Genomic DNA, 114,000 nt, shown 5'->3' on the forward strand with positions numbered 1-114,000 from the left:
CGCACCGAGGGCGATGATGGCGTCGTATTCACCCTGCTGAGCGACTTTTTGCGCCACCAGCGGGATTTCGAAGGCGCCCGGCGCGCGAATGATAGTGATGGCGTCTTCCGGGATACCGTGGCGTGCCAGCGTATCGACGGCGCCGCTCACCAGGCTTTCGACGACGAAGCTGTTGAAACGGCCCACTACGAGGGCGAATTTGCCCTGCGGGGCGATGAAGGTACCTTCGATGGTCTTCAGGGACATGGGTGTTTTCTCATCTCTTTAAAGAACGAAGGCGCCGCGACTTGCGCGGCGCCTCTGATTATTCGGCCGGCAGGTATTCTACAACTTCCAGATCGAAGCCGGATATCGCATTGAACTTCATCGGCGAACTCATCAGGCGCATCTTGCGCACACCGAGGTCGCGCAGAATCTGCGAGCCGGCACCAACGGTGCTGTAGGTCGCCGGCGTCGGCGGCTGCTGGCGGTTGAGCTGCGCCAGCAATTGCGGACCAGTCAGCGGATTACCCAGCAGCAGCACCACGCCGCTACCCGCCTTGGCTACTTCGCTCATCGCCGCGCGCAAGCTCCAGCGTCCCGGCACGGTGACCAGAAGCAGATCGCGCAGCGGCTCCATGTTGTGCACGCGCACCAGAGTCGGCTGTTCCGGGGATATTTCGCCGCGGGTTAACGCCATATGGACGGTGTCTTCGACGCCATCACGGTAGGTGACCAGTTTAAACTGCCCCAGCTCGGTCTCCAGCGGCTGCTCAGAAACGCGCTCGACAGTGCGTTCGTGGATCATCCGGTAGTGAATCAGGTCGGCGATGGTGCCGATCTTCAGGCCATGCTGTTCGGCGAAGACTTCCAGCTCGGGCCGGCGGGCCATGGTGCCGTCATCGTTCATGATTTCGCAGATCACCCCGGACGGCTCGAAACCGGCCATCCGCGCCAGATCGCACGCCGCTTCGGTGTGACCGGCACGTGCCAGCACGCCGCCTGGCTGAGCCATCAGCGGAAAGATGTGACCAGGGCTGACGATGTCCTCGGCCTTGGCCTCTTTCGCTACTGCCGCCTGGACGGTGCGGGCGCGGTCGGCAGCAGAGATGCCGGTGGTCACGCCAACCGCCGCCTCGATGGAAACGGTGAACTTGGTGCCAAAGCCGGAGCCGTTACGCGGCGCCATCAGCGGCAGCTGCAGGGTTTCACAGCGCTCGCGGGTCATGGGCATGCAGATCAGGCCGCGTGCGAACCGGGCCATGAAATTGATGTGCTCGGCGGTCACACATTCCGAGGCGATGATGATGTCACCCTCATTCTCGCGATCCTCGTCATCCATGAGGATGACCATCTTGCCGGCGCGGATGTCTTCGATCAGTTCTTCAGCAGTGTTCAGAGCCATGGTGGCCGATCCTTCTAATTTAACGAGCGCGGTTCAGGTAGCCGTTTTCGGCCAGAAAGCTTTCTGTCAGGCCCGAGGCATTCGGCTCGGCTGCCTTGTCACCCATCAGCAGGCGCTCTAAATAACGCGCTAACAGATCCACTTCCAGATTCACCTGCCGCCCGGGGCGGTAGTCGACCATGATGGTTTCGGCCAAGGTGTGCGGGACGATGGTGAGCTCGAACTCCGCGCCGTTCACGGTATTTACCGTCAGGCTGGTGCCATCGACCGTGATCGAGCCCTTGAGCGCGATGTACTTGGCAAGCTCGCGCGGCGCGCGGATGCGGAACTGCACGGCGCGGGCGTTTTCCTCGCGCGCCACCACCTCACCCACGCCATCGACGTGACCACTGACCAGATGCCCACCGAGACGGCGGGACGGCGTCAGGGCCTTCTCGAGATTCACCCGGCTGCCGGCCTTGAGGTCGACGAAAGCAGTACGGGCCAGGGTTTCGCGGCTCACGTCAGCCCAGAAGCCACTGCCCGGCAACTCCACGGCGGTCAGGCAGACGCCGTTGACCGCGATGCTGTCGCCGAGCTTGACGTCGGCCAGATCCAGCTTGCCGGTTTCGACCAGCACACGGACGTCGCCGCCCTTTGGCGTCATCGCACGAATGGTCCCGATGGACTCGATTATTCCTGTGAACATGCGGCCTCCCGTGGAAGGCTGTTGAAACGATGCATATGACCAACTCCTGTTTTGGATAAAACAGGGCGCTGCAGATCGATAGGGAGTAGACGCGCGCACGAACGGCGCCCGTCGAGGCATCCCGCTCTCTCTCATCCGGACTATACCGTCGGCCCCGGAATCACACCGGGTCTGCTGACCTTGTCTAAGACAAGCGCTCGCGGGCTAGGCACGAATTGAAAGCTACTGCGCTCAGGTCATGCTGCGTTGTAATCCTCCTCGAAATGCTCATTCACCGCAGTAAATTCCGCTTTCTCGTCGAATCACGCTTTGCCTGCCCTGCGCTCGCTACGCTTTCAACGTTTTTATAGCTGCGCCATTACCGCCGGTGGGGAATCTCACCCCGCCCTGAGAACGTGGGTCGGTTAGGACCCGGCGCAGTTTTTACCACAAACGAGCCGATTCTGCAGCCGGCAAACGACCGTTTGACTGCCGAGGCAGCCGCTCAAAAAAATTCCTCGTCTCAAGCAACTAGCGCTGCGCTTGTTTGTCCATACGCATCAGAATCGGCCTGACAACGCGATTGCCGCGAACTCGTGCCGACGCAAAGCAAGACGATCAGGATGGAACGTCAATCCGCATTACGTCGTACCGACACGCCGAGCCAGGATCCGCTCGCACTTTTGGCGATCCCCCGCGCAGACCAGGACACGATCAGGAAGAACGCTCCGAACCTTCACATGTGCCGCGAGGGATGGGTATGTCAGAGGTTACGGCTATGGACACGTCGGCTGCCGTTCAGGCTGCCGAGATCGACCGCAATGGGTTTGCGGTCATCGAGCAATACATTTCAGCCGAAGTACTCGAGCAAGGCCGCGCGTTTATCGAGCAGCAAGCAGCCAATCACGAGGGCGAGTACTTCGCGATTCACGGCATCGAGGCGCTGGGCGGCAGCATCGTGGCAGCATTGGCGCTTTCCGCCCCCTTGAAGGAAACGCTGGCGGAGCTGTATCACCTCCAGACGGGACGGGAGCCTGCGGCAACGGAGCAGATCTTCCCGGTGATCCGCTGTCTGCAGGGCCGCGGCGGACTCAAGCAGTCGCATTTCTATCACTTCGATGCCACGGCGGTCACCGCGCTGCTTCCGCTGTTCATCCCGACCGAGGGTGAACACTGCGGTGACCTGATCATCTTTCCGAACCTGCGGCGCGTTCGCTTCAATGCCTTGCGCAACGTGATCGAGAAGGCGGTGCTGCATAACACTCTCAGCCAGAAACTGGTCGCCTTTGCGGTGAAACGCGGCTGGCTACGGCCGATCCGTTTGAAGCTGGTGCCCGGCAACCTCTATCTGTTTTCGGGCTACCGCAGCCTGCATGCCAATGACCAGTGCGACCCGGCCATGCTGCGCGCCACCGCGCTGTTCCACTTCGGCAACCCTCACCATGACAGCCTGCTGGCGCGGCTCCTGCTGGGTGCCAACAAGCGCCGGGCGAAACTTGACCACAATGGACTCAAGCCGGTGAATTGAGCGAGCTGATTCGTCTCGTCGAGTTCGGATCAGCCGACCGGGCGGGCAACGATGCGCCAGTCGTCGCCAACCGCCCGGATATCCTCAATCTTCAATTCGGGCGCTTCGCTCATACGTGCCAGCGGCAGGTCGAGCAACGGACGAGCCGAGGAGCCGAGAAATTTCGCGGCGACGAATATCTGGTATTCATCGACCAGCCCCAGCGCGGCAAAAGCACCGGCGAGACGTGGGCCGGCTTCGAGCAGCACTTCGTTGGCGCCACGATTGGCGAGTTCGACCAGCAGACCACGCAGATCGACACGACCCACATCGCTGGCTAGCGCCAATAACTCATGACCTGCCGCCTGATAGCTTGCCGCCTGCTCATCGCCAGTGCTGGCCACCAAAGCCGAGCCAGCCTGAAAAAACGGCGCATCCAGCGGTACGCGCAAACGTCCATCGACCAACACGCGCAGCGGTGGACGCTGCATGGCCAGCGCGGTCAGTTCGTCGTCCAGCCCCAGCTCGGCAGCGCGTACCGTCAGCCGCGCGTTGTCCATCAGCACCGTGTCGGCACCGGTCAGCACCACGCTGGATTGCGCGCGCAGCCGCTGCACTTCCGCGCGTGCCGCCGGGCCGGTGATCCATTGGCTTTCGCCGCTGGCCATGGCAGTGCGGCCGTCGAGGCTCATCGCAAGTTTCGCGCGCAGCAGTGGCAAGCCGGTTTCCATGCGTTTGACGAAGCCGGCGTTCAGCGCCCGCGCTTCGCTTTCCAATACGCCGCTGGTGACCTCGATGCCAACGCTGCGCAAGCGTGCCAGACCACGACCGGCAACCTGCGGATTGGGGTCCTGCATAGCCGCGACCACGCGCCCAATACCCGCCTCGACCAGCGCTTCGGCACAGGGCGGCGTCCGTCCGTGATGGCTGCAAGGTTCTAGCGTGACGTAGGCGGTCGCACCGCGCGCACGTTCACCTGCCTGGCGCAACGCATGGACCTCGGCATGCGGCTCGCCAGCGCGTACGTGCCAACCTTCGCCGATCAGCTCGCCATCCTTGACGATGACGCAACCGACTCGCGGATTGGGATGTGTCGAATACAGCCCTTTGCGCGCCAGCTGAAGCGCGCGGGCCATCCAGGCGTGATCGTTGGTGTTCATTCGGTTTTCGCAGGTTCGCGCGACAGACGCTCGATTTCCTCGCGGAACTCGTTGAGGTCCTGAAAGCGGCGATAGACGGAAGCGAAGCGGATATAGGCCACCTCATCGAGCTTTTGCAGCTCGGCCATTACCAGCTCGCCGAGCACCCGCGATTTGATTTCGCGCTCGCCGGTGGCCCTCAGCCTGTGTTTGATATGGGCGATGGCTTCTTCCAGCCGCTCGACGCTGACCGGACGTTTCTCCAATGCGCGCTGCATGCCAGCACGCAACTTCTCTTCGTCGAACGGCTGGCGACTGCCGTCCTGCTTGATCAACCGCGGCATGACCAGCTCGGCGGTTTCGAAGGTGGTGAAACGCTCGCCGCAGGCGAGGCATTCGCGGCGGCGACGGACCTGATCGCCCTCGGCAACCAGGCGCGAGTCGATGACTTTGGTGTCATGTGCAACGCAGAAGGGACAATGCATGGTTTAGAGCTGTCAGACGTCGGAGAGCCATGGTAGCGCATCGCGTCGGCAAGACAAATCGAGCGGATTGTTGCTATACAGGCGCGCATCAACGTCACGTTCTGGAGCCGTCCGTGCAGTTACGCCCCTTCATGTTGCCCGTCTTGCTCCTGGCCCTGGCTGGCTGTTCGAGCCAAGAGACCCAGCGCCCTGCCACACCCGTCCTCTTCGAGGAACCGCCTCAGGCGACCACCCCGCTGCACGAGCTGCACGGTAGCCTGCTCGGCGTCCCGGCCGACAGCGAGGTCGACCTGGCCCTACTGGAAGTCAACCGCCGGGACCAGCCCGATCGTTTGTTGAGCAATGTCAGCTTGAAAGGGCGCGGCGGTGAGTTGCCGTTCATTCTCAAGTTCAACGCCGAAAATTTCCCCAAGAGCCAGCAGGTCGAACTGCGCGGCCGCGTCACCCGCTCGGGGCAGTTGATCATGCGTCTGCCAGCCGTACAGATCAGCAGTCCGGCCAGCCAATCGCTGGGGCCGCTGCGCCTGGTTCCTGCGCCTTGATCCCGCCCGCCGCACTACAGACGGCATTGGCCGACCTGCTCGGCGATGCGCGCTTGGGCGTCGCAACCCTACCCGATACCGACATCCGTCTTTGGCTGATCGATGCAGACAACATGGATCGCGCGTTCAGCCCCGAGGAAACCCGGCGGATTCTCGACGAGCCGCCCTACTGGTGTTTCTGCTGGGCCAGCGGCCTGGTACTGGCACGCTGGTTGGCGGAGCGCCCCGAGTGGGTACGCGGCAAGCGCGTGCTGGACTTCGGCACGGGTTCGGGCGTCGCGGCGATCGCTGCTGCCAAGGCGGGCGCGGCGGAAGTCGTCGCGTGCGACCTCGACCCGCTGGCACTGGCGGCTTGCCGGGCCAATGCCGAGCTCAATGGTGTCCAGCTGAGTTATTCCGAGGATTTCTTCGCCGAGGCCGACCGCTACGACCTGATCATCGTCGCCGACGTGCTCTACGATCGCGCCAATCTTCCGTTGCTCGATCAGTTCTTGAGCCGAGGCCGCGAAGCGCTGGTTGCGGACTCACGGGTGCGTGACTTCCAACACGCGCTATACGAGCGCCTGGACATCCTCGACGCCTGCACCTGGCCGGATCTGGCCGAGCCAGCAGAATTCCGTCGAGTCAGCCTCTATCATTCGGTAAGGCGTGGAGACGATAAGCGCATTGAGCAGCTGGAAGTCAGGCGTTTGGCTTCCGGATCGACCGCTGAAGCGCTTCAACCGTAGCGAGGGCGAAACCGGAGGCTGAGCAAGCGATGACGACCGAAAAAGACCTGCGTCTGTTCTTTGCCCTACCCTGCCCGCCGACGTTGGCGGATGCGATTTGTAGCTGGCGCGACGCCCAAGGGCTCGATGGCCGACCCGTGGCGCAGGCCAATCTGCACCTCACCCTGGCATTTCTCGGCAGTCAGCCGGAGAGCGCATTGGAGACGCTGAGGCAGCTCGGCGGGCATTTGCGCGCCGACGCCTTCAGGCTGCGGCTGGATCAACTACGGGTCATCGGTCATGGCTTCGCCTGCTTGATCCCGAACCAGATGCCGACGCCGCTGAGTCAACTGGTCGAACAGCTGCATGCGGGCCTGTCCACACACGGTTTCGCCCTCGATGCGCGTCCGTTTCTGCCGCATGTGACGCTCATACGCGATGCGCGGACGCAACCAACCACAACGCCGCCCGCGTTCGAATGGCCAGTGGATCGTTTCGGCCTGTTTCTTTCCACCCATACGCCGAGCGGCGTGCACTACCGTGAACTGGCGAGTTGGCCCCTGACCGCAGCCAACGGCTGACTGACCGCCACTTGCTTCCGCTTCGGATCGCCCCCACTTAACATGCTCGCCTCATTTCGCACGCGCCCATTTCGAGAGTTCCGATGAGCCAGACTCCTTTCATCTTCGACGTCACCGCTAGCAACTTCGAACAACTGGTGCTGGAAAACTCCTTTCACAAACCGGTACTGGTGGACTTCTGGGCCGAGTGGTGCGCTCCGTGCAAGGCACTGATGCCGCTGCTGGCGAAGATCACCGAGGAATACCAAGGTGAGTTGCTGCTGGCCAAGGTCAATTGCGATATCGAGCAGGACGTGGTGGCGCGCTTCGGTGTGCGCAGCCTGCCTACCGTGGTGCTGTTCAAGGACGGTCAACCGGTCGACGGCTTTGCCGGTGCCCAGCCCGAATCGGCGATTCGCGCCATGCTCGAACCCCACGTGCCGGCACCCGCTGCGCCCGATGCCGATCTGCTCTCGACCGCGCAGGCGCTGTTCGCCGAAGGGCGCATCGGCGAGGCGGAAAGCCTGCTCAAACAACTGCTGAGCGAAGACAACGAAAACGCTGCGGCGCTGATCCTCTATGCTCGCTGCCTGGCCGAACGCGGCGAGCTGGGCGAGGCCGAAACGGTGCTCGGTGCGGTCAAGGGCGACGAGCACAAGCAGGCACTCGCCGCCGCACGCGCTCAATTGACCTTTCTCCGGCAAGCCAACGACCTGCCGGAAGTGGCCGACCTCAAAAGCCGTCTTGCACACAACGCCGAGGATGACGAGGCGGCCTATCAGCTGGCGATCCAGCAACTGGCACGCCAGCAATACGAAGCCGCACTGGACGGCCTGCTCAAGCTATTCGTGCGCAACCGCAATTACGCCAACGGTCAGCCGCACAAGACGCTGCTGCAGGTATTCGACTTGCTGGGCAACGACCACCCGCTGGTCACGACTTACCGGCGCAAGCTATATCAGGCGATTTACTGAATCAGGAAGGGAAAGGGGCAACCGCCAGGCTGCCCCTCTTCTGCACGAATTGCCTCGCCGGTAGGGTGCGCTTAGCGCACCGGCATCAGCCCAACATCCGCCGTAATTGCCCACAATCACGCGCATGCAGATCGGTCAGCTCCGGCCAGAGGTTTTCCGGCAGGTTGACCAGCACGCCACGAGCACCGGCCGCCTTCGCACACTCCAGATCGAAGCGATAGTCGCCGACCATCACCAGCTCGTGCGGCGGCACTGACCATTTCTCGGCGAAATGCAACAAACCGCCCGGATCGGGTTTAGGCGGCGCCTCGTCGCGGCCAAGAATGTCGTCAGACACAAAGCAGTCGCCCATGCCCACCGCCTGCAAGGTCACCAGCGCCAGCTCATGGGCATTGCGCGTCAGCACGCCGAGCCGGCACCCGCAGTCACGCAGCTCGTGCAGCAACTCCAGCGCGCCCGGTGCCGGCGTCGCGGCATAGGCCAGTTCGCGCTCGTGTTCCAGCAACCACGCGCGCTTGCTTGCCGCCTCATCGTCCGGCAACGCGGCGAGGTGATGCAGGATGTCGTCTTCCAGCGGAATATCCAGCGCCCGCTTGATCGCCGGAAAATCATGCACGGCGATGGTCAGGGTGCCGTCCATGTCGAACACCCAATGCCGCGCATCGGCCAGCTTCACTTCCAGTCCTCACGCACGCGAATCAGGCCTTCCTGCGCGACCGAAGCGACCAGTTCGCCGGCGCGGTTGAAAATGCTGCCACGGGCGAAACCACGTGCGTTGCCGGCCCAAGGGCTATCCATGGAGTACAGCAGCCAATCGTCCGCGCGCACTTCACGGTGGAACCAGATGGCATGGTCGAGGCTCGCCAGCTGGATGAATTTGCTCCAGGAACTGACGCCGTGCGGCTGCAGCGCGGTGCCGATGAAGCTGAAGTCCGACGCATAGGCGACCAAATATTTGTGCAGTGCGGCGTTGTCGGGCAGCGAACCATCGGCACGGAACCAGATGTGCCGAATCGGCTCGATCGGCGCGGGATTGATCGGGTCCTGCAGCGTCACGGGACGAATCTCGATGGGCTTGGGACGACGCAGTTTTTCGGCTACCCGCGGCGGCACCAGCGGCGTCAGCTGATGCAGCAACTCCCACTCGCTGAGCAGATTTTCCGGTCCGGCCACCTCGGGCATCGGCAACTGATGCTCGTAACCGGTCTCGTCCGCCTGGAACGAAGCGCTGCAGGTAAAGATGGTCTGCCCTTTCTGGATCGCACTGACGCGCCGGGTGGTGAAGCTGCCGCCGTCACGCACTCGGTCGACGTCGTAGACCACCGGCTGATGTGAATCACCCGGGCGCAAGAAATAGCCGTGCATGGAATGCACATGACGCTCAGGCGCCACGGTCTGGCTCGCCGCGGACAACGCCTGACCAACCACCTGACCGCCGAACAGTTGCGGGAAGCCCAGATCCTGGCTCGCGCCACGAAACAGGTTTTCCTCGATTCGCTCCAGCGAAAGCAGATTCACCAACGTATCCAGGGTGTCGGTCATGATGTTGTTCCTTTATCTAGGCGGCACGGGCAAGGCGCGCAATATTACGGATTCGGCAGGTTTCGCTCCAGCAATTGTGCTTATCGTCGGGCAATGGCCCGGTTATCCCGGCGCATCCGGTACAGCACGTGTGGGCGCAGCGGATGCCCCTCGGCCACGCCAGGGTGTTCGAAGTCTTCCTCTGGTTCATGCTGCATGCCAAGGGCTACCATCAGCCCTCTGGACGGTTCGTTGAGCGCAGCGGTATAGGCCACCACCTCCGCCAGTTGCAGACGTTCGAAGGCGCAGTCCAGAGCCGCCTCCGCCGCTTCGCGGGCCAGGCCCTGGCGCCACTGATCGCTGGCGAGTCGCCAACCGATCTCCACGGCAGGGCAAAACGGCTGTTGCAGGCGGCTCCAGGCCAGACCGGCCATGCCGATGAAGCGCCCGTCGTCCTTGCGCTCCAACGCCCAGAAACCGAAGCCGTGCCGCGCGAAGTGAATACGGCAGCGCGCGATCGCCGCCGCGCAGTCGTCACGGGAGAGCAACGCCGGGAAATAGCGCATCACCCGTGGATCGGAGCACATCTGGGTCAATGGTGTGAGGTCGCTGTCTTGCCAGCCGCGCAAGCGCAGGCGCGGTGTCTCCAGTTCGATACGTACTGTCGCTTCTTCCATGCCGCTTCCTTGAGAGGGCCGTTGCCGAGTCGGCATACTTCCGGCTGACCACTCGGGCGCCGAACGATGTCTCTACCGTTGATCTTTCATGATGATTACAGCCCGCCGTTACCGTCCGGGCATCGCTTTCCGATGGAAAAGTTTCGGCTGCTACGTGATCACCTGATTGCGAGCGGTTTGACCACGGATGAAGCACTGTTGCGCCCGGAAATCTGTCCGGCCGACATCCTCGCTCTCGCCCATGACCGCACTTACGTCGAGCGCTACTGCACGGGAGACATGAACCGCGAGGAACTTCGCCGCCTCGGCCTGCCCTGGAGCCCGCAACTGGCGCAACGCACGCTGCGCGCGGTCGGCGGTTCGCTGCTGGCTGCCGAGCAAGCGCTGGAATATGGGCTGGCCTGTCACCTGGCGGGTGGCACGCACCACGCGCACCACGACCACGCCTCGGGCTTCTGCATCTTCAATGACCTGGCGGTGATCGCCCTGTCGCTGCTGGAAAGCGGCCGGGTTGGTCGTGTGCTGATCTTCGACTGCGACGTGCACCAGGGCGACGGCACCGCGCGCATCCTCGAACAGGTGCCGGATGCGGTGACCGTGTCGCTGCATTGCGAGAAGAATTTTCCGGCGCGCAAGGCGCGAAGCGACTGGGACATCGGCCTGGCACCGGGCCTGGGCGACGCCGATTACCTCAAGACGGTGAACGACACGCTGGATTATCTGCTGCCCCTGTACCAGCCGGATCTGGTGATCTACGACGCCGGCGTCGACGTCCACCGTGACGACGCGCTGGGCCTGCTCAACCTCAGCGATGAGGGGCTGGCAATGCGCGACAGCGCGGTCATCGAACATTGCCTGGGGCGCGACATTCCGCTGGTCGGGCTGATCGGCGGCGGCTACGACAAGGACCGCGCCCTGCTTGCCCGGCGCCATGCGCAACTGCATTTCAGCGCCGCCGCAGCCTGGGAGCGTTACGGGCTGGGTTGAAGCCGTATTTGTCTAGGGCTTTTTGTATGGGCGGATGCACGATGATGTCGGCGAGTATCGGAACGGCATTCGCTACAATGCCGGCCTCGTACCGCCAGGCCCGAACCATGCTTTCGATTCCTACGCCTTCCCGCGTCGCCATCATCGGCGGCGGCCCAGCCGGGCTAATGGCTGCCGAAGTGCTGAGCCAGGCCGGCATTGCGGTCGACCTCTACGACGCCATGCCCTCGGTGGGTCGCAAGTTCCTGCTGGCCGGCGTCGGCGGCATGAACATCACTCACGCCGAGGATTTCGCCGCATTCGTCGAGCGCTACCGCGAACGGGCCGGCGAGCTGCGGCCGCTACTCGAAGCCTTCGATCCAAATGCATTGCGCGAGTGGATTCACAGCCTGGGCATCGACACCTTCGTCGGCAGCTCCGACCGGGTGTTCCCCACCGACATGAAGGCCGCGCCGCTGCTGCGCGCCTGGCTCAAGCGCCTGCGCGACAGCGGCGTGCAGATTCACACCCGCCGCCGCTGGCTGGGCTGGAGCGACGATGGCCAGTTGCGTATCGCCGGGCCGGAAGGCGAAACGCTGCTGAAACCGGATGCCACCCTGCTCGCCTTGGGCGGCGGTAGCTGGGCTCGGCTGGGATCGGACGGCGCCTGGGTGCCGCTGCTTGAAGCCCGTGGTGTCGCCATCGCGCCGCTGCAGCCAGCCAATTGCGGTTTCGAGGTGGCGGGCTGGAGCGCGCACCTCGTCGAGAAATTCGCCGGTGCGCCGCTGAAGACCGTCAGCCTGGCTTTGCCCGGCGAAACACCGCGCAGGGGCGAATTCGTCCTCACCGCGACCGGCATCGAAGGCAGCCTGGTCTATGCGCTGTCGGCGAACGTCCGTGAGCGGATCAACGCAACGGGCTCGGCATCCGTTCTGCTCGACCTGTTGCCGGATCGCTCCCACGCGCAGATCGCCGCCGCTCTGGCCAAACCGCGCGGCTCACAGTCCACGGCCAAGCACTTGCATCGCCAGTTGAAGCTGGACGGCGTAAAGGCCGCCCTGCTGCGCGAACTCACCGACGCCGAAACCTTCCAGAGCCCGCAAGCACTCGCCGCAGCGATTAAGGCCCTGCCGATCACCCTGCTGCGCCCACGCCCGCTGGACGAAGCCATCAGCAGCGCGGGCGGCGTGCCTTTCGAGGCGCTGGACGACAAGCTGATGTTGCGCCAGCTGCCCGGCGTGTTCTGCGCCGGAGAGATGCTCGACTGGGAAGCGCCGACCGGAGGCTATCTGCTCACCGCCTGCTTCGCGAGCGGCCGCGCCGCAGCCGAGGGTATGCTGGATTGGCTGACGGCGAAGCCTGAGCCGAACCCCATCGCCCATGCGGGCACCTAGACAATGAATAGGACGCCGTTGATCGGTGCCGCACATAAGCTGCAAGACTTCGACGCAGGCCGAAATCACATCCGGCGATAGCCTCTCGGCGTCACGCCCACCTCACGACGAAAGACTTGGGAAAAGTGGCTGGGGCTCGAATAGCCAACTTCCATGCTGATCTCGATGACGCTCATCTCCGTCTCCAGCAATAGATGGCGTGCGCGTGCCATGCGCAGGCGGATGAAATATTGCGAGGGCGACAGGCCCGTGGCGCGCTTGAACAGACGGCTGAAGTGGTAGTCACTAAGGCCGGCGATCTGCCCCAGGTGAGGCAGGCAGAACTCCTCGGCCAGACGCGCCTTCATAGTTTCGATGACGCGGCGCAACTTGTAGGTCTGTAGCGCATTCGCGCCCCTGGCGGCGTTGTGCGGGTCCGGGTAGGTGCGCACCAGATGTATGGCCAGCGCCTGGGCCAGGCTGTGCACGAATAGCGGGCTGGGCTCACGCTCGCTGAACAGCTCCAGCCGCAGTTGTTCGAGCAGGAAGGTCACACGCTCATCACGAGCGCCGGAGACATCGAGAAAACTCACCGGGTTGCAGTTGTCACCGTACAGATCGCGCGCGGCCTGCTCGATCAGCGGCAGGCTGAGATAAAGATGCATCACTTCGAAACGGGCGTCGCCCTGCACCTGCCAGCGCATCTCGTATGGCTCGCTGGTGCTGGTCAGGAAGAAGTCACCAGCGTGAACCTCGGTGACTTGCCATTCGCCATCGAGGGCACGTTCTTCGACCGTAGCCGCGCCGGACAGCACCAGCACCAGCAGCGGCTCCACCACGGCCGGAACCAGGATAGGTTCGGCAAGGCCCTGATAGCTGAACAGTTGCACTACCACATCCTGCACTTGCGGGCGCGGCGGCAGGGGCAGCGGCTTGCCGGGTAAAAAGTGCGGCATCGCTTCGGCGATCACGCACCGGCCGTCCATCACGGGAGGCAGATCAGAATCGGATTGCTGCAAGGATGGCTCCATTGCGAAGTCCACAAAAACGCGACGCAATCGAAGAGGTTAGCTCAGGGCCGGTATCTGGGATGTGTATCTGGTCGGGCTATGCGCTGGATGGAAGCCCTCACCCCGACCCTCTCCCCAAAGGGGCGAGGGGGCGGATTGAAGCCACTGAATCATCGTGGGTGGGCCTGACACCTGAGCAATCCCCTCTCCCTGCGGGAGAGGGCTAGGGTGAGGGGTAGGCGGTTAGCACCAAAGGACGACTGGCTATTCTCAGCTTCGAGCAAGACTCCAACAGTCCGCGCAAGGCCGCGAAAGCCGTGGTGCCGGGTTTGCGCGACAGTGAGCCCGACATCGCTCACAAGCGCCCGGCTGGCGAATGTCTCGCCTGGCCCGTATCGGAGGAAATACGCATGACTGATATCAAACACCGCGTTCCCCAGGAAGTCGAAGGCAAGGTCGCCCTGGTTACCGGAGCCGCCAGCGGCATCGGCAAGGCCATCGCGCTAATGCTGCATGCACGTGGCGCGAAGGTGGTTGCCGAGGATCTGAACCCCGACGTAGAGGCGTTGGCGCAGCCCGGGCTGGTGCCCCTGATGGCTGACATCACCGCCGACGGCGCGGCCGAGCGTGCGGTGGGGCTGGCGGTGGAACAGTTCGGACGGCTGGATATTCTGGTCAACAACGCCGGAATCATCATCAACAAGCCGGTCATCGAAATGACGCGCGAGGATTGGGAGCGCATCCAGGCGACCAACGTCACCGCAGCCTTCCTGCATTCGCGCGAGGCGATCAAGGCGATGCTGCCGAACCGCTCGGGCGCCATCGTCAACATTGCCTCCTACGCCTCGTACTTCGCCTTCCCCACCATTGCGGCCTACGCGGCCTCCAAAGGCGCACTGGCACAACTGACGCGCACGCTGGCGCTGGAGGCAATCGAGCACGGCATCCGAGTCAACGCCATCGGCGTAGGCGATGTGGTCACCAACATCCTCAACGAGGTTGTCGACGACGGCCCCGGTTTCCTGGCCAAGCACGGCGAAGCCGCACCCATCGGTCGCGCCGCACAACCAGAAGAGATCGCCGAGGTGGTGGCCTTTCTGGCCTCGGACCGCGCCAGCTTCATGGTCGGCTCGGTCGTGATGGTCGATGGCGGCATGACGGTGACGGCCGGCTGAGAGCGGAGCCAAATCCCCGGCCGTTTCCTTCGAGGCGCTCGACGACAAACTGATGCTGCGTCAGCTACCGGACGTGTTCTGCGCCGGTGAGATGCTCGACTGGAGGCGCAGACCGGCGGCTACCCGCTCATCGCCTCTTCGTGAGCGGCAAGGCAGCGGCTGGACGATATTGCAGTGGCTGGCCGGGCGCTAAGCGAATCGATGGTCGTGCAGTACGGCCGGCACATGAGCGCGCGACTCACGATGACTCAAGGCTGTACCGGCCCTACGAGCTGAACGTCAGCCTAGTCCCGCGACGCCTTGATGCGGTGCTCCCAGCGTCGTTTCGCGAAGCGGCGCATGTTGGGAATGTCATCGGTCTCGTCCATGATCGGCTGGCCGATGATGTATTCGATCACGTCTTCCAGCGTCACCAGCCCTTGCCAGCTGCCGAACTCGTCATAGACGAGGCACATGTGCTGACGCTCACGCATCAGCTGAGTCATCAGGTTTTCTACGCTCGTCAGTTCCGAGGTGATCTTGATGGGCTTCATGATCGAGGCGACGGTGCTGTCATCCGCTGCGGCCAGAATGTCATAACGAAAGACCACGCCCAGCGGATCTTCGTTGTCGCCGATGACGGGATAGCGCGAGAACTGGCTTTCGCTGACCTTTTGTTTGAACGCCGCGACGCTGTCGTCCGGCGACGCATACTCGCACACAGTCCTTGGGGTCAGGATCGCGCGGAGCTTGATTTCGTGGAGGTCCAGAATATTGCCGATGACGCGCTGCTCGTCCTCGTCCAACTGGTTCGTCTCCCGGCCGAGCAGGGCCAGCGCCTTGATCTCCTGACGAACGTTATGCTCCGGCTCCTTGCCGCCAAACAGTCGCATGATGAAATCGGAAACGACAATGAACGGCTTGAGCAGAACGATCATTCCCTTGAGGAATGGAGGCAGGAACGGCGCCAGCTCCCGCCAATACCGCGCACCGATGGTTTTCGGCAGGATTTCCGAGAGAACCAGGATCAGGACGGTCATGATGGCGGACGCAGCACCAAGGTAGCCGCTGCCGAACACGACCGTGACCTGGGCGCCAACGCCCGTCGCGCCGACCGTATGGGCAACCGTATTCAACGTGAGAATGGCGGCCAACGGCTGGTCGACCTTCTCCTTCAGGTGCTTGAGGCGTTCATAGAGCTTGGGATTCGTCACCTTCTGGTGTGCGATGAAACTCGGGGTAATCGATAGAAGCGCCGCTTCCAGGATCGAACAGATGAAGGAAACAAGGATGGACAGAACAGCGAAAGCGATCAGGAGGGCCATAGGGCGGCGAGGTGGCTACGTAGTGAGGAATCTGCAATTTACAGGAACCTGCAATGACCTTGCGTTTGCAGGGTGTTCATCCTTGCTACATTTCATTTCTGCGACTAACCACAGCTCGCGGCCCGGCTAGGCCCCGCTCACTTGCCTCCAGCGCGAGGCCGTCCTTATCAACCGGAGAGCTGCCTGAACAGCGCGACTGCGATCACCCCAGCAGCGATCGCGGGCAACGGTTTCTTGAGCATCAACATCGTGACAGCCGTAACCAAGAAAGCCAGTCGAGCGCCGTTGTCTCCATTAACCGCCATGGGTGTAAGCAACGCCACCAGCACTGAGCCAGACATAGCGCTGATGAATTGCTCGGTCCTGCGGTTGATGGGCACGAACGACATCACGAACACACCGCCCCAGCGGGTTGCCAAGGTCACCACGGCCATAATCAGGATGATGATCAGCGCGCCAGAACCTGCCGTTTCCAAAGTCAATTCTGCCTCTCCATCCACAACGCACCCAATATGCCGCCTGCGAGCGCGCCTGCAACGACATGGCTATTGGCGGGCAGATACCAGTACGCCAACATCGATGAACACCCGGCGACGATCCAGACAATGGCCATCCGCAGATCTTTCTTGCCGCCAACGACCATCGCCAACAGGAAACACCCCATGACCATGTCCAATCCCAGGCTGACCGGATCATGGATGGCACTGCCGAAATAAAGGCCAAGCCAGGTCCCAAGCACCCAGAACGTCCAGAGCGCGAGACCGCCACCGAACAAGATGCCCAGCCCAGGCTCATTGCGACTGAACGCTTGCATGGACATCGCCCAATTGGCGTCCGAGACGACGAACATCACGGCATAGCGCTTCGACGGCGGCAATTGACGCAGCCACGGGTACAAGGTCGCGCCCATCAACAGATGCCGGGCATTGACGGCAAATACGGTGACCACCAGCGGGACGAGCGGAACATGGGTGCCCCAAAGCTCCAGCGAGGCAAACTGTGAAGCACCGGCAAAGACCAGGCCGCTCATGAGCATGATGGAATAGCTATCCAACCCCGCCTGCGCCGCAGCCAGACCAAAGGCCAGACCAAACACGACCACAAAAAGCGAAATAGGTGTCAGCTGCTTGAAGCCGGCCCATACGTCATGGCGGCTGAGCGCATGAAGTTCTGCATCAGTATTTGCCAAAGGCCACCTCTTTATCCCTCAATAGCTGTAGCTGGGGCCGACGACAAGCGCGCCCCATGAACGCGTTGGTCCCGGTTAAAGCCGTTTCATTCAGAAAAGTATAAAACGACGGTCGTCTAGGCTCGCCGCCGCATGAGCAAGACGACGCCGCCATGCACCAAACCGTCATGCAGCAACAAGCCTTTCGTCGAGGAATGTCGCCACACGCAACAGGGAGAATCGTTTCCTCAACGCTTCTTTCCAGCGGGCTTCGCCCCACCCAGACTCGGCACTTTTCGGATCGCCTTCGCGTTGGGTTTTTCACTTTCGTCGAACCAGTTGCCCAGATGAACCCGCCCTTTAGCGGCGTTCTCCTTGGGTTTCTTTGGCTTTTTCGGCTTCTTGATGATCTGCCCGCCGGGCTGGGTGGCCGGCACACGGTGATCGGGGACGAAGCCAGGCTCGTCATGGCGCGGCAGTACTTGCTTGATCAGCGTCTCGATGGCGGCGAGCTGGTCGACTTCGTCGGCCGCCACCAGAGAAATCGCTTCACCGGTGGCACCCGCGCGGCCGGTGCGGCCGATGCGGTGCACGTAATCCTCGGCGACGATTGGCAGGTCGAAGTTGACCACCTGCGGCAGGTCATGGATATCCAGCCCGCGAGCGGCCACGTCGGTAGCGACCAGCACTTGCACTTCGCCGGCCTTGAAGCTTTCCAGCGCGCGCAGTCGGCTCGCTTGCGGCCGGTCGCCGTGAATCGCATCGCTGGCAACTCCCTGCGCCTGCAACTCCTCGACCAGTTGATCGACGCCCTTGCGGGTCTTGGCGAACACCAGCACCTGGCCCCAGCGTTTTTCTGCCAGCAAGTACAGGAAAAGTTCGCTCTTGCGCTTCTTGTCCACCGGAACCAGCCATTGCTTGACGGTTTTGGCAGCGGCGTTGCGCGGGCTGACCTCGATGGACAGCGGGTCGCGCAACAGCTCGCCAGCCATCTGGCGGATGGCATCGGAGAAAGTTGCGGAGAACAGCAGGGTCTGGCGCTTCTTCGGCAGCGCGCTGAACAGGTCGTCCAGTTCCTGGGCGAAGCCCAGGTCGAGCATACGGTCGGCTTCGTCCAGCACCAGCGCCTGCACCTGGCCGAACTTCACGGCGTTCTGTCGGTACAGGTCGAGCAGCCGACCCGGCGTCGCCACCAGCACGTCGATGCCCTTGCGCAGCGCCATCATCTGCGGGTTGATGCTGACGCCGCCGTACACCGCGTAAGTGCGCAGCGGCAGGCTCTGGCCATAGGTGCGGAAGCTTTCATGGACTTGCTCGGCCAGCTCGCGGGTCGGCACAAGCACCAGCGCGCGAATCGAGTTACTCGCCACCTGCGGCCCTTCGTGGAGTAACCGCTGCAGCAACGGCAAGGCGAAACCCGCGGTTTTGCCGGTGCCGGTCTGAGCCGCAGCCATCAGGTCGCGACCCTTGAGCACGGCGGGAATCGCCTTGGCCTGAACCGGGGTCGGCGTGGTGTAGTCGAGGGATTCGAGCGTGCGCAGCAACGGATCGATCAGGCCCAGGGAGGCGAAGGTCATGGCGAGAACCGGACGATAAAAACGGGGCGTGCAGTTTACTCGCAAACGCTGGCTGGACGAGAAACGCGTCGTGCTGCGCTGTTCTGCAAAAGGTGCGCGGAGCGCACCCTACGGACGACACGGCGCCCCCAAATAGGGGCGCTCCGCGCACCGTTTCCCGTCCAGCCTCCCCAGTGCTTTTTCGGCTCTTAACTCTTCAACAACAACTTTCCTTCGATCGGCACATAACGCGTAGCGGCGCGGATCAGCGATTGCGCGGTCAGCCCCGGCACGCCGTAGGCGGTGGCTTCGGCGCCGCCGGCACGTACGCGGTCGAGCAGCAGGTCGAAATCGCCGTCGCCGGAGGCCAGCGCCACTTCATCGACGCGCGCGGCAGCGTCCAGCACGTCGATGGTGATGCCCACATCCCAGTCGCCCTTGGCCGAGCCGTCGCTGCGCTGGATATAAGGCTTGAGCTTCACGGTGAAGCCGAGGTTGCGCAGGATCTGCTGAAACTGCTGTTGTTTGGCGTCGCCGCGATCAATGGCGTAGGCATAGGCCTCGACGATCTCACCGCGCGCGCTGACCTCGGCCCACAGGGCGGCGTAGTTGAAATGACAACCGTGGGCCTGGCGGACCGTGTAGTAGAGGTTCTGCACATCGGCAAACAGGGCGATCTTCTTCACGCGGCAACCCGAATCGAGAAAGGCGGGCCAGTATGCAGACTGTGCGAAAACGTAGCGAGCGAAGGTTAGGCGGGGCCGCCCAGGCAAGAACTAGGCGGCCCCACAAAAACAGGCGAGGAAGCGGACTGGGCTCGCATCCGAGCCTGCTTTTAACGCCGCATAACCGAGCGCAGCAGTTTTCACACAGCCTGCTTGGACGGCAATATCGCGCATGTCGCTGCCCGATTTCTTGGGCTAAAGTGCGCGCCTGTTTTTCCGAGACGGTTCCGACCGCGATGAATGTCCTGACCATCCTCCGTGACGCCTGGTATTTCTATTCCCGCAATCTGGCGTCGATTGCGCGTCTTTGCCTGCCGCTGATCGCGCTGGAGAGCTGCGCCAGGCTGGCCGTCGAGCACTGGTTCGGCAAGGATGCGGTGCCGGCGCAGGAGCTGCTGGTCGGCATGGTGTTCTACCCCTTGTACATCGGCGCGCTGATCCTGTTTTTAGACGCCCGCAGCCGTGGCCATTCGCCGCCCCTGCGTGAAGTGCTGGCGCGTGCCGTGCCGCTATGGCCGTCGATGGCGGTACTGGCCGGGCTGGGCACCCTGCTGATCATGCTCGGCGCCTCGCTGTTCGTGCTGCCGGGGCTGTGGGTGATGGTCAAGATCGCCTTCGCTGAATATCTGCTGATCCTGCGTGGCTTGAGCCCGCTGGCGGCACTGAAGGAAAGCTTCCTGCAGACTCGCGGCCACTTTCTTCTGGTGTTCGGCTGCATTCTTGCGGTGCTGCTGCCGCTGTGGCTTCTCGAAGCCTGGCTGGCTGCCCAGCTCTGGGCCGGCGATGCACCGCCCGGGCTGATCGCCGTGCTTGTCGACAGCGCCGTCGGGATGCTGCAGCTGCTGGCCACGGTAGTGCTGTTCCGCTGCTTCATGCTCTGCAGCGAACCAACCATCGACCGCGATGCAAAAAACGAGCAGCCGGACGGCGAGTAACGATTCGTCGGTCTAGGCTTGGTTGCTCTCACCTTCGGAGCACCAAGCCATGACCGACCAGAATCCCAGCATCCTGTCCCACATTTCCCTGGGCACCAACCGCTTCGAGCAAGCCGCGACCTTCTACGACCAGACGCTCGCAACCCTGGGCTGCAAGCGCATCATGAGCCACCCCGGCGCGGTGGCCTGGGGCCGAGAATATCCTGAGTTCTGGCTGCAGACGCCCATCGATGGCCAGCCGGCCAGTCTTGGCAACGGCACGCATGTTGGCTTCTTCGCCGCGGACAAAGCATCGGTGGACGCCTTCCACCGTGCCGCGCTGGCAGCCGGCGCAACGGATGAAGGCGCGCCGGGACCGCGGCAGGAGTACGGAGAGCCGTACTACGGCTGCTTCGTGCGCGATCTCGACGGCCACAAGATCGAAGCGGCGTACTGGGACATGGCGCTGGTGCAACAGTTATATGGCGATGCGCAGCCGAGCTGACGGCATTGGCTTTCATCGAAGCGACAGAATCGCGACGAAAACAGCGCAGCCCTGCGCTAAAAAGCCAAAAGCATCGCGCCGAGGGCGGCCCTCCTACAAAAGCCAAAGCACACACCGCACCGCTTTCGTGGGAGGCGCACCCTCGCGGCGAAGCAGTCCGCAGGCCTGCAGCAAACCCAAAGTATCGCGCCGTGGGCGACCCTCCCACAAAAGCCAAAGCACACACCGCACCGCTTCTCGTGGGAGGCGCGCCCTCGCGGCGAAGCAGGCCGCAGGCCTGCAAAAAAACCCCAAACATCACGCTGGGAGCGGCCTTCTTGCAGAGGCGAAAGTCACCGCCTCAGTTGACGCTTCTCGATAACCGATTGCCCGCCAGCCGCGGCAAAAGCAAATGCTCGAACAACCGTGGAAAGCAGCGCGCCACCATCCGAGCGCGCCAGTCGAGATTCGATAGCACCAGCAGCCGCCGCCGTTTCAGCGCGCCCTGAAAAATAGCTTCAGCCACGTCCTGCGGCGATGCCACCCGACCCACGGCCAGCACCGGCTGCGGCGCGGTAGAGCCATCGCCGATCAGCACATTTTTGCGCAGATCGGTGGCGGTGTAGCCAGGACAGACCAGCATCACGTTGACACCGGTATCGCTCAACTCGCTGCGCAGGGTCTCGAACAGCCCATGCAACGCATGCTTGCTGGCGTTGTAGGCGCCGCGGTCGGGTACCGGTGCGTATTGCGAGAGCGAACTCAGCACGATGACCTGCCCGCGACGCGGCCTCAGGCTCGGTAACGCCGCCTGGGTGCAGTGCAGAGCGCCATAGAAATTCACCGCCATGATCCGCTCGAACACCGCCAGGCTGGTGTCGGCCACGCGGCTGCGATGGGTGATGCCGGCATTGTTGATCAGCACGTCGATACCGCCGAAGCGTTCCACCACCAGCGCCACGGCCTGCTGCACCGCCGCCGCATCCGACACATCGCAGCGCAGCCCCAGGGCATCGGCGTTGTGATGATCGACCAGATGCTGGACCAGCCCATCGAGCGCGTTCTGCTCCAGATCGAAAATCACCAACCGCGCCCCGGCCTGCGCCATCCGCTCGGCCAGCGCCCGACCGATTCCGGCGCATCCGCCCGTGATCAGCACCACCTTGCGATCGAAAACCTTGTTGGAGAACACCTTGCGATACATAGACCACTCCACCGAAATGAACGGGGCCGCCCATAGGAGCAAGAGCGGCCACATCGTCGGTTGAGCATAGCCAGCCAGAACCGGCTCCGCCTCAGCGGCTATGAACGCCGTGGCCACCACTCGACGCCCGGCCCGTCGCCATTCTGGACACGGAGGCGTCCGGCAACCATGCTTGCACTATGCAATCACAAGGGTCGGTGAATTACCTTGAAAGCTCTCCTCTGGATCTCGTTTACAGCCTTCCTGGCGGGACCCTGCTTCGCCGCGCCCGAGGCCGAGCCGCTGCGCACCCTGACGGTCGGGTACTACGACTTTCCGCCCGCGATTTACAGCGATCCGCAGGGCCAGCCGCAGGGACCGCTGGTGGGCCTCACTCACCGGGTACTCGAACGCGCCGGCTATCGAGCGCAATTTCGCGCATTTCCCAGCGCACGCCTGTATGCGGCCTTGAAGAGCGGCGCCGTCGATCTGTGGCCAGGTGCACCAGGCAAACCGGAGCTGGCTGCGGACACGCTGGAGGGACGCGCAACCCTGGCGCAGATCAGCCTCAACCTCTACCACCGCTCGGACACACCAGCGCCAAAGGTGCCGGAGAGCCTGCGCAAACGTGGCGTTATCATCATCGGCGGCTACAACTACTGGCCGGTGGTGACCCAGATGCTGCACGACCCGCAGCTGGGCATTCGTCTGCATCGCACCAGCAGTCATGCCTCGGCACTTGAAATGCTGCAGCACCGCCGCGCGGACTACCTGCTCGATTATCAGATTCCGGTGAACCAGGCTTTGCAGCACTTCGGCATACAAGCGCTGCCCTATGTGAACGTCCACAAGGTACCGATCCGCTTCATCGCGTCGCGTCGGCTGAGCGACAGCCAAGCGGTTCTCGACGCATTGGATCGCGCCTACGCCGAGATGGCCGCCGCAGGCGAGGATCTGAGCCTGCCGGGGGAATAAGGAAAGCTGAAAGCGGGAATGTCCCGCTGAGAAGCGTCAAACTTTGCGCTTCTAGCTTTGTTTTCCGGCTTCAAGATCAAGCTGCTTCTTTACGTTCCGCGCGGCTTGACGCGCGCCGTGGGCTCGGCGACCAACGGATCATCCGGCCAATAGTGCTTGGGGTAGCGCCCCTTCAGATCCTTTTTCACCTCGCTATAGGTATTGGCCCAGAAGCTCGCCAGATCCTGCGTCACCTGCACCGGACGGCGCGCCGGGGAAAGCAGGTGCAGCTTCACCGCCTGCCTCCCGCCGGCAATACGCGGCGTGTCGGCCAAGCCGAACAGCTCTTGCAGACGTACCGCCAGCACCGGCGGCGACTCGCTGTAATCAAGCCGCACCCGCGAGCCGGAAGGCACGGCGATGGCGACCGGGGCCAGCTCGTCGAGCCGCTGCGGCAACGGCCAGGGCAGCAATGTTGCCAGCATGCTTTTCAGGTCCAGCTGAGCGAAGTGGGCCAGCCGTGAAACCTTGCCCAGGTACGGTAGCAGCCAATCTTCGAGACGGTCGAGCAACGCCGTGTCGCTGACGTCCGGCCATTCGCTGGCTGCTCCGGCATCCAGATCGAGCTGCCGAAGCAAGGCGATGCGCGCCTGCCATTGGCGAATCTCTGGCGTCCAGGGCAGCAACTCCAGCCCCTTGCGGCGCACCAGCCCGAGCAGGGCGCGGCCGCGCCCCTCTTCATCCAGCCCCGGCAAGGGTTCACGGCTGAGTACTAGTTCGCCGACGCGCCGCTGCCGTTCGGCACGCAGCACGCCTTCTCGTTCGTCCCATTCCAGCGCGTCGTGTGGGCTGACCTGCTCGGCCAGCACCTCGTCGAACAGCGTAGGATCCAGTGCCGCGGCACGATAGATGCGCTCTTCGCGCTGGCCCTGACGGCTGCCCAGTTCGGCGATCACTAGCCAGGGCTCCTTCATCAGCGCGTCCGGCTCGCCGAATACCGCCGCCCGCCCATTGGCCAGACGGTACTCGCCACCGCTCTCGCGGCGCTGCCGGGCGATTCGGTCGGGATAAGCGAAGGCCAGCAGCGCGCCATGCCAGCGCTGATCATCGGCATCGCTCGGAACAGTACCCGCCGGGTCGCGCAGCAGACCGCGAAATTGCCGGGCCAGCTGGCGCACCCGCTGCGCGCCGGCATGTCGCCCCGCGCTGCCGGCGAGCATTCCGAGGCGGGTGGAGATATCGCTGCCGCTGTCGCGCTGGCTGCCGCGCTGAATGTCGCGCTCTACCAGCAACGCAGCGAGATCGGCCGCCAGCGGACCAAGCCCCAGCGCCTGGCCGCGCAGCAACATATGGGCGATGCGCGGATGCGCCGGCAATTCGGCCATGGCCTGACCGTGAGCGGTCAGCTGCCAACCGCCGCGGGAGTTACGGCTGAGCGCGCCGAGGCGCTGCAGCAGATCCTGCGCCTGCGCATAAGCGGCCACAGGCGGCGCGTCCAGCCAGCTCAGCTCATCCGGCTCGACGCCCCATCGCGCCAATTGCAGCGCCACCCCAGCCAGATCGGCCTGGAGGATTTCCGCTTCGCCATAGGCCGCCAGTTGCGCGTACTGATCTTCGGACCACAGCCGATAGCAGGCCCCTGGCTCCAGACGTCCGGCGCGACCGGCCCGCTGAGTCGCCGAGGCGCGGGAAATGCGACGGGTTTCCAGGCGGGTCATGCCGCTGCCGGGATCGAATCGCGGCACCCGCGCCAAGCCAGCATCGACCACCACCCGCACGCCTTCGATGGTCAGGCTGGTCTCGGCGATGTTGGTCGCCAGCACCACCTTGCGCTTGCCGTCCGGCGCCGGTTCGATGGCCGCACGCTGGGCGCTCAGCTCCAATTCGCCGTGCAGCGGGCACAGCATCACCTCGTCCCGCTCCGCCAGTTGCTCGGCCAGGGTATCGTTCACGCGGCGGATTTCGGCCTGTCCCGGCAAGAAGACCAGCACGCTGCCGGATTCCTCATCCAGCGCCTGCAAGACCGTTTGAACCACTCTTGGCTCGATGCGCTCGCCGGGCTGGAACGGCCGCCCCCAACGCTGGATGACCGGGTACATGCGCCCTTCGCTGCGCACCACAGGCGCATCGTCGAGCAGGCTCGACAGCCGCGCACCTTCCAGCGTGGCGGACATCAGCAGCAGCTTGAGCGGCTCATCGCGCAGCAGTATGCGCGCATTGAGGGTCAGCGCCAGGGCCAGATCGGCATCCAGGCTGCGCTCGTGGAATTCGTCGAAAATCACCAACCCCACGCCTTCGAGCGCGGGATCGTCCTGCAGTCGGCGCGCCAGGATGCCTTCGGTGACCACTTCGATACGGGTATTCGGCCCGACCTTGCTGTCCAGACGGATGCGATAACCGACAGTCTCGCCGACCTTCTCGCCAAGCTCACTGGCCAGCCGTTCGGCCGCAGCGCGAGCGGCCAGCCGCCGTGGCTCAAGCATCAGGATGGTTTGCCCGTCCAGCCACGGCTCGTCCAGCAACGCCAGCGGAACGCGGGTGGTCTTGCCGGCGCCGGGGGGTGCTTCGAGCACCGCTTCGTCACGGATTCGTAGGGCCTGGCGCAGCGCCGGCAGGGCTTGATCGATCGGCAGGGAAATCATGGGCACTCCGCGTGAGGCCGAAGATTGTAAAGGTTAAGAAGGTAAAAGCGCTGGAGGCTGGAAAGCTGGACGACAAGGCAACTCGGTCGTCTTTTCCTTCAGCTTCAGCCTCCAGTGCAGGACGTGGCGAACGGTCACCCAGGCAAGACAGTCTGATGTCGAGAAAATATCACGCGGCCCTTGTATAGTTGCGCCCACTTTTCCGGAGGTCCTTATGCGTACTCGTTCCCGTGTCATCGGCGGCGTGCTGGCCGTCTCCCTGTTCACCCAGCTGGCCGCCTGCGGCACGCTGTTCTACCCCGACCGGCGCGGCCAGATCGACGGCAAGATCGATCCGGCCATCGCCGTAGCCAACGCCGTCGGTCTGCTGTTCTATGTGATCCCCGGCCTGATCGCCTTCGGTATCGATTTCGCGACTGGTGCGATCTATCTGCCCGACAACGAATATTCCATGGCCCCGGAAAAACTCCAGGAAGCCATCGGCGCGGACGGCGTAATCGACCAGGCCCGGCTCAAGGCAATCATCGAAGCGGAAACTGGCCGCAGCCTGCCGCTGGATGATCCGCGGCTGATTCAGCACGACGGCGGCATCGAGCAACTGGCCGCCTTCGGACTGCGTCCCGCCGCCTGATGCAGCACACCAGCGAACGGCGCAAGGGCGTCAGCGCCGAGCACGCGCGTCTTATGCGCCGTGCCACGCGTCTGGCGTTGGCCGTGGCGCTGACGCTGGCAGCAAGCAAGGCGCTGGCCTGGTGGATGAGCGGTTCGGTCAGCCTGCTGGCCGGTCTTACCGATTCGCTGCTGGACGGCGCCGCCTCGCTGCTCAATCTGCTGGCGGTGCACTACTCGCTGCGCCCCGCCGATGACGATCATCGCTACGGCCACGGCAAAGCCGAAGCGCTGGCAGGGCTCGGCCAGGGCGCCTTCATTTCGGTGAGCGCGATCCTGGTCTGTGTTCAGGGTGTCGACCGTATGCTGCATCCGCAACCGCTGGGCGCGCCGATGCTGGGCATCGCGGTGATGCTGCTGTCGCTGGCGCTGACCGTGGCGCTGCTGGCTTACCAGCGTCATGTGGTGCGCGAAACCGGCTCCACGGCGATCCGCGCCGACTCGCTGCACTACCGTTCCGACCTGCTACTCAACAGCAGCATCCTCGTGGCCCTGATCCTCGCCGGGTACGGCTGGGATCGTCTGGATGCGGTCTTCGGCATCGCCATCGCGGTGTACATCTTCTGGAGCGCGCTGAGCATCGTGCGCGAAGCCGGCGCGGTGCTGATGGACACCGAACTGCCGCCGGACGTCAGCGAGGACATGCATCGGCTGGCCTGCGCTGTGCCCGGCGTGGTCGGCTGTCATGACCTACGCACCCGCGTCTCTGGCACCCGGTGGTTCGTGCAACTGCATCTGGAGCTGCCCGGCCAGTTGCCGCTGATCGAGGCCCATGCACTCTGCGAGGCGGTCGAGTCGGCCATTCAGGACCGCTACCCGCGCGCCGAGGTGCTGGTCCATGCCGACCCGCAGGAGGTGGTGAGGCCGCGCCCAGCGCCGGAACCTGCCGGCAATCCATAAAAAAAGACCACGTGGCGAGACGTGGTCTTTTTACTGCTGAATTCGCTGACCGCTTGTGGCGGGATCTTCGGCAGCGCCTTGTGAGCGGTGCTGGCCCGGACCGATGACCTCGATAAAGGTCGGCGGTTGGCGCGGCGGGATAAGTGCCGCGTCAGTTCTGCCGGGGGCTGAAGTTGAATAAAGCTTACGCCCCGCGCTCCGGCAGATGTTTGCGAAGATTGCTCAAATTGACAGAGATTGCGCAATTCATACGCGACGGAGCATAGTTCCACGCAATCAAACCATGTGAGCCATTCGAAAATGAGCAAACTCGACCGCCATGACCTGCGAATTCTCGCCGAATTGCAGCACGACGCGCGTATCTCCAATCAGGACCTGGCCGAGCGTATCGGCTTGTCGCCTTCGCCCTGCTCACGACGGGTCAAACAGCTCGAGGACGACGGCTACATCGCGCGCCAGGTCGCCCTGCTGGACCGCAAGAAGCTGGGCCTAACCCTGACTGCTTACGTATTGATCGGGATGGACCGGCACACGCCAGACCGCTTCGAACACTTCGAAGGGGTGATCGGCAAATGCGCGGAAGTGCTGGAATGCAGCCTGGTCACCGGGATGGACGCCGATTACCAGCTCAAGGTCGTGGTACCTGATATGGAGCACTATCAGGCCTTTCTGCTCGGCACGCTGACCCGCATCGAAGGCGTCTCCAGCGTGCGTTCGAGTTTCGTGCTGCGTCAGGTGTCGTCCAGTACCGAACTGCCGCTGGATCACTTGCGTGGCTGAGACCCATTGCCGCGCCAGGGCTCGTGGCTGTCGGACTTGGCGTATAATCGCCGCCGCCTTGCTATGCCCCCGCGCGCACTACGTATAGAAATAGCGTCTCGCTCGTCGATAAACGTTCGCCGGCTGTCATAGCTGTATCGACTCAGGCTATGTGAAAACCGCTGCTCGCTCGTTTTCATACAGGCCTAACCAAGCGGAGTAATCGATGGAGCCCGAAGTTTTCGAAAAGTGGATGATGATCGTCCTGGTCGGCGGCCTGATCGCGTTCATGGCATTCATCATCTGGGACCTGGCCAAGAAATCCAAAGCCGGCCGACTCGGTACGACCATTCTGTTTCTGGGGCTGGGCCTGTGCCTGTTCGCGTTCATCGCCAAACCGATCATCGGCTATATCGTCGAAGTGACGCAGGGCATCCCGCACTGACTCGATTTGCAGCGCCGACGCTCACAAATGCGCCGGCACTTCCCGCCATTCGCCCGGCTGCAAGCCATCCAGCGCCCAAGGCCCAATCCTGACCCGCACCAGCCGCAACGTCGGCAGCCCGACCGCCGCGGTCATGCGCCGCACCTGGCGGTTGCGGCCCTCACGAATCACTAGCTCCAGCCAGCAGGTCGGCACCGACTTGCGAAAGCGCACCGGCGGATTGCGCGGCCATAGCGCCGGTTCGTCGAGGGCTCGGGCTTCGGCGGGTAGCGTCATGCCATCGTTGAGTTCGACGCCTTCGCGCAGCCTCGCCAGTTGTTCTTCGCTCGCCTCGCCTTCGACCTGCACCCAGTAGGTCTTCGCCAGCTTGTGCCTGGGATCGGCGATTCGCGCCTGCAGCTGACCGTCGTTGGTCAGCAACAACAGCCCCTCACTGTCGCGATCCAGGCGACCAGCGGGATAGACGCCCGCTGCCGGCACGAAGTCCTTGAGCGTGGCGCGTCCATCGGCATCGTTGAACTGGGTAAGCACGTCGAAGGGTTTGTTCAGCAGCAACAGGCGCGGCTCGGCCGGAGGCGCCTTGGCCACGCGGCGAGGCTTGCCGGTCGGGCGCTGCGGGCGCGGAGTGGAAGGGCGTGGCATGACAAGGGGCTCCAGGTCGGGGCGGCCATGCTAGGACGGCAATCCCGACCTCGCAAGCTATCGTCCTGTAGCTCGCGGCGCGCCATGACGAAAGCCAGCCCAGCGTCTATCGGTCAGCGGCTCATACCGGCCAGCCGCTGCGATATTGCCTGCATGCCCTGACCAAGTTCGCGCAGCGCCGCCGCATCGCGGGCCCCTTCTTCGCTTGCGGTGTGAATACGCACCGCAAGCTCGTTGATTTCCTGGGCGACATGACTCTGCTCCTGCGCCGCCACGGCAATCTGCTGCGCCCGCTGAACGATGCCATCGAAGCTACTCACCGTGTTGCCCAGCGTACCGGCCACACCGTCAGCCTGCCGCACCGCTTCATCGGTGCGTTGTGCGCCGGCCTGCATGGTCGCAACCGCTTGGGCCGAGGCCTGACGCAACTGGGTGATCATCTGCTGGATTTCATCGGCTGAACTCTGCGCGCGTCCCGCCAGGGTCCGCACCTCATCGGCCACGACCGCGAAGCCGCGACCTTGCTCGCCGGCACGCGCCGCCTCGATGGCTGCATTGAGCGCCAGCAGATTGGTCTGTTCCGAAATGGATTTGATGACGTCCAGCACCCCGCCAACGCGCTCGATATCCTCGCCGAGCTGCGTAATGGCCGAGGCGGCATCGGATATATCGCCAGCCAGCCCGACGATCGCTTCGCTGTTGCGCTGCACTTGACCCTGCCCCTGTTCGGCTTCGGCAAGTGACTGACGGGCGGTGTCGGAACAGTCGGTGGTGTTCTGCGCGACCTCGGCCGCACTGGCCGACATCTCGGTGATAGCGGTCGCCAGCAAGGTATTGTCCTGTCGCTGGGCTTCGGCACGATCGGCCAGCCCAATGGAAAGCCGCGCCAGTTCGTCGGCCTGCCGCTCCAGGCTTGCCGACTCCTCGCCGATGCGGCGCAGCATTTCGCGCAACGAACCGGCGTAATGATTGACAGCGCCGCGCAATGCCCCGAGTTCGTCGGCGCGGTGAATCTCCAGCTGAGCACCGTCATGCCCACCGCCCTGCCCCAGCCGCTCGATCTGGCCGGTGGTTTCTTCCAGCTGCGCCAGCAGACGCTTGCCCGCCAGCCAGGCGATGCCGAGCAGCAATGCCAGCAATGGCAGCAGCAGGAACAACATCTGCCACGTCAATTCATCAGCGAGGCCGGTCACATTCGCTTCCGGCGTGACCAACCCAACGCGCCACCCGGTGCCTTGCATGGTGACCAGCGTGACGTAAGCCGCACCGTCGACCAGGCCGTCGTGGTCCAGGAACAGCACCGCATCATCCGCACTGCGCGCGGCAACGGCGTCGGCAACCGGCTTGAACCAGGGCTGCTCACGCACCAGATCGGCCATGGCCGGCAAACCACTATTGCCCTTGGCGCCTGGGAAAAACAGCAGATTGCCAGCCTGATCGACTGCAAAGGCATAGCCGCCGGTCACGCCGCCGTTGGCATCGAGAAAGCGGGCCAGATCATCGAGCTTGAGGTCGAGGGTCGCAACGCCGGCGAACGTCCCGTCACGGCTGTAGGGCACGCTGCAGGTGGTCATCGCCACGCCGCTGACGGCATCCTGATAGCCGTCCGACCAGACGCAACGTCCTGGCGCTGCCGAGCGAGCCCCGCTATACCAGGACTCGGCATGGTAGGACGAGGTTTGCGCCGCGTTGTATTCATCCGAATAATCCAGCCCGCCGCTGGCATTGCGCGCCCAGAAGAAGCTGCGCCGCTCGACGCCAGACGTGAAGGCATTCGGCTCCGGCCACAGCCCGCCGCCGGCAATGGCAGCGTCGCCCTGACCGTCGATCAGGTTGGGCAGGGTCGACGACACCAGCGCCTCGTCATTGGGCATCTTTTCAGCCAGATGCGCCATGGCGGCGGTCGTGCCTTCGATGCGGCTGAGCTGCAGCGCCAACTGGCGGGCCAAGGCGCTGGCCGACTGTTCAGCGGCGGCGGTCCCGGTGGCCACCAGCCGCGGTTTGCCACCCAGGGTCATGACCCCGAAAATAGCCAGTGCGGTAAGCACCAGAAGAACGAGAACACCCAGCGTCATGCGTGGCGCGATCCGGGCAGGCAGGAGGGACATGCTACAAACTCCACGAAGGAACTAAATCACCAAGGGACTGCGTCACCAAGGAATTGGGTTATGCAGCATTACGGCAGCCCGACCCGCACATTGAGCGCTCAACGGCTGGAAACGACGAGCGGCAGGACGATCGAACCGTGCTCGATCAAAAAACGATAGGCGTTTTGGCTCGGTCGAAAAGGCCGAGATGGCACCCGAGCGCCTGCCGGCATCAACCAATCCCGCGAGAACGGGTCAATGACTGTTGCGGCCGACGCCGCATCGCCCCGAACCGCTTTGAAGGACTTCAACGTGCAGATACGTGACGCCCTGGACGCCGACCTCGACGGCATCCTGCAGATCTACAACGATGCGGTGCAGAACAGCACAGCGATCTGGAACGACCGGACTGTCGACCTCGCCAATCGTCGCGCCTGGCTGGCCGAACGCCATGAGCAGCGCTATCCGGTATTGGTTGCCGTCGACGACGAGCAACGGGTCGCAGGTTACGCATCCTTCGGCCCTTGGCGCCCGCATGATGGTTTCCGCCACACGGTGGAGAATTCGGTCTACGTGGGTCCCGGCCAGCGTGGTAGCGGCATCGGACGCAGCCTGATGCAGGCGTTGATCCAGCGCGCCCGGCAGTTGGACAAACACGTAATGGTCGCGGCCATCGAGAGCGAGAACCGTGCCTCGATCCATATGCATCAGCAACTGGGTTTCATCCACGTCGGGCAGATGCGACAGGTCGGCTGCAAGTTTGGTCGCTGGCTGGACCTGACGGTCATGCAGCTGACCCTGCGCCGCACAGCCAACCCGTAGTTACGCTCATCTTCGAGTTCGATGCCCGCCTGCATGCATAAAGCATCCGATCGCATAGGTGGAAACGCTGAAGGCCTTTCCACCGAAACCGACGGCAGCCGTCAGGTCCGCCATTTCCAGACTTCTCACCACTCACCGCAGCTGGCTATCCTTGCTGCCGCGGCGGTTATAACCACTGTATGCGGCTTCTCGCTTGTCCTGTTCGGACTGGCACTTCACGCACAACCGTACGCCCGGGACCGCCTGCCGCCGCGCCTCGGGAATCTTGGCGTCGCACTCTTCACAGTGCGTCAGGCTTTCGCCCCGCCCCAATTTGCTGCGTGCGCGCTGAACGGCGTCCTCGATCGTGCTGTCGATCTGGTCCTGCACGGCGCCTTCGTTCGCCCAACCGGTGGCCATCGCAACCTCCTGCCTGTTCGAGCAATCACTCTCCGACATTTGAGCTGCTGCGGCGTGAGCGGTTCAGCCCGCGATGTGCTGGAATCATCCTTCGGCACCGCCTGTCGTTTGCTTGGCGTCAAAACGACGAGCGGGGCTTGAGTCGCGAAGGCATGCACTACCCTTTCCAGCCGATCGATGGCCAAGCCGAACCGCACCCGCTCTGCATTACGCCCTTGCGCACGTACGGCTGGCACAACTATCCACCAGCGAAACGGTGTATGAACAAAAATATCCTGACGGCCCTGGCGCTTGCTCTGGGCGGATGCGCCAGCCAACCGGACGTCGTCGAACACGAGGTCGGGGCGTTCGACCTCAAGCTCGGCACTGCACCGACCCGGAGCATGGCGCAAGGCCTGGTCAACCCGACCGCCGCCGGCACCTTTCGCGGAGGGCTGGACCTGACCCACGCCGGCGGCCTGTACATGGGGCAATGGGCGCCGAGCATGGGCATTCTTGACGGCAGTCAGCTGGAGCTCAATAGCTACGTCGGCTATGCCCAGCCGCGCCTTGACGACACGCTCGGCTTCGAGCTGGGCGTGATCCGCTACAGCTTTCCAGAGCTGGAGAACCACGATCGTCACGAGTACTACGCCGGCATCAACCTGGTCGGCAGCCGCCTGGGAGGCGCGCTACGCAGCGCGCCGGGGCGCACCGACGGGACGCTGTTCCTGGAGCTGGGATCGGTTCAGCCATTCGATGTTGGGGTTCGCCTGAAGTACGCCAGCCACTCGATGGACAGCCCCATGTATCACCCCGGCGGCAGCGTGCGCGTCTTCAACGACTGGTCACTGAACCTGTCCCGCCCGCTGCTCGGCATGGATCTGAACCTGTCCTATACCGACTCCAGCCTGAGCGGCGACCAATGCGGCGTGTACTCGGGGCTGAACGCTCACTGCGAGGGCTTTCTTATGTTCAAGGCCGAGCGCCAGCTGTTCTGAGCGAGCCCTGAGGTCTGCGCTAGCGAAAGCGTCTTTGCGCGTGCAGCACCGCCACTAGGAATACCGCGGCCGCGAAGCCGTACAGCAGCCCCAGATGCCCATGCTGAAACAGCCAGGATCCCAGCACCGGTCCGGTGGCCATACCCATGAAACGAAAGAAGTTGTAGCTGCCAACGGCGGTGGCGCGATTGTTTGGGTAGAGATCCATCAGCAAACTGGTCTGCACTGGCAGCGACAGACCGAGAAACAATCCGAACGCGCTCACCGCCACGACAAGCGCCGCCAGCGACCACTGCGCAACGGCAAGAAACAGCAGCACACTGAGGACATTCAACCCGGCCGTCACCAGCAACGTCGGGCGGGCCCGCCAGTGTCCCAGTAACCGTCCGCCAGCAAAGCTGCCGATCACCACGGCAATCGACAGCGGCAGGAAGACCAAGCCCTTTTCGCTGGCGCTAAGGCCGTAGCTGGTGTCCAGCACACGCGGCATGAACACCAGGTAGTTATAGAAGGCGTAGTACTGCACGAAGCTCAGCAGCATGATCGCCAGCCCCTGATGGTTGCGCAGCACATCCAGATAGTCGGCGGGATGGAAAGCCTTGGGCGTGGCCCCGACGGGGCGCGTTTCCTGAAGCCAGATGGCATTGGTCAGCAGTGCGGCGGCGCCGACCACCGCCAGCAGCAGAAACACGAAATGGAAGTCCAGGTGTTCGCCGACGAAGCCGCCCACCACCGGGCCGACCACCGGCCCCAGCGCCACCATCATCTGAAACGAGCCCATCGCCCGGCCACGCTCCGCCCCTTCGAAACGATCGCCAATGACCGTGACCGCCACCACCGCACCGGCGGCGATACCCACCGCCTGCAGCGCGCGAAACACCAGCAGCATCTCGATATTCGGCGCCAGGAAGCAGCCCAGCGAAGCGCCGACATAGATCGCCAGCCCCACCAGCAGCGTGCGCTTGCGACCTCGACGGTCGACCAGCGGGCCGTAGACGATCTGCATGAACGCCAGCACGAAGGTGAAGATCGAGATGCTGAGGTTGATCATCAGCGGCGTAGTCGCCAGCGCCGCTCCCAGCTCCGGCAGAATCGGTGCGTAGACGGTCTGAGTGAACGGCCCGAGGAACGCGGCGAAAGCCACCATGAAGGTCAGCAGGCGTGGGCTCATTGAATTCCCCGAGCGATGAAAGAGCGGCGCAGCGGTTATTCCTTAACCTGCATGAAGTCTTCAGCCCAAGCCATGTATTCGTCGGCGGTCGAGTATTTGACCGAGAGCTGCGATGCGTTGAGATCCGATGCGTCGATCTGACGTTGTTCGCGCAGGCAGTCGTAGGTCGCCTTGATCGCCGCGAAGTAGGCGGCGTGACCGTTGACCACGATGCGCACGCCAAGCGCAGCCAGCCGCTCGTTGTCACGCAGGCGCGGGTTGCCGTACGTCACCAGCATCAACGGCACGCTTAGTTTTTCCGCAACCTGCTCAAGCTGCTCGAAATCCTCGATACCGACCAGGCAGATGCCATCGGCACCCGCCGCCTCGTAGGCTTGCACCCGGGCGATCACCTCTTCCAGGCCAATCACGCCGGCGTTGGTGCGGGCGATGATGGCAAGCGCGGGGTCGATACGCGCTTCGAGCGCCGCCTGGATCTTACCGACCGCCTCGAACATGCCGATCAGGTCCGTGGATTTGCGGCCGAATTTGGCCGGCAGCAGGGTGTCTTCGATGGTCAGCGCGGCGATTCCGGCGCGCTCCAGCTCGACCACCGTGCGCATCACGTTGAGCGCATTGCCGTAGCCGTGATCGGCGTCAGCGATGATCGGCAGGCGCGACACGCGACCGATGCGCGTGGCCTGTTCGACGAATTCACTCAGGGTGATCAGCGCGAAGTCCGGCGCCGCCAGCACCTGCAACGAGGCGACCGAACCGCCGAGGATGCCGACTTCGAATTCGAGGTCGGCAGCGATACGCGCCGACATCGGGTCGAACACCGAAGCGGTGTGGTAACAGCGGTTAGAGGCCAGCAATTGGCGGAATTCGTTGCGCAGGGTGTGATGAGAAATTCTTTGCATGATTTTTCCTGAATAAAGCACGCAAGGGTCGAGTCGCCCTTGTTGGTCGATGTTGGAAGCTACGTGGAAGGCCCGACGGCACATCCGCTGCGGTAATCAGAGGCGGGGGCGCGGTGCGCGCCCCTGCACCCAGGCCATGCATAGGCCGCTGGCAATGATGATAGTCATGCCCAGGATCGCGCCGAGATCCGGTACGTGGCCGAAGGCGAAGAAGCCCACGACACCGGCGAAGATGATCTGCGCATAGGTAAAGGGGGCCAGGGTCGCCGCGCTGGCGAAACGGAACGCGTTGGTCAGCAATAGGTGGCCGCTCATTGCCATGGCGCCGAGCGCGGCCATCAGCAAAGCGTCGTGCAGGGTTGGTGTCTGCCAGTTGAAAATCACCAGCACGCTCATCACCAGACTACCGACCACACTGGTGAGGAAATTGCTGGTCACCGGATGGTCGGTGGCGCTGAGCCGACGCGTAACCAGCTGGTAGAGCGTGAAACTGACCGCCGCGCCGAACGGCAGCAGGATCGCCGGAGTGAACAGCGCCCCGCCTGGCCGCACGATGATCATCACCCCGATCAGCCCGCAACCCACCGCCAGCCATTGGCTACGGCTGACGCGTTCCCCCAGCAACGCAGAGGCGATGGTCACCAGCAACGGCGTCAGAAAGATCACCGCAGTGGCCTCGGCCAGCGGGATGAAACTCAGGCCGCTGATGAACAACATGCTCACGCTCACCAGACTCAAGCCACGGCATAACTGCAATCCGGGCCGCAGCGTATGGAACACGCGGCGCCCCATGCGCGGCGCGAACAGCGCGGCCATCAGCACCGTCTGCGCCATGTAGCGCGCCCAGATGACCAGGAACACCGGATAAAGCAGCGTCAAGTGCTTGGACAGCCCGTCGTGCGTGGCAAGGACCAGGCACGAGACGAGAATGAGCAGGACGCCGAGCAACGGCTGGGGTGAATTGTTCAAAGAGAAGACCAGAGGGATAGCTAGCTAACTAACGATGAATTATGCCCGCAAAACGCGATGCCGTCAGTCGCGAGTTCGCGTCGGCCGACCGCCTGCCGCTTGCGCTGATGCCCTTCGAGACGACAGCGACACGGCTGTGTCATGTGCGACATCGTGCCGCCACGTCCTTCGTCGCCTGGCTCACCCCTGCTCTGCCGATCGCGTATGATCGCCGGCCCGTTGCAGGTCGCACAGCCGGCCCGAGCCCGTTCGAGTAACCAAGATGTTCAAGTTGAGAGCGATGCAGGTGCGCGATATTCCTGCCGTGATGTCGATTCAGGAAGAATCCTATGCCGCCGAAGTCCTTGAAGACGAAGCGGTGATCCGCGCCCGCCTTGCCGCGTGCCCGCAACTGGCCTGGGTCGCTGAAGATACCCTCGGCGTCTGCGCCTACCTCTTCGCCTATCATTCGCGGGTTGGCAAGGTGACGCCGCTGGACGGCGAATTCCAGTCCCACGCCGAAGCAGATTGCCTCTATCTGCACGACCTCGCCGTATCCCGTCGCGCCAGCGGTCGTGGCATCGGCCCGGCGCTGGTGCAGAAGAATCTGGAACAGGCCCGAACCCAGCAGCTGCGTTATTCGGCACTGGTTTCGGTACAGGATTCAGAAGCGTTCTGGGCCCGCCTCGGCTACGCCGCGCATGACGAACTGGATCAGCCGCAGGCCAGCAACCTGGCCAGCTACCAGATCCCCGCCGTATACATGGTGCGCGCGCTGCATTAACGAATGCAGAAGTAGAGAAATGCAAAGCCCGAGCTGACCTCGGGCTTTTTTGTGGCTGCGCTTGCCGCTGCCCCTACCGGAACGGCGGCTCGTCGAAGCTGCGCAGCTTGCGCGAGTGCAGCGAGTTGAGCTGATTACGCAGCAAGTCGAGCGCGGCGATGCCGATCTTCAGATGCTGGGTGACGGCGCGCTCGTAGAAGGCATTGGCCGAACCCGGCAGTTTGATCTCACTGTGCAACGGCTTGTCCGACACGCATAGCAACGTCCCATAAGGCACACGCAGGCGATAGCCCTGAGCGGCGATGGTGCCGCTTTCCATATCCACCGCCACGGCTCGCGACAGGTTGATCAACGGCCGCTCCTGCGCCCAGCGCAGCTCCCAATTGCGGTCGTCGTAAGTCAGCACGGTGCCGGTGCGCAAACGCCGCTTCAGCGCCTCACCCTTGTCGCCGGTGACCTGCGCGGCGGCCTCCTGCAGCGCTTGCTGCACCTCGGCCAGTGCCGGCAGCGGAATGTGCGGCGGCAGCACCCGGTCGAGGATGCCATCGCGACGCATATAGGCGTGGGCCAGCACGTAGTCACCGATCGACTGCGACTGCCGCAAGCCGCCGCAGTGGCCGATCATCAGCCAGCAATGGGGGCGCAGCACGGCCAGGTGATCGGTGATGTTCTTGGCGTTCGAAGGACCAACGCCGATGTTGACCAGGGTGACGCCGTCGCCATCCTCGGCGATCAGGTGGTAGGCCGGCATCTGGTAGCGATGCCAGAGCACGCCGCCGATGATCGCCTGAGCCTCGCCCTCTTCCATGCCGCGCTCGATGATGATGTTGCCCGGTAGCACCATGCGCACGAAACGGGTGTCGTCGCGCAACATGTCTAGGCCATGACGGATGAACTGGTCGACGTAACGGTGATAGTTGGTCAGCAGTATCCAGGGCTGCACATGCCGCCAGTCGCTGCCGGTGTAATGCACCAGCCGGCGCAGCGAGAAATCCATCCGCGCACCGTCGAACAGCGCCAGCGGATAAGGGTCGGCGTGCTCCCAGTCATAGAGCCCGTCGGCGATGTCATCGGTGGCGGCGGACAGATCGGTGCTGGGAAATACCCGCGCCAGTTCAGCTGCAGTCACGCCGGAGCCGGCCAGCTCGTCGCCCTGCTCGATCACATAGGGATAGGGGATGTTGCGGTCGCTGATCCCGACTTCCACCTTCACGCCAAAGTCATGCATCAACGGCTGCAGCTGATCGAGCAAGTAACTGCGAAACGCCGCCGGGTGAGTCACGGTAACGCTGTAGACGCCTGGCGCCTGCACCTTGGCATAGGCGCGAGTGGATGCCGGCACCTCACCGTGGCACTCGTAGGTCAAGCGCAGTTCGGGATAGCGAAACGACGCACGCTCGGCCGCACTCGGCTCGCTGCGGCTGGCCACGTAACGCTTCAGCGCCTGGTGCAATGAAGCGGTGGCGTGCTCGTGCAGCTCGGCAAGATAATCCACCGCCGCTTCGGCGCTGGTGGCAACGCGAAAGGCTTCGCCTGCTGGATTCATGGTGGGTTTCCTTGTTCAGTCGTTGAAAACATCTTGCCTGCTGTTCGATGACAGCGGTAGCGGCAACGGCCGACTGTTTATCGGCGAGCATGCAGTTAGCACTGCCGTCCCTCACACCCGCTCTCCATGGCGCCGCATCGCTGCGGCTCAGTCAATCAATAAACGGCGCACTCCTCGCCAACAACGCCGTGATATCCAGCCCTCTCGGCAAAGTGCCGAATACCCGCCCGCGTCCTTCCAGTCGACTGGCGATGAACGCATCCGACACCGCCGCGTTGCCGGCCTCCAGCAGCAGCTTGGCCTGCAGCGCGACGGCTACGTCTTCGGTGAGCTGTCGGGCGCGATATTGGATGTCATCGGTGTCGCGGAAGGCTGTTTGCAGCCTGGCGATATGCGCCTGAAGACGCGCATCGCCGTGGCCGTCGCCGAGTTCGGCGAACAGCACTTCGAGCACGCCCGGCTCTTTCGACAGGGCGCGCAACACGTCCAGGCATTGCACGTTGCCGGAGCCCTCCCAGATGGAATTGACCGGCGCCTCGCGGTACAGCCGCGGCAGGATGGTTTCCTCGACGTAACCGGCGCCGCCCAGGCATTCGCTGGCTTCGGCGATCATTTCCGGCGCGCGCTTGCAGATCCAGTACTTGCCGATGGCAGTGACCAGACGCGCGAACTTGTCTTCCTGTTCATCCTGGCGATTGTCCTGAGCACGACCCATGCGCATGGTCAGCGCCAGCGCGGCTTCGCTTTCCAGCGCCAGGTCAGCCAGCACGTTGCGCATCAGCGGTTGTTCGATCAGTGCCCGCCCGCCGACGCTGCGATGGGTGCAATGGTGCATGGCCTGGGTCAGAGCTTGGCGCATCAAGGAACTGGAGCCGATCATGCAATCGAAGCGGGTCGAGGACACCATCTCGATGATGGTCGGCACACCGCGCCCTTCCTCGCCGATCATCCAGGCCAGGGCGCCGCGGTATTCAACTTCACTGGACGCGTTAGCCCAGTTGCCGAGCTTGTTCTTCAGTCGCTGGATATAGAACTGGTTGCGGCTGCCGTCGGGGCGATGGCGCGGCAGCAGAAAACAGGACAGGCCCTGGTCGGTCTGCGCCAGGGTCAGAAAGGCGTCGCACATCGGCGCCGAGCAGAACCATTTATGCCCGACCAGCTCGTAGGCCTGTCCCGGGCCGCCAGCGCCGACCGGATGGGCGCGGGTGGTGTTGGCGCGCACATCGGTGCCGCCCTGCTTTTCGGTCATCGCCATGCCGATGGTGACTCCGGCCTTCTGCTCCATCGGCAGGTTGCGCGGGTCGTATTCCAGGCTGAGGATTTTCGGCAACCAGAGGTTGCCCACCTCTCCCTGCAGGCGCAGCGCGGGCACGCTGGCGTAAGTCATGGTCAGTGGGCAACTGCTGCCGGCTTCGGTCTGGTTGTGCAGGTACATCAGCGCCGCGCGGGCCACCTGGGCGCCGGGCTGCGGGTCGGTCCAGGGCAGCAACGTGATGCCATGGGCGATAGCCGTGCGCATCAGCTCGTGATAGGCGGGATGAAACTCCACCACATCGATGCGATGACCATAGCGGTCATGGCTCTTGAAAACCGGCTTGTTCTCATTGGCCAGAAAGCCTGCGGCCATCAGCGGCCCGCCGGCCAGCGCGCCGTAGGCATCCAACCGTGACTCGGCCCAGCCGCCATGGTAGCGATGCACCCATTGCTGCAACGGCAGGTCAAGCCGATACAGGTTGGCGCCATCGAGCGGCGGCACCTGGTTCAGCACCTCGTGGGTTTCAGCGTACTGGTGCAGGCTCATGGCGGATCTCCTCGGCAGGCGAAGTGGCGACGACCTGATTGAAGATGCGTTCTCAGCTACCTTCACAGTTCGCCGGGTCGATGCGAGTCGGCATCTTGTCGGCCCGCGAGAAGAAGTGAAGCACGCATGTTTGCCGGGAAAAAGCGGGGTTTCAGCCAAACCACGCGCGCGAACACGCACGGCATGGCCACCGGATGATGGGCGGAAGCGTTCAGGCAACCTGCAGCGGCACGCGCACCTGGAAGTGAGTGCCGCGGCCAGGCGTGGATTGGCAGGAAATACTGCCGCCCTGCAGCTCGATCAGCTGTCGGCATAGCGAAAGGCCGATGCCCAAGCCGCCATAGGGCCGAGTCATGCTGCCATCGAGCTGGCGGAAATATTGATAAAGCGAGCCATCGGCCGGCGCTTCGAAACCCACGCCGGTATCGATCACATCTACTGCAAGAACGAACCCGGATTCCCCGTCGTCATGCCCGGCCAGCGCCAGCGTCACGCTGCCCGTCAGGGTGAACTTGATGGCGTTGTCGAGCAGATAGCCAAGGCTCTGTTTCAGCTTGCCGGCATCACCCACCAGGATACGAGGCAGCTCGCTGCTGGTTTCGATCGAGAAGGTCAATCCACGCTTCGTCGCTCGGGCGCCGTAGATCACGTCAAGCTCGTCGATCATGGCACGCACCCCAAACGACTCGTTGCGCAGCTGCAACTTGCCGGCCTGCAGTTCGGTCAGCGCAAGAATGTCGTTAACCAATCGCATCATGTCGCGCGCCGAGCCGGTTGCGATGCGCTGGTACTGTTCTAGTTCGCCGCTCAGCTCCAGCGTTCGCATCAGGTCGAGGCTGCCAAGAACGCCGTGCATCGGCGTACGCAACTCATGGGTTACGTTGGCCAGAAACTGATCCTTGAGTCGGTTGCTTTCGGCCAGTTCCCGGTTCATTTCCTCAAGTTTGCGACCTGTCTCCTGCAGCACCTTGGCGCGCTCTTCCTTCATCGCATTGATGCGGTCGGCCAATGCCAGCGACAGCAGAGCCACTTCGATCGCCGAGCCGATCTGCCCGGCATACATGGTGAAGAAGTTGTGCGGTAGATAGCCCAGCACCATCAGCGTATTGATCTGCCCACCGATCAGAAAGGTCGTCCAGGCAATCATGAAATAGCGCGCGACCCGCATGCCACGGTACCAGGCGACACTACCGGCGACGAAGATGACCAGGATGAACCAGAGCGCCATGGACGTCGCCAACCGCAGCGCCAGCGCATAACTGGCGGTCAGCGACAGCACCATGGTCAGCGCGCCTAGCCCCACCAACATCAATAACGCGGTGTCGATCCAGGGGCTGTGCTTGCCCGTGTGCAGGAAACTACGGGCGAATTGGCAACCGAAGACGCCCGCCGCGCCGATCAGGAACGGTGTCGAGACATTGGCCCACCACGGCGAATCCGGCCACAGAAACTGGACGCCCAGCCCATTGACCGAGACCTGGTACAGGCCGAACGAGGCGATATAGAAGATGTAGTAGAGATAACTGCGATCACGCACGCTGAGGAAGATAAACAGGTTGTAGACCAGCATTACCAGCAGCGCGCCGTAGATGATTGCCAGCATATAGATGTGTGCCGATTGCGCCTCCAGATAAGCCGCTGGCGCCCACAGGGTCAACGGAACCTGGATCGAACCCTGGCTTTCCAGTCGCAGGTAGATTCGCTGCGGCTGATTGGGCGGCAGTTCCAGCTCGAATAAATGATTGCGGTGCTGGATTTGCCGCTCGCCGAAAGGCAGCGCGTCGCCACTCGCTTGCGCCAGACGGTAGCCGCCCTGGCCGTCGGGTAGATACAGATCCAGATGATCCAGCGGCGGATAGGCCAGCTCCAGCCACCATCGTCCAGGCCCATGGGGTCGATCGGTTCGGTAATGCAGGTCGATGCGCAGCCAGAACGCTGAACGCGAATAACCGGCGTTGAGCACGTCCTTGTCATGACGGACGAAGTGCCCGGCCGCGTCGCGTGCGAGCACCTCCTCGATGCTGGCGTCCCGCTCAGGATCTTCCAGCAAGGCCATGACCTGACCCAGCGGAAGACGCCGGGTTTTATCGTCGAAGTCGACAGCGCCGGCCAATGCCGGCAGCAGACTGAATAGGAATAACAATATCTGGCGCATAACTGCGAACGCCCCGCCGAGCCGCGCCAGGAGAACCCGGCTCCCCTAAAACATGCGCCACTCGAAATGGATGGCACTTTAGCATGATCCAGCAGACCGGCACGCCGCGTTCTGCTGGCGTCACACTGCACGCGCCACGGTCGCCCAGGCAAGCCGCACGGGTCGATTGGTGATAAGCTCGCACGCCTTAAATCTGGCTGCCTAGCGCCATCACACTCTGTATTCGGGGAACCCATCGATGTCCGGCCCTTGCTCCCGTCCTGTCGTTCTCTGCCTTTCCGGCCACGACCCGAGCGGGGGCGCCGGGTTGCAGGCGGACATCGAGGCGCTGATCGCTCAGGGTTGCCACGCAGCCCCGGCCGTCACTGCGCTGACCGTGCAGGACACCGTCGACGTGTCTGATTTCCGTGTATTGGATCGCGACTGGGTGTTGGCTCAGGCCCACGCCGTCATCGCCGACCTGCCTGTTGCCGCGGTCAAACTGGGCATGCTCGGCTCGGTGGAGATGGTCGAGACCGTCATTGAAATCATGCAGAAACTGCCCGGAGTGCCATTGGTTTGCGACCCGGTGCTGCGTGCCGGCGGCGGCGGCGCGCTGGGCAAGGACGAAGTTGGCTATGCCATGCGCGAGCGCCTTTTCCCCGTATCGACCATCGCGACCCCGAACCTGCCGGAAGCGCGAATTCTCGCCGGACTGCCCGAAGGCAGCGCCGATGAATGCGCGGAGAAATTGCTGCCCTACATTCGCTATCTGCTGATCACCGGCGGACATGGCGATGAGACCGAAGTGCATAACCGCCTGTATTCACGCGACGGCGAACGTCACGACTTCAGCTGTCAGCGCCTGCCGGGCAGCTATCACGGCTCCGGCTGCACCCTGGCCAGCGCGCTCGCGGGCCGTCTGGCTCTTGGCGAAAACATCGTCAGCGCCGTGAAGTCCGCCCTGGATTACACATGGCGCACCTTGCGCGATGCCGAAGCGCCGGGGCGCGGGCAATACATTCCCCGTCGCCTGCCGTTGGATCTGGCCTGATTGGAGGATTGCCATGAAAGGCACCAAGTTGCGCGGCCTCTACGCCATCACCGACAGCAAGCTGCTGGCCGATGGGCGCCTATTACCGTACGCCGAAGCGGCGTTGAGGGGCGGTGCGCGCCTGCTGCAATACCGCGACAAATCCGATGACGCGGCCCGGCGCCTACGCGAAGCCGAAGCATTGCGCGACCTCTGCCATCGCCATGGCGCGCAACTGATCATCAACGACGATGCCGAACTGGCCGCGCGCCTCGACGTCGGCCTGCATCTGGGCCAGGGAGACGGCTCGCTGTCCGCTGCCCGCGCCCTGTTGGGCCGCCAGGCGATCATCGGCGCAACCTGCCATGCGCGGCTGGAACTAGCCGAACAGGCAATCGACGAAGGTGCGAGCTATGTCGCCTTCGGCAGATTCTTCGACTCCAACACTAAACCCGGCGCCCCGGCCGCCACCCCGGAAATGCTCGAACAGGCACGCCAGCGCTTCAGCCAACCGATCACCGTGATCGGCGGCGTGACACTGGAGAACGCACCTGACCTGATCGCTCGCGGCGCCAGCCTGGTTGCCGTGGTGCACGCGCTGTTTGCAACGGATTCGGCCAGTGAGGTCGAGCGCCGCGCGCGGGCATTCAGCGAGCTGTTCGCCGGTAACTGATCGGTGTCATTGGCAGCGGCCGCCGCGCCAGTCCACTCTGTATTTTTCTCTATTTCCGAGAGGCCACGCATGTCCCGTTCCGAAACCCTCTTCGCCAGCGCCCAGAATCACATCCCAGGCGGTGTCAACTCTCCGGTGCGCGCCTTCCGCAGCGTCGGCGGCACGCCGCTGTTTCTCAAGCACGCCGAAGGTGCATACGTCACGGACGAGGATGACAAGCGCTATGTCGATTACGTCGGTTCCTGGGGTCCGATGATTCTCGGCCACAGCCATCCGGAAGTCCTCGACGCGGTACGCCGTCAGCTGGCGCACGGCCTGTCGTATGGCGCACCGACGGCCATGGAAACCGAGATGGCCGAACTGGTTTGCAGCCTGGTGCCGTCGATGGAGATGGTGCGCATGGTCAGTTCCGGCACCGAGGCGACGATGAGCGCCATCCGTCTGGCTCGCGGCTATACCGGCCGCGACAGCATCATCAAATTCGAGGGCTGCTACCACGGTCATTCCGATAGCCTGCTGGTCAAGGCCGGTTCGGGCGCGCTGACCCAGGGCGTACCCAGCTCCGCAGGCGTGCCGGCGGCATTCGCCAAGCACACCCTGACGCTGCCGTTCAATGACCTGACCGCGGTCGAGCAAATGCTCGCAGAGGTCGGCAGCGAGGTCGCCTGCATCATCGTCGAGCCGGTTGCCGGCAACATGAACTGCGTACCGCCGGCGTCCGGTTACCTGCAAGGGCTGCGCGAGCAGTGCGACAAGCACGGCGTGGTGCTGATCTTCGACGAAGTGATGACTGGCTTTCGCGTCGCCCTCGGCGGCGCGCAGGCTCACTATGGCGTCACCCCGGATCTGACCACCTTCGGCAAGATCATCGGCGGCGGTATGCCGGTCGGCTGCTTTGGCGGCAAGCGCGCCATCATGGAACGTATCGCACCACTGGGCCCGGTCTACCAGGCCGGCACGCTCTCAGGTAATCCGCTGGCTATGGCTGCCGGCCTGACCACGCTGAATTTGATCAAACGCCCGGGCTTTCATGCCGAGCTCACCGACTACACCACACGCATGCTGAAAGGCTTGAAAGAGCGCGCGGTGGCCGCCGGCATCCCATTCGTCACCACTCAGGTGGGCGGCATGTTCGGTCTGTACTTTAGCGACGCGGACGGCATCGTCACCTTCGAAGATGTGATGGCGAGCGACGCCGAGCGCTTCAAGCAATTCTTCCACGCCATGCTCGATGGCGGCGTGTACCTGGCGCCCAGCGCGTTCGAAGCTGGCTTCACCTCCATCGCCCATGGCGATAAGGAGTTGCAGATAACCCTCGATGCCGCCGAGCGCGCCTTCGCCCGATTGAAGTGAGCCCGATGCCCGAGCTGTTGCAAGCCACCCTATTGACGCTGGCCGCACTGGCCAGCGCAGTCTGGATCGGTAAAGCCCGCCGCGGTTATGACGAGCCGGAGCAGCCAGCGCTGTTCTGCGCCCTGCTCGCCTTCAGCATGGCCGCCGGAACGGGTGCCTGTGCCGTGGCGAGATTGGCGCTTGGCCACGACACCCTCGAGGCAGAACGCTGGTTATTGCAGGCGACGATACTGCTCGGGCTACCGCTGGTCGGCATGGCGGCGTTGACCCTGAGCCGCAGATGGCGTTGGAGCCGCCCGAACTGGGGCCGAATCGTATTGGGGCTGTGCGCCTTTTTCGAACTCGCCAGGCAGCTCGGTTGGAGCGCGCCTTATGAGCTCGCACTGGGTCTGATCAGCGCGCTGCTGGTGCTTTACGCAGGCCTGTTGCAATGGCCCGCGCGCCTGCAGGCCAGCGCTGGCGTGGTCGGCGGTGCCCTGATACTGATCGCGCTGCCCTGGACCGGGCTGTCGATCGGACCCAACCCGCTCGGTGCTTATCAGCAACTCTGGCTTGCGCTGGCCTGCCCGGTCACAGCCTGGCTGCTGCTCAATCTCACCGGCAATCCTCGCGAGGTGGGCAGCGCGCCCGCGTAAAAAGCTCGGCAGGCGCGATCAAAGCCTTTGTAAGCCGGCAACGGCTTATCCATAATGTGACCGTCGGCTCGTTTTGAGCCGGACCTTCAATCACCGCCCTGATCTCCGAGGCGCTTTGATCCATGACTCGCACCGGTCGCAGCCTCGCCCTTGGCTGCCTGCTGCTTCTCTCGCCCATGCTGGCCATGGCGGGCGGCAATTCGCTGCTGATTCCCGCAACCTCACGCTGCGCCCTCAATACCGTGCCGGAAGAAATGCACGAAGCCCTGCGCGCGTGCGAGCGGGCCGCTGGCGAAGGCGATCTGCAAGCGGCATACGAGCTCGGCGAGTACCACTACGATGGCCGCCGCGCGCCGCGCGACCTGGCTAAGGCACTGCACTGGTTCGAGCAGGCATCGCTGCAGGGGCACGCCTTGGCTCAGCACCGGCTCGGGGTAATGTTCTTTCGCGGCGAAGGTGTGCCGGCCAACAACGTACAGGCCTATGTGGTGCTGAAGATGTCGGCGGTCAACGGCGCGGAAGACGCGCTAGACACCGCTGATCGCGTCTCCGCCCAGATGCGCCGCGACGAATTGGAAATCGCCACCCAAGTCTTGGGACAGATCTTTCGCGACTATTTGATGGATTTGCAAACGGCGGGCGAATAGCAAGCTGCAAGCGAATCAGTATTCGGGCCAGCGCCTAAACACGGTCAAGCTTTTCCGCTTTTACCTGAAGCCTGTGGCTTGAAGCTCTCCTTGTTCTTCCTTGCGCTTTTCTCGTCCCCGTCCTGCGCCTATAATCGCCGGTCATTTTTTGCACAACGCCGGCCCGTAACATGACCCGCAAGCTCTATATCGAAACCCACGGCTGCCAAATGAACGAGTACGACAGCTCGCGCATGGTAGACCTGCTGGGTGAGCAGCAACCCCTCGAAATCACTGCGAATCCGGCGGATGCCGACGTGATTCTGCTCAACACCTGCTCGATTCGCGAAAAGGCGCAGGAGAAGGTGTTTTCTCAGCTGGGTCGTTGGCGAGAGTTGAAACTGGAGAACCCGCAGCTGGTCATCGGCGTCGGCGGCTGCGTGGCGAGCCAGGAAGGCGCGGCGATTCGCGACCGTGCGCCCTACGTGGATGTCGTTTTCGGCCCGCAAACCCTGCATCGCCTGCCGGAGATGATCGACGCGGCGCGCACGACGAAACAGCCGCAGGTCGATATTTCCTTCCCCGAAATCGAGAAATTCGACCGCCTGCCCGAGCCGCGCGTTGACGGCCCGACCGCCTTCGTCTCGGTCATGGAAGGCTGCAGTAAATATTGCACCTTCTGCGTGGTGCCCTACACCCGTGGCGAAGAGGTCAGCCGCCCCTTCGACGACGTGATCGCCGAGGTGATTCACCTGGCCGAGAACGGCGTCCGCGAAGTGACGCTGCTCGGCCAGAACGTCAACGGATACCGTGGCGCAACCCATGACGGGCAAACAGCCGATCTGGCCGAGCTGATACGTGTAGTGGCGGCTATCGACGGCATCGACCGTATTCGCTACACCACCAGCCATCCGCTGGAGTTTTCCGATGCCCTGATCCAGGCCCATGCGGAGGTGCCGGAGCTGGTCAAGTACCTGCACCTGCCCGTGCAGTCCGGCTCGGACCGCGTGCTCGCCGGCATGAAACGCAACCACACCGCGCTCGAATACAAATCGCGCATCCGCAAGCTCAAGGCCGCCGTTCCGGACATCCTGATCAGCTCTGACTTTATCGTTGGCTTCCCGGGCGAAACCGATAAGGATTTCGAGCAGACCATGAAGCTGATCGAGGATGTCGGCTTCGATTTCTCCTACTCCTTCGTCTACAGCTCGCGCCCCGGTACACCGGCGGCGGATCTGGTCGACGAGACCCCGGAAGACGTGAAGAAGCAGCGCCTGGCGATCCTGCAACAGCGGATCAACCAGCAGGGCTTCGAAAACAGCCGACGGATGGCTGGTACCACCCAGCGCATCCTGGTCACGGACTATTCCAAGAAAGACCCCGGCATGCTCCAGGGCCGCACCGAGCACAACCGCATCGTCAACTTCCGCTGCGACAATCCCCGCCTGATCGGTCAGTTCGTCGAGGTTTACATCGACGATGCCCTGCCGCATTCGTTGCGCGGTAGTTTGATCGGCTGAATCCGGACCGAGTCGGCGCTATTGCGTTTCGGCCCTACGGGAAAAACCGGAGGGCCGATAAACCCGCCAGGCATGCGCGAAGCCAGCTCCGTTCGGCGGATTTCACCGCCCTGCGTCACCGCGACTTTTTCGTCCAGCCCTCCAGCTTCCAGCGTTTTTAATCATCTTTCGACTTTTTACAGCTGCTTTCGGCCGCTGCTTTTTTCGCTGCGCGGCGCTATTCTCACCCAACCCCTTATCAAAGCAGGTCAATCAAAAGCCCTTGAACGCCCCTACAGAGCCTCATCGTTTTACCCTCGAGCCCTTTGAAGCCAACCGCTTCGCCAATTTATGCGGTCAGTTCGACGAGCATCTGCGTCTGATCGAGCAACGCCTCGAGCTGGAGATCCGCAACCGTGGCAATCAGTTCGAACTGATTGGACCAGCCGATGTGGCGAAATCCGCCGAAAACCTCCTGCGCCGCCTATATCGCGAGACCAAGAGCACCGAGCTCTCGCCAGACATGGTTCATCTGTTCCTGCAGGAATCGGGCATGGAGGAGTTTGCCAATCCTTCCACCACGCCGAACATCTCGCTGCGCACGCGCAAGGGCAACATTCGCCCGCGCGGTGCCAACCAGCAGCGCTACGTGCAATCCATCCTCGACAACGACATCAACTTCGGCATCGGCCCGGCCGGTACCGGCAAGACATATCTGGCCGTCGCCTGTGCCGTCGATGCCCTCGAACGCGAGCAGATTCGCCGCATTCTTCTGGTGCGTCCGGCGGTCGAGGCCGGTGAAAAGCTGGGCTTCCTGCCGGGTGACCTGGCACAGAAGATCGACCCCTATCTGCGTCCGCTGTACGACGCGCTCTACGAAATGCTCGGCTTCGAACATGTGGCGCGATTGATCGAAAAACAGGTGATCGAGATTGCACCGCTGGCGTACATGCGCGGCCGGACGTTGAACAACAGCTTCATCATTCTCGATGAGAGCCAGAACACTACGCTGGAACAGATGAAGATGTTCCTGACGCGTATCGGCTTCGGCTCGACCGCCGTGATCACCGGCGATATTACTCAGGTCGACCTGCCCCGCGGCACCAAGAGCGGCCTGGCCCACGTGATCGAGGTGCTCAAGGACGTCAACGGCATCAGCTTCACTCACTTCAAACCCAAGGATGTGGTGCGTCACCCACTGGTGCAGCGCATCGTCGAGGCGTACGAGGCCTTCGAGGACAAGCAGCCCCAGCCGGGCAAGCGCAACGCCCAGGACCGCGACAGTGATTGAACTCGACGTGCAATGCGCCAGCAACCGCGCGATGCCTGATGAAGCGGACCTGCGCCGCTGGTGTGAGCTGGCGCTGCGCCAGCGCAGCGGGGATTCGGAGCTGACCATTCGCCTGGTCGACGAACCCGAGGGCCAGGAGCTGAATCGCACCTGGCGGCAGAAAGACTACGCCACCAACGTGCTTTCCTTTCCCGCTGATGTGCCGGACGGGCCGGGCGGCGTTCCGCTATTGGATATCCCGCTTTTGGGCGATCTGGTGATTTGCGTACCGGTAGTCGAGCGCGAAGCGGCCGAACAGGGCAAGACGCCGCAGGCGCACTGGGCGCATCTCGTCATTCACGGCTGCCTGCACCTGCTCGGCTACGATCACATCGACGACGACGAAGCCGAAGAAATGGAAAGCATCGAGCGCCACCTACTGGCGGAACTGGGTCATGCCGACCCCTACGCCACCGAATAGCCCGTACGGGCAACTGCAAGGACCATCGAGTCAAAGACATGAGCGAAGACCAATCGAGCAACGGGCAGAAGTCCTGGTTTGGGAAAATCACCCAGGCTTTTGCCCAAGAGCCGAAAAACCGCGAGGAGCTGCTGGAGGTCCTGCGCGGTGCCCATCAGAACAAACTGCTAGACAACGAAGCGCTGGCCATCGTCGAGGGCGCCATTCAGGTCGCTGATCTGCAGGTGCGTGACATCATGGTGCCGCGCTCGCAAGTGATGAGCATCCGGGCCGACCAGACGCCTAAGGAGTTCCTGCCGGCGATCATTTCCGCCGCGCACTCGCGCTATCCGGTCGTCGGCGACAGCCTCGACGAAGTGATCGGCGTACTGCTGGCCAAGGATCTGCTTCCTCTGATCCTGCAGGACGACCACCAGAATTTCGATATCAAGGACCTGCTGCGCCCCGCCACCTTCGTGCCGGAATCCAAGCGCCTCAACGTGCTGCTGCGCGAATTCCGCGCCAACCACAGCCATATGGCCATCGTCATCGACGAATACGGCGGAGTCGCCGGCCTGGTGACCATCGAAGACGTGCTGGAGCAGATCGTCGGTGACATCGAAGATGAGCATGACATCGAAGAAGACAGTTACATCCGCCCATTGCCCAGCGGCGACTTCTTGGTCAAGGCGCTGACGCCGATCGACAGTTTCAATGAGTTCTTCGAAAGCGAATTTCCCGACGAAGAATTCGACACCGTTGCAGGACTGGTCATGAGCACCTTCGGTCATCTCCCCAAGCGTAACGAAGTCACCGAGATCGACGGTTTCCGCTTCCGGGTACTGAACGCTGACAGCCGCCGGGTGCATATGCTGAGAGTCAGCCGGATCAGCGGCTGAAGCTGGAAGCTGGAAGCTGGAAGCTGGAAGCTGGAAGCTGGAAGCGAATCAGTCCCGGGATTGTTGTATCAGTGCCGTCAAGCTTTTCCTTCCAGCTTCAAGCTTTCGGCCTCAAGCTGCTTCTATCGTCCCGCCTCCAGCACTTCTGTCGTCTTTCAGATTTATCGTCTTTAAAGGATTCCGATGCACTGGATAACCCGCTCCGGCTGGCCGGGTAACCTGCTGGCGCTAGCCGCCGGCGCCCTGACAACCTTGTCGCTCGCTCCCTTCGATATCTGGCCGCTGGCTCTGCTGTCGATCGGATTGATCTACCTGGGCCTGCGCGAGCTGACACCAAAGCAGGCGGCTGGCCGTGGCTGGTGCTACGGCTTCGGCCTATTCGCCTCAGGCGTGAGCTGGGTTTACGTCAGTATTCATGACTTCGGTGCGGCGCCGCCTGTGCTGGCGGGCGCGCTGACGCTGGGCTTCGTCGCCGGCCTGGCATTGTTCTTCGCCCTGCTCGGCTGGCTCTGGTCGCGCTGGCTACGGCCACAACACGCGCCGCTACTCAGCGTCCTGACGTTCGCCGCGTTGTGGCTGGCGCTGGACGCGTTGCGTGGCTGGGCGCTGACCGGATTTCCGTGGCTCTATGCCGGCTACAGCCAACTCGACGGCCCCTTGGCGGCGCTTGCCCCGCTTGGTGGGGTCTGGCTGCTCAGCTTCGCCATCGTGCTGACGGCGACATTGCTGATCGAACTGCCTCGACTGTTTGCCCGTAAAAGTGCGCTGATCGGCTCGCTGGCGATCCTGGTGGCGCTCTGGGGCGGCGCGATGGGCATCGGACAACACGCCTGGACGCAGACCAAGGGCGAGCCGCTCACGGTTGCTGCAATGCAGGGCAACGTCGCGCAGAGCATCAAATGGGATCCGAAGAAACTCGAGATGCAGCTGCTGCTCTACCGCGACATGACCTTCCACAGCCGCCCTACCGACCTCATCGTCTGGCCCGAAACCGCGGTACCCATCCTTAAGGAGCACGCCGATGGCTACCTGACGATGATGAATCGATTCGCCCAACAACGACAGTCGGCGCTGATCACCGGGGTGCCGGTGCGCCAGCCCAACACCGACGGCGAACTACGCTACTACAACGGCCTGACCACCGCTGGCGATGCGCAAGGCACCTATCTGAAACAGAAACTGGTGCCCTTTGGCGAATACGTGCCCCTTCAGGACCTGTTGCGCGGCCTGATCGCCTTCTTCGATTTGCCGATGTCCGATTTTGCCCGTGGCTCGCCAGTGCAGGCATTGCTGCAGGCGAAGGGTTATCAGATCGCGCCTTTCATCTGCTATGAGGTCGTCTACCCTGAGTTCGCCGCCAGCCTCGCGGCACAGAGCGACATCCTGCTCACCGTCAGCAACGACGCCTGGTTCGGTCATTCCATCGGTCCATTGCAGCATTTGCAGATGGCTCAGATGCGCGCGCTGGAAGCCGGACGTTGGATGATTCGCGCCACCAACAATGGCGTCACGGTACTGATCGACCCGCAGGGCCGTATCGTCGAGCAGATTCCGGCATTCGAAGAAGCCGTACTCTACGGCGAAGTCACGCCCATGCAGGGACTGACGCCATACCTGCAATGGCGCTCCTGGCCGCTGATCATCGTTTGCGTACTGCTATTGGGCTACGCGTCGTTGAGGCGAAGAGGCCGCTAACAGCGCTGAGGCTGGTCAGAATCGTAGGGCGGATGCCCCTTTGCCCAGTCCTCCAGCGCTTTTTAATCATCCTCTTTTCCATAAAGAATCGGATAAACCAACATCCCGACGGCTTCGTTGAGCAGCATGCCGTTCTGCCAGACGGCTTTCGTTTCCGGCAACCAGCCACCGAACGGCCTCCCGTTGGGCACGCCAAGGAAGCCCACCGGTGCGGTGATCACCTGCAGACCGACCTGCTCGAAGCACCAGCGCGCCCGTGGCATATGCGAGGCCGAGGTCACCAGCACGATGCGCTCGATTCCGGCGGTCTTGAGCATCTGCGCGCTGTACACCGCGTTTTCCCAGGTGGTCCGGCTACGCTCTTCCAGCCAGCGTGTCGGCGTGGCGAAGTCGCGTTGCAGCGCTTCGGCGGCCAGCAAGGCTTCGCTCGGCGGTTGCCCATAGTGCAGGCCGCCGCTGGCCAGAATCGGCAGTCCCGAGGCCTTGGCCAACCGCGAGGCGTAACGCAGTCGCTCGAGCGCGATATGGCTGGGCTGGTCGGAGCCCCAACCTGGATCAGCCTGCTCGCGGCCAGCGCCGAGCACCACAATGGCTTGCGCCTGCTGTCCAAGATCGGCCCAATCGGTCCACTCCAGCGCCTGCTCGCGCTCCAATGCCCGTGCTGCCCATTCGACGGTCACCGGCAAGCTCATCAACCACAGCCCGCCGAAGCCGATCATGAAACAGAACGCAGCCAGCCGCGGCGCACGCCGCCGAAGCCACCAGGCGGCAAGCAACAGCAGAAACAGGCCGCCCGGTGGCAGCAATAGGTGTTTGAAGAAATAACGAATCGGCATACGCAGCTCCAGCACTCTGGTTGCTGCAACTTTACCTGCCGAGGCGTCCGCCCGGTAAGGCGGACGCCATCAATGCTTTGGGTAGGTATGCAACCGCTGCCGGGCCCTTAGCAATTGCGAACCGCAGGCTGGGCAGGCCACCGGACCCGCCCCGTCGGGCCAGGTCACACAAGCGCCGCATAGTGCGCAGCTCATGGACTGTTGCAGCGACACGGGCGCCTGTTTACTTCGCTTGCCCGAATGGTGGCGCAGCACGTTGCGCAGGGCCGGGCGCGCGGCCTGACGCTCCAGCTGCGCCTGCTCCTCGGCCGCGGCATGCCAGCCCGACAGCCACTGTGAGTCCTGCTGCAGATAAGCGCGGATCAGATCGAACTCGGCAGGCGTCAACCCGCCGACCTCCAGTTCGGTCGCGGCACCGGCATTACCGCCCGCAGCTCGTTCCGCCTCTTCCAGCGCCAGGGTCAGCCGCTGCAGCACACGCCCATATAGATTGCCCTCATCCGCCTCGCGCTCTCCACCCATGATTCACCTCCGTTCGTCCCGCCCCCTGTACAAGCGTAGCTCAGACTCGAACGACACCACCGTGAGCGACAAACGGGGCCCGCGTGGCTCCCGGCAAATGGGTTTCCCTCGGTCGCTGGGGGTCATGTATGCTACGGCGCTTCCATGCTTTCGCATCCAGCCCGTTACGCCGCCGTTCGCCAGTCTCGACCTGGCGTTGCCGCAGCCAGCCGCCGCTTCGCGAACAGCCAGCCCCTATTCAACGCCAGTAGCCATGCACGAACAGTATCAGCCCCGCGAAATCGAAGCCGCCGCGCAGTCCCACTGGGATTCGCAGAAATCCTTTGAAGTTAGCGAACAGCCAGGCAAGGACACCTTCTATTGCCTGTCGATGTTCCCTTACCCCAGCGGCAAGCTGCACATGGGCCACGTGCGCAACTACACCATTGGCGACGTAATCGCCCGCTACCAGCGCATGCAGGGCAAGAACGTACTGCAGCCGATGGGCTGGGATGCCTTCGGCATGCCGGCTGAAAATGCCGCGATGAAAAACCAGGTGGCACCGGCCAAGTGGACCTACGAGAACATCCAGTACATGAAGACCCAGCTCAAGTCGCTGGGGCTGGCCGTGGACTGGACGCGCGAAGTCACTACCTGCAAGCCGGACTACTACCGCTGGGAGCAATGGCTGTTTACCCGCCTGTACAAGAAGGGCGTGATCTACCGCAAGAACGGCACGGTGAACTGGGACCCGGTGGACCAGACCGTACTGGCCAACGAGCAGGTCATCGATGGCCGTGGCTGGCGTTCGGGCGCACTGATCGAGAAGCGCGAAATCCCGATGTACTACTTCAAGATCACCGCCTACGCCGATGAGCTGCTGGAGAGCCTGGACGAGCTGGATGGCTGGCCGGAACAGGTCAAGACCATGCAGCGCAACTGGATCGGCAAGTCGCGCGGCATGGAAATCAGTTTCCCCTACGATGTGGCGAGCATCGGCAACGAAGGCGTGATGAAAGTCTTCACCACACGCCCCGATACTCTGATGGGCGCCACCTACGTCGCCGTGGCCGCCGAACATCCGCTGGCGACCCTCGCCGCGCAGAAAGATCCTGAACTGCAAGCCTTCATCGACGAATGCAAGCGTGGCGGCGTGGCCGAAGCCGACATCGCCACCCAAGAGAAGAAAGGCCTGCCCACCGCCCTGCGCGTGCAACACCCGCTGACCGGCGAAATGCTGCCGGTGTGGGTCGCCAACTACGTGCTGATGAACTACGGCGAAGGCGCCGTGATGGCCGTGCCAGCCCACGACGAGCGCGACTTCGCTTTTGCGACCAAATACGATTTACCGATCAAGCCGGTGGTACGCACCAGTATTGGTGACCAGACGCCTGCACCGTGGAGTGACGCCTATGGCGAGCACGGCGAGCTGATCAACTCCGGCGAATTCGACGGGCTGGATTTCGACGGCGCCTTCGATGCCATGGAAGTCGCCTTGCAGAAGAAAGGCCTCGGCCAGGCACGCACCCAGTTCCGCCTGCGTGACTGGGGCATCAGCCGTCAGCGCTACTGGGGCTGCCCGATCCCGATCATTCATTGCGAAAGCTGTGGCGATGTGCCGGTGCCGGAAGACCAGCTGCCAGTGGTCCTGCCCGAAGACGTGGTGCCTGATGGCGCCGGCAGCCCGCTGGCGAAGATGCCCGAATTCTACGACTGCAACTGCCCCAGCTGTGGCAAGCCGGCCCGGCGCGAAACCGACACCATGGACACCTTCGTCGAGTCGTCCTGGTACTTCGCCCGCTACGCCAGCCCGAACTACGACCAGGGCATGGTCGACCCGAAAGCCGCCAACCACTGGCTGCCGGTCGACCAATACATCGGCGGCATCGAACACGCCATTCTGCACCTGCTCTACGCGCGTTTCTTCCACAAGCTGATGCGCGACGAAGGCCTGGTAACCTCGAACGAGCCGTTCAAGAACCTGCTGACCCAGGGGATGGTGGTAGCGGAGACCTACTACCGCACGCTGCCCAACGGCGGCAAAGACTGGTTCAACCCCGCCGACGTTATTGTCGAGCGTGACGCCAAAGCCAAGATCATCGGCGCCAAGCTCAAAAGCGATGGTCTGCCGGTGGAAATCGGCGGCACCGAGAAGATGTCCAAGTCGAAGAACAACGGCGTCGACCCACAGTCGATGATCGATGCCTACGGCGCCGACACCTGCCGTCTGTTCATGATGTTCGCCTCGCCGCCCGACATGAGCTGCGAATGGTCCGATTCCGGCATCGAAGGCGCCAACCGCTTCCTGCGCCGCGTCTGGCGTCTGGCCCATGCGCATGTCAGCGCCGGCCTGCCGGGTGCGCTGGATATGGCCGCGCTGAGTGACGAGCAGAAAGCCGTGCGCCGCGCCATTCATCTGGCGATCAAGCAAGCCAGTACCGACGTCGGCCAGCACCACAAATTCAACACTGCCATCGCCCAGGTGATGACGCTGATGAATGTGCTGGAGAAGGCCTCCGCCAGCAACGAGCAAGATCGCGCACTCATGCAGGAAGGGCTGGAAACCGTCGCCCTGCTGCTGGCACCTATCACACCGCACATTTGCCATGAACTCTGGCAACAGCTGGGCAAATCCGGCGCAGTCATCGACGCGCAATGGCCAACGGTCGACGAGTCCGCGCTGGTGCAGGACAACCTGACGCTTGTGGTACAGGTCAACGGCAAGCTGCGCGGCCAGATTGAAGTGCCGGCCAGCGCCTCGCGCGAAGAAGTCGAAGCCAGTGCACGCGCCAACGAGAACGTGGTGCGCTTCACCGAAGGCCTGACGATTCGCAAGGTCATCGTGGTGCCAGGCAAGCTGGTCAACATCGTCGCTAACTGATTCGCCTTGGCGCAGGACGCCAGGGCTGGCAAGGGGATAACAAGATGATCAAACGCAATCTGCTGGTAGCCGGTCTGGCCTTGCTGTTGAGCGCCTGCGGCTTCCACCTGCGTGGCACTGGCGAAACCAGCTTTGCCCTTGAGGAAATCAATCTGCAGGCGCGCAACAGTCATGGCGAGACCGCCAAGCAACTCGAAGAACTGCTCAAGGACAATGGCGTCAGGGTTCATCCTGGCGCGCCCTACACGCTTGATCTGGTGCGCGAGCAGAACCAGCAGCGCACCGCCAGTTATACCAGCTCGGCGCGCAGTGCCGAGTACGAGCTGACCAGCGTGCTAGCGTATGAATTCCGCGGCCCGCAGAACACCGTTCTGCTGCAGGACAGCGTCGAAGTGCAGAAGGTCTACGTCCATGACAGCAACAACCTGATCAGCTCGGACCAGGAAGCGAACCAGCTGCGTCAGGAAATGCGCCGTGAACTTCTGCAACAGCTGAGCATGCGAATCCGTGGCGTCACCCCCGCACAGCTGGACCAGCTGCAGCAGACCGCCGAGGCGAAGAAACGCGCCGAGGCCGAAGCCATCGAAGCACAGATGCGCGAGCAGGCCTCGAAACCGCAGCAATCACCCGTCGAACTGCCTATTCAGTGACCGATCGGGAGCCAGCTAGCGCTGGCTCTTGCCCTCGCGATGAAATTACCTCCCGCCCAGCTCGCCAAGCATCTACAAGGCCCTCTTGCGCCGGTCTACGTGGTCAGCGGCGACGAGCACCTGCTCTGCCAGGAAGCCTGCGATGCCATTCGCAGCGCCTGTCGCCAGCAGGACTTCAGCGAGCGTCAAGTGCTTAACGTCGAGACCGGCTTCGACTGGGGCCAGCTCATCGAAGCCGGCGCCAGCCTCTCGCTGTTCGCCGAGAAGCGCCTGCTGGAGCTGCGCATCCCCAGCGGCAAGCCCGGCGACAAGGGCGCCGCAGCGTTGATCGATTACCTCGCGCGACCTGCCGAGGACACCGTGCTGCTGATCACCCTGCCCAAGCTTGACGGTAATACGCAGAAGACCAAATGGGCCAAGGCACTGATCGATGGCAAGCAGGTGCAGTTTCTGCAGATCTGGCCCGTCGACGCCCAGCAACTGCCACAGTGGATACGCCAGCGCCTGTCCAGCGCCGGGCTTGCCGCCGATCAGGACGCGGTCGAGCTGATCGCAGCACGCATCGAAGGTAATCTGCTCGCCGCCGCCCAGGAAATTGAAAAGCTCAAACTGGTTGCCGAGGCGGATCGGGTCACGGTTGAAACCGTCCAGGCCGCCGTCGCCGACAGTGCCCGCTACGACGTATTTGGCCTCATCGATGCCGCTTTGCTGGGGCAGCCGGAGCACATCCTGCAGATACTGACGGGCTTGCGCGGCGAAGGCGTCGAGGCGCCGGTCATTCTCTGGGCCGTGGCCCGCGAGGTTCGCCAACTGGCCAACATCGCCCAGCAATACAGCCAGGGCGTGCCGCTGGACCGCGCCTTCAGCCAGGCCCGTCCTCCGGTATGGGACAAACGCAAGCCGCTGGTCAGCAAGGCTTTGCAACGCCACGATGCGGCGGGCTGGCAACGCCTGCTGATGAGCGCGCAGCACATCGATGAACAGATCAAAGGACAGGCCGAAGGCGATCCCTGGATCGGTCTGACAAATCTTTGCCTGCAACTGAGCGGAAAGGGGATCGGGGTTTAACCTATTCGGTACTGGCCGGCATCTGCCCGGCGCAGACGAGCCGAGCAAATTAGGCCCTCGGGTCATGTAGGGTCGATTACTACCCTGGCCTACAACCTTGACGGCCATCCACGCCACTCAGCAGCCGCCCCTCACGGCCGCATAACCACGCACCCACGCACCCACGCACCCACGCACCCACGCACCCACGCATATGACCCATAGGGCTGAACTTGTTCGGCCGCTTTTGCATCTGGACATTTTTTGCGCAACGCCTATGATGCGCCCGCTTCCCAATCGCAGAGGAACAGCCCATGGCAAAAAACCGCAAACGGCCGAACAAGGCCAAATCCCTAGTGGCGCAGCCGCTGTTTCGCAGCCGCCAGGAACAACCGAAAAAAGGTAAAGGTAGTTACCGCCGCGAAGCCTCCCAGTCCAACAGCTGGGAGGCTTCGGTCCTTCTGGCGGCCTGAAAAGCCAAGCAATTCAAAGCGTGATAAGGTCACGTGCCGATGACCTGTCGAGAGTGGTGCATGTTTTACGCCTTCGTTCCCGTACTGCTGTTGCGTACCCTGATTGCCGGATCAGCACTGAGCATCATGGTTGCCTGCGCCGCAGAGCCTGTCGAACAGGCCCCGGCAGAGCGCTCAAGCCAGCCAGTCGCGGCGCCCGCCACCGATGCCAGCGCAGCCGCACAGCCGCAGACTGCGCTCATGCAGCAGCAGACCTTCGCCGAATGGCGAGATGAATTCCGCAACGAGGCGCTACAAGCCGGCGTGTCCGCCGAGCTGTTTGATCGCGCATTTGCCGACATCACCCCCGACCCCAGCATTATTGCCGCCGACCGCAGCCAGCCGGAGTTCTCCCGTCCAGTATGGCAATACCTGGAAGGCGCGCTGTCGAACCAACGCGTGCAGGGCGGTCAGCGCCTGCTTCAACAGCACGCCAAAACCCTGGATGAGATCGAAGCGCGCTACGGCGTTGATCGCAACACACTCGTTGCGATCTGGGGGCTGGAGAGCAGCTTTGGACAGATCATGGGCGACAAGTCGGTGATCCGCTCGCTGGCTACGCTCGCACACGAAGGTCGCCGACCAGGGTTCGCCAAGAGCCAGTTGCTGGCGGCGCTGGACATCCTCGCGCATGGTGACGTCGAACCCTCTCAGCTACGCGGCTCCTGGGCTGGCGCCATGGGCCAGACGCAATTCATTCCGACCACCTATAACACCCATGCGGTGGATTTCGATGGAGACGGTCGCCGGGACATCTGGAACAGCTCGGCCGACGCGCTGGCTTCAGCCGCCCATTACCTTCAGGCGTCGGGCTGGCAAGCCGGGCAGCCGTGGGGATTCGAAGTCAAGCTGCCGGACGGATTCGATTATGCCCTCGCCGACAGCAGCCTGCGCAAGTCGCTGGCAGCGTGGCGCGCTCTGGGCTTGCGCGATGTGCCGACGGGTAATGATGATGCCACGGCCAGCCTGTTGCTTCCGGCGGGCCATCGCGGCCCAGCCTTCCTGATTCTGGATAACTTCCGCTCGATCTTGCGGTACAACAATTCGTCCTCCTATGCCTTGGCGATCGGGCTGCTCTCGGAGCGTTTCGATGGAGCCGGCAAGGTGCGTGGCAGCTGGCCGCTGGGCGAGCAGCCGCTGAGCCGATCGGAACGAGTGGAGTTGCAGGAGCGCCTGCTCAAGCAGGGCTTCGATCCCGGCACGGCGGATGGCATCATCGGCGCCAACACCCGCAGCGCCATTCGCGGATTCCAGCAGCAACTCGGCTGGCCCGCTGACGGCCATCCGACTCAGGAGCTACTAGGTCGGTTGCGGGCGGAGCCGTAGCGAGTATGGCCGAACTACTCGGCCATACCCTGCCCCGAGCCACTCATTTCTCCAGGCAGGTCACGCGGCTTCGGTAGCCCATTCCTGACCGGCAGTACCGCTTCTTAATAATTCACGTGGAGCGCTGGCCGCTAGGTCAGCTGCCGGGGATGAGCGCGGCATGCACATTGACCAGCCCCACTGGCGGCTGCCCACCGGGCTGGACTGCACGGTGCTAGACGGACTGAACGGTCAATGCCTGTGATAAACTGCGCGGCGGCCACGAGCCGCCTCGTCCCCGGAGCCTCTAGCGGAGCCCAGAAAGCCGATGTCCGATACCTCCCAGCCCAAAACCGTTGCCAGCGGCGAAAAATTCCGCACCACTCAGGGCATCACCGCGATCAAGGACGGGCAGAAACGCCGCGCCTCAAGCGAACCCCAAGTGTTCGAACCCAAGCCCAAGTGGCTGCGGGTCAAGGCACCCAGCGGCAGCCGCTTCGAAGCGGTCAAGCGCAATGTCGGCGAACACCGCCTGAGCACCGTATGCCAGGAATCCCACTGCCCGAACATGGGCGAATGCTGGTCCAACGGCACGGCCACCATCATGCTGATGGGCTCGGTATGCACCCGCGCGTGCCGCTTCTGCGCGGTGGATACCGGCAACCCCAACGGCTGGCTTGATCAGGAGGAGCCACAGAACACCGCCAAGTCTGTGGAGCTGATGGCGCTGCGCTATATAGTGTTGACCTCGGTGGACCGCGACGATCTGGACGATGGCGGTGCCGCACACTACGCCGCTTGTGTGCGCGCCATCAAGGAGCGCACCCCGCAAGTGGTAGTCGAGGCCCTGACCCCGGACTTCGACGGCGACCTGCAAGCCATCGAACGCGTAGCGGACTCTGGTCTGGAAGTCTTCGCGCAGAACGTCGAGACGGTCAAGCGCCTGACCCATGAAGTGCGCGACCCCCGCGCCGGCTACGAGAAGACCCTGCGCGTGCTGGAGCACGCCAAGCGCCATCGCCCTGAGATGCTGACCAAGACCAGCCTGATGCTGGGCTTGGGCGAAAGCGACGAGGAGGTGCTGCAGACCATGGATGACCTGCGCGCCATCGGCGTAGACATCCTCACCCTCGGCCAGTACTTGCAGCCGACCCGCAACCACCTGCCGGTCAAACGCTGGGTCAGCCCGGAAGAATTCAACCGTTTCCGCGATATCGGTCTGGAAAAGGGCTTTATGGAAGTCGCCGCCGGCCCGCTGGTGCGCTCCAGCTACCGAGCCGACCGGGTGTTCGAGAAGAACAACCTAGGCCTGGCCGCCCCGGTGCCAGTGCCGGGCCAGCCGTTCGACAGCAGCCTGATTCCGACCCTCAATCTGAACTAATCGGGCCGAACAACGCATGATCCTAGGCTTCGCCTGGGGCAGCGTTATATCCGCCATGCCCCAGTCACATTGGATAAGCGAGCGCCCGGCTTAGCCATCAGCCGTCTATTGCGCCCGTCAGCGTCTGCTGCCGCGCGTAGCCGAGGTGCCTGACCAGTTGTTCACGCAGGCGGGCACTGACCTCGGAAACCGCTATTGGCCCAGCGACCAGATCGGCCAACTGGGTCATGGCCATGCCGGCGTAGCCGCAAGGATTGATCCGCCCGAAGGGCTCCAGATCCATGTCCACATTGAGCGCCAAGCCGTGGAACGAGCGCCCGTTACGGATGCGCAGACCGAGCGATGCGATCTTTGCCCCCCCGACATAGACACCCGGCGCGTCGGGCTTGGAGATGGCCTGTACATCGTAGCTGGCCAGCAACTCGATGAGGCTCTGCTCGATACGACTGACCAGATCGCGGACACCTATACCTAGCCGTCTGACATCCAACAGGAGGTAGCACACCAGCTGCCCTGGGCCATGATAGGTGACCTGCCCACCCCGATCAGCCTGAATCACCGGTATATCGCCGGGTAGCAACAGGTGTTCGGCTTTGCCGGCCTGCCCCTGGGTAAACACCGGCGGATGCTGCAACAGCCAAATCTCGTCGCCGGTGGCGGGTCCGCGCTCATTGGTGAAACGCTGCATCGCCTGCCAGGCGAGCTGGTATTCCAGCAGCCCGAGCTCACGCACCCCGAGGATAGCGGCACTCATTGCTGAATACCGATACCGATCAGATTGTGTACATCGCTAGAGCTATACGAGCGGCTACGCATCAGAGCACCATGTGCACGCGGCCGGTCGCACGTAAATCGACATGGATCGACTGCAGTTGCTCGACACTGGTCGCCGTGATCAGCACCTGCACGGAGAGGAAACGTCCGTTGCGACTGTCGCGAGTTACCAGGGTGGTCTCGTCGAAGTTCGGCGCATGCCGCCGGATCACTTCTACCACCGCCTCGCTGAAGCCCTCGCCCGCCTCGCCGATCACCTTGATCGGATAGCGTTCGCAAGGAAATTCGATTTTGGGTGGCTGTGTTTCGCTTTTGCTTTCGGTCATGACGACGGACTCGTGATCCGCAAGCACGCCCGGCGGATAGCCGAGCGCGCTCAGGTGGTATCAGTTGAAGAGGTTGAAGAAGAACAGCCGAATGCTATCCCAGAAACGGCTGAACAGCCCACCTTCCTCCACGGCCTGCAGGGCAATCAGATCGGTGCTCTGCAGCACCTCGCCTTCGAGACTGACTTCGACCTTACCGACCACGTCGCCCTGTTGGATCGGCGCCGTCAGTTCGGGGTTGAACGTCAGGCCGGCCTGCAGCTTGTCCATCTGACCACGCGGAAGGGTGAGCGTCAGGTCATTTGCCAATCCGGCGCTGATCTGGTCCTGCTCGCCTTTCCAGACCCGCGACTGGGCCAGTTCGACACCCTTTTTGTAGAACGTGCGCGTCTCGAAGAAGCGGAAGCCATAGGTCAGCAATTTCTGCGTCTCGGCAGCGCGCGCCTGCTCGCTGTTGGTGCCGAACACGACGCTGATCAAACGCATGTCGTCGCGTACTGCCGACGCCACCAGGCAGTAGCCCGCCTCTTCGGTATGTCCGGTTTTAAGACCATCGACTGTCTTGTCCCGCCACAGCAGCAGATTGCGGTTGGGTTGCTTGATGTTGTTCCAGAAGAATTCCTTCTGCGCATAAATGCCGTAATGCGCCGGATCCTCATAGATGATTGCGCGAGCCAGCTTGGCCATGTCGGCCGCCGAGGAATAGTGATCCGGGTGAGGCAGGCCCGTGGCATTCATGAAATGGGTATTGGTCATGCCCAACCGCTGGGCCGCGCTGTTCATGAGATCAGCGAAGGCTTCCTCGCTGCCGGCGATATGCTCGGCTATCGCCACACTGGCGTCGTTACCGGACTGGATGATGATGCCGTGCAGCAGATCATCGACCGAAACCTGGGTGTTGACCTGGATGAACATCCGGGAGCCGCCGGTTCGCCAGGCTTTTTCGCTGACGGTGACCATGTCGCTTTCGGATATCTGACCCTTATTGATTTCCAGCGTCGCGATGTACGCGGTCATCAACTTGGTCAGGCTCGCCGGTGGCAAACGCTCGTCACCTGCATTTTCGACCAGCACTTTGCCGCTGGCCGCGTCCATCAGAACGTAGGATTTTGCAGCCAGCTGCGGCGGTGACGGGATGATCGGCGCGGCCCAAGCGGCGGGCGCGACGGCCAACACGACAAGGAGGAACAGGCGGTGCACGAAGGTGGTTGTAGTCATTGCGCTCTCAAAAGTGGTGTAGACAAAAACAAAACGGCGCTCGGCCAAGACATGGAATGGCTTAATCGCCACTCACACGCCGCGGATTTCCCAGATTGGCAAGGCGGACGCTCTGCTCCAGCTGCGCGGCCTCATCCGGCGAGTCGATCGGCCCGAGGCGCACCCGGTGCAAAACCTGCTCCTGATGAACCACCGAACTGACGAATACCGGTGCCGTAGTCATGCCGCTGAGCTTGTCGCGTAGCAGCTGAGCGGCATCTGGATTGGCAAACGCACCGACCTGCAAAAACACTCCCGACTGGCCTACGGCAATCGTGTTGCCGCGATCGACCTGCACCGGCAACGTAGCGCCGGCATGCTGCGCTGGCGGAGGAGTGTACTGTTCGACAGGCTGTGACAGCGAGCGACCAGCGGGCTGACCGGCGACCTTCTGCGGCTGCGCCAGTACCATCGGCGCAGACTGGCCGCGCTCGGCCCACCACTGCTCGGGGTCGATACCTTCGACCTTGACCCGGGCGGTTCCGGTCTCGGCATAGCCCAGTTTTTTCGCCGCCGCAAATGACAGATCGATGATCCGGTCCGAGTAGAAGGGGCCGCGATCGTTGACCCGCAGTACCACAGTTTTACCGTTGTCGACGTTGGTCACCCGGACGTAGCTGGGCAGCGGTAACGTCTTGTGCGCTGCGCTCATGCCGTACAGATCGTACTTCTCGCCGTTGGCGGTAGGCTGCCCGTGAAACTTGGTGCCATACCAGGATGCGGTACCGGTTGCCTGATAGTTGCGTCCATCACCGATCGGATAGTAGGTCTTGCCCAATACGGTGTAGGGATTGGCTTTGAACGGGCCGTTATGCGGCACTGGCGTCGCGTCGGGAATGGCCGAGACGTCGACGTCCCACCAGGGCGCGCCGTCCTTGTGTGGCCGTGAATAGTTATCGGGGCCGCTGATGCCCGTGCTCGGCGCAGGCGTCGAAGGCTGCGGCGGTGTCGGTGACGAGGCGCAGCCCGCCACGAGCGTGAGAACGGCAGATACCGCCAGCAGACGAGCAATCATTGCGCGCCTCGTGCCTGGGCCAGTTGCTCGGCAAGCTGATGCACTGCCATGGCGTACATCACGCTGCGGTTGTAACGCGTGATGACGTAGAAATTGGGCAAGCCTACCCAGTATTCATCACCTTCGGCGCCGTCCAGTCGGAAGGCGGTCACGGCCGTGTCGTCTGCGAGCTCCGCCTCGGTCTGCCACTGCCAGCCGAGCTGGCGTAGCTCGGCAGCATTCTTGACCGGTTCGAGTCCTTCGGTCAGGCCTTCACCGTGCCGCTCGCCGTTGACCGTAGCCTTGGCGACCACAGGTGCATCGGCTACCCAGCCGTGCTGCTTGAAGTAATTGGCGGCACTGCCGATGGCATCGACCGGATTCTTCCAGATGTCGATACGGCCGTCGGCATCGAAGTCCACGGCATAGGCGCGGAAGCTACTCGGCATGAATTGCGGTAGCCCCATCGCACCGGCATAGGAGCCAGTCAAAGCCAGCGGGTCGACCTGTTCTTCGCGAGCCAGCAGCAGGAATTCCTTGAGCTGCTGACGGAAGAATGGCTGGCGCGGCGGATAATCGAAGCCCAAGGTCGCCAGCGCATCGATGACACGATAGCTGCCGGTGTTGCGGCCATAGAAGGTCTCAACGCCAATGATCGAAACGATCACCTCGGCCGGCACGCCGTACTCCTGCTCTGCCCGCGATAGCGCGGCCTCATTTTCACGCCAGAAGTCGACACCCTGGGCCACCCGCGAATCGGTTATGAAGATCGGCCGGTATTCCTTCCAGGGTTTGACGCGCTCCGCCGGACGGGAAATGGCGTCGAGAATCGCCTGTTTGCGCTCTGCTTCGGCCAGTATTTCAACCAACTGCTCGCTAGCGAAGCCGTAGTCGTGAGTCATTTCACGCACGAATTCGGCAACCTTGTCGCCCTGATAGTCTGCCGCGAACGCCGTCGGAACTCCGCCAACCACACCGAACAGCCCCGCTCCGCAGAGCACTCGTGCCAACCAGCCACGTCGTAATGGATTCAAGAAATTCACTCTAATCAAACCTGCGCGATCCACTTGCGATGGGTGTGGATCGACATCAAAACCCCGAACCCTGATAGCAGGGTCACCAATGAAGTGCCACCAAAACTGATAAAGGGCAACGGCACCCCTACGACCGGCAGCAATCCGCTGACCATCCCGATATTGATGAAGACGTATACGAAGAACGTCATCGTCAGCGCGCCGGCAAGCAACTTGCCAAACAATGTCTGCGCCTGAACCGTGATGACCAACCCCCGCGCGATCAGCAGAAGATACAGCAGCAGCAGTAGACAGACGCCAACCAGGCCGAACTCCTCGGCCAGGACCGCAATGATAAAGTCCGTATGGCTTTCGGGCAAAAAATCCAGGTGCGACTGGGTGCCGAGCAACCAGCCTTTGCCAAATACCCCGCCCGAGCCGATCGCCGCCTTCGACTGGATGATGTTCCAGCCGGTCCCCAGCGGATCGCTTTCCGGGTCGAGAAAGGTATGCACGCGCTGCTTCTGGTAGTTATGCAGCACGAAATACCACATGCCGACAGCGATGGGCACGAGCGCCGCAATCGCGCCCAGGACCCAGCGCCAGCGCAGCCCGGCGATGAACAGCACGAAGGCACCGGAAACCAGCACCAGCAGCGAAGTGCCCAGGTCCGGCTGTTTGAGAATCAGCACGAAGGGCACCAGGATCAGGCACAGAGTGATGACGGTGTGCTTAATACCGGGCGGCAGTGCGCGGGTGGACAGGTACCAGGCAATGGTCATCGGCATGATGATTTTCATGAACTCCGATGGCTGAAAGCGAATCACGCCAGGAATGTTGATCCAGCGGGTCGCACCCATTGCCGTATAGCCCACGAACTCCACCGCCAAGAGCAACGCGACGACACCGAGATAGCCGAGCGGCACCCAGCGCGCCATGAAGCGCGGTTCCAGCTGAGCGATGACCAGCATGGCAGTCAGGCCTATGCCGAACGAGGAGGCCTGCTTGATCAGCAGATCCCAGTTCTTGCCGCCGGCCGAATAAAGAATGAACAGACTGCCCGCCGCAAGTGACAGCAGAAGCAACAGCAGCACGCCATCGATGTGCATGCGCTGCAACAAGGTCGCGCGGCGGCGCATCACATCGGTGGTGGACAGCGTGCGATCGAACGTCCCGCTCATGGTTCTTCCACCTCGGCCGTCAGTGGCGGCGCATACTCGGCTTTCAGTTCGCCCGCCTCGTTCAACAACCAGGCATCCATGACCTGCTTGGCAACCGGGGCGGCGACGCCAGAGCCGGACTCACCGTTCTCGACCATCACCGCTACCGCAATCTGCGGGTCATGCACCGGCGCGAACGCGACGAACAGCGCATGGTCACGATGCCGTTCGGCAAGTTTCTCGCTGTCGTATCGCTCGCCTTGCTTGATGGCGACCACCTGCGCGGTACCGCTCTTGCCGGCAATACGATAGCTGGCCGTATCGCCGACCTTTCTCGCGGTACCGCGCGCGCCGTGCAGAACCGCCACCATGCCGTCGATGGCAGCATCCCAGTAGTCCGGGTCACGCAACTCGATATCCGGCATCGGCTCCGGATCGACCGGGGACACGCCCTCGATGCTTTTCGCCAGATGCGGCCGAATCCACTTACCGTGAGTGGCCATCAAGGAGGTCGCCTGGGCCAACTGCAATGGCGTGGTCTGCATATAGCCCTGTCCGATGCCGAGAATGACGGTTTCGCCCGGATACCAGGGCTGGCGGTAACGGGCCCGCTTCCATTCCCGGGATGGCATCAGGCCGGCGGTTTCCTCGAACATGTCCAGCGACACACGCTGACCGATGCCGAATCGGGTCATGTATTCGTGCATCCGATCGATGCCCATCTTGTGGGCCATGTCGTAGAAGTAGGTGTCGTTGGAGCGATAAATCGCAGCCTCCAGATCCACCCAACCATCGCCGCCCCGGTTCCAGTTGCGGTACTTGTGCTTCACGTTCGGCAATTGAAAAAAACCGGGATCGAACACCTTGCTGCTTTCGGTTACCACCCCGGAATCGAGGCCAGCCACCGCCATCATCGGCTTGATGGTCGACCCGGGCGGATACAGGCCGCGCAGCACGCGGTTGAACAGCGGCTGGTCGATGGAATCGCGCAGTTCGCCGTAGGCCTTGAAGCTGATGCCGGTAACGAACAGATTGGGGTCGAAACTCGGCTGACTGACCATCGCCAGCACTTCGCCAGTTGCCGGTTGCAATGCCACCACAGCCCCACGGCGCCCCGCCAGTGCGGCCTCGGCTGCCTCTTGCAGATCCAGATCGAGGGTCAGGGTGATGTCCTTGCCCGGTATCGGATCGGTGCGTTTGAGCACCCGCAGCACGCGCCCGCGCGCATTGGTTTCCACTTCTTCGTAGCCCACCTGTCCATGCAGCGAGTCTTCGTAGAACCGCTCGATGCCGGTCTTGCCGATGTGGTGGGTGCCCGCATAATTGACCGGATCGAGCCGCTTGAGCTCCGCCTCGTTGATGCGCCCGACATAGCCGACCGAGTGCGCGAAATGCTCGCGCTGCGGGTAATGCCGGACCAATTGCGCTGCGACCTCGACGCCTGGCAGTCGGAACTGGTCGACGGCGATGCGCGCGATCTGCTCCTCCGACAGTTCGTACATGATCGGCACCGGTTCGAAGGGCCGACGCCCTTGCAGCACGCGCTTCTCGAACAGCTCGCGCTCCTCGCTCGACAACTCGAGCACCTCGACCACGGTATCCAGCGTCTTGCGCCAATCCTCGGCGCGCTCGCGCGTCACCGTCAGGCTGAAACTCGGTCGGTTGTCGGCAATGATCTTGCCGGTCCGATCGAAGATCAGCCCTCTGTTCGGCGGAATGGGCTGGACATGGACGCGGTTGTTTTCCGAGAGCGTGGAATGGTGCTGATACTGCACGACCTGCAGGTAATACAGACGCGCAATCAGCATGCCGGTGAGCAACAACACGAATGCCGCACCCACAAGCACGCGCTGGCGCACCAGACGGGCGTCCTTTTCGTGGTCCTTGAGGGGTATCGGCTGGGACATCTTGGGTTTGGCCGTACTACTTGTGGTAAGGGTGGCCCGACAGCAATGTCCAGGCGCGATAAATCTGCTCGCCGATCAGAATGCGTACAAGCGGGTGCGGCAACGTCAGCGGCGACAGCGACCAGCGTTGTTCGCTACGTGCGCAGACCTCGGGAGCCAGGCCCTCCGGCCCGCCAACCATCAGGTTGACGTTGCGCGCATCGAGCCGCCAACGCTCCAGCTCGGTCGCCAGCTGCTCGGTGCTCCAGGGTCGGCCCGTCACTTCCAGGGTGACGATACGCTCGCCGGGCTGCACTTTCGCCAGCATGGCTTCGCCTTCCTGGCGAATCAACCGCGCTACGTCGGCATTCTTGCCGCGTGTGTTGAGCGATATTTCATGCAGCTCCAGAGGCAGCTCCGAGGGCAGACGCTTGGCGTATTCATGCCAGCCATCCTCGACCCAGCGCGGCATCTTCGAACCCACCGCGATCAGCTTGATTCGCACGGATCTACCTTATTCCTGCTCACCCGCATGCTGGGCGCGGCTCTGTTCGGCGCCCTGCCAGAGGCGCTCGAGGTCATAGAACTGACGAGTCGGCACCTGCATGACATGAACGACGACATCGCCCAGGTCGAGCAGCGCCCACTCACCGCCATCCAGACCTTCGCTGCCCAGCGGACGAACGCCCTGCTCCTTGACCTTCTCGAGCACGTTATCGGCCAGCGACTTCACGTGGCGGCTGGAGGTACCGCTGGCGATCACCATGAAATCGGTGACACTGGTCTTGCCGCGGACATCGATGGTGGTGATGTCGGCGCCTTTCAGATCTTCCAGGGCGCTCACGGCCAGCTGGACCAACGAATCATTTTGCATAACTTGAAACAACCTCAGTTCGACGCCCGGTACAGTCCGTGCGCGTTGATATAGGCCAGTACGGCGTCGGGAACCAGAAAACGGACCGATCGACCACTGGCCAGAAATTGACGAATTCGCGTCGCAGAAACCCCGAGAGGCGCCTGCCAGACGAAAGCGATTTGCCCGCTGCTGCCGGCCAGCGCCAGCGGATCGTTCACGTTGCGTGCCGCCAGCAGATCACGCAGAGCTTCGGGGGCTTCGCTGTCGGCGTCAGGCCGTTGCATGACGAGAATGTGGCAGTGATCGAGCAGCTCATCCCAGCGATGCCAGCTGGGTAAGCCGCAGAACGCGTCCCAACCCATGATAAGAAAGAGCTGATCGTCAGCTTCCATCTCCTCACGTAGCGATTCCAGCGTGTCGAGCGTATACGACGGCTTGTCGCGCTCCAGCTCGCGAGAGTCGACTTTGAGTAGGGGTAATTCCCGCGCCGCCAGCCGGACCATCGCCAGCCGGTCTTGCGCGGAGCTGTTCGGCGTTTCACGGTGCGGCGGGCGGAAATTCGGAACCAGGCGAACCTCGTCGAGCCCGAGCGCTTCAGCCACTTCCACAGCCCCGCGCAAGTGCCCGATGTGCACCGGATCGAAGGTGCCACCGAGAACACCGATGCGCCGTGGCGTGCGGGTAATGCTCATCAAGTACGCACGTGGCCGTCGCCGAAGACCACATATTTCTCGCTGGTCAGACCTTCCAGGCCAACCGGTCCGCGTGCGTGCAGCTTATCGGTAGAAATGCCGATTTCTGCACCCAGGCCGTATTCGAAGCCGTCCGCGAAACGCGTGGAGGCGTTGACCATCACCGACGCCGAGTCGACTTCGGTGATGAAACGGCGGGCATCGGTGAAATTTTCCGTGACGATCGCATCGGTATGCTGCGAGCCGTAACGGTTGATATGTTCGATGGCCTCGCCCAGGGAATCAACCAGCCGGATCGAAAGAATCGGCGCGTTGTATTCGGTGGACCAATCTTCCTCACTCGCGGTCAGCACATCACCACCGAGCAGTTCGCAGGTACGCGGGCAACCGCGCAATTCGACGCCCTTGTCGCGGTAGATAGCGGCCAGCGGCGGCAGCACGCGGCCGGCAATGGCCGCGTGCACCAGCAACGTTTCCATGGTGTTGCAGGGTGCGTAGCGCTGGGTTTTGGCGTTGTCGGCGACGCGAATGGCCTTGTCGATATCGGCGGCCTGGTCGATGAACACATGGCAGATGCCGTCCAGGTGCTTGATCACCGGGACCTTGGCGTCGCGACTGATGCGTTCGATCAGGCCCTTGCCGCCACGCGGAACGATCACATCAACAAATTCCGGCATGGTGATCAGCGCACCGACAGCGGCACGATCGGTGGTTTCGACGACCTGCACCGCAGCGGCTGGCAATTCGGCTTCGGCCAGCCCCAGCTGGATGCAGCGAGCAATCGCCTGATTCGAATGAATCGCCTCCGAGCCGCCACGCAGGATGGTGGCGTTACCGGATTTCAAGCAGAGGCTGGCGGCGTCGATGGTCACGTTCGGCCGCGATTCGTAGATGATGCCGACCACGCCGAGCGGCACACGCATCTTGCCAACCTGAATGCCGGACGGCAGGTAGCGCATGTCGCGAATTTCGCCGATGGGGTCCGGCAGGGTCGCGACCTGGCGCAGGCCCTCGATCATGTCGTCGATACGCGCCGGGGTCAGCGCCAGGCGATCGATCATCGCCTCGTCCAGACCATTGGCGCGTCCTGCCGCCAGGTCTCGCTGATTGGCTTCGACCAGCTCGCTGCGCGCAGCGTCCAGCGCAGCGGCGGCGGCATGCAGTGCGCGATTCTTCTGTGCGGTGGTGGCGCGGGCGAGCACACGCGACGCCTCGCGCGCGGCGCGACCGAGGCGGTTCATGTAGTCGATTACGGACTCGGTCATGGTCTGGCTGGCCTGACTGGAGGGAAAGCGGCTGATTATAGCCACCCACGCGCGCCACGCACAGCGGCGCCGGGCGAATGGCAGGCAAGCGCACCAATGCTCGCGCGATCACCGCCGCTCATTGCACGGCAGCCCGTGAGATCAAGCCGTCGCCGGCCGGAACCGAGCCTCCATGCCTCCGGCGCTATCATGCAGCGCATTGAAACCGGAACACCCACGGCCGGTCGAAACCGTCTCGACGAAAGGAAAACCTCCGATGCCCGAATGGCTCACCGCGCTCACCAGCTGGCTCTCCGAGCACCCGCAATGGCTGGGGCTGAGTCTGTTTCTGGTGGCCTGCCTGGAATGTCTGGCCGTGGTCGGCCTGCTGATGCCCGGCACCGTGCTGGTGTTCGCCATCGCCGTGCTCGCTGGCAGTGGCGTTCTGAGTCTCGGCGAGACATTGCTACTGGGCTATGCCGGCGGCCTGCTGGGCGATCTGCTGTCCTACGGACTCGGACGCCGTTATCACCAGAACATCCGCAGCATGCGCGGCCTGCGCAACCATCCGGAATGGCTGACGCGAGCCGAGCTGTATTTTGACCGTTACGGCATTGCCAGCCTTCTCGTGGGGCGTTTCATCGGCCCCCTGCGACCCATGTTGCCGCTTACCGCTGGCATGCTGGACATGCCGTTCGGGCGTTTTCTGCTGGTGAGCCTGTTCGCCGCGGCAGGCTGGTCGATGGCCTATCTGCTGCCAGGCTGGACGGCCGGCGCCGCCGTACGATTGCCACTACCGGATGGTTTCTGGGGCGAGGCAGGGATCGTCATTGGCGCGCTATTGCTGCTCATCGGTGGGGTCGTGCATTGCAGCCTGCATCAGGTGCGCTGGGTCACGTCGCTGGCTGCCGCCCTGAGCACCGCCATTCTGATCGGCCTGTTCATCGGCTGGCCTTACCTGGTCGAGTTCGACGAGGGCCTGATGGCGGTCGTGCAGGGTGAACGCAGCCCGATATTCGACCGCTTCATGGTGGTGGTAACCCGTGCTGGTGATTACCACACACAATTGTGGGCGGCAGTGCTATTGAGCGTGCTGCTGCTCGCCCTGAGACAGACTCGCGCGGCGGTTTTCGCCATTCTCACGCTGCTGGGCACCGCGCTGGCGAACGGCGCGCTGAAGGCGACGTTCGGGCGGATCCGACCGGACATTCTTGTCGACCCCCTGAGCACTTACAGCTTTCCCAGCGGCCACAGTTCGGCGGCGTTCGCGTTCTTTCTTACCCTTGGAGTACTCGCCGGGCGCGGACAGCCGCCACGCCTGCGCCTTGCTTGGGTGCTGCTGGGCGGACTGCCGGCAACCGCTATCGCGCTGTCACGGGTTTACCTGGGCGTGCACTGGCCTACCGATGTGATCGCCGGCGCCCTACTCGCCTCAGTCTTCTGCGCGGCGAGCCTGACCATCGTGCAATGGCGTACGCCCATGGCGGCGCTCGCACCTAAAGTCTGGTGGCTGATTCTGCCGGCGACCGTAGGACTGATCGGCGCCTTTACCATCTGGGCGCTGCCAGGCGCCATGCTGCTGTATCGCTATCAATAACGCACCGTCGCTATTCGCCGGCATCACCCTGCAATTGTTCGAGCCAACGCTGAATGCGCTGTAGTTGCAACCGCGGATCGTCCAGCTGGAGCAGTTCGATTTTCTGCTCCGGCTGAAAAGGCAACAGATAGGCCAGTTGATGCGCCAGCGAGCACTGCCCCTGCACCGCTCCGCCCATGCCCAGCGTCTCGACCACGGGATGCTGGCCCAGGGCTTCGAGCAACGTCACCAGATCGGCATGCTCATCGCCCAAGGGGCGCTCATCGATTTCGTCACGCCAGCTGATGTCGGCGACCGTCAGCTGGTCGCGCTGCACCTCGGCCGAATGCACATCGAAACGACGACCACCCTCGACGCGGATGCCGAGCAAGCCATTGGGGCGCTGCTGCCAATCGCGGATCAGCGCCTCGCAACCGGTCAGTGCGTATTCGCTCGCCGCCAGGCCCACCTCGCTGCCCTCGATGATGCGGACCACACCAAAGCCGTGCCCCGCTTTCAGGCAACTGCTGACCATGTCCAGATAGCGCGCCTCGAATATCTGCAAATCCAGGGTGCAGCCGGGGAACAACACGGTATCGAGCGGAAACAACGGCAGCTTCATTCGGACTCCTTAGGGTCTGTTGGCGTTTCGTCACGGCCGCGGCGGAGCCGGTTTTAGCGCGAGACAAGGCGCGAGTCGCGCAGTTTGGTCGTTCCAAATAAGCGACGAGAAACGCAGTATCGCGCTAAAACCGGCCCGCCCCTTCGGGTTGCGCGGCAAATGACGCCATGCGGCGTTGCGGGACTTGGCAAGGGAGCGACCATTACCTGCGTCCTGCGCCTTGCGGAACGCCGCCCGGCCTGGCGACATTTGTCACAGCAACGCGGCTCGCGACTAAACGTCAACAGACCCTATGACAACAGCAACACGGCCAGCGGCAGCAGCACCGCCGTCATGACACCCATCAGACTCATGGCCAGCGCCGCGAAAGCACCGCACTCGTCGCCTTCCTGCAGCGCCTGCGCGGTGCCCACCGCGTGAGCGGTCAGGCCCAGCGCCATACCCCGGGCCGCTGGATGCTGAACGCCGAATCGGCGCAACAGTTCCGGACCGATGATCGCGCCGATGATACCGGTGATCATCACGAACACCGCCGCCAGCGCCACCACGCCGCCGATCTGCTCGGCCACCAGCATGGCAATGGGCGAGGTCACGGACTTGGGCGCCAGCGTCATCAGGATCATCTGATCGGCACCGAATGCCCAGGCCAGCGCCATGCCCAGCGCCGTAGCGCCGGTACCGGCCAACAGCAGGGTGAGCATGATCGGCCCGAACAACTCGCGAATCCGCCGCAGATTGAGATACAGCGGCACGGCCAGCGCCACCGTGGCCGGGCCGAGCAGCACGGTGAGCATCTGCGCACTGTCACGGTATTCGTAATAGCTGAGACCACAGGCCAGCAGAATGCCGACGACCACCAGCATCGACACCAGCACCGGCTGCAAAAACACCCAGCGGGTTTTTTCGTAGGCGGCGAACGCCAACTGGAAAGCCGCCAGGGTAATCGCCACGCCAAATAGCGGATGGTGAATCACCGCCTCCCAGGCCGCCTGCCATTGCACCGCGATCATGCTCGCTCCGCCTTGCGCTGCTGGCGGCGAATCAGTGCCTGCATCAACCAGCCGGTGAATACCAGCGACACCACCAGAGAAACCACCAGCACCCCGACGATGGCCCAGAAATCCTCGAGAATCGCCTCGGTATAGGCCATCACGCCCACAGCTGGCGGGACCAGCAGCAGCGGCAGATAACGCAATAGACTCCTGGCCGCCAATTGCAGCGACTCGCTGGCCTGGCCGCGCATCAGCAGCGCCACGAACAGCAGCAGAAGACCAATGATCGGCCCCGGCAATATCGGCAGCATCAGCACGTTGAGTGCAGTGCCGAGCAATTGGAACAGCACCAGCCAGGTTAGCCCGCGTAGCAGCATGAAAGCCTCCGAAGCAAAAGACGCGCGATTATACGTCCCGCTTCCACAACGAGCCCTGTCACAGGCCGGCTCGACCTATGACCCACCATTCGCGGCAACCATGCTTGGTTGATTCATCACCAGGCGCGTGCTGATCTAACTAAAACAAAAAACCCGGAGGACATATGCCGCAGGTACCCGTAGCAGAACTCAAGGACTACATTGGCAAGGAGCTTGGCCGCTCCGAATGGTTCACTGTCGACCAGCAGCGAGTCGACCAATTCGCCGATTGCACTGGTGATCACCAATTCATCCATATCGATCCCGAAAAGGCCGCACAGACACCGTTCGGTGGGACCATCGCGCATGGCTTCCTGTCGCTGTCGTTACTGCCGATGCTGATGGAGGACCTGATGGTCCGCCCCGAAGGCGTCAAGATGGGCGTGAATTATGGCCTCGACAGCCTGCGCTTCATCCAGCCGGTCAGGGTCGGGTCGCGGGTTCGCGTGGCGGCGACGCTGCTGGACGCACACGAGAAGAATCCGGGGCAGTGGCTGCTCAAATGCCGTGCCGTGATGGAGATCGAAGGCGTGGAAAAACCCGCCTACATCGCCGAAACCCTGGCGCTCTGCATCCTCTGATCAGGCCCGGTGCGCCGGTCCCGCACCCCGTCCCGTTTACGGCATACTGCGGGCATCCCGCCTTCCGGATGACCGCATGCGCCACCTCGTCCCGCTCCTGTTTGTTAGCCTCCTTGCCGCGTGTGGCGACGGCGAGCCGCTGCTGCCCGCCGATGCCGTACTGCCAGATGGAGGACGCTATCGGGGCGAGATCGTCGATGGTCTTTTGCAGGGCCAAGGACGCATCGACTACCCCAACGGCAGCTACTACACAGGGACATTCAAGGACGGCCAATGGCACGGCCACGGCCGCTGGCAAGGCGCCAACGGTGACCGCTACGACGGTGAATTCAAACAGGGGCTGTTCGATGGCCAAGGGCGCTTCAGCTATGCAACAGGCGGCGTGTATGAAGGCCGTTTCGAGCGCGGCAGCCTCAACGGCGCGGGGCGCTATAGCGAGCCGGGCCTGAGCTACGAGGGAGAATTCAAAAACGACCTCTACGAGGGCACCGGCAAACTGGCGAGCGCCGACGGCGTCACGTACGAAGGCGAATTCGCCGCCGGCCAGCTCCATGGTGAAGGCACCCGCAGCGACGCGAGCGGGGTGTTCATCGGCACCTTCGTCAATGGCAGCCTGAACGGTGAAGGCGTCTATCGCGGCAGCAGCGGCGAGCACTACCTGGGCGGTTTCGAGAACGATCTGTTTCACGGGCAAGGCCGCTATGAGGACGCCAACAGCGACGTTTGGAAAGGCACCTTCAAACAGGGCGAACTGAGCGGCAAAGGTGAATACACCAGCGTCGACGGTACGCGCTACATCGGCGAATTCAGCCAGTGGCAGTATCACGGCGAGGGGCGTCTGCAACAGCCGGACGGTAGCGTCTATCAGGGCGATTTCCGTGCGGGCCGCTTCGAAGACACCGGCACCCTTACCCGCGCCGACGGCACCAGCCAATCCGGCACATGGCGCGCCGGTCGCCTCATCGAGGATAGCAGCGGCAAGCACCTGAGCGACCCGCTGGAGCTGGGTCTGTTGAATCAGGGGCGTTTACTCGCCGAGGCGCTCGACGCGGTTCCGCCCTCGACACCGGCCGCCGAGCTCTACAGCCTGACCTTCGCCGGCGATGGTCAGCAAAGCGTGTTTCTTCGCGAAGTCGATTACGTCGACCGGCTGCTGACCGAGCGCTTCGCCGCCCGAGGCCAGATCAGCCTGGCCAACCACCGCGACCATATCGCCGACCGCCCGTTGGCCACGCGCGAGAATCTTTCACGGGCCATCCGGACGCTCGCCGAACGCAGCGGCACCGAAGACCTAATCTTCATTTACCTCACCAGCCACGGCTCGGCTGATCACGAGCTTGCGGTAGCGCAGCCGCGGCTGGCGCTGGAAGACCTGCCGGCAGCCGAGCTGGCACGATTGCTGGCCCCGCTCGCCGATCGCAACAAGTTGGTGGTGATCTCCGCCTGCTATTCCGGCGGTTTCATCGAGCCATTGAAAAGCCAGAACACCTTGGTGATTACCGCCGCGCGCGCCGACCGGGTGTCCTTCGGCTGCTCCGAGGAAAGCGACTTCACCTATTTCGGCCGGGCCCTGTTCGCCGAAGCCCTGCATGAAACCAGCGATATTCTGCAAGCGTTCACACTGGCGCAGGCGAAGGTTGCCGAACGGGAGCAAGCCGACCACTATCAGGCTTCGGAACCACAAATCTGGGCGCCGGAGCAGGTTGTCGAACACTGGCGTGCACTGACCGAACAACCGTCCACGTCGACCGACTGATCGTTACAGGAAGCCAAACCATGTATTTGACGCCACAGCGTATTTTGCTTGCCGGCGCCACCGGGCTGACCGGCGAGCATCTGCTCGACCGCCTGCTCAACGAACCCACCGTGGAGTGCGTTCTGGCTCCCAGCCGCAAATCGCTGGCCGAGCACCCGCGGTTGGAAAACCCGGTCGGCCCCCTGCAAACACTCTTGCCGCACCTGTCGGGCGAGCTCGATACCGCGTTCTGCTGCCTGGGCAGTACCATCAAGGAAGCGGGAAGTCAGGACGCCTTCCGCGCCATCGATCACGACTTGGTCGTGGAATTCGCTAAACGCGCCCGCGAACTGGGCGCGAGGCACCTGCTAGTGATTAGCGCACTAGGCGCCAACCCGGACAGCTCGATCTTCTATTGCCGAGTCAAAGGTGAGATGGAAGAAGCGCTGCGCGCTCAGGACTGGCCGCAACTGACTATCGTCCGCCCGGCCCAACTGCTGGGCCCACGCATGGAAGTGCGCCCCATGGAGCGGTTGACCGCCCCACTTTCCTATCTGTTGCCCGGCAAGTATCGCGGCATCTCGGCCTGCATCCTCGCCCGCGCACTCTGGCGCCTGGCATTGGAAGACGGAGAAGGGACTCGGGTGGTCGAGTCGGACGAATTGAGGCGATTGGGGCGGTAACGAAGAAGCTGCAAGCTGCAAGCTGCAAGCTGCAAGCTGCAAGCTGCAAGCTGCAAGCTGCAAGCTGCAAGCTGCAAGCTGCAAGCTGCAAGCTGCAAGCTGCAAGCGAATCAGTGTGCGGGCAGGTACTTGCTGCCAAACTCTGCCTGCTTTCACTTAGAGCTTGGAGCTTGCCGCTGTTTCTTCAGCCCTTAATGAAATGCGCTCGATAGTGACGCAGCTCTGCGATCGATTCGCGAATGTCGTCCAGCGCCAGATGCGTGTTGCCCTTCTTGAAGCTGGCCAGCACATCCGGCGCCCAGCGTGCGGCCAGTTCCTTGAGGGTGGAGACGTCTAGGTTGCGGTAATGGAAATAAGCTTCCAGGCGAGGCATGCGGCGGTATAGGAAGCGTCGGTCCTGGCAGATGCTGTTGCCGCAGATCGGCGACTTGCCCTTCGGCACCCACTGTTCCAAAAATGCCAGCGTCTGCGCCTCGGCCTCCTCGGTGGAGATCCTGCTCTCACGCACCCGCTGCGTCAGCCCGGAACCGCCGTGCTGGCGCGTATTCCATTCATCCATACCGGCAAGAATCTCGTCGCTCTGGTGAACGGCGATGACCGGCCCTTCGGCCAGTACGTTTAGCTGGCTATCGGTGACGATCGTAGCCATCTCGATGATGACGTCGTTATCCGGGTCCAGACCGGTCATTTCCAGGTCGATCCAGATGAGATTCTGCGGGTTCTGCATGATGAGCTCCTTGGCTGTGGCGCGCAGTTTAGCCGCTGGCGGGACGCCCGTCAGGCTGTGAATCGGCGCCGGGTCGCCAGATCAGCAGGCGCGAGTGGCGCCAGTCATCGACCGGCAGACTCTCCTGCGCCTCGACCCCCGGCACTTCGAAACTGTTGCTGATCAGCAGCGCGTCCGACCGCATCTCGGCACACGCCTTACGCCACAGCGCCGGCATGGGCGCCGGTGACAGGAAGCAATAGACCACATCGTAACGGCCCAGGGGCTCGCGCCAGAAACTGCGAAACCGCACCCGGCAGTTGCGCTGGAACAGGCAGCGCAGCCAGCACAGCGCGAACGTCAGCGGCGCGGTTTCGACGCCGACGAAGTGCGCCGACGGATAAGCCCGCGCCAGCCGCACTAGCGTACCGCCAAGCCCGCTGCCCAGATCGATGAAGCGAAAGCCGTCCGGTAACCGCGCCAGTCGCTCGACCAGGCGGCGCTCGGCCGCCGTGCCGGTCAGGTACAGCGGCACTCGCTCGATCAGCGCATTGCCATTGAGCAAGAGCAACACCAGGAAGCCGACCAGCAACGACCAGGGCGGCAGAGAATGGTCCTGCAACAGCACCAAACCCGGCACGAAGGCGAGATTGATCGGCAACCACCAGCGCGACAGCCCGAGCAAATGCCCGAGCAGCGCGGCAAGCGAGCCCTGCAGCCAGGCGGCCGTCAGCAGGCTCACATGCCAGCCCGCCAATCGAGCCAGTGCCAGCAACAGCAGCCAGCTGATGAGCAGCGATGACAGCTGGCTGAACAACGCCAACAAGGCGGGAAATCGCGCAATTGAAAAGGCAGGCATGAGGTCATGTCTTGAGCGAGATGTGACGTCGAGTCTAGCTGGCCAGAACCGCGTCATACAGGCCCCAGCGCGCCATCGTCGGCATGCTAGACTCGCCTACTTTCCAAGCCTGGGCACCCTACGCAAATGGCCAAACGCCAACTCAACCGCCGGCAAAGCTGGCGCATCGAGAAGATCCAGGAAGAGCGCGCCTCGCGTGCGGCGCGACGGGAATCACGCGCAGTAGAAGAACTGGAAGGCGGTGACCTGGGGCCGGAGCAGACCGGCCTGGTCATCGCGCACTTCGGCGTGCAAGTCGAAGTCGAGGCGCAGGAAGGCGAGCGCCGCGGCCAGGTTTTTCGCTGCCACTTGCGCGCCAATCTGCCTGCCCTGGTCACGGGCGACAGGGTGGTCTGGCGGCCGGGCAATCAGGGCATCGGCGTCATCGTCGCGCAGTTGCCGCGCCAATCCGAACTCTGCCGGCCCGACACGCGCGGCCAACTCAAGCCGGTCGCGGCCAATGTCGATCTGATCGTCATCGTCTTCGCCCCCTTGCCGGAACCGCACGCCAATCTCATCGATCGCTATCTGATCGCCGCCGAGCATGCGGGTATCACCCCACTGCTGCTATTGAACAAGGCGGACCTAATCAATGCGCAAAACGAAGGTGCACTCAACGCGCTGCTCTCGGTCTACCGCGAACTCGGCTACCCGCTGATGGAAGTCTCCGCCCACGACGGCGCAGGCATGGATGCACTGAAAGCGCGGCTCGACGGCCATGTCAGCGTATTCGTCGGCCAGTCAGGCGTGGGTAAATCATCGTTGGTGAACAGCCTGTTACCGGGCGTCGACACGCGCGTCGGCGCATTGTCGGAAATGACCGGCAAGGGCACCCACACTACGACCACCGCGCGGCTATTCCATTTTCCCGGCGGCGGCGAATTGATCGACTCGCCCGGCATCCGTGAATTCGGCCTGGGGCACGTTAGCCGAGCCGATGTGGAAGCCGGATTCGTCGAGTTCCAGAATCTGTTGGGGCACTGCCGGTTCCGCGACTGCAAGCACGACCGCGAGCCCGGCTGCGCTCTGCTGAAGGCGCTGGAGCAAGGACAGATCCAGCCACAACGCATGGCCAGTTATCGCTACATCATCAGCACCCTGTCGGAAGCGGATTATTAGCCTGGGGCTGGAAAGCATTCGGTTCGCCGCTAGTATTTAAGCTGTTTCTTTCCAACTTTTCCTTCCAGCCTCAAGCGCTTGTATCGGCTTATTGGCTTCGAGGCTCGTCGAACTGCAGCACCCCTTCCTCGAAGATATTCAACCGCTCGCGCAATTGCGTCGGTGGCAACGGATCGGGTACTTCGATGATTGAAGCTCCGTCGGGATTGGCCGTCGCTGCCCCCGACAATTGCGATTCAACGGAAGCGTCAACCGCATCCGCGTCCGACTGTTCCCCTTCGATGTTGCGCTGGGCCTTCTTGGTCAGCACCAGAATGTCGATGCGACGATTGACCGGATTCAGCGGATCATCCCGATCGAACAGGGCCGATGAGGCATAACCCACAACGCGGGCAATCTGATCCTCCGGATAGCCTCCGGCGACCAGCGTGCGCCGAGCCGCGTTGGCGCGCCCTGCCGATAGCTCCCAGTTACCGAAATCACCTCGTCCCGAGTATGGCTTGGCATCGGTGTGCCCGCTGATGCTGATCTTGTTCGGCACGGCGCGAATGGTGTCGGCCATCGCCAGCAGAATGTCCTCGAAGTAGGGCTGCAGCTGCGCGCTACCCAAGGCGAACATCGGGCGGTTTTCGGCATCCATGATCTGAATGCGCAGCCCGTCCTGAGTGATCTCGAACAGGATCTGATCCTTGAAGCGGGTCAGGTCGGGATTTTCGTCGATCTTGTTCTGCAACTCCTGCAACAGTAGTTCCAGCCGCTCGCGCTCCAGCTGCTCGGCAAAGGTTTGCGCCTGATCGGCGTCGAGTGCTGCTTCGGTCTGTTGCACGGCCGGGTCGACCACATCGTTGAGCGTACGGTCCGGCGCTGGCGTCGGCGTACCGCCCAGGTCGATCACGTGCGGGCTGGCACTTTCCGTGAAGCCGATCGGGTCCTGGAAGTAGCCCGAAATGGCGCGTTTCTGTTCCGGCGTTGCCGAGGACATCAGCCACATCACCAGAAAGAACGCCATCATGGCCGTGGCAAAGTCGGCGAAGGCGATCTTCCAGGCACCGCCATGGTGCCCGGCCGCGGATTTCTTGACCCGTTTGACGATAATCGGTTGGGTATTGTCCATGATCGCGCTTAGCTACCACGCATGGCTTGTTCGAGCTCGGAGAAGCTCGGGCGATGCGCCGGTAGCAGTACCTTGCGGCCAAACTCCACGGCGAGCGTTGGCGGCATGCCCGACGCCGACGCCACCAGCGTGGCTTTGATGCTTTCGTAGAGATTGAGTTCTTCTTTGGCGTCGTGCTCGAGCGCACCGGCCAGCGGACCGAAGAAGCCGTAGGAGGCAAGAATGCCGAGGAATGTACCCACTAGCGCCGTCGCGACCTTTTCTCCGATCTCGGCGTTCGAGGCGGACGCCAGAATCGACATGGTGATCACGATCCCCAGAACGGCGGCCACGATCCCCATCGCGGGCAAGCCGTCGGCGACCTTAGCCACGGCGTGCGAGGGATGTTCGAGCTCTTCCTTGAGGCTATTCAATTCCATGTCGAACAGCCCTTCCAGCTCGTGCGGAGCCATATTGCCGGACGACATGATGCGCAAGTAATCGCAGACGAACGCCGTCATGCGTTCATCCTTGAGGATCGCAGGATATTTACTGAAGATCGGGCTGGCCTTGGGGTCTTCGAGGTCCGCCTCGATCGCCATCATCCCCTCGCGGCGGCTTTTGTTGAGGATTTCATAGAGCATCCCCAGCACTTCCAGATAGTACTTGTGAGTAAACCGGGTGCTGAACATCTGCAGTGATTTCTTAAACACCACTTTGGTGGTGCTGCCGGGGTTGGCCTGCAAGAAGCCACCGAGCGCCGCTCCCCCGATGATCATGACCTCAAATGGGTGGATAAGCGCGCCGAGCTTGCCGCCGGACAGCATGAAACCGCCGAGCACGCTGCCGATTACTACGAGGATGCCAATAATCTTTGCCATAGGAGGTACGTCTAAAACCTGATCACAAGGCACCTGAAACAAGCCACGCGACATCGCGCGCTCCGGGGTCACAGGCGGGGCGTATGAAAGAATTGTTCTGGTTATCGGAGCTTTTGCGCCAGACTAAAGGCCAACCCGATGAAATGCCAGTTCGGTGGCGCCATGACCACACCCCCTCTCCCACGCACGCTCCCCGCCTGGATCAAGGCGCTGGACGCCGTTGTGCTGCCGGCGTTCGCCGACCCGCATGCACGAGTTCAGCGGGCAATGCGCGACAGCAGCAAGTCCATGCGCCAGATCGCCGAGCTGATTCAGGAAAGTCCGATCCTGGCGCTCAACGTGATTCGAGAAGCCAACCGCAGCGCGGCGTCGGCCGGCAAGCCGGCAGAGAGTCTCGAAGTCGCGCTCAGCCGCATCGGCTTGAAACGAGCCGAAGCATTAATCGCAGGGATTCCGGCAGCCCGACCCAGCGAAATCCCTGCACCGTTGCGGCAGATGGTGCTGATCAGTCGACACGCCAGCCAACAGGCCAATGGACTGTTCGCAGCCCGCCTCGCGCGGCTCTGGCAGGAAATTCACTGGAGCAGCCTGCTGTTCCTCGCCCCCGTGTGGACTCTGGTCGCGGCGCATCCGGAACTGCTCGAGGCCTGGGAACAACGCGTGCTGGTCAGACGCGAGCCGGCGCCCCAGGTCGAACAGGCCTTGCTGGGCATCCCGTTATTGGATCTTTGCGTGGCGGTCGCCGAGCATTGGGGGCTGCCCGGATGGATCGCCCAAGGTTATCGTCTGCTCAGCCAAAATCGGCGAATGCTGATCAAGGCGCTGCACGTCGCCCGCGATAACGAACATCCGTTGCATCAGCAACAGATGCTCGATGCCGATCCGGAGCTGCGTCGCTGGCTTACCCTGCCGAGCAATACCATCGTGCTGGCCAACGGCCTAGCGCTTTCTGCGCACCATAGTTGGAGCGGCATTCACAGCCTGCGCTGGCAGCGGCTCGCCGGGCTGTATCTGCAGGTCCCGCTGACCGAACTGCAGCAAATGGTGCACCAGCAGGCCGCAGCCAGTGCGCAGACGATCGGGAAGACCGACCTTTGGCATCCGGCTCAGGCCCTGCTGTGGCCATGGGAAACGGTGTTTCAGGTCGAAAAGGTCGCCAGGCTGCCCAATACCGAAGCGCTGACGCAATGGCGCACGCATTGCCGTGAACTGCTCAGCGAGCCCTGTCCATACGACAATGTCATCCAGCTCACCGCCACTGCGTGCAAAGCGCTGACCTGTGCCGGCATGCAGCGGGTGCTGCTGATGATCGTCGACCGCAGGCAGCAGCGCCTGGTCAGCCAGCAAGCCAGCGGCCTGCCGCGCGAGGCCTCCCGACTTACTCTCGAGCCGGATCAGAGCCAGGTGTTGCGCAGGCTGCTGGAAAAGCCCGCCCTGCTGCGACTCACGCCCGACAACGTGGCGCAATTCTCCGCCTTGCTACCGGGCGCGCTGAAGGCGCTGTTTCCCAGCGAGCATGTCCTGTTGCGCTCCGTGGGTCAGGAGGGTCGGGTGATCATGCTGGTGGTGGCCGATCAGGGCAACACTGCGTTCAGCGAAACGGGTGTGCAGGCGTTCACCAAGACCGTCCAGTGCATCGAGCGCGCCCTGGCAACGTTCAGCAAACGCGGCCGCTGACATTTTTCGCTAGACTGGCTCCTTTCTGACAGCCCGAGACTTACCGTGTCTGCCTTTTCAAACCTGCCTCTGGTAATCGAACCGGTCGATCTGGCCGAACGTTTGAATGCCCCCGAGCTGATCCTGGTCGACCTGACCAGTGCGAGCCGCTACGCCGACGGCCATATACCTGGCGCGCGATTCGTCGATCCCAAGCGGACCCAGCTCGGCCTGCCGCCAGCACCGGGAAAGTTGCCCGGCAAGGATCAGCTGGAATCGCTGTTCGGCGCGCTGGGGCATCGCGCCGATGCGGTTTATGTCATCTATGACGATGAGGGCGGCGGTTGGGCCGGGCGTTTCATCTGGCTGCTGGACGTCATCGGCCATCACCACTACCACTACCTGAACGGCGGCCTGCACGCCTGGCTGGCCGAACAACGTCCGCTGTCGCAAGAGGTTCCTGACGCCGTGGGCGACTCAGTCGCACTCCAGCTCGAAGAAAGCCCGAGCGCGACCCGCGAATACATCGAAAGCCGGCTCGGCGCTTCGGATCTGGTCGTCTGGGACGCGCGTTCGCCCGAAGAGTACCGCGGCGAAAAGGTGCTGGCGGCACGCGGCGGTCATATTCCCGGCGCGATCAACTTCGAATGGACCGCGGCGATGGACCCGTCCCGCGCCATGCGCATTCGCGAAGACATCGCCGAGCGGCTGGTCGCGCTCGGCATCACCGCGGACAAGGAAATCGTCACCCACTGCCAGACGCATCACCGCTCCGGTTTCACTTACCTTCTGGCCAAGGCCCTGGGCTATCCAAAGGTGAAGGGATACCCCGGCTCCTGGGGCGAATGGGGCAACCTGCCCGACACCCCGATTCAGCAATGAAAAGGTCATCCATGAAAGATCGCTTGTTCGTATTCAGTCAGTACCTGCTCCCGCACCACCTGATCTCGCGCCTCGCCGGCTGCCTCGCCGAATGCCGCCTGCCATGGGTGAAGAACACCTTCATCAAATGGTTCGTGCGGCATTTTCAGGTGGACATGCGCGAGGCGCAGATCGAAGACCCGATGGCCTACGAGCATTTCAACGCGTTTTTCACCCGCGCCTTGAAAGACGGCGCCCGTCCGCTGGATCCGACGCCAGGTGCGATCCTCAACCCCTGCGATGGTGCCATCAGCCAGTTGGGCCGGATCGAGCAGGGCCGGATCTTCCAGGCCAAGGGCCACAGCTACAGCGTGATGGAGCTGCTCGGTGGCGACCATGAGCGCGCGGCGCCCTTCATGGGCGGTGACTTCGCCACCGTGTACCTGTCGCCCAAGGATTACCATCGTGTACACATGCCGCTGTCCGGCACCCTGCGCGAAATGGTCTACGTACCGGGCCGCATCTTCTCGGTGAACACCGTGACCGCCGAAGGCGTACCGGAGCTGTTCGCGCGCAACGAGCGCGTGGTTTGCCTGTTCGATACCGACCGCGGGCCGATGACCATGGTGCTGGTCGGCGCGATGATCGTCGCCAGTATCGAGACCGTATGGGCCGGGCTGGTAACGCCGCCCAAACGCACCCTCAAGACCACCCGTTACGACGAAGCGGCACGCGCGCCGATTCATCTGGAAAAAGGCGCGGAGATGGGCCGCTTCAAACTGGGCTCCACGGTGATTCTGCTGTTCGGTCCGGATCAGGTCAGCTGGGCCGAGCAGCTTACGGCACTGACGCCGGTATGCATGGGCGAAGGCCTGGGACAGGCCAAGCCGATACCCCCGGCCGTTACTCCAGTGGACGATTTCACACAGCCTTAAAGCCAAACCAATGGTCGGTTGCGGCTAGCCAACGTCTCTGTGTTCGTTATGATGTCAGCCGAAGATTGCGTTTTGACATCACAGGTAGCAAATCCTGCCGTCATTGCCGAACCTAGGCAGTACGTCGGATTTGCCACGGAGTTCACCGTTTGGATAACCAAAGTCAGCCATCGCTATTGCGCGTCCCGACGCCGGATTGCCAGGGTCTGTCTTTCTGCGAACCCAGCATTCGCGGCGTCCGGCGCTGGCTTTCCGGCCTGCCCAAGGCAAACCTGGGCGAAACCGCGCGACAGCTGTACCAGGCCATCCAGGAACTCAACCGAGTCCGCACCACCGCCCAGGGCCGTCTGCAACTGCTCGAACTGTTGCGACCGGAAATCCATATGGTCTGCAAGGCCCTGGAGCGCTACTTCGTCAATCAGCCGATCGTCCTCAGCGAACAGCCGCGTAAGGTCGCCAGCCTGTGCCAGGCGCTGCAGAACCATCTTGCCACCGGTTACAAGCTGATCTCCGTCGAGCTGTCGTCCCAGCCCGGACGCGAATCCCAGCAACTGCTCACCATTGCCCTGCAGCGGGCGGTCCGCAGCCTCTGCGCGATGCTGGTTCGCTCGACGCAGCTGTACAGCCCGACACCCGATGGGCTATGGCTCGAACTTCACCAGCTGTACGCCATCGCTAGCGAGCGTGGCGTGCACTGCACCCTCGTGCGCGACGACCTCGGCTATCGCGTCAAAGGCCTGAGTATCGAACAGAGCTACACCGTCGCCCTCATGATCGGCAGCGCCCGCTGCAACCAGATGCGCCAGCAGAACATCGCGCAATTGGCTGAGGTGCTAGAGCCCTGGAGCGCACTGATTCGTCTGCAGTCCGGGCAAAGTCCGTCCAGCCTGTTCTGCCTGTCGTCACGCGTCGATCACCCGCCGCGCTATCGATCGCTGTTTGCCGCCGAGGAGCGGCTCCACCTGCTCGGCATCGACCCGCATGGCCTGGTCAATGCCATCCAGCTACACCTGCAATCACCATCGCAGCCCCACGAAAACAGCGCGCTTGCAATGCCTGAGGGTTTGAGCCCCGATTTCCTGCAACATCTATGCGCCGCCTGGGGGGATATTTCCGAGCGCAGCTTCCAACGCACCCCAGCGCAGGGCCAGATGAAACTGTGCATCGGTATGAGTGCATTGCATTACCACCTGGCGGGGCAACGGTCGTTCGCCGATCTGTTGAAACGGCCGGAAGCTGCTCAATCCGCCAAGTACAAACTGAACAATGCGGCGCCTGATGTCTGGGCCGTCGCTTTCGACGCGCAGGCGATCAACGAGGACGGCATTCTGCCGAGCGACCACATCGAGTTCGTCCGCCCCGTCCTGGCAAACACCGCTGCGCCTACAACCGCCGAGGACAAACCTGAAAAGCCGCCGGCAGATGCGTCGTACCCGACTTTCGAGGTGCAGCTGGTCGACCACAGCCCCGGGGGCTACTGCCTATCCTGGCCGGGCGAGGTGCCGGCGCAACTCCAGGCAGGCGAACTGCTCGGCCTGCAGGATTCGACCAGCCAGGCCTGGAGCGTCGCAGTAGTGCGCTGGATCCGCCAAGTCCGCGGGCACGGACCACAGATGGGCGTTGAGCTCATCGCGCCGCATGCCCAACCTTGCGGCCTGCGTCTGCTGCGCAAGACCGAGCAGGGCAGCGAATATCTGCGCGCCTTGCTGCTACCGGAAATCAGCGTGATCTCCCGCCCGGCAGCTCTGATCGTGCCGCGCCTGCCATTTCAGGAAGGGCAGAAGGTACAGATCAACCAAAATGGCGACGAGGAGCGCGCGCTGCTCTGCCGCCGCCAAACGGGCACCAGCAGTTACAACCAGTTCGAATTCCAGCGAGTAGGCCTGGGGAGCACTCCCCAGGAGAAGCCGATCACAGCCAAGACAACCCAGGCAGCGCCACGGGGTGAAGATTTTGACTCACTCTGGAACACGCTGTAGATTGCGGCTCATCGTTATTTAGCCCCCCACGCCCCGTCTACGGCGCGTTCCAAAGCTGCTGCCATGGCCCCGCAAAAGAAAACCATCCGCCTGCTGATCCTCGAGGACTCGCAGAATGAAGCCGAGCGACTAGTCAGCCTGTTTCGTAACGCGGGCCAGGCGACACGCGTGCACCGTCTCACATCGAGTGAGGACCTTGCCGATGCACTGCAGCAGACCTGGGATCTACTGATCAACGCGCCCACCAGCGCTAATCTCGACCCCGCTGAAGCCATAGGCGCCATCCGCAAGCAAGCCAAGGACATCCCGATCATCCAGCTGATCGACGGTAACGATGCCGACGCGATCACCGAAGCCCTCACGCTGGGTGCGCAAGGCGCGCTGCCTCAGGGTGAAGACGAGTGGCTGATCCTGATCTCCAAACGTGAACTGGCAAACCTCGAAGAACGCCGCGCACGCCGCTCCGCGGAGCTGGCACTGCGTGAAGCCGAGAAGCGCTGCCAGCTGTTGCTCGACAGCTCGGTGGACGCCATCGCTTACGTCCACGACGGCATGCACATTTACGCCAACCGGGCCTACCTCGACCTGTTCGGCTACGAGGACGTGGACGAACTCGAAGGCATGCCGATGATCGATCTGATCGCTTCCTGTGATCAGGGAGAATTCAAAGGCTTCCTGAAGAACTACCAAAGCCTGCAAGGCAGCGCCGAACTGGTGTGTGGCGGCATTCGCGCCGATGGCGGCAACTTCAAGGCGCGCATGCATTTTTCACCGGCCAGCTATGACGGCGAACCCTGCATACAGGTGGTCATCCGCGCGGAAAGCGACAATGCCGAGCTGGAAAAACTGCGCGAAATCAGCAGCCAGGATCTGGTGACGGGACTATACAACCGCAACCATTTCCTCGGAACGCTGGACGCGGCCATCGAACGCGCGGTAAACGCCGGGCAGCGTTCGAGCCTTGCCTACATCCGCGTCGACCGCTTCGCCAGTCTGCAAGCCGAAATCGGCTTGGGCGACTCGGACCGTCTGCTGGCCGAGCTGGCCCAGCTGCTGCGTGAGCAATTCAAAGAGACGGCCGAGCTGGCTCGCTTCGGTGACGACGCATTCGCGGTGCTGGCACCTGAGACTACGCCGCAGCAACTCGAGCAACCATTGACCAAATTGCTGCGCAAGGTCGAGGGCCATCTCTTCGAAATCGGCGGTCGCACCGTGCAGACCAGCCTCAGCATCGGTGCCGCCGCGCTCGATGAACAGACAGCCAAGGCCCGCGACGTGATCGACCGTGCCCACCGCTGTGCCGAAGAACTCACCGATGGCAATGCGCTGAGCATCTACAATCCGGCCGACGAACTGGCCGCCGCTGCCAGCCGCGGCAATGTCCTGGCGATGCTGCAGCAGGCGCTGGAAAAGAACAGCTTCCGCCTGCTATTCCAGCCGATCATCAGCTTGCGTGGCGACAGTCACGAGCATTACGAAGTCCTGCTGCGCCTGCTCGACCCGCAAGGGGTGGAAGTGCCGCCGGCGGAATTCCTCGGCGCCGCGAAAGAAGCAGGCCTGGCTCCCCGGATCGACCGCTGGGTATTGCTCAACTCGATCAAGCTGCTCGCCGAGCATCGCAGCAAAGGCCACAGCACACGGCTGTTCGTCCACCTATCGAGCGCCAGCTTGCAGGATCCGTCATTGCTCAGCTGGCTAGGGGTTGCGCTCAAGGCATCGCGCCTGCCAACTGACTCGCTGGTGTTCCAGCTCGACGAAAACGACGCTGTCGCCTATCTGAAGCAGGCAAAGGCGCTCAACCAGGGACTGACCGGACTGGGCTGTCGCATCGCTCTGAATCAGTTCGGCTGCGTGCTGAACCCGTTCAACACGCTCAAGCACCTCGATGCCGAGTTCGTGAAGATCGACGGTTCCTACACCCAGGACCTGAGCCGCCAGGAAAACCAGGAAGCACTCAAGCAGCTACTGGCCGACCTTCACGAACAGAACAAACAGACCATCGTCCCCTTCGTCGACAGCGCCACCGTGCTGGCCACGCTGTGGCAAGCCGGTGTTGGCTACATTCAGGGGCAGTATCTGCAAGGCCCGAGCCAGTCGATGGACTACGATTTCTCTTCAGACGACGAATAGCTGGAAGCTGGTCAGCTTGCGGGCTGTCAGTAGTCAGTCAAGCCGCCCCTTATCCTGTCGCAAAAAGCGCTGCACGCCCCAACTACCTATCCTGGCTTCCAGCTGCCTTTACTCCGTCCCTTCCCGATCCCTGAACCCCAGCAGGTAAAGAATCCCGTCCAGCCCCAGGGTAGAAATCGCCTGCTTGGCCGACTGCTTGACCAAGGGTTTTGCCCGGAACGCCACACCCAGCCCGGCCAGCCCGAGCATGGGCAGATCGTTGGCGCCGTCGCCGACGGCGATGGTCTGTTCCAGGCGCAAGCCTTCCCGCTCGGCCAGTTCACGAAGCAGATCGGCCTTGCGCTGAGCATCGACGATGGGCTCCTGGGCGATGCCAGTGAGTTTGCCGTCGACGATCTCGAGTTCGTTGGCGTACACGTAATCGATGCCGAGCCTGGTTTGCAGCTGGCGCGCGAAATAGGTGAAGCCACCGGACAGGATCGCGGTCTTGTAGCCCAGCCGCTTCAGCTCGGCAAACAGCAGTTCGGCGCCCTCGGTAAGCCGCAGGCTGGCACCGACTTCGGCCAGCGCGCGTTCCTCCAGACCTTCGAGCAACGCCAGGCGCTCCTTGAAGCTGGCGCGGAAGTCGAGCTCGCCACGCATCGCACGCTCGGTGATTTCCGCCACTTGATCGCCGACGCCAGCCACTTTGGCCAGCTCGTCGATCACTTCCGCCTCGATCAGAGTCGAGTCCATGTCGAACACCGCCAGCCGGCGATTGCGTCGGAACACCGAGTCGCGCTGAAAGGCGATATCGACGTTCAGCTCCTGCGCCACGCTAAGAAACTCCGCACGCAGCGCTGCCGTATCGGCGGGCTCGCCGCGCACCGAGAACTCGATGCAACCCTTGCCAAGTTCCTCCGGCATATCCAGCGGCTGGCGCCCGGAAAGGCGATCAATGTGATCGATATTGAGGCCATATTTGGCTGTGATCGAGCTGACGCGCTGCAGCTGTTCAGCGGTTACCTTACGGGTCAGCAGCGTGACGATGTGTCGCGGCTTGCCCTGGCCGGCGACCCACTGCTGGTAGTCCTCTTCGGCAACCGGGGTGAAACGCACCTGCTGATCATGCTTGTAGCCCATGAACAGCACGTCCTTGAGCACCGAGGAAGCGCCTTCGGTATCCGGGATCTCGACCAGGATGCCGAACGACAGGGTGTCGTGAATCACGGCCTGACCGATATCGAGGATATTCACGCCCCCCTGGGCGAGCACGCCGGTAATGGCCGCGGTCAGCCCGGGGCGATCTTCCCCGGTGATGTTGATCAGGACGATTTCGCGCAAGGCGCAACTCCTATGGCAAAGAAGGCGGGCATTCTACAACAGCCGGCCCACCGCGGCGCGCCACGACCGCTCGCTGGACTGCTGCCTCTACGCGTCGACAACGGTATTCTGCAATTCGTCTGCTTTGCCCGGGAGACCTTCAGCCGCCAGTGCGCTTTCCGTATACTGCGCGGCACTTTCCTCAAGAGTAGAGCCGCGCTCTGTGAACCGGCCCGCATCCGTCAAACCCGACAATTTCTTTTTGCTGATCTATCGTGCATTACGCCAGCGGCGCGTTCCGCTGGTGCTGCGGGTAGCCAGTCACACGCTGCTGCTGGTCGCCCTGGCGCTGATCATGTATGCCTGGGTCATGGGCATGCAGTTCAAGCACGCCATGGAGCAGCATACCGATGCGCTGGGGCAGAGCCTGATCACCCAGACAGCCGCATCGGCGACCGATCTGCTGGTGGCCAATGACATTCTCAGCCTCAACGTGCTGCTGAGTAATCTGGTGAAGAACCCGCTGGTGGCACACGCGGCGGTTTACAGCGTCGACAACCGCATATTGGCGGAATCGGGCACACGGCCGCCAAGAAACCTGCTGGGCGATGAGGAAGGCCTCTACTCCACCCCCATCAGCTTCCAGGAAGTGATTGCCGGACATCTGCGCATCAGCCTCGACATGCGCCAGCTTCAGCAGCCGATGACCATCAGCCTGCAGAGCATGGGCCTGCTCAGCCTGATCCTGCTGGCGCTGACCCTGATGCTCAGCATGCGCTTGGGCCGACAACTCTCGCTGCCTCTGATGCAATTGCGCCTATGGCTGCGCGACCCGGACGACCCGGCTCCCGGCGCGGGCCGGCAAGATGAGATCGGCGACCTGGCGAGGCAACTGCAGGCCCGCCTGGTACCGGAGGAGCCCGAGCCGGAGATCGAGCTGGACGACAGCATGCAGGATATCTACTCGGCGCATATCGACCTGCCGGTGCTGACCACTGATGCAGACCACGAGCATCTCGAGGACGATCGTCTCGAAGATGAGGATGACTACCCGCGCGCTGACGACTATCCGGCAGACGCGCCCCTCGAAGCCGATGACTTCGATCCCTTCCATGACGACCCGCCACTGGAAGAAACCAAGCCAGAACCGGTATCTACGCCGACTCGCGCACCTGCAACAGCCCCCGCAGCGCCAGTCGCGGCGACCAAAAGCGGCGTGCTGGCGATTCAGCTCGGCGCTCAGGAACAGCTTCGCCGCCTGCCGCGCGCACGGCTTACCGAATTGCTGCAGCGCTACCGGGACTGCCTGCAGCAAGCCGCGACCCTCTATCAGGCCGAGCTGCATACGCTCAACGATGGGAGCAGCCTGATGCTGTTCCATAGCCAGGACGATGAGCAGAATTACCTGACCCATGCGCTATGCTGCGGTGAGCTGATGCGTGCGCTCGGACATGCGCTGCAGATCGAAGTCGCCGATAGCGGCATCACCCTGCAATTGCAGCTGGGCCTGACCCAGGGCGAAGGACTCTACGACCTCAGCCAGGGCGACTTGCTGCTCAGCGAGCCGGCACAAGCAGCGCTGGCCATGTCGCAGCACAGCCGTAACCTGCTGCTGGTCGAGCGCGGTATCGGTGAAGATAGCTTGATCCGCCAACGCGCACGCATCCGCCCAATTGCCAGCCCGGAAGGCGCCTGCTGCGTCGAGCGTCTGCTCGAGCCCTATCCCTCCCTGCTCGAGCGCCAGCTCGCGCGCATGCACGAGTTGCGCAATCGCGGTAGCTGACGCGAAATCAAGAGATTTGTAGGGTGACCCGCCAAGCGTGCCCTACAGACAGGACCCACTCAACGACCTGAACCGCGTAGGGCCGAATTCATTCGGCCACCGCCCCGCCATCGGCCCACGAACAGCTGACCGGACGCTGGATGGATTAGCCGAAGGCGTATTCCGTCATTGGAAACCCAAACGTCGTCCTCGGACCTCAGAAGCGAAACACTTCCAGATCGGTCCTGATCGGCTCGGCCGCGGGAATTGCCGGTGGAGAAGGCTCTGCCTTCCTCGGCGCTTTGATTTCGCGCTTTGCGCGCGTTTGGGCGATGACGACTGGCTCGATAGCGTTCGCCATCATTTCGCTCAGTCGCTGCAATAGCAGGCTTTGTGCACGCACTTGGTCGGTCGTGCTGCCCTGATGCTCTTCCTGTAACCGCACCAGACGGCTGGATTGCCGCTTGCCCTGCTTGTCCAGCAGACGCCACTGAGCCTCCAGCACGGCGGGATGCTCTGGGCCGGAATCCAGCCGCGTGATGTCCACCTCAACCCGCACGTCCGGCGTGAAGCCCTTGCTTCCCGGCCCCAGCTCCAGACGCTGGGTCTTCAGCTGCCAGGCCAGCTGGCGCAACAGAAGCTGATCGATATCGCCCTGCAGGCTACCGGCCCAACGCGCCTGCTGCCCTTCGGTAGCCAGACTGCCGTCGGGCAAACGCTGCAACAGCACATCGCGCTGCAGGTAATCTGCCAACACAACCGGACCTAGCATCACCGCAGCGCCGTCGTCCTTTGTCGGCAGTTCGACGACTCCGTTATCCAGGCGGTACATGGGTACAGGTTGAGTGACGCAGCCAGTGAGGCTGGCACAGGCCAGCAGCAATACAGTTATGAAACGCCGCACGTTCGTGTCTTTCCTTGCACCGGGCTCGACCACCGGCAGGCGTCTACAGTCTGCCGTCAATGGTTGGCCCACAGTGCCGATTGTCTTTTCGGCTCTCGATGCGACCGACGATTGCAGTGCATCGAGAATGATGAATTTTGGAAGGCCGCTATCTTCCGTTAAACAGCCATCGGAAGCCAGCCTCTAGCGACTGCTGACCTCCGTCACACCTCGACCAGCAGCGAGTCCACACGCTGGAAGCCGCGCGGCAGCTTGTTCCCACGACGTCCGCGTTCGCCCTTGTAGTGTTCGAGGTCATCGGCCCTGAGCGACAAGGTGCGCTTGCCGGCCTGCAATATCAGGGTTGCTCCCTCGGGCAACACGGCAAGGTCGGTCAGGTACTCGTCGCGACTTGCGACGCGATCGCCGGGGATGCCGATGATCTTGTTGCCTTTGCCCTTGCCCAACTGCGGAAGATCACGGACCGGGAACACCAGCAACCGCCCTTCGGTGGTGACGGCCGCCAGCCAGTCCTGATCTCTGCTCTTCAGCGGGCGCGGCGCGACTACGCGGGCGCCGGCCGGCAATGACAGCAGTGCCTTGCCCGCTTTGTTCTTGGCCTGTAGATCCTCGCCCTTGACCACGAAGCCGTAACCGGCATCCGACGCGATCACGTACAACGCATCGTCATCGGGCAACAGCACGCATTCGAAACTGGCCCCCGGCGGCGGCGTCAGCCGCCCGGTGAGCGGCTCACCCTGGCCACGCGCCGACGGTAGCGAGTGCGCCGCCAGCGAATAGCTACGGCCAGTGGAGTCGATGAACACTGCATATTGATTGGAGCGGCCGACGGAGGACGCCCTGAAGCCATCGCCAGCCTTGTAGGACAGCCCGGTCGCATCGATATCGTGGCCTTTGGCGCAACGCGCCCAGCCCTTCTCGGAAATCACCACGGTGATCGGCTCGGATGGCAGCAGTTCGTTCTCCGACAACGCCTTGGCCTCGGCCCGCGCCACGATTGGCGAACGGCGGTCGTCGCCGTAGGTTTCGGCGTCCTCCAGCAGCTCCTTGCGCACCAGCTTCTTCAGCTTGGTCTCACTGCCGAGCAGCGCCAACAGCTTGTCGCGCTCCTTGGCCAGCTCGTCCTGCTCGCCACGGATCTTCATTTCTTCCAGCCGCGCCAACTGCCGCAGGCGAGTGTCGAGGATGTAGTCGGCCTGCAGGTCGGACAGCTCGAAGCGCGCCATCAGCACCGGCTTGGGCTGATCCTCGGTGCGGATGATGTGAATCACCTCGTCGAGGTTGAGGAAGGCCACCAGCAAGCCTTCCAACAGATGCAGACGCTTCTCCACCTTGTCCAGCCGGAACTGCAGACGGCGGCGAACGGTGCCGATGCGGTAGGTCAGCCACTCGGACAGCAGCGTCTTGAGGTTTTTCACCTGCGGCCGGCCATCGAGACCGATGACATTGGTGTTGACCCGGTAGCTGGACTCCAGCTCGGTGGTGGCGAACAGGTGCTGCATCAGCTCGTCGGCATCGACCCGGTTGGAGCGCGGGATGATGACGATCCGGCACGGGTTTTCGTGATCCGATTCGTCACGCAGATCGGCGACCATGGGCAGCTTTTTGGCCTGCATCTGGGTGGCGATCTGCTCCAGCACCTTGGCGCCGGAGACCTGATGCGGCAACGAGGTGACGACGATGTCGCCATCCTCGACCCGGTACACGGCACGCATGCGCACTGAACCGCGCCCGGTTTCGTAGATCTTCAACAGGTCCGCACGCGGAGTGACGATTTCCGCCTCGGTCGGATAATCCGGTCCTTGTACGTGTTCGCAGAGCTGCTCGACGGTCGCGCCCGGCTCGTCGAGCAAGCGCACGCACGCAGCGGCGACTTCGCGCAGATTGTGCGGCGGCACGTCGGTGGCCATGCCCACTGCGATACCCGTCGTGCCATTGAGCAGCAGGTTGGGCAAGCGCGCCGGCAAGGTCGCCGGCTCGTCGAGGGTGCCGTCGAAGTTCGGCACCCAGTCGACGGTGCCCTGCCCAAGCTCGGACAGCAGCACCTCGGAATAGCGCGACAAGCGTGCCTCGGTGTAGCGCATGGCGGCAAAGGACTTCGGATCGTCGGGCGCCCCCCAGTTGCCCTGGCCATCGACCAGCGTGTAGCGATAGCTGAACGGCTGCGCCATCAGCACCATGGCTTCGTAGCAGGCCGAGTCGCCGTGCGGGTGGAACTTGCCGAGGACGTCGCCGACGGTACGCGCCGACTTTTTGTGTTTCGAATCGGCGTTCAGTCCCAGCTCGCTCATGGCATAGACGATGCGCCGTTGCACCGGCTTCAAGCCATCGCCGATATGCGGCAGCGCGCGGTCCATGATTACGTACATGGAGTAGTTGAGGTAGGCCTGCTCGGTGAAGTCAGCGAGGGAGCGGCGCTCCACGCCGTCCAGGCTCAGATCGATTGTTTCGCTCATCAGCAGTGTTCTTCAGCAAAGGTTGGATGACTCACGGCTGTCGCTCGCCGAACTTGAGCAGGTTGCCGTGGATGTCGATAACGTACAGTTCTTTCATGCCCCAAGGCCGCAGCACCGGGGCCTCCAAGGTCAGGCCTCGCTGGCTGAACTCTTCATACAACGCCTGGCAATCGCCGGTACGCACGTAGCAGGAGGTATTTTCCGCCAGGTGTCGCTCGGCGCAGAGCCAGAAGTGCAGTTCGGACCCGCCACGTTCCAGAATCAAGTAATCAGCGGCCTGCAGCCGCATGCGAAAGCCCAGGAAGGAGGCATAGAAGGCCCGGCTTTCATCAAGGTCCAGCGAGGCCAGCACCGGCACTGTCGCCTGTATGAGTGCGCTCATGGTCGATCCGTGGCGTGTTGGCGCAGCACCAGAGTGCCGGCGCGCTGGGTGAATTCGAGTTGTTTCAAGGCGCTCATGCCGAGCAGCACCTGCTCGCCGCCGAAGCCAGGCGCGATAAGCGCACGCACGTCCTGCAGAACGATGTCGCCAAGCGCAAGGCTGTCGAGCACCGTGCGATAGCCAGTGGTCTGGCCATTGGCTGTCTGCAACCGCACCGGAGCGCCGCGCGCGAGATCCAGCTCTTCGGCCAGTTCTGCCGGTATGGCAACGTCGGTGGCGCCGGTATCCAGCAGGAAGGTAACCGGCTGGCCATTGATCAGCCCATCAGCGACGAAGTGGCCCTGGATATTGCCCTCCAAGTGAACCTCGATCTGGTCGCCCTGCACGACGGAAACGGGCTCCCGGTTGGGGTTGACGCGACTTTGCTCCCAGTCGGCAAAAAAACGAGTGGCCAGCAACAGAGCCGCACCCCACGCCAGGACCAGCATGACGCGGCCGGCGCGACGTCCGGCAGGCTGTGTCACTGCTTGGAACCCCAGCCGCCTTTGGGCGCGGCGAAGCGCCAGACAATGGGACGCTTTTCTCCATCGGCGCGCGTAAGCTGATTATTGTCGACGCCAATCCAGGCGCCTTCGGCGTCTATCGACAAGGCCTCGGCATTGCCGAACGGTGTGTCATAGCGACGGGAGTCCGCCAACGCCGTAGCGGCATAGGACCAACACGCCTCGCTATCGCCAGTCGCAGGCTTACGCCGACAGATCTGGTGGGGGACAGGTTCCAGGGTGAACAACTTGTCCGCGTGGAAAGCGAGGCCGGAGAATCTTCGTGGCTGATCGGTTTCGTTCATCGCCGGCGACGGTAACTCGCGCCCTCCTTCGGCCAGCAATACGCAGCCGCCGGTACACTCCCAGACGCTCTGCTTGCGATGCATCACCATCAAACCACGCCGACTGTGCTCGGCCGCAAGCCATAGACGATTGGCATCCGGATCGACAGCGACACCCTCGAACATGGCGTTGAATTGAAGCAGCATTCCACTCGCGCGCGCCTGACGAACGACACCGGCGGGCAGGTTCAGCCACTCGGCCGTGCCTGCCGGACTGACACGCAGCACAGCGGCGTGCGCTTCGCTGACCAGATAGCGGTTGCCCAGACGGTCGCAACTCAGGCCCTCGAAATCCATTTCACCACCGCGCAACAGGCCGGTAACGGCGGCACGCATGCGCACCCCCCATGACAAACCGGTGTTCGGCACGGGCGGCAACTCGAAGCGCTCGGCCTCCGCGTGCCAGACGGTTTCGCTGGCATCGAGGCGATACAGGACGTTGTCCTCACGATCCGATACTGCCCACAGCCCATCGCCGCACCAGGCCAACCCGGACAGGTTGCCTTGAGCGATCCCTTCGACAGGGTGCTCGCTGATCAGCGACAGTTCGGGAGCCGCTGCGATGGCCCAGGCTGGCATCGTCAGCGCAAACAACAGAGCGATCCAGGGCTTGCTCAAATCAGCACCTCGGCGAGATTGCCCTTGGATTCGAGCCAGTTCTTGCGATCGCCCGCGCGCTTCTTGGCCAGCAGCATGTCCATCATTTCACGGGTACCGCTGAAGTCATCGAGCGTCAGCTGCACCAGCCGGCGCGTATTCGGATCCATGGTGGTTTCGCGCAGCTGCGGTGGATTCATTTCGCCGAGGCCCTTGAACCGGGTGACCTGCGGTTTGCCGCGGCGCTTCTCTGCCGTCAGACGATCGAGGATGCCATCGCGCTCGGCCTCGTCCAGCGCATAGAAAATGTCCTTGCCCAGATCGATGCGGTACAGCGGCGGCATGGCGACATAGACATGTCCGGCCTCCACCAACGGACGAAAGTGCTGAACGAACAGCGCGCAGAGCAGCGTAGCGATGTGCAGGCCGTCCGAGTCGGCGTCGGCGAGGATGCAGATCTTGCCGTAACGCAGCTGCGATAAGTCGGACGAGCCCGGATCCAGCCCGATGGCAACGGCAATGTGGTGCACTTCCTGGCTGGCCAGCACCTCGCCGCCGTCCACTTCCCAGGTATTGAGAATCTTGCCGCGCAACGGCAGGATCGCCTGGAATTCCTTGTCGCGCGCCTGCTTGGCGGAGCCGCCAGCCGAATCGCCTTCAACCAGAAACAGCTCGGAGCGCGCCGGATCCTGTCCGGCGCAATCAGCCAATTTACCGGGCAGCGCCGGCCCCTGAGTAATGCGCTTGCGTTCGACCTTCTTGCTGGCCTTGAGTCGGCGCCCGGCGTTGCTGATGGCCAGTTCGGCCAACTGCAGGCCAAGCTCGGGATGTGCGTTGAGCCACAGACTGAAGGCATCCTTGACTACGCCGGATACGAATGCCGCCGCCTCGCGGGAAGACAGGCGCTCCTTGGTCTGGCCGGAAAACTGCGGTTCCTGCATCTTCGTCGAGAGCACGAAGGCAATCCGCTCCCAAACGTCCTCCGGCGCCAGCTTGACGCCGCGCGGCAATAGATTGCGGAATTCGCAGAACTCGCGCATGGCGTCCAGCAGCCCCTGACGCAAGCCATTGACATGAGTGCCGCCCTGCGCCGTCGGGATCAGGTTGACGTAGCTTTCCTGGACGCTGTCGCCTCCTTCAGGCAGCCACAACAGCGCCCAGTCGACCGCTTCCTTGTTACCGGCCAGGCTGCCGCAAAAAGGCTCGTCAGGCAGACGGGCGAACTCGCTGACCGCATCGGTCAGGTACGACCGCAGGCCATCCTCGTAATGCCATACGACTTTCTCGCCGGTGTTCTTGTCCTCGAAGCTGACATTCAGCCCAGGACAAAGCACGGCTTTCGCCTTGAGCACGTGCTTGAGCCGGCTGATCGAAAACTTCGCTGAATCGAAATATTTCGGGTCCGCCCAGAAATGTACGCTGGTGCCGGTGTTGCGCTTGCCAACCGTACCGATGACATCCAGCTCGCTGGCTTTGAAGCCATCGACGAAGGCCATGCGGTATTCATTGCCGTCGCGCTTGACCGTGACTTCCACCCGCGTCGACAAGGCGTTGACCACCGAGATACCGACCCCATGCAGACCGCCGGAGAACTGGTAGTTCTTGTTCGAAAATTTGCCGCCGGCATGCAGCTTGGTCAGGATCAGTTCGACGCCCGAGACACCCTCTTCGGGGTGGATATCCACCGGCATGCCGCGACCGTCGTCGATCACCTGAAGGGAATTGTCCTGGTGCAGGATCACCTGCACGGAGCTGGCGTGGCCCGCCAGCGCTTCGTCGACGCTATTGTCGATGACTTCCTGAGCCAGGTGGTTGGGCCGCGAGGTGTCGGTGTACATGCCCGGACGCTTGCGCACCGGATCCAGGCCGGAGAGGACTTCAATGGCTTCGGCGGTATAAGACATGTGCGTCTCTTGATGTCCTTATGATTCGGAGAAATCGAGCTCTGCAAAGATGCCCGGATCGAAGCCGGCGAAGGCCAGCAACGCGGGGATTCGTTCAGCGAACCCCTGGAAACCGTGATCGCCGCCGGCCTGGATGCGTAACGCGCATCCCTTGTAGAAATCCGCCGCGTGGCGGTAATCCAGCGTTTCATCGCCCGTCTGCAGCCAGACCTGATAGCGCTCGGCATCCTGTGGCGGCGGTACTTCCAGCTCGGCCAGGGCAACGACATGGTCTTCGGTCAGATCCCAGACTTCGCCCGTGTAGAGATTGGTCTGCGGCCCGAGGTAACCATCGAAGCGACGGTGCGGCGTCACGGCCGGATTGATCAGCAGCGCCTTGAGCCCGTGGCGCTCGGCGAGGTGCGTTGCATAGTATCCGCCGAGGGAGCTGCCGACCAGCACAGGACGCCCCAGCTCGGCGATGAGCGCTTCGAGCTGGGCGATGGCCTGACGCGGATGATGATGTAATGCCGGCACTCGCAGCCATGCACTCATGCCAATGCGCTCCAGCGCCGCGGTTAATTGGCTGGCCTTTTGCGACAGCGGGGAGCTGTTAAGGCCGTGCATATAGAGGATGGCGGGTTGCGTGCGGGTCATGCTGGTTCGCTGGGCTGGCAAAAGACGGAAAGGCTACTAGGCGAGACGCGCCGGCTGCAAGCCGCTAGCGAATCAGTATCGGGGCTTGCGCCCGCGCGCCGCTCAAGCCTGTTGGGTCGGCTCTTGCTTGAAGCTCGTGGTTCGTAGCTGACTCAATACCCTTTAATGCTGTGATCTACCTTGAAGGTCATGCCGACCACTCGGGATACGCCTGTATCCAGACGTCCATCATCATGGAGACGCAACCAGCGATAGCCCGGCGCAAGCGTATCGACTTGGAATTCCTCACTGCCCGGGGCGAACTGAACGCCCGTCGACGGCGTTGCCAGGAGCCTGATGTCGCCGCGCTGGTCGTCGAATTCTTGGTGGATGTGCCCCCAAAGCACGGCCTGAACACAAGGGAAGCGGTCGAGCACTGCGAACAGCGCGTCGCGGTTGCGCAGCCCGATACTGTCCATCCAGCGGCTACCGATGGTGACCGGGTGATGATGCAGACAGACCAGATGATGACGCTGCGGTGCGTCCTGCAGGGTCCGTTCGAGCAACTCCAGCTGATCATCGCGAAGCATGCCGAATACCGAACCCGGCACCAGCGTATCGAGCATGATGACCCGCCACGCGCCGACATCCAGCACAGGCGCCATCATCTCACTGCCGCGAGCGGCCTCCTGCATGGCCGGCAGCTCGTCATGATTGCCCGGACACCAGCGCGCCGGCGCATCGATGCGCTCGGACAGCTGGCGAAAACGCTGATAGGACGCAAGCGAGCCATCCTGGGACAGATCGCCAGTGGCCAGAATCAGGTCGACGCAAGGCTGCTCGGCAAGCACCAGATCGACCACGCGCTGCAGACTTTCGCCGGTGTCCATGCCCAGTAGTTTGCCGCCCGCCTCGGCGAACAGGTGACTGTCGGTCAACTGCACCAGCAGCACCGAGTCTTTTTCAATGAGGGGCGCAGCCAAGACCCGTCTCCTTTGGCGAAATCGCAATAGAATTATGGTGGCTGGCGGTTGCGGGGGTAAACCGCGCGATGCGGGCATGCATCACAGAAGCTGGAAGCTGCCAGCGAATCAGTGCCGGGGCTGGCGCTCAGAAGTTATCAAGCTGTCCTTCCTTGGAGCTTGCGGTTTGCAGCGGTTGTCAGAGCACAGGCTCCAGCTCATGACCGCAAGCCAGGCAGTGGCCGAGCCATTCGCCGAGGAACAGGTTGAGCTGATTTTTCTCGTCGGGCTGGTGCATCTGCGCGTTGGGATAGCTGTAGATGCCCCGGAACCGCCGAGCATTCTCGGCGCGGATGACTTCCGCCATGCGCGCATCGTGATATACCCGCACCTCCATCTGTGGCGCGGGCAGCCAGGGCAGGCAGTCCTGCTGGCTGATCTGCACGGTAGTGGTATAGGGGCAGCTTTCCACCACCTTCAGTGCCAGCACGCCCAACAGGCGGTCGCCCTGGCTCATGGCGATACGGCGAACATCAGGCTGGATGCGCATATCGGGCAGCAGCCGCATCAGCCGCAGGTAGTTCGCCTCGCAGGCCGATTGCAATTCCAGTAAGTCGACACGGTAGCGCTCAGGTGTTCGCCTCATGTCCACGCCTCCCTGACTTCATCGCGATTCAGGGCCAGCCACTGCAATGCAATGATGCTCGCGGCGTTGTCGATACCGCCGTCGCGCACGGCCTGCAGTGCACGCTGCAACGACCAGACATGCACACGGATATCTTCACCTTCTTCGTCCAGGCCGAACACCCCGCCGGCATTGGAACTGTCACAACGCCCCAAATAAAGGTGCACTCGCTCGGTGCTGCCGCCAGGCGACGGGAAGTAGGTCGTCACCGGCCACAAATCGGCCACTTCCAACCCCGCCTCTTCGATGGCTTCGCGACGCGCCACCTCTTCAGGCTGCTCGTCCTTGTCGATCAGACCCGCGACCAGTTCGATCAGCCAGGGGTTGTCGACCTTGCCCACCGCTCCGACCCGGAACTGCTCGATCAGCACGACCTCGTCGCGACGAGGATCGTACGGCAGCACGCAGACCGCATCGTGACGAACGAACAGCTCACGCTCCAGTTGCCGCCCCATGTCGCCATTGAACAGGCGATGACGCAACTGGAGGCGGTCCAGACGATAGAAACCGCTGAAGCATTGCTCTCGCTCGACGATCTCGACATCATCCGGGCCGGATTTGAAAATATCAGTCATGAATCACTCACATATCGGATTGTCCGGCGCCAGCCTGGCGCCAGAAGACTGCAACCGTCACGGCGTGAGCGGTCTCTCTGTTGTCATCCTAGCGCGCCGTTTATTCAGGCGCAGCCCTTTGCAGACCGCTCGCACGCGGAAAAATTACCAAACGCCCAGTTACGAACTTCACAACCTGCCGGTACTCGAAACCGCACTGCAGCCAACACAAGAGCCATGAACCCATTGAAGCCTTTTCGCCACGTCTTCGTATTGATCGTTCTTAGCCTGCTACTCAGCGCCTGTCAGCATTTTCGCGGCGAGCCGCCCGTTGAGGTTCGGCAGATCGTCAGCGAGCAGCGCCCCGCCGGTTGTCCAGAGCAGGACGATCGCTGCCCACTGGTAAACATCGATACGCTGTTATTCGCCGAAGAGCCGGCGTTGAACGCCCTGATTGACCAGCGACTGCGCAGGATGACGATCAACAGCCCGGACGCCCAAACTCCGGCAACCTTGGAACTCTACCAAGACGATTTTCTGCGTAGCGCAGAACCCGGCTGGAGCAGCTATCTGCAGGCCAAGCTGCGAGAGCAGCACGGCTCGCTGCTCGTGGTCGAGCTGTCGAGCTACCTGTACACCGGAGGCGCCCATGGCATGCCCGGTCGCGGATTCATCAACTACGACCGGGAACAGGGCCGCGAGCTGGAACTGGCAGACGTTCTGCTTCCCGGCAAGGAAGGCGCATTCTGGCGTACCGCCGCAAAAGCGCATCAGCAGTGGCTGCTGGCGAACGAGCACGATGCCGAGTTTTCTCGCCAATGGCCGTTCCAGCGAACCTCGAATGTCGCCCTGCTACGCGACAAAGTGCTGCTCAAATACGACGTCTACAGTATCGCGCCCTATTCGAGCGGCCATCCAGAGCTGGAGATTCCGTACGCCGAACTCAGCGCGATTCTGAAACCTCAGTACCTGCCGTAGCGTGACCGAAACGGCTCAGCACAAGCAGCAGCCCGCCGGAGAGGAACAGAGCCGGCAGGCTGGCACCGATTTCCGGCCAGGCGCTGGCGAGCACGTGATAAGTAGCCGCTCCGCAGCCCCAGGCCAACAGAGTTTCCCAGCGCAAACCGACAGCCGGAGCGGCCAAGCGGCCTCGGCCCCGAAGAATGTAATGATCGACCAGCACGACACCGAACAGCGGCGCGAATACCGAGCCGATCAACAGCAGGAAATTCTGGTATTCAGCGAGCGGCGCGAACCAGGCGATAAGCGTGCAGATTGCGCCAATCATCAGCGCCAGGTGCTCAACCTTGAGCGGCAATAGGATGCCGATCGAAACCGCAGCCGAATGGATGTCGGCGAAGGCGTTCTCAGACTCGTCGAGCAATATCAGCAATAACGGAATACCCAGCCCCGCGCCGGCCAGCGCCAATAACAACGCGTTGACTTCCCCACTGTCGGCGAATGCCAGGGTGTAAGCGACGCCAAGGCTCATCAGCCAGAAATTGCCGGCAAAGAATCCCAGCGCGGTACCCCCGAAAACACGCACGGCCGCGCGGCCGAAGCGCGAGTAATCGGCGATCAGCGGCAACCAGGACAGCGGCATGGCGATAGCGATATCGAAGCCCTGCGCGAACGGCAACGAGCCATCGCCCTGCCGAGCCCAGAGCGCCGTGAGATCCACCTTGTCGAACAGATTCCAGGTCAGCCAGGCACAGGCACCGAGCAACAGCCAGATACCCCATTTACGCAGTATCCGTCGCACGAAGGTCAGCGGGCCGGTGACGGCCAGCAGCGTGGCGAGACCGCCGAAGAACAAGGTCCACAACGCAGGACTGTTCAGCACGTTGCCTTCGCCGAATGCGCGGGTCGCCAGCACGCTGGCTGCATCTCGCATGACGATGATCTCGAATGCGCCCCAGCCGATCAGCTGAACAAGGTTCAGCAACGCCGGCAGCACCGCACCGCGGCTGCCCAGCGTGAGCTTCAGCGCAGCCATGGATGACAGGCCGGTGTCGGTGCCAATCACCGCGACCGCCCCTAGCAGCAACACGCCGACGGCGGTTCCGCAGGCGATTGCCAGCAGCGCGCCACTCATGCCCAACCCCGGTGCCAGCAAGGCGCCGAGCTGCAGCACCATCAGGCCGACGCCAAGGGAGAACCACAGGGAAAACATGTCACGACCGCCGAACACACGGTGTTCAGGGGCGACGCTTTGATGCGGGGAATAGCGGCCTGGAATGTTCACATTGTTTTCTCAGAGAAACCGGTTGCCCGGCGCAAACTGCGGGAGCGAGAACCTCGCGGCCGCCGAAAATTAAGTAGCGATAACCGCTACGGGGTTGATGCTCAGACTCAGCCACCATTGCGGCGGGTTATTCCCGCGCCACGGGTCTCAAAAAAGGTTGATCGTTCTTACGCTCTACATGGAATGCGCCCCGAATGCTCCAGCGCTCGTAGTGGCGGTGGAGCCCGTTGTCCGGCGCAAACCGCTAGAACGGCTAACAGGTCGGGGGCGATTCGCAGGATGTATGCACACCCTGCGAGTCGCCCCCGACCTCCCAACGTTTCTACGCTTTAGACCTGCCGGTAAATGACCGAACCTTCATCCTTGAAGCGCGATGACTGCTCGGCGAAGCCGGCCTCGATGGCCTTCTGCTCGTCGGTCAAGCCGTTTTCGGCGGCGTACTCGCGGACTTCCTGAGTGATCTTCATCGAGCAGAATTTCGGCCCGCACATGGAGCAGAAGTGCGCGACCTTGGCCGAGTCCTTGGGCAGCGTCTCGTCGTGGAAGGCCCGCGCCGTGTCCGGGTCCAAGCCCAGGTTGAACTGATCTTCCCAGCGGAATTCGAAACGCGCCTTGCTCAGCGCGTTATCGCGAATCTGCGCGCCCGGATGACCTTTTGCGAGATCCGCGGCATGCGCGGCGATCTTGTAGGTAATGATGCCTGTCTTGACGTCATCCTTGTTCGGCAGACCCAGGTGCTCCTTGGGCGTGACGTAGCAGAGCATCGCGCAGCCGAACCAGCCGATCATCGCCGCGCCGATGCCGCTGGTGATGTGGTCGTAGCCCGGTGCAATGTCGGTGGTCAGCGGGCCGAGGGTGTAAAACGGCGCCTCGTCGCAGCATTCAAGCTGCTTGTCCATGTTCTCCTTGATCAGGTGCATGGGCACGTGACCAGGGCCTTCGATCATGCACTGCACGTCGTGCTTCCAGGCGATCTTGGTCAGCTCGCCGAGGGTTTCCAACTCGCCAAACTGCGCGGCGTCGTTGGCGTCGGCAATGGAGCCCGGACGCAGGCCGTCGCCCAGCGAGAAGCTGACGTCGTAGGCCTTCATGATTTCGCAGATTTCCTCGAAGTGGGTGTAGAGGAAATTTTCCTGGTGATGGGCCAGGCACCACTTGGCCATGATCGAGCCGCCGCGGCTGACGATGCCGGTGACTCGTTTGGCGGTCAGCGGCACGTAGCGCAACAGCACGCCAGCGTGGATGGTGAAGTAGTCCACGCCCTGCTCGGCCTGCTCGATCAGCGTGTCGCGGAACAGCTCCCAGGTCAGATCCTCGGCCACGCCGTTGACCTTCTCCAGCGCCTGGTAGATCGGCACGGTGCCGATCGGCACTGGCGAGTTGCGGATGATCCACTCGCGGGTCTCGTGAATGTGCTTGCCGGTGGACAGGTCCATCACGGTGTCCGATCCCCAGCGAATGCCCCAGGTCAGCTTGGCCACTTCTTCCTCGATGCTCGATCCCAGCGCCGAGTTGCCGATGTTGCCGTTGATCTTCACCAGGAAGTTGCGGCCGATGATCATTGGCTCCAGCTCGGTGTGGTTGATGTTGGCCGGGATGATGGCGCGGCCGCGAGCCACTTCGTCACGGACGAATTCCGGGGTAATTTCCTTGGGAATGCTGGCGCCGAAGCTCTGACCTGCGTGCTGCTGATCCAGCAGGCCGGCGGCGCGGTGCTCCTGCAACTTCATGTTTTCGCGGATGGCGATAAATTCCATCTCGGGCGTGATGATGCCCTGACGCGCGTAGTGCATCTGGCTGACGTTCTTGCCCGGCTTGGCGCGGCGCGGGTTGCGCACGTGGGCGAAGCGCATGGCGGTCAGCTCGGCATCGTCCAGGCGGCGCTGGCCGAATTCGGAGCTCAGCCCCGGCAGTTTCTCGGTGTCTCCGCGATCCGCGATCCAAGCGCTGCGCACATCGGCCAGGCCCTTTCGCACGTCGATCTGCACATTGGGATCGGTGTAAGGACCGGAGGTGTCATAGACGGTGACCGGGGCGTTGATCTCGCCACCGAACGCAGTAGGCGTCACGTCGAGGCTGATCTCGCGCATCGGCACACGAATGTCCGGGCGCGAGCCCTGCACGTAGATTTTCTGCGAACGCGGGAAAGGCTGGATCGACTGCTGGTCGACCTGGGCGGATTCACTGAGATGTTGTTGTTCTGCACGCATCAGACTGGCTCCTCGATAGTTGTCGGAGCGAACCTGAAAAACACGGCGGGATAAGGGCATCGGGGTGCGCCGGGATTGGCGCCGAGAGACTCGCTGGAGAACTGGCGAGCACATCTTGTTCCCTACGCAGGCCTTAACCTGATCAGGTTCAACGGGATCCGGAACTTTCCGATCTCAGCCTTCGCTTCAAGGCACCCCGACAAGAACGCGACCGAGTCTAATCAAGAGTCCAGAGGAAAGCCACGCCGATCCGCGAATGTCGCGACCGCCGGGTCACATTTGCCACATCTCGCCGAGCCTGCCAGACCGACCATAGCGGGCATCTGGAGGGCGCCGCCAAGCCGCTTGACCGGCCGCATGACCGCGCATAGCCTTGCCCATCACTCCGCTTCAGGGAAAGACGCACATGCTGCGTAGACTCACGCTGGCACTGGCCGTGGCCGCCTCGTCGGGACTGGTTTGGGCCGAGACGGCGCCTCCGCTCTCCAATCGCACCGATCTGGTGAGCGTTTATCGCCAGGCCGTGGAGAACAATGCCGACCTCGCGGCGGCGCGCGCGCAGTTCAAGGCGACTCAGGAAGTCGTACCCCAGGCACGTGCCGGCTTGCTACCGAATCTCAGCGCGGGCGCGGAGATGAGCGACACCCGCACAGACCTCGACACCGACGTCGGTTCACGCTCCCTGTCACGCAGTGGCACCGTTTATCAGGCCACCTTGAGCCAACCGATCTTCCGCGCCGAGCGCTGGTTCCAGTTGCAGGCGGCCGAAGCGATCAGCGAGCAAGCGGCGCTGGAATACTCCATTGCCGAGCAGGACCTGATCCGCCTGACCGCCCAGGCTTACTTCTCAGTCCTACGTGCGCAGGACAATCTCGCCGCAGCCAAAGCCGAGGAGTCGGCCTTCAAGCGGCAGCTCGACCAGGCCGACGAACGCTTCGAAGTGGGCCTTTCCGATCGCACCGACGTGCTCGAAGCCCAGGCGGGTTTCGATACCGCGCGCGCCAATCGACTGATTACCCAACGCCAGGTTGACGATGCCTTTCAGACCCTGTTCACCCTGACCAATCGCGAATACCTCGCCCTGGAAGGCGTCGAGCACAGCCTTCCAGTGCTGCCGCCCACCCCGAACGACGCCAGCGCCTGGGTCAACACCGCCACTCGGCAGAACCTGGATCTGCTGGCGATCAACCAGGCGGTAAACGCGGCCGAAGAAACCCTGCGCCAGCGCCGGGCCGGCCATGCACCGACAGTCGATGCCGTGGCGCGCTACAGCAGGGGTGACAACGACAGCCTGGGCTTCTCCAATACCGGCTCCATGGATATTCCGGGCTACAGCCTGCCGCGCTACACCGGTGACGTCGAACAGAGCAGCATCGGTTTGCAGCTGAACATTCCGCTGTACAGCGGCGGGCTGACCAGTTCCCAGCGGCGCGAGGCCTTTCATCAATTGACCCAGACCGAGCAGCAGCGCGAAAGCCTGCGCCGTCAGGTGGTCGAGTCCACCCGCAACCTGCATCGCGCGGTGAATACCGACGTGGAGCAAGTGCAGGCGCGCCGACAGTCAATTATTTCCAGCCAGAGTGCTTTGGAAGCTACCGACATCGGCTATCAGGTGGGCACTCGCAATATCGTCGACGTGCTCGACGCTCAACGCCGTCTGTTCGCTGCCGTGCGCGATTACAACAACGCCCGCTATGACTACATCCTCGACAGCCTGCGCCTGAAACAGGCCGCCGGCACACTCAACCCGGGTGATCTGGAGGATCTGCAGCGTTATCTGAAGGCGGACTACGATCCGGACAGCGACTTCCTCCCGCCGGATCTGTCTGAGAATTTCGGCCAGCCGGTACGCGTGGACTGACGGGCGCCGCTTCAGGAGTGAGTTAGCGGCGAGGATGGCTTCCGCCATGCCTGCGGACAACGTCACATCTCGGCGGGGGCAATCTCTAACTGCAAGCAAGACGCCATCCGGTGGGCTAAAGCCCACCCTACATCACTGCCGCAGCCGTTCAGTGGAGGCGTCGAAAGAGAGATAGAACGAGGAACAGATGGAGACGGCCGCAACCTTTGCCCCTCCTACGGGGCGGCACGCATTGGCCGCTGTAGCCTTCGCGGATAGCCAGCAGGGACGAGAGTCAGCGCAGATCCCGCATCACTGGCCGAGCAGCCGTCCCAGCCCTGCCAGCAGCCGCTCCAGCGCGCCCTGATTATTCCTCAGCACACGGCACCCTGCGGCCCGAGCCTGTTCGACACTTGCCGGATTCGTCCATAACGCCTCGATTGCCACCGCCAGCGCGGGGGCGCTGTCGACTTCCTTCAACGCGTCGGCATCGCGCAGTTGCGCGGCGATATCGAGGAAATTGAACAGATGCGGGCCGGTCAGTACGGGTTTACCCAGCGCTGCGGGCTCGAGCAAATTGTGCCCGCCGGTAGGCACCAGACTGCCGCCAACGAAGGCCACATCGGCCAGCGCAAAGAGAAACAGCAACTCGCCCATGGTGTCGCCAAGCAGCACTTGCGTCCGGGCCTGCGGCGGCTCGCCGAGGGAACGTCGGACAGTGGCAAAACCCTGCTTCCGGCACAATTCATATACCGAGCCAAAGCGTTCGGGATGGCGCGGCACCAAGATCAACAGCGCGTCAGGATAGGTGTTTAACAACTGCCGATGCGCAGCCAGCAGAATTTCGTCTTCGCCCGTGTGGGTGCTGGCGCCGATCCAGATCGGCCGCATCACGGCACTCCATTGCTGGCGGAGCTGGGCGGCCTGCTCGGGCAGCACCGGGTCGACGCTGAGGTCGAACTTGATCGAGCCGGTTACTTCTACGCAGGCATCACGTGCGCCGAGCTGGCGGAAACGCGCCGCCTCGGCCTCGGTCTGCACGGCGATGAGGCTCAGTTCAGCCAGCATGGGCGCGGTCAACCGGGCGAATCGTGCATAGCCGCGCGCCGAGCGTTCGGACAACCGCGCATTGGCCAGCGCCACGGGAATACCGCGATGCGCGCACTGGTGGATATGGTTGGGCCACATCTCGGTTTCCATCACCACAGCCAGTTTCGGCTGCAGTCGTTGCAAGAACCGTGAAGCCGCCCAAGGCAGATCGTAAGGCAAGTAGCAATGCTGCACCGTATCGCCAAATAGCGCCCTGATCCGTTCGGAGCCGGTCGGGGTCATACAGGTCACGGTGATCGGCAAGTGCGGATACCGCGCCATAAGCTCGCGAATCATCGGCGCGGCAGCGATGCTTTCACCCACCGAGACAGCGTGCACCCAGATGCCATGCGGCTGGAATTCGGGCAGCCCTACAGCAAAGCGTTCGCCGATGCGTTTCGAATAGGCCGGCGCTTTGCGGGCACGCCAAAACAGGCGAACCACCACGAGCGGCAAGGCAAGATGGAACAGCAGGGTATAAAGGGTTCGGTTCATGGGGGCGGAGTTTACTTGAAAGCTGGGCGCTGACGGGCGGCGTTCCGCGTCAGTTAGATAGGGTGGGCTTCAGCCCACCAACAGCCAGCCCACAACGTCTTACCCCGCTCCCAGCTTTCCAACGATGGCTGCGACGACTACGACGACGGTTATACTGCCGGCCCGTATTTACGCTTTACAGGCGAGGTTTACACATGCCCGACTCCTTAAGCACCGATGTCCTGATCGTAGGCGGTGGCGTTGCCGGTCTGTGGCTGAATGCGCGCCTGCGCCGGCAAGGCTATTCGACGCTGCTGGTGGACAAGGGCGTGCTTGGCGGGGGGCAGAGCGTCAAATCCCAGGGGATCATCCACGGTGGCACCAAGTATGCGCTGTCCGGCGCGCTGACCGGCGCATCGGAAGCTATCGCCGACATGCCCCGGCGCTGGCGTGAAGCACTCCAAGGCGGCGGCGAGCTGGATCTTTCCGGCGTGCGCCTGCTCTCCGATGCGCACTATCTCTGGTCGCCGGGCACTCTGACCGGCAATCTCACCAGCTTCTTCGCCAGCAAGGCGGTGCGCTCGCGGGTCGGCCAGGTCAAGGGCGACGAATTGCCACCGGCGCTGCAGCACCCGAAATTCAAGGGCAAGGTTTATCGGCTCAGCGAACTGGTGCTGGACGTGCCGAGCCTGATCCAGCGCCTCGCGGAGCTTGCCGGTCCCGGCCTGTTGAAGGCCGACCGGATCGAGCCGCTGCGGGAGAATGGTGAACTGACCGGTCTGATCGTCGATGGTCGCTCCATAACCGCGCAGCGCATCGTCCTGACTGCCGGCGCGGGCAACGCCGAGCTGCTGGAGGCGCTGGGGCTCACGCAGCCGGCGATGCAAAAGCGCCCGCTGCATATGGTCATGGTAAAGGCGGCGACGCTCAAACCCCTCTATGCACATTGCCTGGGCGGCGGCTCCAAACCACGCATCACCGTGACCAGCCATCCGGCCGCTGACGGCGAATGGGTCTGGTATCTAGGCGGCGATCTGGCCGAGGCCAACGGCGTCGCGCGCGACGAGGCGGCGCAGATCGCCGCGGCGAAAAAGGAGCTGGCGGAATTGGTGCCCTGGATCAACCTGTCCGCGGCGAAGTGGGCGACGCTGCGGATCGACCGGGCCGAGCCGGCTCAGTCAGCGCTGGCCAGACCGGACAACGCATTTCTCGCCGAACAGGGCCGGCTGCTGGTTGGCTGGCCGACGAAATTGGCACTATCCCCCGATTTCGCCGACCGCGTCGAGGCCGCCTTGGCCCGCGACAATATCCATCCGCAACCGCGTCCGCCGCTACCCGAACTGCCACGCCCAACGGTTACCGCACCCTTCTGGGAAGGATTGCTCTGATGGCAACGACCTTGCACGAGCTGCACCGCCCTCTTGGTAGCACCGGGCTCAGCGTGTCACCGCTGGGCCTGGGCACGGTCAAGCTGGGTCGCGACCAGGGCGTCAAATATCCCAACGGTTTTCGCATTCCGGATGATGAACAGGCGCGCCAACTGATCGCACTGGCCCGCGATCTGGGCATCAATCTGATCGACACCGCGCCCGCCTACGGGCTCAGCGAACAACGTCTGGGGTCGTTATTGCGGGGCCAGCGAGACCATTGGGTGGTGGTCAGCAAGGTCGGCGAAGAATTCGTCGATGGCCAATCGCACTTTGATTTCTCGCCTGCCCATACCCGACGTTCAGTCGACCGCAGCCTCCAGCGGTTGCGGACCGACCGCATCGACCTTGTCCTGGTGCACTCGGACGGACGCGACCTGGAAATTCTCCAGCACAGCGGCGTCTACGAGACCCTCGCAGACCTCAAGCGCGAGGGCAAGATTCTCGGCTACGGACTGTCCGGCAAGACCGTCGAAGGCGGCCTGTTCGCGCTCGAACAGGGCGACTGCGCGATGGTGACCTACAACCTCAACGAGCAGAGCGAGCGGCCTGTTCTGAACTACGCTCAGTCACACGCTAAGGGCATCCTGGTCAAAAAAGCGCTGGCCAGCGGGCACGTCTGCCTAAAAACCGGCGAAGATCCGGTGCGAGCGAGCTTCGAACTGCTGTTCGCGCATCCAGGTGTTGGCGCCGCCATCATCGGCACCATAAACCCGAACCACCTGTCAGATAACGTGCGTACCGCTGCAGCGGTTTTGTCCCAACAACGATAATCACGGCCC

At 62.7% G+C, this 114,000-nt stretch carries 106 protein-coding genes, 4 pseudogenes and 1 riboswitch (1 of these 111 running past the window's edge); of the genes and pseudogenes, 50 read left to right on the forward strand and 60 right to left on the reverse strand.

Annotated elements, in window-relative coordinates; all coding sequences use genetic code 11:
• The 3 genes in view from ribH to V6943_RS01355 are tightly spaced (at most 58 nt apart) and all read right to left on the reverse strand, a layout consistent with a single transcriptional unit that may run on beyond the window.
• Positions 1-246 carry the 5' portion of a 6,7-dimethyl-8-ribityllumazine synthase gene (ribH, locus tag V6943_RS01345; RefSeq protein ID WP_197445903.1) on the reverse strand. The gene continues 231 nt to the left of window position 1, outside the view, so only the first 246 of its 477 coding nucleotides appear in the window; the start codon lies at positions 244-246; its stop codon lies beyond the left edge, outside the window.
• Positions 247-304: 58 nt separating this feature from the next.
• Positions 305-1,384 (reverse strand): bifunctional 3,4-dihydroxy-2-butanone-4-phosphate synthase/GTP cyclohydrolase II, encoded by a 1,080-nt coding sequence (gene ribBA / locus V6943_RS01350; RefSeq protein WP_340552382.1) that lies wholly within the window; start codon positions 1,382-1,384, stop codon positions 305-307.
• Positions 1,385-1,403: 19 nt separating this feature from the next.
• Positions 1,404-2,072, reverse strand: a complete 669-nt coding sequence (locus V6943_RS01355; protein ID WP_340552383.1) for a riboflavin synthase — start codon at positions 2,070-2,072, stop codon at positions 1,404-1,406.
• Between the two features lie 757 nt (positions 2,073-2,829).
• On the opposite strand from V6943_RS01355, the gene V6943_RS01360 reads away from it, so the two are divergent.
• Positions 2,830-3,579, forward strand: coding sequence for a hypothetical protein (locus tag V6943_RS01360; RefSeq protein WP_340552384.1), 750 nt, complete (start codon positions 2,830-2,832; stop codon positions 3,577-3,579).
• A 29-nt stretch (positions 3,580-3,608) separates the two neighbouring features.
• Here the strand turns inward: V6943_RS01360 and ribD are convergent, their stop codons facing one another.
• Both ribD and nrdR read right to left on the reverse strand, forming a co-directional pair.
• The gene (gene ribD / locus V6943_RS01365) at positions 3,609-4,718 is read right to left on the reverse strand and encodes a bifunctional diaminohydroxyphosphoribosylaminopyrimidine deaminase/5-amino-6-(5-phosphoribosylamino)uracil reductase RibD (protein WP_340552385.1); all 1,110 of its coding nucleotides are present in this window, start codon (positions 4,716-4,718) and stop codon (positions 3,609-3,611) included.
• Positions 4,715-5,182, reverse strand: coding sequence for a transcriptional regulator NrdR (gene nrdR, locus V6943_RS01370; RefSeq protein ID WP_131649746.1), 468 nt, complete (start codon positions 5,180-5,182; stop codon positions 4,715-4,717). The genes ribD and nrdR overlap by 4 nt, the downstream gene beginning before the upstream one ends.
• A gap of 113 nt (positions 5,183-5,295) precedes the next feature.
• Between nrdR and V6943_RS01375 the strand changes: the two genes are divergently transcribed.
• The 4 genes and pseudogenes from V6943_RS01375 (at position 5,296) to trxA (ending at position 7,965) form a co-directional block, all read left to right on the forward strand.
• Positions 5,296-5,724, forward strand: a complete 429-nt coding sequence (locus V6943_RS01375; RefSeq protein WP_445324100.1) for a YbaY family lipoprotein — start codon at positions 5,296-5,298, stop codon at positions 5,722-5,724.
• Positions 5,721-6,371, forward strand: a pseudogene (locus V6943_RS01380) (class I SAM-dependent methyltransferase); the annotation flags it as partial. The gene V6943_RS01375 and the pseudogene V6943_RS01380, both read left to right, overlap by 4 nt.
• A 110-nt stretch (positions 6,372-6,481) precedes the next feature.
• Positions 6,482-7,012: an RNA 2',3'-cyclic phosphodiesterase gene (gene thpR / locus V6943_RS01385; RefSeq protein ID WP_131649744.1), complete on the forward strand. Its 531-nt coding sequence runs from the start codon at positions 6,482-6,484 to the stop codon at positions 7,010-7,012.
• A gap of 83 nt (positions 7,013-7,095) precedes the next feature.
• Positions 7,096-7,965, forward strand: coding sequence for a thioredoxin (trxA, locus tag V6943_RS01390; protein WP_340552386.1), 870 nt, complete (start codon positions 7,096-7,098; stop codon positions 7,963-7,965).
• Positions 7,966-8,050: 85 nt separating this feature from the next.
• Here the strand turns inward: trxA and V6943_RS01395 are convergent, their stop codons facing one another.
• The 3 genes from V6943_RS01395 to V6943_RS01405 form a co-directional block, all read right to left on the reverse strand.
• On the reverse strand, positions 8,051-8,641 hold the full coding sequence (locus V6943_RS01395) for an HAD family hydrolase (protein WP_131649742.1): 591 nt from the start codon (positions 8,639-8,641) through the stop codon (positions 8,051-8,053).
• Complete coding sequence (gene tesB / locus V6943_RS01400) at positions 8,638-9,507, reverse strand: acyl-CoA thioesterase II (protein ID WP_131649741.1); 870 nt, start codon at positions 9,505-9,507, stop codon at positions 8,638-8,640. Before tesB ends, V6943_RS01395 begins: the two co-directional genes overlap by 4 nt.
• 80 nt (positions 9,508-9,587) lie before the next feature.
• The gene (locus V6943_RS01405) at positions 9,588-10,163 is read right to left on the reverse strand and encodes a GNAT family N-acetyltransferase (RefSeq protein ID WP_340552387.1); all 576 of its coding nucleotides are present in this window, start codon (positions 10,161-10,163) and stop codon (positions 9,588-9,590) included.
• A gap of 66 nt (positions 10,164-10,229) precedes the next feature.
• Between V6943_RS01405 and V6943_RS01410 the strand changes: the two genes are divergently transcribed.
• Complete coding sequence (locus V6943_RS01410; RefSeq protein WP_181099847.1) at positions 10,230-11,150, forward strand: histone deacetylase; 921 nt, start codon at positions 10,230-10,232, stop codon at positions 11,148-11,150.
• Positions 11,151-11,257: 107 nt separating this feature from the next.
• Entirely contained in the window at positions 11,258-12,523 is a 1,266-nt protein-coding gene (locus V6943_RS01415) for a TIGR03862 family flavoprotein (RefSeq protein WP_340552388.1), read from the forward strand.
• 65 nt (positions 12,524-12,588) lie between these two features.
• Here V6943_RS01415 and V6943_RS01420 read toward each other — a convergent pair whose 3' ends face one another.
• Positions 12,589-13,488 (reverse strand): helix-turn-helix domain-containing protein, encoded by a 900-nt coding sequence (locus tag V6943_RS01420; protein WP_340553007.1) that lies wholly within the window; start codon positions 13,486-13,488, stop codon positions 12,589-12,591.
• Between the two features lie 434 nt (positions 13,489-13,922).
• Here V6943_RS01420 and V6943_RS01425 point away from each other — a divergent pair, with 434 nt between their 5' ends.
• Together V6943_RS01425 and V6943_RS20330 are read left to right on the forward strand one after the other, a co-directional pair.
• Positions 13,923-14,687: an SDR family NAD(P)-dependent oxidoreductase gene (locus V6943_RS01425; RefSeq protein ID WP_340552389.1), complete on the forward strand. Its 765-nt coding sequence runs from the start codon at positions 13,923-13,925 to the stop codon at positions 14,685-14,687.
• Between the two features lie 22 nt (positions 14,688-14,709).
• A pseudogene (locus tag V6943_RS20330) lies at positions 14,710-14,845 on the forward strand (aminoacetone oxidase family FAD-binding enzyme); the annotation flags it as partial.
• A gap of 126 nt (positions 14,846-14,971) precedes the next feature.
• Here V6943_RS20330 and V6943_RS01430 read toward each other — a convergent pair.
• The 5 genes from V6943_RS01430 to V6943_RS01450 all read right to left on the reverse strand — a co-directional run bounded on the left by V6943_RS01430 (position 14,972) and on the right by V6943_RS01450 (position 19,401).
• On the reverse strand, positions 14,972-15,991 hold the full coding sequence (locus tag V6943_RS01430) for a CNNM domain-containing protein (protein WP_340552390.1): 1,020 nt from the start codon (positions 15,989-15,991) through the stop codon (positions 14,972-14,974).
• Between the two features lie 167 nt (positions 15,992-16,158).
• The gene (locus tag V6943_RS01435) at positions 16,159-16,473 is read right to left on the reverse strand and encodes an AzlD family protein (RefSeq protein ID WP_131649734.1); all 315 of its coding nucleotides are present in this window, start codon (positions 16,471-16,473) and stop codon (positions 16,159-16,161) included.
• Positions 16,470-17,180 (reverse strand): AzlC family ABC transporter permease, encoded by a 711-nt coding sequence (locus V6943_RS01440; protein ID WP_340552391.1) that lies wholly within the window; start codon positions 17,178-17,180, stop codon positions 16,470-16,472. Before V6943_RS01440 ends, V6943_RS01435 begins: the two co-directional genes overlap by 4 nt.
• Positions 17,181-17,407: 227 nt before the next feature.
• Positions 17,408-18,736, reverse strand: a complete 1,329-nt coding sequence (locus V6943_RS01445) for a DEAD/DEAH box helicase (protein ID WP_340552392.1) — start codon at positions 18,734-18,736, stop codon at positions 17,408-17,410.
• Between the two features lie 188 nt (positions 18,737-18,924).
• A complete protein-coding gene (locus V6943_RS01450) occupies positions 18,925-19,401 on the reverse strand; it encodes an NYN domain-containing protein (protein ID WP_181099833.1) in 477 nt (158 codons plus the stop codon).
• Positions 19,402-19,676: 275 nt separating this feature from the next.
• Here V6943_RS01450 and V6943_RS01455 point away from each other — a divergent pair, with 275 nt between their 5' ends.
• Both V6943_RS01455 and V6943_RS01460 read left to right on the forward strand, forming a co-directional pair.
• Positions 19,677-20,375, forward strand: coding sequence for a YciC family protein (locus V6943_RS01455; protein ID WP_340552393.1), 699 nt, complete (start codon positions 19,677-19,679; stop codon positions 20,373-20,375).
• 49 nt (positions 20,376-20,424) lie between these two features.
• Positions 20,425-20,859 carry a VOC family protein gene (locus tag V6943_RS01460; protein ID WP_340552394.1) on the forward strand — a complete coding sequence of 145 codons (435 nt, stop codon included), beginning with the start codon at positions 20,425-20,427 and terminating at the stop codon, positions 20,857-20,859.
• Between the two features lie 340 nt (positions 20,860-21,199).
• Here V6943_RS01460 and V6943_RS01465 read toward each other — a convergent pair whose 3' ends face one another.
• Positions 21,200-22,042, reverse strand: a complete 843-nt coding sequence (locus V6943_RS01465; RefSeq protein WP_340552395.1) for an SDR family oxidoreductase — start codon at positions 22,040-22,042, stop codon at positions 21,200-21,202.
• A gap of 207 nt (positions 22,043-22,249) precedes the next feature.
• Between V6943_RS01465 and V6943_RS01470 the strand changes: the two genes are divergently transcribed.
• A complete protein-coding gene (locus tag V6943_RS01470) occupies positions 22,250-22,996 on the forward strand; it encodes a substrate-binding periplasmic protein (RefSeq protein ID WP_340552396.1) in 747 nt (248 codons plus the stop codon).
• 89 nt (positions 22,997-23,085) lie between these two features.
• Here V6943_RS01470 and hrpB read toward each other — a convergent pair whose 3' ends face one another.
• The gene (gene hrpB / locus V6943_RS01475) at positions 23,086-25,617 is read right to left on the reverse strand and encodes an ATP-dependent helicase HrpB (RefSeq protein WP_340552397.1); all 2,532 of its coding nucleotides are present in this window, start codon (positions 25,615-25,617) and stop codon (positions 23,086-23,088) included.
• Positions 25,618-25,831: 214 nt separating this feature from the next.
• On the opposite strand from hrpB, the gene V6943_RS01480 reads away from it, so the two are divergent.
• The 4 genes from V6943_RS01480 to V6943_RS01495 all read left to right on the forward strand — a co-directional run bounded on the left by V6943_RS01480 (position 25,832) and on the right by V6943_RS01495 (position 28,390).
• On the forward strand, positions 25,832-26,248 hold the full coding sequence (locus tag V6943_RS01480; RefSeq protein WP_340552398.1) for a polyribonucleotide nucleotidyltransferase: 417 nt from the start codon (positions 25,832-25,834) through the stop codon (positions 26,246-26,248).
• Entirely contained in the window at positions 26,248-27,186 is a 939-nt protein-coding gene (locus tag V6943_RS01485) for a cation diffusion facilitator family transporter (protein ID WP_340552399.1), read from the forward strand. The genes V6943_RS01480 and V6943_RS01485 overlap by 1 nt, the downstream gene beginning before the upstream one ends.
• 300 nt (positions 27,187-27,486) lie before the next feature.
• On the forward strand, positions 27,487-27,966 hold the full coding sequence (locus tag V6943_RS01490; protein ID WP_340552400.1) for an Lrp/AsnC family transcriptional regulator: 480 nt from the start codon (positions 27,487-27,489) through the stop codon (positions 27,964-27,966).
• A 205-nt stretch (positions 27,967-28,171) separates the two neighbouring features.
• On the forward strand, positions 28,172-28,390 hold the full coding sequence (locus V6943_RS01495) for a DUF2788 domain-containing protein (RefSeq protein WP_340552401.1): 219 nt from the start codon (positions 28,172-28,174) through the stop codon (positions 28,388-28,390).
• 21 nt (positions 28,391-28,411) lie between these two features.
• Here V6943_RS01495 and V6943_RS01500 read toward each other — a convergent pair whose 3' ends face one another.
• From V6943_RS01500 to V6943_RS20340, 3 genes and pseudogenes are all read right to left on the reverse strand, one after another.
• Complete coding sequence (locus V6943_RS01500; RefSeq protein WP_340553008.1) at positions 28,412-28,978, reverse strand: pseudouridine synthase; 567 nt, start codon at positions 28,976-28,978, stop codon at positions 28,412-28,414.
• A 167-nt stretch (positions 28,979-29,145) separates the two neighbouring features.
• The gene (locus tag V6943_RS20335; protein ID WP_445324118.1) at positions 29,146-30,273 is read right to left on the reverse strand and encodes a methyl-accepting chemotaxis protein; all 1,128 of its coding nucleotides are present in this window, start codon (positions 30,271-30,273) and stop codon (positions 29,146-29,148) included.
• Positions 30,259-31,140: pseudogene (locus tag V6943_RS20340) on the reverse strand (cache domain-containing protein); the annotation flags it as partial. The pseudogene V6943_RS20340 and the gene V6943_RS20335, both read right to left, overlap by 15 nt.
• 237 nt (positions 31,141-31,377) lie before the next feature.
• On the opposite strand from V6943_RS20340, the gene V6943_RS01510 reads away from it, so the two are divergent.
• A complete protein-coding gene (locus tag V6943_RS01510) occupies positions 31,378-31,941 on the forward strand; it encodes a GNAT family N-acetyltransferase (RefSeq protein WP_165914216.1) in 564 nt (187 codons plus the stop codon).
• A gap of 132 nt (positions 31,942-32,073) precedes the next feature.
• Here the strand turns inward: V6943_RS01510 and V6943_RS01515 are convergent, their stop codons facing one another.
• Positions 32,074-32,340, reverse strand: coding sequence for a DksA/TraR family C4-type zinc finger protein (locus V6943_RS01515; protein ID WP_131649720.1), 267 nt, complete (start codon positions 32,338-32,340; stop codon positions 32,074-32,076).
• A gap of 260 nt (positions 32,341-32,600) precedes the next feature.
• Here V6943_RS01515 and V6943_RS01520 point away from each other — a divergent pair, with 260 nt between their 5' ends.
• A complete protein-coding gene (locus tag V6943_RS01520; protein WP_131649719.1) occupies positions 32,601-33,320 on the forward strand; it encodes a TorF family putative porin in 720 nt (239 codons plus the stop codon).
• A 19-nt stretch (positions 33,321-33,339) separates the two neighbouring features.
• Here the strand turns inward: V6943_RS01520 and V6943_RS01525 are convergent, their stop codons facing one another.
• The 3 genes from V6943_RS01525 to V6943_RS01535 all read right to left on the reverse strand — a co-directional run bounded on the left by V6943_RS01525 (position 33,340) and on the right by V6943_RS01535 (position 36,359).
• Positions 33,340-34,491 (reverse strand): MFS transporter, encoded by a 1,152-nt coding sequence (locus tag V6943_RS01525; protein WP_340552403.1) that lies wholly within the window; start codon positions 34,489-34,491, stop codon positions 33,340-33,342.
• A gap of 35 nt (positions 34,492-34,526) precedes the next feature.
• A complete protein-coding gene (locus V6943_RS01530) occupies positions 34,527-35,390 on the reverse strand; it encodes an isocitrate lyase/PEP mutase family protein (protein ID WP_131649717.1) in 864 nt (287 codons plus the stop codon).
• 96 nt (positions 35,391-35,486) lie between these two features.
• The gene (locus V6943_RS01535; RefSeq protein ID WP_340552404.1) at positions 35,487-36,359 is read right to left on the reverse strand and encodes a DMT family transporter; all 873 of its coding nucleotides are present in this window, start codon (positions 36,357-36,359) and stop codon (positions 35,487-35,489) included.
• A 280-nt stretch (positions 36,360-36,639) separates the two neighbouring features.
• Between V6943_RS01535 and V6943_RS01540 the strand changes: the two genes are divergently transcribed.
• Positions 36,640-37,122 (forward strand): GNAT family N-acetyltransferase, encoded by a 483-nt coding sequence (locus V6943_RS01540; protein ID WP_131650037.1) that lies wholly within the window; start codon positions 36,640-36,642, stop codon positions 37,120-37,122.
• Between the two features lie 73 nt (positions 37,123-37,195).
• Here V6943_RS01540 and amn read toward each other — a convergent pair whose 3' ends face one another.
• From amn to V6943_RS01555, 3 genes and pseudogenes are all read right to left on the reverse strand, one after another.
• Positions 37,196-38,668, reverse strand: a complete 1,473-nt coding sequence (amn, locus tag V6943_RS01545) for an AMP nucleosidase (RefSeq protein WP_340552405.1) — start codon at positions 38,666-38,668, stop codon at positions 37,196-37,198.
• Positions 38,669-38,819: 151 nt separating this feature from the next.
• A complete protein-coding gene (locus V6943_RS01550; protein ID WP_340552406.1) occupies positions 38,820-40,469 on the reverse strand; it encodes an acyl-CoA dehydrogenase family protein in 1,650 nt (549 codons plus the stop codon).
• A 223-nt stretch (positions 40,470-40,692) separates the two neighbouring features.
• A pseudogene (locus V6943_RS01555) lies at positions 40,693-42,624 on the reverse strand (sensor histidine kinase); the annotation flags it as partial.
• A gap of 238 nt (positions 42,625-42,862) precedes the next feature.
• Here V6943_RS01555 and V6943_RS01560 point away from each other — a divergent pair.
• The 10 genes from V6943_RS01560 (at position 42,863) to lnt (ending at position 52,746) form a co-directional block, all read left to right on the forward strand.
• Entirely contained in the window at positions 42,863-43,657 is a 795-nt protein-coding gene (locus tag V6943_RS01560; RefSeq protein WP_181099813.1) for a bifunctional hydroxymethylpyrimidine kinase/phosphomethylpyrimidine kinase, read from the forward strand.
• Positions 43,658-43,670: 13 nt separating this feature from the next.
• Positions 43,671-44,309 (forward strand): thiamine phosphate synthase, encoded by a 639-nt coding sequence (gene thiE, locus V6943_RS01565; protein WP_340552407.1) that lies wholly within the window; start codon positions 43,671-43,673, stop codon positions 44,307-44,309.
• Positions 44,310-44,378: 69 nt separating this feature from the next.
• Positions 44,379-45,662, forward strand: coding sequence for a glutamate-1-semialdehyde 2,1-aminomutase (gene hemL / locus V6943_RS01570; protein ID WP_340552408.1), 1,284 nt, complete (start codon positions 44,379-44,381; stop codon positions 45,660-45,662).
• 5 nt (positions 45,663-45,667) lie between these two features.
• Positions 45,668-46,297, forward strand: a complete 630-nt coding sequence (locus V6943_RS01575; RefSeq protein ID WP_340552409.1) for a hypothetical protein — start codon at positions 45,668-45,670, stop codon at positions 46,295-46,297.
• A gap of 122 nt (positions 46,298-46,419) precedes the next feature.
• Positions 46,420-46,944: a tetratricopeptide repeat protein gene (locus tag V6943_RS01580; protein ID WP_131649707.1), complete on the forward strand. Its 525-nt coding sequence runs from the start codon at positions 46,420-46,422 to the stop codon at positions 46,942-46,944.
• Positions 46,945-47,114: 170 nt separating this feature from the next.
• A complete protein-coding gene (gene miaB / locus V6943_RS01585; RefSeq protein WP_131649706.1) occupies positions 47,115-48,443 on the forward strand; it encodes a tRNA (N6-isopentenyl adenosine(37)-C2)-methylthiotransferase MiaB in 1,329 nt (442 codons plus the stop codon).
• A 262-nt stretch (positions 48,444-48,705) separates the two neighbouring features.
• Positions 48,706-49,713, forward strand: a complete 1,008-nt coding sequence (locus V6943_RS01590) for a PhoH family protein (RefSeq protein ID WP_131649705.1) — start codon at positions 48,706-48,708, stop codon at positions 49,711-49,713.
• Positions 49,714-49,744: 31 nt separating this feature from the next.
• On the forward strand, positions 49,745-50,173 hold the full coding sequence (gene ybeY, locus V6943_RS01595; RefSeq protein ID WP_218568018.1) for an rRNA maturation RNase YbeY: 429 nt from the start codon (positions 49,745-49,747) through the stop codon (positions 50,171-50,173).
• A gap of 38 nt (positions 50,174-50,211) precedes the next feature.
• The gene (locus V6943_RS01600) at positions 50,212-51,051 is read left to right on the forward strand and encodes an HlyC/CorC family transporter (protein ID WP_131649703.1); all 840 of its coding nucleotides are present in this window, start codon (positions 50,212-50,214) and stop codon (positions 51,049-51,051) included.
• Positions 51,052-51,234: 183 nt separating this feature from the next.
• Positions 51,235-52,746 carry an apolipoprotein N-acyltransferase gene (lnt, locus tag V6943_RS01605; protein ID WP_340552410.1) on the forward strand — a complete coding sequence of 504 codons (1,512 nt, stop codon included), beginning with the start codon at positions 51,235-51,237 and terminating at the stop codon, positions 52,744-52,746.
• A gap of 62 nt (positions 52,747-52,808) precedes the next feature.
• Here the strand turns inward: lnt and V6943_RS01610 are convergent, their stop codons facing one another.
• Positions 52,809-53,582 carry a YdcF family protein gene (locus tag V6943_RS01610; protein ID WP_340552411.1) on the reverse strand — a complete coding sequence of 258 codons (774 nt, stop codon included), beginning with the start codon at positions 53,580-53,582 and terminating at the stop codon, positions 52,809-52,811.
• A 69-nt stretch (positions 53,583-53,651) separates the two neighbouring features.
• Complete coding sequence (locus V6943_RS01615) at positions 53,652-54,104, reverse strand: hypothetical protein (protein WP_177493033.1); 453 nt, start codon at positions 54,102-54,104, stop codon at positions 53,652-53,654.
• A gap of 253 nt (positions 54,105-54,357) precedes the next feature.
• Between V6943_RS01615 and leuS the strand changes: the two genes are divergently transcribed.
• The 6 genes from leuS (at position 54,358) to lipA (ending at position 61,859) form a co-directional block, all read left to right on the forward strand.
• Positions 54,358-56,964 carry a leucine--tRNA ligase gene (gene leuS, locus V6943_RS01620; protein WP_131649700.1) on the forward strand — a complete coding sequence of 869 codons (2,607 nt, stop codon included), beginning with the start codon at positions 54,358-54,360 and terminating at the stop codon, positions 56,962-56,964.
• A 44-nt stretch (positions 56,965-57,008) separates the two neighbouring features.
• Complete coding sequence (locus V6943_RS01625) at positions 57,009-57,614, forward strand: LPS-assembly lipoprotein LptE (protein ID WP_340552412.1); 606 nt, start codon at positions 57,009-57,011, stop codon at positions 57,612-57,614.
• A 39-nt stretch (positions 57,615-57,653) separates the two neighbouring features.
• Positions 57,654-58,682: a DNA polymerase III subunit delta gene (gene holA / locus V6943_RS01630; RefSeq protein WP_131649698.1), complete on the forward strand. Its 1,029-nt coding sequence runs from the start codon at positions 57,654-57,656 to the stop codon at positions 58,680-58,682.
• Between the two features lie 293 nt (positions 58,683-58,975).
• Positions 58,976-59,134 carry an alternative ribosome rescue factor ArfA gene (arfA, locus tag V6943_RS01635; RefSeq protein WP_131649697.1) on the forward strand — a complete coding sequence of 53 codons (159 nt, stop codon included), beginning with the start codon at positions 58,976-58,978 and terminating at the stop codon, positions 59,132-59,134.
• Positions 59,135-59,194: 60 nt separating this feature from the next.
• Complete coding sequence (locus V6943_RS01640; RefSeq protein ID WP_340552413.1) at positions 59,195-60,499, forward strand: lytic murein transglycosylase; 1,305 nt, start codon at positions 59,195-59,197, stop codon at positions 60,497-60,499.
• Positions 60,500-60,806: 307 nt separating this feature from the next.
• Positions 60,807-61,859, forward strand: coding sequence for a lipoyl synthase (gene lipA, locus V6943_RS01645; protein ID WP_340552414.1), 1,053 nt, complete (start codon positions 60,807-60,809; stop codon positions 61,857-61,859).
• Positions 61,860-61,956: 97 nt separating this feature from the next.
• Here the strand turns inward: lipA and lipB are convergent, their stop codons facing one another.
• From lipB to V6943_RS01700, 11 genes are all read right to left on the reverse strand, one after another.
• The gene (gene lipB / locus V6943_RS01650; protein ID WP_340552415.1) at positions 61,957-62,613 is read right to left on the reverse strand and encodes a lipoyl(octanoyl) transferase LipB; all 657 of its coding nucleotides are present in this window, start codon (positions 62,611-62,613) and stop codon (positions 61,957-61,959) included.
• Between the two features lie 61 nt (positions 62,614-62,674).
• A complete protein-coding gene (locus V6943_RS01655) occupies positions 62,675-62,959 on the reverse strand; it encodes a DUF493 domain-containing protein (protein ID WP_340552416.1) in 285 nt (94 codons plus the stop codon).
• 60 nt (positions 62,960-63,019) lie between these two features.
• Complete coding sequence (locus V6943_RS01660; RefSeq protein WP_131649692.1) at positions 63,020-64,177, reverse strand: D-alanyl-D-alanine carboxypeptidase family protein; 1,158 nt, start codon at positions 64,175-64,177, stop codon at positions 63,020-63,022.
• Positions 64,178-64,238: 61 nt separating this feature from the next.
• Positions 64,239-65,231 (reverse strand): septal ring lytic transglycosylase RlpA family protein, encoded by a 993-nt coding sequence (locus tag V6943_RS01665; RefSeq protein ID WP_131649691.1) that lies wholly within the window; start codon positions 65,229-65,231, stop codon positions 64,239-64,241.
• Complete coding sequence (gene mltB / locus V6943_RS01670) at positions 65,228-66,211, reverse strand: lytic murein transglycosylase B (RefSeq protein WP_131650035.1); 984 nt, start codon at positions 66,209-66,211, stop codon at positions 65,228-65,230. The genes V6943_RS01665 and mltB overlap by 4 nt, the downstream gene beginning before the upstream one ends.
• Positions 66,212-66,258: 47 nt before the next feature.
• On the reverse strand, positions 66,259-67,362 hold the full coding sequence (rodA, locus tag V6943_RS01675) for a rod shape-determining protein RodA (protein WP_177493041.1): 1,104 nt from the start codon (positions 67,360-67,362) through the stop codon (positions 66,259-66,261).
• A gap of 38 nt (positions 67,363-67,400) precedes the next feature.
• Entirely contained in the window at positions 67,401-69,290 is a 1,890-nt protein-coding gene (mrdA, locus tag V6943_RS01680) for a penicillin-binding protein 2 (protein ID WP_131649689.1), read from the reverse strand.
• A gap of 16 nt (positions 69,291-69,306) precedes the next feature.
• On the reverse strand, positions 69,307-69,774 hold the full coding sequence (gene rlmH, locus V6943_RS01685; protein WP_131649688.1) for a 23S rRNA (pseudouridine(1915)-N(3))-methyltransferase RlmH: 468 nt from the start codon (positions 69,772-69,774) through the stop codon (positions 69,307-69,309).
• A 9-nt stretch (positions 69,775-69,783) separates the two neighbouring features.
• Positions 69,784-70,143 carry a ribosome silencing factor gene (gene rsfS, locus V6943_RS01690; protein WP_021209688.1) on the reverse strand — a complete coding sequence of 120 codons (360 nt, stop codon included), beginning with the start codon at positions 70,141-70,143 and terminating at the stop codon, positions 69,784-69,786.
• Positions 70,144-70,157: 14 nt separating this feature from the next.
• A complete protein-coding gene (gene nadD, locus V6943_RS01695) occupies positions 70,158-70,817 on the reverse strand; it encodes a nicotinate-nucleotide adenylyltransferase (protein WP_340552417.1) in 660 nt (219 codons plus the stop codon).
• Positions 70,817-72,082, reverse strand: a complete 1,266-nt coding sequence (locus V6943_RS01700) for a glutamate-5-semialdehyde dehydrogenase (RefSeq protein ID WP_340552418.1) — start codon at positions 72,080-72,082, stop codon at positions 70,817-70,819. The genes nadD and V6943_RS01700 overlap by 1 nt, the downstream gene beginning before the upstream one ends.
• 256 nt (positions 72,083-72,338) lie before the next feature.
• Here V6943_RS01700 and V6943_RS01705 point away from each other — a divergent pair, with 256 nt between their 5' ends.
• The gene (locus V6943_RS01705) at positions 72,339-73,658 is read left to right on the forward strand and encodes a bifunctional DedA family/phosphatase PAP2 family protein (protein WP_340552419.1); all 1,320 of its coding nucleotides are present in this window, start codon (positions 72,339-72,341) and stop codon (positions 73,656-73,658) included.
• Between the two features lie 10 nt (positions 73,659-73,668).
• Here the strand turns inward: V6943_RS01705 and V6943_RS01710 are convergent, their stop codons facing one another.
• The 3 genes from V6943_RS01710 to V6943_RS01720 all read right to left on the reverse strand — a co-directional run bounded on the left by V6943_RS01710 (position 73,669) and on the right by V6943_RS01720 (position 75,628).
• A complete protein-coding gene (locus V6943_RS01710) occupies positions 73,669-74,259 on the reverse strand; it encodes an LON peptidase substrate-binding domain-containing protein (protein WP_131649684.1) in 591 nt (196 codons plus the stop codon).
• A gap of 290 nt (positions 74,260-74,549) precedes the next feature.
• Positions 74,550-75,260, reverse strand: a complete 711-nt coding sequence (locus tag V6943_RS01715; protein WP_165914229.1) for an LrgB family protein — start codon at positions 75,258-75,260, stop codon at positions 74,550-74,552.
• 5 nt (positions 75,261-75,265) lie between these two features.
• Complete coding sequence (locus V6943_RS01720; RefSeq protein WP_131649682.1) at positions 75,266-75,628, reverse strand: CidA/LrgA family protein; 363 nt, start codon at positions 75,626-75,628, stop codon at positions 75,266-75,268.
• Between the two features lie 164 nt (positions 75,629-75,792).
• Between V6943_RS01720 and V6943_RS01725 the strand changes: the two genes are divergently transcribed.
• The 3 genes from V6943_RS01725 to V6943_RS01735 all read left to right on the forward strand — a co-directional run bounded on the left by V6943_RS01725 (position 75,793) and on the right by V6943_RS01735 (position 78,666).
• Positions 75,793-76,248, forward strand: coding sequence for a MaoC family dehydratase (locus V6943_RS01725; protein WP_340552420.1), 456 nt, complete (start codon positions 75,793-75,795; stop codon positions 76,246-76,248).
• Between the two features lie 76 nt (positions 76,249-76,324).
• Positions 76,325-78,004, forward strand: coding sequence for a C13 family peptidase (locus tag V6943_RS01730; protein WP_340552421.1), 1,680 nt, complete (start codon positions 76,325-76,327; stop codon positions 78,002-78,004).
• 20 nt (positions 78,005-78,024) lie between these two features.
• Positions 78,025-78,666, forward strand: a complete 642-nt coding sequence (locus V6943_RS01735) for an oxidoreductase (protein ID WP_181099764.1) — start codon at positions 78,025-78,027, stop codon at positions 78,664-78,666.
• Between the two features lie 184 nt (positions 78,667-78,850).
• Here V6943_RS01735 and orn read toward each other — a convergent pair whose 3' ends face one another.
• Together orn and V6943_RS01745 are read right to left on the reverse strand one after the other, a co-directional pair.
• Positions 78,851-79,393, reverse strand: a complete 543-nt coding sequence (orn, locus tag V6943_RS01740; RefSeq protein ID WP_131649678.1) for an oligoribonuclease — start codon at positions 79,391-79,393, stop codon at positions 78,851-78,853.
• 28 nt (positions 79,394-79,421) lie between these two features.
• Positions 79,422-80,231 carry a class I SAM-dependent methyltransferase gene (locus tag V6943_RS01745; RefSeq protein ID WP_340552422.1) on the reverse strand — a complete coding sequence of 270 codons (810 nt, stop codon included), beginning with the start codon at positions 80,229-80,231 and terminating at the stop codon, positions 79,422-79,424.
• A gap of 126 nt (positions 80,232-80,357) precedes the next feature.
• On the opposite strand from V6943_RS01745, the gene rsgA reads away from it, so the two are divergent.
• Entirely contained in the window at positions 80,358-81,389 is a 1,032-nt protein-coding gene (gene rsgA, locus V6943_RS01750; protein WP_340552423.1) for a small ribosomal subunit biogenesis GTPase RsgA, read from the forward strand.
• An 88-nt stretch (positions 81,390-81,477) separates the two neighbouring features.
• On the opposite strand, the gene motB is transcribed toward rsgA, so the two are convergent.
• Together motB and motA are read right to left on the reverse strand one after the other, a co-directional pair.
• Entirely contained in the window at positions 81,478-82,503 is a 1,026-nt protein-coding gene (gene motB, locus V6943_RS01755; protein ID WP_181099757.1) for a flagellar motor protein MotB, read from the reverse strand.
• A gap of 8 nt (positions 82,504-82,511) precedes the next feature.
• Positions 82,512-83,363 (reverse strand): flagellar motor stator protein MotA, encoded by an 852-nt coding sequence (motA, locus tag V6943_RS01760; RefSeq protein ID WP_131650034.1) that lies wholly within the window; start codon positions 83,361-83,363, stop codon positions 82,512-82,514.
• A 162-nt stretch (positions 83,364-83,525) separates the two neighbouring features.
• Between motA and V6943_RS01765 the strand changes: the two genes are divergently transcribed.
• The 5 genes from V6943_RS01765 (at position 83,526) to V6943_RS01785 (ending at position 90,924) form a co-directional block, all read left to right on the forward strand.
• A complete protein-coding gene (locus V6943_RS01765; RefSeq protein WP_340552424.1) occupies positions 83,526-85,040 on the forward strand; it encodes an HDOD domain-containing protein in 1,515 nt (504 codons plus the stop codon).
• Positions 85,041-85,085: 45 nt separating this feature from the next.
• Positions 85,086-85,901, forward strand: coding sequence for a rhodanese-like domain-containing protein (locus tag V6943_RS01770; RefSeq protein ID WP_131649673.1), 816 nt, complete (start codon positions 85,086-85,088; stop codon positions 85,899-85,901).
• 11 nt (positions 85,902-85,912) lie between these two features.
• Complete coding sequence (gene asd, locus V6943_RS01775; protein ID WP_340552425.1) at positions 85,913-86,815, forward strand: archaetidylserine decarboxylase; 903 nt, start codon at positions 85,913-85,915, stop codon at positions 86,813-86,815.
• A 149-nt stretch (positions 86,816-86,964) separates the two neighbouring features.
• Positions 86,965-88,794 (forward strand): molecular chaperone, encoded by a 1,830-nt coding sequence (locus V6943_RS01780; RefSeq protein WP_340552426.1) that lies wholly within the window; start codon positions 86,965-86,967, stop codon positions 88,792-88,794.
• A 63-nt stretch (positions 88,795-88,857) separates the two neighbouring features.
• Positions 88,858-90,924 (forward strand): GGDEF/EAL domain-containing response regulator, encoded by a 2,067-nt coding sequence (locus V6943_RS01785; RefSeq protein ID WP_181099746.1) that lies wholly within the window; start codon positions 88,858-88,860, stop codon positions 90,922-90,924.
• Between the two features lie 108 nt (positions 90,925-91,032).
• Here the strand turns inward: V6943_RS01785 and serB are convergent, their stop codons facing one another.
• A complete protein-coding gene (gene serB / locus V6943_RS01790) occupies positions 91,033-92,247 on the reverse strand; it encodes a phosphoserine phosphatase SerB (protein ID WP_131649669.1) in 1,215 nt (404 codons plus the stop codon).
• Between the two features lie 202 nt (positions 92,248-92,449).
• Between serB and V6943_RS01795 the strand changes: the two genes are divergently transcribed.
• Positions 92,450-94,009 carry an AhpA/YtjB family protein gene (locus V6943_RS01795; RefSeq protein ID WP_181099743.1) on the forward strand — a complete coding sequence of 520 codons (1,560 nt, stop codon included), beginning with the start codon at positions 92,450-92,452 and terminating at the stop codon, positions 94,007-94,009.
• 196 nt (positions 94,010-94,205) lie between these two features.
• Here the strand turns inward: V6943_RS01795 and V6943_RS01800 are convergent, their stop codons facing one another.
• From V6943_RS01800 to nudF, 10 genes are all read right to left on the reverse strand, one after another.
• Positions 94,206-94,892, reverse strand: a complete 687-nt coding sequence (locus V6943_RS01800) for a PqiC family protein (RefSeq protein ID WP_340552427.1) — start codon at positions 94,890-94,892, stop codon at positions 94,206-94,208.
• 203 nt (positions 94,893-95,095) lie between these two features.
• The gene (gene parC, locus V6943_RS01805) at positions 95,096-97,348 is read right to left on the reverse strand and encodes a DNA topoisomerase IV subunit A (RefSeq protein ID WP_340552428.1); all 2,253 of its coding nucleotides are present in this window, start codon (positions 97,346-97,348) and stop codon (positions 95,096-95,098) included.
• Between the two features lie 31 nt (positions 97,349-97,379).
• Positions 97,380-97,730, reverse strand: coding sequence for a bleomycin resistance protein (locus V6943_RS01810; protein WP_340552429.1), 351 nt, complete (start codon positions 97,728-97,730; stop codon positions 97,380-97,382).
• The gene (locus tag V6943_RS01815) at positions 97,727-98,254 is read right to left on the reverse strand and encodes a retropepsin-like aspartic protease family protein (protein WP_340552430.1); all 528 of its coding nucleotides are present in this window, start codon (positions 98,252-98,254) and stop codon (positions 97,727-97,729) included. Before V6943_RS01815 ends, V6943_RS01810 begins: the two co-directional genes overlap by 4 nt.
• Complete coding sequence (locus tag V6943_RS01820) at positions 98,251-99,195, reverse strand: esterase-like activity of phytase family protein (RefSeq protein ID WP_445324119.1); 945 nt, start codon at positions 99,193-99,195, stop codon at positions 98,251-98,253. The genes V6943_RS01815 and V6943_RS01820 overlap by 4 nt, the downstream gene beginning before the upstream one ends.
• A 35-nt stretch (positions 99,196-99,230) precedes the next feature.
• Positions 99,231-101,117, reverse strand: a complete 1,887-nt coding sequence (parE, locus tag V6943_RS01825) for a DNA topoisomerase IV subunit B (protein ID WP_340552432.1) — start codon at positions 101,115-101,117, stop codon at positions 99,231-99,233.
• Between the two features lie 18 nt (positions 101,118-101,135).
• Positions 101,136-101,753: a YqiA/YcfP family alpha/beta fold hydrolase gene (locus V6943_RS01830; protein ID WP_131649662.1), complete on the reverse strand. Its 618-nt coding sequence runs from the start codon at positions 101,751-101,753 to the stop codon at positions 101,136-101,138.
• Positions 101,754-101,905: 152 nt separating this feature from the next.
• Positions 101,906-102,715, reverse strand: coding sequence for a 3',5'-cyclic-AMP phosphodiesterase (gene cpdA, locus V6943_RS01835; RefSeq protein WP_231752154.1), 810 nt, complete (start codon positions 102,713-102,715; stop codon positions 101,906-101,908).
• A gap of 178 nt (positions 102,716-102,893) precedes the next feature.
• Positions 102,894-103,340 (reverse strand): DUF1249 domain-containing protein, encoded by a 447-nt coding sequence (locus V6943_RS01840; protein WP_131649660.1) that lies wholly within the window; start codon positions 103,338-103,340, stop codon positions 102,894-102,896.
• On the reverse strand, positions 103,337-103,954 hold the full coding sequence (gene nudF, locus V6943_RS01845; protein ID WP_181099729.1) for an ADP-ribose diphosphatase: 618 nt from the start codon (positions 103,952-103,954) through the stop codon (positions 103,337-103,339). Before nudF ends, V6943_RS01840 begins: the two co-directional genes overlap by 4 nt.
• Positions 103,955-104,170: 216 nt before the next feature.
• Here nudF and V6943_RS01850 point away from each other — a divergent pair, with 216 nt between their 5' ends.
• A complete protein-coding gene (locus tag V6943_RS01850) occupies positions 104,171-104,911 on the forward strand; it encodes an RsiV family protein (RefSeq protein ID WP_340552433.1) in 741 nt (246 codons plus the stop codon).
• Here V6943_RS01850 and cytX read toward each other — a convergent pair.
• A complete protein-coding gene (cytX, locus tag V6943_RS01855; protein ID WP_340552434.1) occupies positions 104,877-106,178 on the reverse strand; it encodes a putative hydroxymethylpyrimidine transporter CytX in 1,302 nt (433 codons plus the stop codon). The two genes, V6943_RS01850 and cytX, sit on opposite strands and share 35 nt — an antisense overlap.
• 329 nt (positions 106,179-106,507) lie before the next feature.
• The gene (gene thiC, locus V6943_RS01860; protein ID WP_445324101.1) at positions 106,508-108,388 is read right to left on the reverse strand and encodes a phosphomethylpyrimidine synthase ThiC; all 1,881 of its coding nucleotides are present in this window, start codon (positions 108,386-108,388) and stop codon (positions 106,508-106,510) included.
• 102 nt (positions 108,389-108,490) lie between these two features.
• Positions 108,491-108,597: riboswitch (TPP riboswitch) on the reverse strand.
• A gap of 197 nt (positions 108,598-108,794) precedes the next feature.
• On the opposite strand from thiC, the gene V6943_RS01865 reads away from it, so the two are divergent.
• A complete protein-coding gene (locus tag V6943_RS01865; RefSeq protein ID WP_340552435.1) occupies positions 108,795-110,249 on the forward strand; it encodes a TolC family outer membrane protein in 1,455 nt (484 codons plus the stop codon).
• 291 nt (positions 110,250-110,540) lie between these two features.
• On the opposite strand, the gene waaA is transcribed toward V6943_RS01865, so the two are convergent.
• The gene (gene waaA, locus V6943_RS01870) at positions 110,541-111,812 is read right to left on the reverse strand and encodes a lipid IV(A) 3-deoxy-D-manno-octulosonic acid transferase (protein ID WP_340552436.1); all 1,272 of its coding nucleotides are present in this window, start codon (positions 111,810-111,812) and stop codon (positions 110,541-110,543) included.
• 194 nt (positions 111,813-112,006) lie between these two features.
• On the opposite strand from waaA, the gene V6943_RS01875 reads away from it, so the two are divergent.
• Entirely contained in the window at positions 112,007-113,179 is a 1,173-nt protein-coding gene (locus tag V6943_RS01875; RefSeq protein ID WP_131649653.1) for an NAD(P)/FAD-dependent oxidoreductase, read from the forward strand.
• On the forward strand, positions 113,176-113,991 hold the full coding sequence (locus V6943_RS01880; protein WP_340553010.1) for an aldo/keto reductase: 816 nt from the start codon (positions 113,176-113,178) through the stop codon (positions 113,989-113,991). Before V6943_RS01875 ends, V6943_RS01880 begins: the two co-directional genes overlap by 4 nt.
• Positions 113,992-114,000: the final 9 nt, after the last annotated feature.

Origin of the sequence: Pseudomonas sp. CBC3, assembly GCF_037967085.1 — a bacterium.
Classification (GTDB): Bacteria; Pseudomonadota; Gammaproteobacteria; order Pseudomonadales; family Pseudomonadaceae; genus Stutzerimonas.

Bases quoted from the DNA above. Each gene is read 5' to 3' on its own strand.
- ribD (WP_340552385.1), bottom strand. From the start codon at position 4,718: ATGAACACCAACGATCACGCCTGGATGGCCCGCGCGCTTCAGCTGGCG.
- V6943_RS01865 (WP_340552435.1), top strand. From the start codon at position 108,795: ATGCTGCGTAGACTCACGCTGGCACTGGCCGTGGCCGCCTCGTCGGGA.
- V6943_RS01660 (WP_131649692.1), bottom strand. From the start codon at position 64,177: ATGACTACAACCACCTTCGTGCACCGCCTGTTCCTCCTTGTCGTGTTG.
- leuS (WP_131649700.1), top strand. From the start codon at position 54,358: ATGCACGAACAGTATCAGCCCCGCGAAATCGAAGCCGCCGCGCAGTCC.
- V6943_RS01830 (WP_131649662.1), bottom strand. From the start codon at position 101,753: ATGACCCGCACGCAACCCGCCATCCTCTATATGCACGGCCTTAACAGC.
- parE (WP_340552432.1), bottom strand. From the start codon at position 101,117: ATGTCTTATACCGCCGAAGCCATTGAAGTCCTCTCCGGCCTGGATCCG.
- V6943_RS01735 (WP_181099764.1), top strand. From the start codon at position 78,025: ATGTATTTGACGCCACAGCGTATTTTGCTTGCCGGCGCCACCGGGCTG.
- V6943_RS01810 (WP_340552429.1), bottom strand. From the start codon at position 97,730: ATGAGCGCACTCATACAGGCGACAGTGCCGGTGCTGGCCTCGCTGGAC.
- thiC (WP_445324101.1), bottom strand. From the start codon at position 108,388: ATGCGTGCAGAACAACAACATCTCAGTGAATCCGCCCAGGTCGACCAG.
- V6943_RS01415 (WP_340552388.1), top strand. From the start codon at position 11,258: ATGCTTTCGATTCCTACGCCTTCCCGCGTCGCCATCATCGGCGGCGGC.
- V6943_RS01425 (WP_340552389.1), top strand. From the start codon at position 13,923: ATGACTGATATCAAACACCGCGTTCCCCAGGAAGTCGAAGGCAAGGTC.
- ybeY (WP_218568018.1), top strand. From the start codon at position 49,745: ATGCCTGATGAAGCGGACCTGCGCCGCTGGTGTGAGCTGGCGCTGCGC.
- V6943_RS01700 (WP_340552418.1), bottom strand. From the start codon at position 72,082: ATGACCGAGTCCGTAATCGACTACATGAACCGCCTCGGTCGCGCCGCG.
- nrdR (WP_131649746.1), bottom strand. From the start codon at position 5,182: ATGCATTGTCCCTTCTGCGTTGCACATGACACCAAAGTCATCGACTCG.
- V6943_RS01520 (WP_131649719.1), top strand. From the start codon at position 32,601: ATGAACAAAAATATCCTGACGGCCCTGGCGCTTGCTCTGGGCGGATGC.
- orn (WP_131649678.1), bottom strand. From the start codon at position 79,393: ATGCAGAACCCGCAGAATCTCATCTGGATCGACCTGGAAATGACCGGT.
- V6943_RS01360 (WP_340552384.1), top strand. From the start codon at position 2,830: ATGGACACGTCGGCTGCCGTTCAGGCTGCCGAGATCGACCGCAATGGG.
- V6943_RS01785 (WP_181099746.1), top strand. From the start codon at position 88,858: ATGGCCCCGCAAAAGAAAACCATCCGCCTGCTGATCCTCGAGGACTCG.
- V6943_RS01560 (WP_181099813.1), top strand. From the start codon at position 42,863: ATGTCCGGCCCTTGCTCCCGTCCTGTCGTTCTCTGCCTTTCCGGCCAC.
- V6943_RS01410 (WP_181099847.1), top strand. From the start codon at position 10,230: ATGTCTCTACCGTTGATCTTTCATGATGATTACAGCCCGCCGTTACCG.
- V6943_RS01640 (WP_340552413.1), top strand. From the start codon at position 59,195: ATGTTTTACGCCTTCGTTCCCGTACTGCTGTTGCGTACCCTGATTGCC.
- V6943_RS01510 (WP_165914216.1), top strand. From the start codon at position 31,378: ATGACTGTTGCGGCCGACGCCGCATCGCCCCGAACCGCTTTGAAGGAC.
- V6943_RS01730 (WP_340552421.1), top strand. From the start codon at position 76,325: ATGCGCCACCTCGTCCCGCTCCTGTTTGTTAGCCTCCTTGCCGCGTGT.
- V6943_RS01850 (WP_340552433.1), top strand. From the start codon at position 104,171: ATGAACCCATTGAAGCCTTTTCGCCACGTCTTCGTATTGATCGTTCTT.
- tesB (WP_131649741.1), bottom strand. From the start codon at position 9,507: ATGACCGACACCCTGGATACGTTGGTGAATCTGCTTTCGCTGGAGCGA.
- arfA (WP_131649697.1), top strand. From the start codon at position 58,976: ATGGCAAAAAACCGCAAACGGCCGAACAAGGCCAAATCCCTAGTGGCG.
- hrpB (WP_340552397.1), bottom strand. From the start codon at position 25,617: ATGATTTCCCTGCCGATCGATCAAGCCCTGCCGGCGCTGCGCCAGGCC.
- V6943_RS01765 (WP_340552424.1), top strand. From the start codon at position 83,526: ATGACCACACCCCCTCTCCCACGCACGCTCCCCGCCTGGATCAAGGCG.
- V6943_RS01600 (WP_131649703.1), top strand. From the start codon at position 50,212: ATGAGCGAAGACCAATCGAGCAACGGGCAGAAGTCCTGGTTTGGGAAA.
- thiE (WP_340552407.1), top strand. From the start codon at position 43,671: ATGAAAGGCACCAAGTTGCGCGGCCTCTACGCCATCACCGACAGCAAG.
- V6943_RS01465 (WP_340552395.1), bottom strand. From the start codon at position 22,042: ATGTATCGCAAGGTGTTCTCCAACAAGGTTTTCGATCGCAAGGTGGTG.
- mrdA (WP_131649689.1), bottom strand. From the start codon at position 69,290: ATGTCCCAGCCGATACCCCTCAAGGACCACGAAAAGGACGCCCGTCTG.
- V6943_RS01430 (WP_340552390.1), bottom strand. From the start codon at position 15,991: ATGGCCCTCCTGATCGCTTTCGCTGTTCTGTCCATCCTTGTTTCCTTC.
- lipB (WP_340552415.1), bottom strand. From the start codon at position 62,613: ATGAGTGCCGCTATCCTCGGGGTGCGTGAGCTCGGGCTGCTGGAATAC.
- V6943_RS01655 (WP_340552416.1), bottom strand. From the start codon at position 62,959: ATGACCGAAAGCAAAAGCGAAACACAGCCACCCAAAATCGAATTTCCT.
- V6943_RS01445 (WP_340552392.1), bottom strand. From the start codon at position 18,736: ATGACCTTCGCCTCCCTGGGCCTGATCGATCCGTTGCTGCGCACGCTC.
- V6943_RS01515 (WP_131649720.1), bottom strand. From the start codon at position 32,340: ATGGCCACCGGTTGGGCGAACGAAGGCGCCGTGCAGGACCAGATCGAC.
- thpR (WP_131649744.1), top strand. From the start codon at position 6,482: ATGACGACCGAAAAAGACCTGCGTCTGTTCTTTGCCCTACCCTGCCCG.
- V6943_RS01525 (WP_340552403.1), bottom strand. From the start codon at position 34,491: ATGAGCCCACGCCTGCTGACCTTCATGGTGGCTTTCGCCGCGTTCCTC.
- lnt (WP_340552410.1), top strand. From the start codon at position 51,235: ATGCACTGGATAACCCGCTCCGGCTGGCCGGGTAACCTGCTGGCGCTA.
- V6943_RS01455 (WP_340552393.1), top strand. From the start codon at position 19,677: ATGAATGTCCTGACCATCCTCCGTGACGCCTGGTATTTCTATTCCCGC.
- V6943_RS01420 (WP_340553007.1), bottom strand. From the start codon at position 13,488: ATGGACGGCCGGTGCGTGATCGCCGAAGCGATGCCGCACTTTTTACCC.
- V6943_RS01705 (WP_340552419.1), top strand. From the start codon at position 72,339: ATGCCCGAATGGCTCACCGCGCTCACCAGCTGGCTCTCCGAGCACCCG.
- rsgA (WP_340552423.1), top strand. From the start codon at position 80,358: ATGGCCAAACGCCAACTCAACCGCCGGCAAAGCTGGCGCATCGAGAAG.
- V6943_RS01720 (WP_131649682.1), bottom strand. From the start codon at position 75,628: ATGCTGCTACGCGGGCTAACCTGGCTGGTGCTGTTCCAATTGCTCGGC.
- V6943_RS01840 (WP_131649660.1), bottom strand. From the start codon at position 103,340: ATGAGGCGAACACCTGAGCGCTACCGTGTCGACTTACTGGAATTGCAA.
- V6943_RS01610 (WP_340552411.1), bottom strand. From the start codon at position 53,582: ATGCCGATTCGTTATTTCTTCAAACACCTATTGCTGCCACCGGGCGGC.
- V6943_RS01615 (WP_177493033.1), bottom strand. From the start codon at position 54,104: ATGGGTGGAGAGCGCGAGGCGGATGAGGGCAATCTATATGGGCGTGTG.
- rodA (WP_177493041.1), bottom strand. From the start codon at position 67,362: ATGCGCCGCCGCGCGACCTTGTTGCAGCGCATGCACATCGATGGCGTG.
- V6943_RS20335 (WP_445324118.1), bottom strand. From the start codon at position 30,273: ATGCAAGGCACCGGGTGGCGCGTTGGGTTGGTCACGCCGGAAGCGAAT.
- V6943_RS01665 (WP_131649691.1), bottom strand. From the start codon at position 65,231: ATGATTGCTCGTCTGCTGGCGGTATCTGCCGTTCTCACGCTCGTGGCG.
- V6943_RS01405 (WP_340552387.1), bottom strand. From the start codon at position 10,163: ATGGAAGAAGCGACAGTACGTATCGAACTGGAGACACCGCGCCTGCGC.
- hemL (WP_340552408.1), top strand. From the start codon at position 44,379: ATGTCCCGTTCCGAAACCCTCTTCGCCAGCGCCCAGAATCACATCCCA.
- V6943_RS01575 (WP_340552409.1), top strand. From the start codon at position 45,668: ATGCCCGAGCTGTTGCAAGCCACCCTATTGACGCTGGCCGCACTGGCC.
- lipA (WP_340552414.1), top strand. From the start codon at position 60,807: ATGTCCGATACCTCCCAGCCCAAAACCGTTGCCAGCGGCGAAAAATTC.
- trxA (WP_340552386.1), top strand. From the start codon at position 7,096: ATGAGCCAGACTCCTTTCATCTTCGACGTCACCGCTAGCAACTTCGAA.
- rsfS (WP_021209688.1), bottom strand. From the start codon at position 70,143: ATGCAAAATGATTCGTTGGTCCAGCTGGCCGTGAGCGCCCTGGAAGAT.
- parC (WP_340552428.1), bottom strand. From the start codon at position 97,348: ATGAGCGAAACAATCGATCTGAGCCTGGACGGCGTGGAGCGCCGCTCC.
- V6943_RS01485 (WP_340552399.1), top strand. From the start codon at position 26,248: ATGCAGCACACCAGCGAACGGCGCAAGGGCGTCAGCGCCGAGCACGCG.
- amn (WP_340552405.1), bottom strand. From the start codon at position 38,668: ATGAATCCAGCAGGCGAAGCCTTTCGCGTTGCCACCAGCGCCGAAGCG.
- V6943_RS01725 (WP_340552420.1), top strand. From the start codon at position 75,793: ATGCCGCAGGTACCCGTAGCAGAACTCAAGGACTACATTGGCAAGGAG.
- V6943_RS01540 (WP_131650037.1), top strand. From the start codon at position 36,640: ATGCAGGTGCGCGATATTCCTGCCGTGATGTCGATTCAGGAAGAATCC.
- V6943_RS01460 (WP_340552394.1), top strand. From the start codon at position 20,425: ATGACCGACCAGAATCCCAGCATCCTGTCCCACATTTCCCTGGGCACC.
- nudF (WP_181099729.1), bottom strand. From the start codon at position 103,954: ATGACTGATATTTTCAAATCCGGCCCGGATGATGTCGAGATCGTCGAG.
- V6943_RS01355 (WP_340552383.1), bottom strand. From the start codon at position 2,072: ATGTTCACAGGAATAATCGAGTCCATCGGGACCATTCGTGCGATGACG.
- V6943_RS01580 (WP_131649707.1), top strand. From the start codon at position 46,420: ATGACTCGCACCGGTCGCAGCCTCGCCCTTGGCTGCCTGCTGCTTCTC.
- asd (WP_340552425.1), top strand. From the start codon at position 85,913: ATGAAAGATCGCTTGTTCGTATTCAGTCAGTACCTGCTCCCGCACCAC.
- V6943_RS01820 (WP_445324119.1), bottom strand. From the start codon at position 99,195: ATGCCAGCCTGGGCCATCGCAGCGGCTCCCGAACTGTCGCTGATCAGC.
- V6943_RS01530 (WP_131649717.1), bottom strand. From the start codon at position 35,390: ATGCAAAGAATTTCTCATCACACCCTGCGCAACGAATTCCGCCAATTG.
- V6943_RS01480 (WP_340552398.1), top strand. From the start codon at position 25,832: ATGCGTACTCGTTCCCGTGTCATCGGCGGCGTGCTGGCCGTCTCCCTG.
- V6943_RS01875 (WP_131649653.1), top strand. From the start codon at position 112,007: ATGCCCGACTCCTTAAGCACCGATGTCCTGATCGTAGGCGGTGGCGTT.
- V6943_RS01745 (WP_340552422.1), bottom strand. From the start codon at position 80,231: ATGCCTGCCTTTTCAATTGCGCGATTTCCCGCCTTGTTGGCGTTGTTC.
- V6943_RS01625 (WP_340552412.1), top strand. From the start codon at position 57,009: ATGATCAAACGCAATCTGCTGGTAGCCGGTCTGGCCTTGCTGTTGAGC.
- motA (WP_131650034.1), bottom strand. From the start codon at position 83,363: ATGGCAAAGATTATTGGCATCCTCGTAGTAATCGGCAGCGTGCTCGGC.
- nadD (WP_340552417.1), bottom strand. From the start codon at position 70,817: ATGAGCATTACCCGCACGCCACGGCGCATCGGTGTTCTCGGTGGCACC.
- ribBA (WP_340552382.1), bottom strand. From the start codon at position 1,384: ATGGCTCTGAACACTGCTGAAGAACTGATCGAAGACATCCGCGCCGGC.
- waaA (WP_340552436.1), bottom strand. From the start codon at position 111,812: ATGAACCGAACCCTTTATACCCTGCTGTTCCATCTTGCCTTGCCGCTC.
- V6943_RS01495 (WP_340552401.1), top strand. From the start codon at position 28,172: ATGGAGCCCGAAGTTTTCGAAAAGTGGATGATGATCGTCCTGGTCGGC.
- V6943_RS01550 (WP_340552406.1), bottom strand. From the start codon at position 40,469: ATGAGCCTGCACCAGTACGCTGAAACCCACGAGGTGCTGAACCAGGTG.
- holA (WP_131649698.1), top strand. From the start codon at position 57,654: ATGAAATTACCTCCCGCCCAGCTCGCCAAGCATCTACAAGGCCCTCTT.
- motB (WP_181099757.1), bottom strand. From the start codon at position 82,503: ATGGACAATACCCAACCGATTATCGTCAAACGGGTCAAGAAATCCGCG.
- V6943_RS01490 (WP_340552400.1), top strand. From the start codon at position 27,487: ATGAGCAAACTCGACCGCCATGACCTGCGAATTCTCGCCGAATTGCAG.
- V6943_RS01710 (WP_131649684.1), bottom strand. From the start codon at position 74,259: ATGAAGCTGCCGTTGTTTCCGCTCGATACCGTGTTGTTCCCCGGCTGC.
- miaB (WP_131649706.1), top strand. From the start codon at position 47,115: ATGACCCGCAAGCTCTATATCGAAACCCACGGCTGCCAAATGAACGAG.